Below are 111,894 nucleotides of genomic sequence, written 5' to 3'. Positions count from 1 at the left end.
ATAGGCATAGACGCCGACATGGTGAAACACCGGGCTAGGCTGATTATCGCCGAATTCGCCGGCAGCGAATGGGACGACTTCCTTTGAAAAATACAGCGCCTGCCGGTCATGGCCGAAGACAGCGGTGGTACCACCGACCCGACCAGCCATGCGATCTGCGATCAGATCGGCCCGCATCCGCCCGGAACAACGCAACACCGGCGTCGCGACCTCGGCCCGCGCATCGGCGCGCAGCCCTGCGATCAGGTCCTCGACGAACCAAGCCGGGGTCAGCGGCGCGTCACCCTGCAAGTTGACGACGATCTCGGGCGACAGGCCAAGATTGGCAACTGCTTCGGCACAACGCTCGGTACCGTTGCGGCACAAGGTGGATGTCATGACCACCTGTGCGCCAAAGCCTTCCGCGTGGTCCCGAATGCGGTCATCATCCGTCGCGACGACGACCTGATCCACGCCACTGACCGTCATCGCGGCGTCCCAGCTGCGCCGGATCAGGCTGCGTTTTCTGCCCGACGCCCCGGTCAGATCAACAAGCGGCTTGCCGGGATAGCGGGTCGAGGCGTGGCGGGCGGGTATGACGACAAGGACCGACATCCGGATCAGGCCTTCGCCAGCAGCACGCCCGGAGCATAGGCGATGAAGAACGGGTTCTCGAAACCGGGCTTTCCATAGGCAAGCGGCCTATGATCGTCGAAACGCACGACCTCGCCACCGGCGCCGCGCAACACCGCGTCACCGGCGGCCGTGTCCCATTCCATCGTGCGGCCAAGACGCGGATACAGATCCGCCTCGCCGGTCGCCACAAGGCAGAATTTCAGCGAAGATCCGGCACTGGTCATGTCGCGCACCCCGTACTGCGCGATATAGGCATCCGTCGCCTCGTCACGATGCGATTTCGAGGCGACAACCATCAGCCCGCGATTGTCAGGCATCGGGTTCACCCCGACCGACTGGGTCTCGCCCGGTTGCTCACCGAACGGGCCGCGCTCTTCTACCGAGCGGCCATCCGCGATGGTGTAGAAAAGCCGTCCCTTGGCGGGGGCATAGACAACGCCGCGAATCGGCACACCGTTTTCGACATAGGCAATATTTACGGTGAAATCGCCACGGCGCTGAACGAATTCCTTGGTCCCGTCCAGCGGATCGACGATCAGGAACGTGGAAACCGCCTGACCATGTGTCGCCGCCTGCTCTTCGGTGACCAGCGGAAGATCGGGAAATGCCTCTCGCAGCCCGGCGGCGATCAGCGCGTCTGCGGCCTCGTCAGCCTCGGTCACGGGAGAATCGTCCGATTTCGCGCGAACCTCGAAATCGTCGGCCTCGTAGATCTCCATGATCCGGGCCCCGGCCTGAAGGGCGAGACGGCGCATCTCGGTGGTCAGTCGATCAAATTGCATCCAGTTTTCCTTCCCATCTGTCGCCCCGACGCCTCCGCACGATTGTGCGACCGGCCGCGCCCCCTTATGATCGCCATGAAAGGCTTGGGCAAGCACCCGTCATGCGCGACCTTTTCCGGTCCTTCCGCAGCCTTTCCAACCCGACACGGGCAGCACCGCAAGGATACCACGAACGGACCCGAAGATTGTTTATCCAGCGCCGCAACCAGAACCTGATACAAGCCGCCGGCACGACGCTGGCGCTGATCTATCACCAGACGGTCTATAACCTGCGGACCGATCACCGGAACCCGATCATCGGGCTGCTGCTGACCATCCTGCAGACCGTTGTGTTCATGGCTGCATTCCTGCTGATCTTCCTGGTGATCGGCATCCGGCAATCGCCGATCCGTGGCGACTTCATGATGTACATCATGTCGGGCATTTTCCTGTTCATGACGCATGTGAAAACCGTCGGGGCCGTGGCCAGCAGCCATTCCGTATCCGGGGGGCTTACCCAGCACGAGCCCCTTAATCCCGCGGTGCTGATCGCCGCGGCGGCTCTGACGGTGTTGTATCGGCAGACGATCAGCATCCTTGCCATTCTTGGACTCTACAATGTGCTGCTCAATCCGGTGACACTGGCCCATCCGGTAGGCTGCGTGGCGATGTACCTGCAGGCATGGTTTTCGGGCGCATGTGTCGGGCTGGTGTTTCTGGGCATCCGGCCTTGGGCGCCCAAGGCGTCGCAACTGCTGACCACGGTCTATCAGCGCATCAACATGTTCGCGTCGGGCAAGATGTTCGTCGCAAATGTTCTGCCGAATTTCATGCTACCGTGGTTTATCTGGAACCCGCTGTTCCACATCATCGACCAGGCCCGCGGCGATATCTTCGTGAACTACACGCCACAGAAAACCGACCCCTATTATGCGATCTGGTTTTCGCTTGCGGCGATGATGCTGGGCCTGCTGATCAACTTTACCACCCGCAAATACGAATCGCTCAGCTGGAGCGCTGGACATTAGGCCTGTTCGGTTCGCATCCGGCAGGTTTCGGTCGAAATGCCATGCAATTTGGTCCGGCGGGACGCTTGCGGGCCTGAAAACCATCCCTATATACACCCCCGAAGCCTCCGGGCATGTCCGGAGCTGAACAATCACTGGGATCGGACTGCGGGGGCCGCAACGGACCCACAGCCCAAGATATCGCCGCAAGAGAGGTTAGAAACTCATGTCCAAAGTTATCGGCATCGACCTTGGCACCACCAACAGCTGCGTCGCCATCATGGATGGCAGCCAGCCGAAGGTCATCGAAAACAGCGAAGGCGCACGCACCACGCCCTCGATCGTCGGCTTCACCGACGGTGAGCGTCTGGTCGGCCAGTCCGCGAAACGCCAGGCCGTGACCAACCCCACCAACACCGTCTTTGCCGTCAAGCGCCTGATCGGCCGTCGCATCGGCGACGAAGCCGTCGAGAAGGACAAGAAACTTGTCCCGTATTCGATCGTCGACGGCGGCAACGGCGATGCATGGGTCGAAGTGAAGGGCGAGAAATATTCCCCCGCTCAGGTCAGCGCGATGATCCTTCAGAAGATGAAGGAAACCGCCGAATCCTATCTGGGCGAAGAGGTGACGCAGGCCGTCATCACCGTTCCGGCCTATTTCAACGACGCGCAGCGTCAGGCCACCAAGGACGCCGGCAAGATCGCGGGCCTTGAGGTCCTGCGCATCATCAACGAGCCGACTGCGGCCGCGCTGGCCTATGGTCTGGACAAGAAGGAAAGCAAGACGATCGCGGTCTATGACCTCGGCGGCGGCACCTTCGACATCACCATTCTGGAAATCGACGACGGCCTGTTCGAGGTCAAATCGACCAACGGGGACACGTTCCTGGGTGGCGAAGACTTCGACATGCGGATCGTCAACTATCTGGCGGACGAGTTCAAGAAAGAGCACGGCGTCGATCTGACCAAAGACAAGATGGCCCTGCAGCGCCTGAAAGAGGCCGCCGAGAAAGCCAAGATCGAACTGTCCAGCAGCAGCCAGACCGAGATCAACCAGCCGTTCATCTCGATGGACAAGGATTCGGGCACGCCGCTGCACATGGTCATGAAGCTGACCCGCGCCAAGCTGGAAAGCCTGGTCGGTGACCTGATCAAGCGCACGATGAAGCCGGTGCAGGACGCCCTTAAGGACGCCGGCGTCAGCAAGGGCGAAATCGACGAGGTGGTTCTGGTCGGCGGCATGACCCGCATGCCGAAGGTCTTCCAGGAAGTCTCCGATTTCTTCGGCAAGGAGCCCCACAAGGGCGTGAACCCCGACGAGGTCGTGGCCCTGGGCGCCGCGATCCAGGCCGGTGTGCTGCAGGGTGACGTCAAGGACGTCGTGCTGCTGGACGTGACGCCGCTGTCACTGGGGATCGAAACCCTGGGTGGTGTCTTTACCCGCCTGATCGACCGCAACACCACCATTCCGACCAAGAAGTCGCAGATCTTCTCGACCGCCGAGGACAACCAGAACGCCGTGACGATCCGGGTCTTCCAGGGCGAACGCGAGATGGCCGCCGACAACAAGATGCTGGGTCAGTTCAACCTCGAGGACATTCCGCCTGCACCGCGCGGCATGCCGCAGATCGAGGTGACCTTCGACATCGACGCCAACGGCATCGTCTCGGTCAGTGCCAAGGACAAGGGCACCGGCAAGGAACAGAACATCACCATCCAGGCTTCGGGCGGGCTGTCCGACGAGGATATCGACCGGATGGTGAAGGATGCCGAACAGAACGCCGAGGCCGACAAGGGCCGCCGCGAACTGGTCGAGGCCAAGAACCAGGCCGAAAGCCTGATCCACACCACCCGCAAATCGCTGGAAGAGCATGGCGACAAGGTGGACGAGGCGACTGTCGAGGCGATCGAGTTGTCGATCGGCGCGCTGGAAGAGGCCATGAAGTCGGAAGATGCCGGCAAGATCAAGTCCGGCCTTCAGAACGTCATGGACGCCTCGATGAAGCTGGGCGAAGCGATCTACAAGGCGCAGCAGGACAGTTCGGAAGGCGCCGAGTCCGAGGGCGATTCGCCGCGCGATGTGGATGACGACATCGTGGATGCCGATTTCGAGGATCTCGGCGACGACAAGAAACGCGGCTGATCCGGGCCGCACCCCGTCCGGGCCGGTCCGCCAACCAGCGGGCCGGCCCTCCTTCTTGGGGAAGTGAACAGGAAACCACATGGCCAAGCGTTGCTATTACGAGGTTCTGGGCGTCACCCGCGGGGCCTCGTCGGAAGAAATCAAGAAAGCCTATCGCGGCAAGGCGAAAGAGCTTCACCCAGACCGCAACAAGGACGACAGCCAGTCCGAGGCACGCTTCAAGGAAGTCAACGAAGCCTATGACTGCCTGAAGGACGACCAGAAGAAGGCGGCCTATGATCGCTTCGGCCACGCCGCGTTCGAGAATGGCGGCATGGGCGGCGGGTTCGGCGGCGCGCGTGGCGGCCATCCGGGCGATTTCGGAAGCGCCTTCGCGGATGTGTTCGAGGATCTTTTCGGCGACATGATGGGACGGCGCGGCCCGGGCGGCGGCCGTTCGCGGGCGCAGCGTGGCCAGGATCTGCGCTATAACCTGCATGTGTCGCTGGAAGACGCCTACAGGGGCCTGCAGAAGACCATTTCCGTCCGCGGCTCGGCCGCTTGCGAGGAATGCGAGGGGACGGGTGCCGAAGGCGCCACCCAGCCGGCGACATGCCCGACCTGTGCCGGGATGGGCAAGGTGCGCGCGCAGCAGGGTTTTTTCACCGTCGAACGCAGCTGCCCGACCTGCGGCGGCGCGGGCCAGATCGTCAAGAACCCCTGCAAGGCATGCCACGGTGCCGGCCGGATCGAAAAGGACCGCACGCTGTCGGTGAATATCCCCGCCGGCGTCGAAACCGGCACCCGCATCCGCCTGGCTGGCGAAGGCGAGGCCGGGCTGCGCGGCGGTCCTGCGGGCGATCTGTATATCTTCATCGAGGTGCAGGAGCACGAGATTTTCATCCGCGACGGCAGGATGCTGGCCTGCCAGGTGCCTGTGGGCATGGCCACGGCAGCCTTGGGCGGCGAGGTCGAGGTGCCGACGATCGATGGCGGCCGCGCCCGCGTCAAGGTTCCCGCAGGCAGCCAGTCCGGCCGCCAGATGCGTCTGCGTGGCAAGGGCATGCCGCCGTTGCGCCACGGCGCGGGTGCGGGCGGTGAACACGGGGACATGCTGATCGAACTTGCGGTAGAGACGCCGGTCAACCTGACGACCCGGCAAAAGGAACTGTTGCGAGAGTTCGAGGCAGTGCAAGCCGACAACAGCCCGCAATCCGACAGCTTCTTCAAGAAAGTCAAAGGCTTCTGGGACGACATGACACGATGATGGCACGGCGCGGCAGGCGTTAACGCTTTCTTCACCCCTGCCGCGCCAGACTGTCGTCATGGACCAGAATCGCGCCTTTGGCGAAATGCCGCTGCCCTTGTTCTCGCCCGCTTCCGATGACGTGGCGACGCCAGTCGTGGTCATGCCCGCGCGGAAGCATGGCGCGGGTGCGCCATCCTATCTTGCCGACCACCGGGCGCGGCTTCGCGACCGTTTCATGCAGGGCGGTGCGGCCGCGATGCCGGATTACGAAATGCTGGAACTGGTCTTGTTCCGCGCCATTCCGCGACAGGATGTCAAACCGCTGGCCCGGCGACTTATCGACAGTTTCGGTGACTTCAACCGGGTTCTATCGGCGCCTTCTGCCCGGCTGGCCGAAATCGACGGGGTCGGTCCCGCGGTCATTGTCGAATTGAAGATCATCGAGGCGGCAGCACAGCGTCTATCGCGCGCCCGGATCATGAACCGGCCTGTCCTGTCAGGCTGGGATGCACTGCTTGACTACTGTCACACGACGATGGCGCATCGCGAGATCGAACAGTTTCGCGTCCTGTATCTGGACCGCAAGAACGTGCTGATCGCGGACGAGGAACAGGGGCGTGGAACGGTCGATCATGTTCCTGTCTATCCGCGAGAGATTATCCGGCGCGCATTGGAACTGAACGCCTCGGCCGTGATCCTTGTCCACAACCACCCCTCGGGCGATCCGACCCCATCAGACTCGGACATCACCATGACCGCGCGCGTCGCACGGGCGGCAGACAGCATGGGCATCACCGTCCACGACCACCTGATCATCGGAAAGTCCCGCGAACTCAGCTTTCGGTCCGAAGGGCTGCTATAGGCGCCGGAGCGGCGGTCAGTCCGCGTCCAGCGCAGCTTCGGCGGCGGCAGCCACGCGCAGCAGATGGCCGTCGCGCGCCGCATGTCCCATCATCATGATCCCGCATCCCGGATGCCCCGTCGGCAGGGTCGCCGCGGGCAGGCCCAACAGGTTTGCAATCCTTGTATTGCGCAGGGTCAGCAGGTTGGCACGGACGAAATACGCCTCGTCCTCCATCAACCGCTTTGCATCCGGAGGCAGGATCGGCACCGTCGGCAGGATCACCGCATCGAATGACGACGCCACGTCCTTGACCCATTTTCGGCGGATGCGGACCAGTTGCTCCCAGGCCGCGACATAGTCTGGCGCGCTGACCTCGGCACCGCCGCGGAATCGTTCAAGGATCGGGTTCCACATCAGTTCGGGCGCATCTTCGATCTGTGCCCGCCAGATCCCATAGGCTTCCGGCGCGAACAGTTGCGGCGACAGCGCCATCGCCTTGTCCAGCCATTCGGTCGCCACATGGGTTATCTGGGCGCCGGCACGGGCAAGCCGCTGGACCGCATCCTGAAACGCGGTCACGGGACCTTCGCCGGCATCGTCGAAAGGCAGCCCGTCCAGCACCATCAGCCGCAGCCCGGACGCCTGCGCGCCATGCAGATCGACGGCCTTGCGGTTCGCCATCACCGCCAGCAATTCGGCACAATCCTCGACGGTTCTGGCGATCGGCCCGACCACATCAAACTTGCGGCACAGCGGCACGACGCCCTTCTCGGGCAGGCTGTCATGGGTCGGCTTGAACCCCACCAGCCCGTTCCACGCAGCAGGCACCCGGATCGAGCCGCCGGTATCCGACCCGATCGCTGCCGCCGCCAGACCCAGCGCCACCGACACCGCCGCGCCCGAGGACGATCCGCCCGGAGCAAGCGCCGGGTCCAGACCATTGGGCGGAGTCGCTGTATTCGGGTTCAGCCCCAGACCGGAAAATGCCAGCTCGGTCATGTGGGTCTTGCCCAGACAGACCAGCCCGCTCCGGGCGCATCGCGCCAGCACGGTTGCGTCCTTGCGCGGAACCCGCGCCTCCAGAAGCCTGGATCCGGCCTCGGTCACCGTGCCGCCGCTGTCGATATTGTCCTTCCAGCTGATCGCCACACCGTCAAGGATGCCGTGGCGCAGCTCGACCTTGGCACGATCATGCGCCGCGACCGCCTCGGATCGGGCACGCGCCGCGGTCAGACGTGCGTAGATCCGCTTGCCGTCAGGATGGGCCCTGGCCGCATCAAGATAGGCTTCGGTCTGGTCGATCGGGTCAAGAAGCCCGGCCATGATCGCCCGGCCCTGCTGGACCGCCGAGGCACGCAACCAATCCATGATCAGAAATCCACCGCGATGCCGTTCTTTTCATAGTCGCCAAAGCGCACCGGTTCCGGTCCGTCGCGCCCGCCGTATTCGATGGGAGGTGGCGCCATCTTCGCGGCCTGCCTGCGACGTTCTTCGGCCTCGGCAAGCGCACGCTGCGCGGCGGGCGGAAGATCGGGTCGATCATTCATGGAAACATCCCCCGATTGGGCTTAAGGGTCGGTGTCACTAATTCAACAACATCTAGGCGAAGGAAAGCGATTTGGCAAAGCCGGGGTCCGATCAGGCGCGAAAAGGCGCATTGCGACTGCTGCAGGGCGTGCGCGAGGGAGTGTCGCTGTCGGATCAGGCCGGGGCGCTGAAGGCGCTGACGCCCTCGGATCAGGCCCGCGCCGCGCGGCTTGCGGCGGAAACATTGCGCAACCACGATCGCGCCGACGCGGTTCTGGCGGGTTACGTCGCCCGCAAGCCTGCGCCGCAGGTCGCCGATGTGCTGCGACTGGCCACGGTCGAACTGCTGGAACTGGGCGGCGCAGCCCATGGGGTGGTGGATGCGGCCGTCAATCTGACACGCGGACTGGGCAAGCGTGGTCAAGCCGCCGCCGGAATGGTCAACGCCGTCCTGCGCAAGGTCGCGCGCCACGAGGGCTGGGCGGATCTGCCGCCACAGCAAATGCCGGACTGGCTGCGCAAGCGGGTGCAGGCGGCATGGGGCGAGGATGCGGCGCGCTGGATCGAGGCCGCACATCAGGCCGGCGCCGCGTTGGATCTGTCCCTGAAGCCCGGCGCGTCGCGAATGGACGGGGCCGAGGTTCTGCCGACCGGCTCGTTGCGGCTGCGCGGTTCTGTGCAGGTATCCGCACTGCCGGGGTACGCGTCGGGCGATTGGTGGGTTCAGGATGCCGCCGCCGCGCTGCCGGTTCGGCTGCTGGATCCTGCGCCGGGCGAACGGATCGCCGATCTGTGCGCCGCGCCGGGTGGAAAGACGCTCCAACTGTCGGCTGCCGGGGCACATGTCACAGCGGTCGATATCAGCGCCCCGCGCCTGAAGCGGGTCTCCGAAAACCTGCGCCGCTGCGGGTTGCAGGCAGAGCTGGTCACTGCGGACGCGCTGGAATGGCGGCCGGACGCGCCCTTCGACGCGGTGCTGCTGGACGCTCCCTGCTCGGCCACCGGCACCATCCGCCGACATCCCGATCTGCCGTTTCTGCGCGACGGGACCGGGATCGCGGAACTGGTCGATTTGCAGGCACGGCTGATCGATCATGCGCTGCAGTTGATCCCGGCCGGTGGACGCCTGGTCTACGCGGTGTGTTCGTTGCTGCCGGACGAAGGCGAGGCTCAGATCACCGCCGCCTTGTCACGCCATGCGGGTGTCACGGTCGAGGCACCTGACATCGCGGGTATCCAGCCGGACTGGATCACACCCGAGGGCGGGTTGCGCCTGCGCCCGGATTACTGGCCGGATCTGGGCGGCATGGACGGGTTCTACATGGCGCGACTGCGGCGGGGCTGAGCGGGTGGCATTAGCGGCCAGGACAATCCACGGCGAATCTGGTGACCCGCGACGGCTGGTTTTTCTGACCCACCTGCACCCCAAGGCATGCCGCCGACCGCGGACCAGCGGACTGTCTTGACGTCGGCGACGCTGGACCTTCGCCTGTATCGGGTTTAGGTGAGCGGCAAAATCCAGATGCGAGGCTTGCCCATGTCCCATCCCATCGCCCTGAAACGTGCGCTGATCTCGGTGTCCGACAAGACCGGCCTGATCGAGTTCGCCCGCAAGCTCGAGGCGCGAGGCGTGGAACTGCTGTCCACCGGCGGCAGCGCCAAGGCGATGCGCGAGGCGGGATTGACCGTGACCGACGTTGCCGACGTGACCGGCTTTCCGGAAATGATGGATGGCCGCGTGAAGACGCTGCATCCGGCGGTTCACGGCGGCCTCTTGGCGCTGCGCGACAACCAAGAGCATCTGGCCGCGATGGAGTCCCACGGGATCGGGCCGATCGATCTGCTGGTGGTGAACCTGTATCCGTTCGAGGCCACGGTCGCCAGCGGTGCGGGCTATGATGATTGCATCGAGAATATCGATATCGGCGGGCCCGCGATGATCCGGGCCGCGGCCAAGAATCACGGCTTCGTCACGGTGATCGTGGACGTACAGGACTATGACGCGCTGCTGGTCGAACTGGACGACAACGACGACCGCACCACCTACGAGTTCCGCCGTCGTCAGGCGCAAATCGCCTATGCCCGCACCGCCGCTTATGACGCAGCGGTTTCGAACTGGATGGCCGACGCGATCGACGAGGAAACGCCCCGCCGCCGCGCCTTTGCCGGCACCCTGGCCCAGGGGTTGCGCTATGGCGAGAATCCGCATCAGACGGCGGCCTTCTATGTGACCGGAGAAGTGCGTCCCGGCGTCGCTTCCGCGCGCCAGTGGCAAGGCAAGGAGTTGTCCTATAACAACATCAACGACACCGATGCAGCGTTCGAACTGGTGGCCGAGTTCGACCCCGCGGACGGCCCGGCCTGCGCGATCATCAAGCACGCCAACCCCTGCGGCGTCGCGCGCGGCGCGACCGCCATCGATGCCTACAAGCGTGCCTTCGACTGCGACCGCACGTCGGCCTTCGGCGGGATCGTCGCGCTGAACCAGCCGCTGGATGGCGCCACCGCCGAGGAGATCGTGAAGATCTTCACCGAGGTGGTGATCGCGCCGGATGCCGACGAGGACGCAAAGCGCATCTTCGCCGCCAAGAAGAACCTGCGATTGCTGACGACGGGCGGTCTGCCCGATCCGCGCGAAGCGGGCATCACCTTCCGACAGGTCGCGGGCGGATTTCTGGCCCAGGGACGCGACAACGGCCATGTCGGCGCAGACGCGCTGAAGATCGTGACCCGGCGCCAGCCCTCGGAGACGGAACTGGCCGACATGCTGTTTGCCTGGACCGTGGCCAAGCACGTCAAATCGAACGCCATCGTCTATGCCAAGGACCGCGCCACGGTCGGCGTCGGCGCCGGACAGATGAGCCGCGTCGATTCGACCCGGATCGGGCGCAGAAAATCCGAAGACATGGCCGAGGCGCTTGGCCTGCCGTTGCCGCTGACCATCGGCGCGGTGGTCGCATCGGACGCGTTCTTCCCCTTCGCCGACGGGATCGAGGCGCTGGCCGAGGCCGGCGCCAAGGCAGTGATCCAGCCCGGCGGCTCGATGCGGGACGACGAGGTGATCGCCGCCGCCGACCGGCTGGGTCTGGCAATGGTCTTCACCGGCCAGCGACATTTCCGACACTGATGCAACAGGAACTGCCTTTCGAGGACGCGAAAACGCCCGAGCCCGCGCCGAAACACAGGACGCCGCGGCGACCGCGCAAGCCAAAGCCGCCGCCGCGCGGCGACATGCGGCTGACCGCCTGGATCGCCGTGGCGATCATCGTGTTCGATCAGCTGCTGAAATACTGGGTCGTTCATGTGCTGCGGCTGGATCAGCTGCGCAATCTGGATGTGCTGCCCCCATGGCTGAACCTGCGGATGGCATGGAACCAGGGTGTGAATTTCGGGCTGCTGTCCTCGGAACAGGATCTGACGCGCTGGCTGCTGATCGCGATCGCCGTGGCGATCTGCCTGTGGGTCTGGGTTTGGTTGTGGCGCAGCGCCGCCAGCCGCTTTGCCCGCGTCGCCGGGGGCTTGCTGATCGGCGGCGCGATCGGCAACGTGATCGACCGGCTGGCCTATGGCGCGGTCGCGGATTTCCTGAACATGTCGCTGCCTGGCTGGCAGAACCCATACAGTTTCAATGTCGCCGACATCGCCATCTTCGCGGGGGCGATCGGCCTTGTGCTGATGCCACAGGACAAGACCGGTGACGACAAATCCGCCCGCAAGCCGCGTCGTCCGGCCCAGGACAAGGACAACCCCCGTGACGGGGGAAAAAAATCCGGCTAGAACGGGCGCGAATGATAAAGGGGCAGGTGATGCGAGCATTCGCGCTGGTAATCGGATTTGCGGCAGCGGCCGGGCTTTCGGCCTGCAGCGGCGACCCGCGTCTGATGAATATCGAGTCTGGCCAGAGCAGCCCCGACGAATTTGCGATCCTGCCGACCAAACCCCTGTCGATGCCACCCGATCTTGCGGTGTTGCCGTCGCCGACCCCTGGCGGTGCGAACATCACCGACCCGACGCCGCAGGCCGACGCGGTTGCGGCGCTCGGCGGCAATCCCGGTCGGCTGGCCGATCAAGGCATCGCGGCCTCGGATCAGGCGCTGGTCGCCTACGCGTCACGTCGCGGCAACAATCCCGGCATCCGCACAACGCTGGCCGAGGCAGACCTGCGCTGGCGTTCGCGCAACGCGCGCCGTCCGCTGGAGGCGCTGTTCGGCACGTCAGTCTATCAGCGCGCATATCGCCCGATGGCACTGGACCCCAGCGCCGAGCAGCTGCGCTGGCAGCGTGCCGGGGCGCGGACGTCGACCTCTCCGACCCCCACGGCAGAGTGATCATCGCGCAGGCTTGCAGCGCGATGTGCTGCGGGCCAGCCGGATAGGTTGCGAGGAACAGACCGAATCCGCATGTCGTCGGTGATTTGCGGGCGGCAGGCCCGCTTTGCCAAGTCGGTCCGACACACACAATACCGCGAGACCGTCTTGCGCCGCACCGCCCCCCGGTTCAGATTTCCGCCCGTGAAAGAGGAGGTCGAGCCCCGGATGCATCACCCTGTCCTGCCCACCGCACTGGCCCTGTGCCTCACCGCATTTCCGGCATTCGCTGAGATGCCCGAGGGAATCAGCCATTTCACCCTGCCAAACGGCTTGGAAACCGTGGTGATCGAGGATCACCGCGCCCCGGTCGTCGTACAGATGGTCTGGTACAAGATCGGCGCCGCCGACGAGACGCCTGGCAAGTCGGGCATCGCACATTATCTTGAACACCTGATGTTCAAGGGCACCGACAAGCTGGAGCCGGGCGAACTGTCGAAGACCGTCACCGCCAATGGCGGCATGGACAACGCCTTCACCTCTTATGACTACACGGCCTATTTTCAGCGCATCGCCAGTGATCGCCTGCCCCTTGTCATGGAGATGGAATCGGACCGCATGCAGAATCTGAAGATCGGCGAGGACGATTGGCAGGCCGAACGCCAGGTGGTGCTGGAGGAACGTGCGCAGCGTGTGGACAGCGATCCGCGCGCCCTGTTTTCCGAAGAACGCGACGCGGTTCAGTTCTACAATCACCCCTATGGCCGCCCGATCATCGGCTGGCGTCAAGAGATGGAAGGGCTGACTCGCGAGGATGCCATCAACTGGTATGACAGCCACTATTCGCCGAACGAGGCCGTGCTGATCCTTGCCGGTGATGTGACGCCCGAAAAGGCCCGCGAACTTGCCGAAAAATATTACGGCCCGATCCCTGCAAAGGGACAGGCGGAACCGCGCGTCCGACCGCAGGAGCCGGCACAGAAATCCCCCCGGCGCATGGAAATGCATGATGCGCGCGTCGCGCAGCCGACGCTGATCCGCAGCTATCTGGCGACGGAACGCAACCCGGGCGATCAGCAGCGCGCCGCCGCGCTGACGGTCCTGTCCGAACTTCTGGGCGGTTCGATGCAGACCTCGGTCCTGGGCCGCGAACTGGCACTGACGGGCAAGGCGATCTGGGTCGGCGCGGGCTATGACGGGCTGGCGGTGGATCCGACCACCTTCTCGATCTCGATGGTGCCTGCGCAGGACATGTCGACCGAGCAGGCAGAACAGCTACTGGATCAGAGCCTTGCGAAATTCCTTGAAACGGGCCCTGATGAAGATGATCTGGAACGGGTCAAGACCCGCATCCGCGCGGCCCGAATCTATGCCCGCGATTCGGCCCATGGCCGTGCCTATGACTATGGCCAGGGTCTGGCCACGGGGCTGACCATCGAGGATGTGAACGACTGGCCCAACATCCTGGCCTCGGTGACCGCACAGGATGTGCGTGCGGCGGCGCAGGATCTGTTGACCAGCGACGCGACGGTGACGGGCTGGCTGCTGCCCGAAGAAACGCAGCAGCAAGCCAAGTCCTCGCCGGCGCAGAACCGGGCCGCGAAATCCGCGCGACCCGTGCCTGCGTCGCGTACCCCTGCCTCCGATGGGGATCGCCCGCCGCTGCGCCCCGCCCGAAACGCCACTACCGCCGACGAGGTGCAAGAATGATCCGCGCCGCCATTGCCCTGTTCCTTGCCGTTCTGGCCGTTCCGGCCCACGCCATCGACATCCAGCGGGTCACATCGCCCGGCGGCATCGAAGCCTGGCTGGTCGAAGATCACTCGATCCCCTTCACGGCCCTCAGCCTGGACTTCCAGGGCGGCGCCAGCCTGGAAGCACCGGGCAAGCGCGGCGCGATCAACCTGATGACCGGCCTTCTGGAAGAGGGTGCGGGCAAGCTGGATGCGACCGGCTTCGCCCAGGCGGTCGAGGATCTGGGCGCGGACCTGTCCTTCGATGTCAGCGACGACGCGCTGTCGATCAGGATGCGCGCCCTGACCGAAAATCGCGACCAGGCCGCCGGATTGCTGGCGCAGGCCCTGACCCAGCCGCGCTTTGACGAGGACGCGGTCGAACGGGTGCGCGCTCAGGTCCAGGCGATCATCCGGTCCGAGGCGACCGATCCGCAATCCATCGCCGCCAAGGAAATGGCGTCTCAGGCCTGGGGCGATCATCCCTATGCAACCTCGATCAACGGCACCGCCGATTCGATCGCCGCATTGACCCGCAAGGATCTGGTCGCGGCCAAGAACCGCGTTCTGGCCCGCGACAGGGTGGTGATCGGCGCCGCCGGCGACATCACCCCGGACGAGCTTGGCGTCCTGCTGGATCAGGTTCTTGGCGGGTTGCCCGAAAAGGGAACCGCGCCGCTGCCCGAACAGGCAAAGCTGCAGTTGACCGGCGGGATCACGGTGATCGACTGGGACAGCCCGCAGACGATCGTCAGCTTCGCCGGGCCGGGCCTGCCAATCGACGATCCGGATTATTTCGCGGCCTATGTCGCGAATCACATCCTTGGCGGCGGCGGTTTCAGTTCACGTCTGATGGACGAGATCCGCGAGAAGCGCGGGCTGACCTATGGCATCGGGACCGGTCTGGCGACGGGGCTTTACGGTCAGACATGGCAAGGCGGTATGGCCGGGTCGAACGCCAATATCGAACAGGCCCTGCAACTGATCCGCCAGGAATGGGACCGAATGGCCGCGGACGGCGTGACCGAGCAGGAACTGAACGACGCCAAGACCTATCTGACCGGCGAATACCCGCTGCGCTTCGATGGCAACCGCAAGATCGCGTCAATTCTTTCTGGAATGCAGCTTGCAGGTTTTCCGATCGACTACGTGAACACCCGCAACGACCAGGTTGAGGCCGTGACGGCCAGCGACGTCCAGCGCGTCGCAGATCGGCTGCTGCGTTCGGACGATCTGCGCTTTGTTCTGGTCGGTCGCCCGGAAGGGCTGGATGACAGCGCGTCCAGGCAAGAGGCCGGCCAGCCCGAACCGGAAGCGGCGGTCAACTAGCCGACGATTGCCGCCGAATCGCTGGCGGGTCGGCCCGCTTCTTGCTAAATCTGGTGGCATGAACAGCCATGCCCCCAATATCCGCCCGATCATCCGGCAACTTGACGAGGCGACCGCGAACCGGATCGCGGCGGGCGAGGTGGTGGAACGCCCCGCCTCGGCAGTCAAGGAACTGGTCGAGAACGCGCTGGACGCAGGCGCATCGCGGATCGAAGTCGCCATAGAAGATGGCGGGAAACGCCTGATCCGCGTCGCGGATGACGGTTGCGGCATGACGCCCGATGATCTGCCGCTGGCCCTGTCTCGCCATGCCACCAGCAAGATCGACGGCAGTGACCTTCTGGCCATTCGCAGCTTCGGCTTTCGCGGCGAGGCGCTGCCGTCGCTGGGGGCGGTCGGGCGGCTGACCATCACATCACGCGCGCGCGGCGCGGACGGCGCCCAGATCATCGTGACTGCGGGCAAGGCCAGTTCCGTCAGACCCGCCGCCGGCAATCCGGGCACGGTGGTGGAACTGCGCGACCTGTTTTTCGCGACCCCCGCACGACTTAAATTCATGCGCAGCGAACGCGCCGAAACGCAGGCCGTCACAGACACGCTGCGCCGGCTGGCGATGGCAGAGCCCTGGGTCGGGTTCACGCTGACCGCGGATGGGCGAGAGATCTTTCGCGCCGACGCCGAACAGGGCGTGCTGTTCGGCGCACTGCAGGCGCGGCTGGCCCGCGTCATGGGGGCCGAATTCATCGACAACACCATCGCGCTGGACGCCGAACGCGATGGTCTGACCCTGACGGGCTTTGCCGCCCTGCCGACCTATTCCCGCGGTGCGGCAATTGCGCAGCATCTGTATGTCAATGGCCGCCCGGTGCGCGACAAGCTGCTGACAGGGGCGCTGAGGGCGGGATACATGGATGTGCTCGCGCAGGGGCGGCATCCAGCGGCGGTGCTGTACCTGACCTGCGATCCGCAGCTGGTCGACGTCAATGTCCACCCCGCCAAGGCCGAAGTGCGGTTCCGCGATCCTCAGGCTGCGCGTGGACTGATCGTCAGCGCATTACGGCATAGGCTGGCGAATGCGGGACATCGGGCCTCTTCGACCGTGGGCGATGCGACGCTGGCCGCGTTCCAGCCCGAAACCGACACCCCGACCCGGCCGGCCCGCGCCTATCAGATGGACTACCGCCCCTCGGGCGGTGCCGTCCGCGCCGCTCTGGACCTGCAGGCCCCCGACCCGCAGCCGGGTTTTGCCGAAGCGCCTTCTGCCCGGTTCGAGGACACGCCCCGACACCTCGCCGACGAAGCCCCCCTGGGGGCCGCGCGGGCGCAGATTCACGAAAACTATATCATCGCCCAGACGCAGGACGGGCTGGTGATCGTCGATCAGCATGCCGCGCATGAACGCCTGGTCTATGAACGGCTGAAGGCGCAGGCCGACGCGACCGGCATCGCAAGCCAAGCCCTGCTGATCCCCGAGATCGTCGAACTGCCCGACAGCGACGCCGTCCGGTTGCTGTCAATCGCCGATGAACTTGCCGATCTGGGCCTTGTGATCGAGGCTTTCGGCAGCGGCGCAATCGCCGTGCGCGAAGCGCCCGCCATGCTGACACGACTGAACGCCGCCGCGCTGATCCGCGACATTCTGGATGATCTGACGGATCAGGACAGCACAGACCGGCTGCGCGCGCGCATTGATGCGGTGCTGTCATCAATGGCCTGCCACGGCTCGGTCCGTTCGGGGCGCCGCATGGGCGCGGTTGAAATGAACGCCCTGCTGCGCGAAATGGAACGCACGCCGAAATCCGGCCAGTGCAACCACGGTCGCCCGACATGGGTCAAGCTGCGCCTGTCCGATATCGAACGTCTGTTCGGCCGGAAGGATTGACGGGACGCGCGGGCGGGATCACAACTGGACATCCGCCGGAGACCCGCCATGCTGCAGATCAGCCCCGACAAGATCGCCCATATCATCATCCGCGCCCGTGAATATGAAAGCGGTATCAACGCCTGGGCGCATGAAGGCGAACGACGTCAGCATGGAACCCGAACCGAGTTGCATGATTTCATCGAAAACCTGAACGAAGATGAACAGGCAAGTCTGGTCGCCGTGATGTGGATCGGACGCGAAAGCTTCGAGCCCGAGGAACTGGCCGAAGCGATCGCTACGGCACGGGTCGAGCGGACCACGCCGACCCAGAATTATCTGATGGGCGAGCCACGTCTTGCCGATCTTCTGGAATCCGGGATGGACGCATTGGGCATCTCGCCCGAGGATGCCGAGGACGCGTTGCAGAAGCCCGTTTGAAACGCGCCCCGGAACAACACCCCTCTGCCCGCCGTTGAGATGTCGAAACGTGCCGGACCTGATGTTGACGGCGCGATCTTCGGAAGGGTTCAACCATGAGCGACGAACGCAGCAAGCAGGACAAATCTTCGCCCGATCAAGGCCAGGACACCGGTGCCAGACCGATCAGCGAGGAAAATCACGATCATCACAAAACCCGGCGCCATGACGACTCGCAAGGCCGGGAAAGCAATGCCGATCCGATTTCCGAGGAAAACGACGAAGCTGGCCAGTGACGGCGACGACAATCCCCGCCGCCGAATCCGGCGGCGGGGATCGATTGGTCTGGATCAGCGTGCGGTCAGCCGGATCAGGGCACCGTTGGCATCGTCAGTCAGCACCATGATCGCCCCGTCCTGCGCCACCGCGACATCCCGCACCCGACCTATGCCCTCGACATGCCGGGCTTCTCCGGTCACGCGATTGCCTGACAGCTCCAACCGGACCAGAGATCCCGATTGCAACCCGCCGATCAGCAGGTCGCCGTTCCAGTCGGGGAACATTTCGCCGTCATAGAAGGTCATTCCACCCGGTGCGATCACGGGATCCCAGTAATAGACCGGCTGTTCAGTGCCTTCTTTCTGCGTCAGCCCGCCCGTGATGGTGCCGCCGCCATATTCGGCACCATAGCTGACATCGGGCCAGCCGTAGTTCTTTCCCGCCTCGGGCCGATTCAGCTCGTCCCCACCTTGCGGACCGTGTTCGACAGTCCACAGCGTTCCGTCGGGCGCCAGCGCCGCACCCTGCACGTTCCGGTGGCCATAGGACCAGATCTCGGGCAGCGCATCGCCGCCAAGGCCGGCACCCATCGGCGCCCCCGACAGCGGGTCGATCCGCACCACCGTTCCAAGCGTGTTCGCGGTGTTCTGCGCCTCGTGACGCGCCTCGTTGCCGCCACGTTCGCCGGTGGTGACAAACAGGCCACCCTTGCCGTCCAGCACCAGCCGGGATCCGTAATGCAGTGCCGACGGCCACGGCGTCTGCCGCCAGATCAGCTTCGCGTCCTCGACCTGCCGACCATCCGTGGACAACACCCCGGTCGCCACTGCGGTCGCCGTGTCGTTGTTCGGCTGGCGTTCGGAAAAGCTGACCCAGATACGGCGGGTCTGGTCGAAATCCTGATCAACGATCACGTCCAAGAGACCGCCCTGAGCCTCGGGGTCCACTTTCGGAAGACCCGGTATCGGATCTGAGACCGTGCCATCGGGCGATATCATGCGCAGCCGGCCCGGCTTTTCGGTGACCAGCCAGCTGCCGTCAGGCAGCTGCGCCATGCCCCAGGGATTTTCCAGACCGTCCGCGACGACCTCGCGCCGCAGGGACAAGGCTCGCAGCCCCGGTGCGCGGGTCTGATTCTCGAAGGCTGGCGTCTGACCCGGCGCGTTGGCCGGACGATCGTTGAAACCCTGTGCAATGGCGCATCCTGCGAACAGGGTAGTCGCCACGACGACCGTCAATCGCTTCATCGAAAATCTCCTCGTCAACCAACTTGCATTCAGCCTGACACGCGTCGTGGCGCGGCGGAAGCCGCACCCCATCACGTCCGCGTCAACGCAGATGATCGACCTTCGCCATGTGCTGGGCAATCTCGCCGATCTCGACCAGCCAATCGGCCACCAGCAACGGATCGTCCGGCGCGGCGTGAACGCCGGGCGCCACGCGGCCATCGGCAACCGCCTGCACGGCCATCGACACCGGGACCGAGACAAGCTGTGCCATCGCGCTGCCCTTCGCGTCGCCATGTGCGTCCAGAACCCATTCCTTGTCCCAAACGATCTTGCCATCCCGTTCGGCCCGCAGCGCGACGAACAGCACGACGCGATCGGGTTCGCCCGATGCATAGGCGTTGTCGCGCCAGAACTGATCGGCCATCTCGCGCAGCCGGTCATCGCCTTCGGGTCCTGACAAGGTCTCGACCTCGGCAAAGACCGGCGACCATGCCTGCTGCCACCCCTTCAGACGCAGGGTGCCACGCACGAAATCCTGCACGTCCCAATCGGGATCGAAGCCGTACTGCCGGATGAAGGGCAACGAATCGCGGTTCGGATAGACCTCGAACCGTTCCGGCACCGGCAGAGGCGCGTCGTAAGGCTCGATCGCGTCCCATGGCCGGGCGACATCGCGCACCGCCCCGCCGCGCAGCGATTTCGAGGGCGAGCGCAGCGCCCGCAGAACCCCCAGGGGCGACCAGCTGAACTTGTAGCGAAAGGGATTGGGGTGTTTGGGCACACCACCGCAATACGAGGTGAAGCGCACCACATCGCCTGGACGGGCGGCCTGCAGCTTGTAGTCCGCGACAAGATCATGGGCCATCAGGTGATCGATGCCGGGATCCAGCCCGACCTCGTTCATCAGCACTACGCCAGCCTCTTTGGCATCTTCTTCCAGCGCGGCCATCTCGGGCGCCACGTAGCTGGAACTGACGAAATGCGCGCCTTTCGCGATCGCCAGTTTGGCCAGTTCGACGTGCTGATCGGCCGGCAGCATCGACACGATAATATCGCCCTTTCCGACCGCATCGGCCAAGGCATCGAAACTGTAGGCGCGGATATCGTCGGTCAGATCGCCGACCTCGGCCCGGGCCTTCGCTTCGGTGCGGTTCCAGACGGTCACGTCGGCACCCGACTGCAGCAGGCGACGCAGGCCGGGAATGGCGCTGAGGCCGGTTCCGATCCAGTGGATAGTCATGTCAAACCTCGTTCAGATTGTCGCGAAAAATCGCCCGCGCGCGCGCCCACGCACCGGCGTCGATGTCGTCAAGTCGGGCCAGAACTGGCAATAGCTGCGCCGCATAGTCGGCCGAACTTTCGCGCGGCAGCATCGATGGCAGGTTGTCGACGGCCATGACGTCCAACGGAGGATCGTCGGCCACGCGCAACGCCGGCGCATCCCATGTCGTCGTGCGGTCATAGACCTTGATCGGGGAAAAATCGCTGGTCGGATCACAGGCAACGTCGCCGATCACGGTCAGCGCGCGCCCAGGATTGATCGCCTCGGCCGGAACGAAGACCGGGGCACCGGGACGGGCAAGGATCGCGTTGATGAAGATCTCGTGCGCCAGCACCTCGGGGAACGGGCCCCCATGGGCAGTTTCCTCGATGTCCCAGCGTGTGACCGGCACACCCATCGCGGTCATCAGATCCGCCGCACCGCTGCCGACCCGCCCCTTGGCACCGATCACGATGGCATGCGGACGCGGATGGCCGGTGGCATCCATACGGGCGCGCAGATCCTCGATCAGCAGGTTCTTGTCGGCATAGGCGTGAACGGGCCCACAGACGCCCCCCTGCTGCTGCGCCGCCCAGCATTTCAGCGACACCGCCGCCCCGGCATAACCTGCCCAGTAGCCGAATGCGGCCAGCCTGCGCCCGTCTTCGTCCAGCAGGTATTCCAGATCATAAAGCGTGCCGCCGCCGGCCCGAAACCGCCGCAGCAGCAGCTGTCCGGCGGGCTGGCCCTTGAAGGCGTGGCCGAACATGATGTGGCGGTGGGTCAGGGCCGATCCGTCATCGGGCAGTTCCTTCAGCCCGAAAATGATGGCGTCCGCCGGCGCGTCGGGCCAGCTGCCTTCGGGCGCGATGTCTGCGCCTGCCTTGCGATAACCCTCGGTCGGGATGATCCGGCGCGGGCTGTCTTCGACGGTGACGCGCATGCCGTTCCTGACCAGCGTGGCAACGCCGTCGGGGGTGATGCCCACCCGGTCTTCATTCGCGCGACTTTCCGCCCGCACCCACACATGTGTCATCCTTGGCCTCCGCTGCCGGTCATCCGCCGTTCTAGGCCAGCGCCCGCGCCTCAGCAACCAGAGGGAACCCGGACGGCCGGTCAGGGTTTGGTTCTCAGCGCGCACCTGTGAACAGGAGGATTCCCAATGCAGATCACCCGCCGCACCGGACTTTCCCTTGCCGTCGCCGCCTTGGGCGTCACCGCCCTGCCCCGCTTTGCCGCCGCACAACAGGGCGCGTCGGAATTCAGCTATCCTGTCGAAGGCGGCAATGTCGTTTTCCACCCGGTCGATCATGCCTCGATGGTCGTCGAGACGCCGGGCGGGGTGATCTATGTCGATCCGGTCGGTGGCGCCGAACAATACGCGGATCTGCCCCAACCCTCGCTTATCCTGATTACGCACGAACATGGTGACCACTACGATCTTCCCACGCTGGAGGCCCTGCCCGACGTGCGGCTGATCACCAACCCTGCGGTCCACGAGATGCTGCCGGATGCCCTGAAAGAGCGGGCCAGCACCATGGCGAATGGCGACATGGCCGAGGCACTGGGTATGCAGATCGAGGCTGTTCCGGCCCACAACACGACCGAAGACCGGATGCAGTATCATCCGGAAGGGCGCGACAACGGCTATGTCCTGACGATCGGTGGCAAGCGCTTCTACATTGCCGGCGACACCGAGCCCACGCCTGAGATGCAGGCGCTGACTGATATCGCGGTGGCATTCCTGCCAATGAACCTGCCCTACACGATGACCGTGCAGCAGGCCGCGGAAGCCGTGGCTGCGTTCAAGCCTGCGGTGGTCTTCCCCTATCACCATCGTGGCAGCGATATTCAGGAATTCGCGCAGCTTGTCCTTGATGGCGGCTCGGGTTCCGAGGTCGTGATCGCGAACTGGTATCCCGACGGCAAGGCCTAGAACGGCACCGGCGCGTTGAAACCTTGCTGCACGCCGCTTTCGGGATGTTTGACCCGCAGGCTTTCGGCGTGCAGCATCAGGCGCGGATGGGCCGCCGCATCGCCGGTGGCGTAAAGCGGATCGCCCAGTATGGCATGGCCGGTTTCGGCCATGTGGACGCGCAGTTGATGGCTGCGCCCGGTCAGCGGAAACAGCCTGACCCGCGTTTCGTCATCGCCAGCGCGCATCACCCGCCAATCGGTTCGCGCCGGCTTGCCCGTATCGTGATCGACCTTTTGTCGGGGCCGGTTCGGCCAGTCCACGATCAGCGGCAGGTCCACGCGCCCGGTGTCCGGCTGCAAGCGGCCTGCCACGCGCGCGACGTAGGCCTTCTTCGTGCGCCGATCTTCGAACTGCTTGGACAGATGCCGCTGCGCATGCGGGGTCAGGCCGAAAATGATCACGCCCGACGTGTCCAGATCCAGCCTGTGGACCAGAAGGATGGTCGGAAACGCACCGCGCAGACGCTCGATCAGGCAATCGGCCCGGTCAGGCCCGCGCCCCGGCACCGACAACAGCCCGGACGGCTTGTTCACCACAAGGATTTCGTGATCGACATGAATGATCTCGGGCGCATCCGGAGGCGGGGAATAGACGAAGCTCATTTCGTGACAAGGCGCAGGGCGAGGCCGGCGAACATCACCGCGGCGATCTTGTTGACCACTCCCAGATTGCGTCCGATGACATGGCCCGCCAGCCCGCCCACGATGCCATAGCCCATTGTCACGACCGTTCCGGTCAGTGCAAAAATCAGGCCCAGCCCAAGGACCTGCTGCCAGACCGGCCCCCATGCCGGATTGGTGAATTGCGGCAGAAAGGCCAGCAGGAACAGCACGGGCTTGGGGTTCAGTGCATTCGACATGAAGCCGCGTCGGATGATGTTCCAAGGTCTGACGCTGCCGCGCGCCGAGGGATCGACAGGCCCAGCACTCCAGCTTTTCCACGCCAGCCACAACAGATAGGCGGCGCCCGCATATTTGATGGCCAGCAAGGCCTGCGGGTGGGCCGCGACGACCGCGCCCAGGCCAACCGTCGCCATGGTCAGATGCATCAGTACGCCCAGACCGACACCAAGGCCCGCCAACGCGCCCGCGCGTGGCCCGCCTTGGATGCCACAGGCGCTTGCGAAGAACACGTCCTGACCGGGCGCGAAGTTCAGCACCAGCCCGCCTGCGATGAACGCCGTCAGCTGTGCGGCTGGGATGTTGGCCAGCGTCTCCCAGATCATCGTCTACTGGTCCTTCTGCGGCAGCCCGTCCGCGATCCGATAATAGTCGCCCTTGTCCGCGACATAGATATGTTCGTCCATCCGCAGCCCCGTCGGGTTGTCGATCGCGCCGGGCGACACGGACAGCGTCTCGCGACCGTTCGGCCGCCAGAACAGCGACGTGCCGCATACCGAACAGAAACCCCGCTCGGCCTCGGGAGAGGACTGGTACCAGCGCAGCGACTGACCATCGATCACCGGCGCATCCAGATGGAACGACGCCCAGACATGGCCCGACCAGCGACGGCACTGGCCGCAATGGCAGGCCGTCACCTCGGGGCCACCGGCGCGGCCCGAAAACCGGACCGCGCCGCACAGGCACTGTCCCCGGATCTCAAAGTTCTGCGAAGACGTCATCCAGGATCTCCCTCAGCCGCGCCGCATCCTCGGCGGTGAAAGCATTGGCCCGGTCGCTGTCGATGTCCAGCACGCCGATCAACCGTCCCCCGGCGCCAAAAACCGGCAACACGATCTCGGATCGCGTGGAACTGGCGCAGGCGATGTGACCGGGAAAGGCGTCCACGTCGGCCACAAGCTGCACCTGCCCGGTCCTCGCCGCCGCGCCGCACACCCCGCGAGAGAATGGGATGACCAAGCACCCATGCCCGCCCTGGTAGGGGCCGATTTTCAACAGTTCCGGCCCTACCGCGCGATAGAAACCGGTCCAGTCGAAGCGGTCGTCCGAATGATGGATTTCGCAGGCCAGCGTGGCCATCAGCGCGACCTCGTCGGTCTCGCCCTGGGTCAAGGCGCTGATCCGCGCCGCAAGGTCGTCATAATGGCTCATCCGTCGGGTTCTACGCGCCCAGGCGGGCGACGAAAACCCCGTCATCGGACTGCATCGGAGATCGCGGGGTGCGGCGCATCACACCGCAGCCATGCGCGATCATGGACGCGGGGCAAGGGATCGGCCAATCTGGCCGCCATGTTGAACCGGCTGAACCTGACCTCACGCATCTTTCTGGTGATTCTCGTCGTGCAGCTGATGCTGTTCGCGGCGCTGTCAGCGGCAAGCCTTGGCAATCTGCGCCGCGAAATCTCGGTCGAGACCGAACTGGCCGCCCAGACGGCCAGATCACTTGTGCTGGCAACGATCGGAACCATGCAGGGCGCGGTGCCGCCCGACCGCTTGATGGCCCTGCTGCCAGAACGTCTGATCCCGCCACGTCATACCCATATCGGTATTCTGGATGCGCGAGAGGGCATCGTGCGAGAGCCCTTCGTTCCGAATTCCCGCCAAGCCACCGCCCCCCGCTGGTTCGCGGCGCTGGTTGCCCCGGAACCACACGAGACCCGGCTGCCGGTCAGCATCGAGGGCCGGCTGCGCGGATATGTCTATATCGCCAGCGAACCCGGCCCCGAAATCGCGGCGGCGTGGGGACAGGTCCGCACCGTTCTGGGACTGGCTGCCCTGGCCGCGGGGGCGCAGGCGCTGCTGATCCTGATCGCCACACGACGCGCCCTGAGGCCCGTTCAGCGCATTACCGGGCGGCTGGCCGAATTGACCCGTGGCGACCTGTCGGCGCGGGTCGGCACCCTGCCCCAGCCCGATCTTGCACCCCTTGCCGCAGGTGTCGACCGTCTTGCGGATGCACTTGAGAAGGCACGGATCGACACCAGCCGGCTGCAACGCCAAGTGGTCGGGCGCGGCGACGCCGAACGCAAGGCCATTGCCCGCGATCTTCACGACGAGATGGGTCCATGCCTGTTCGGACTTCGGGTCGAAATCGATGCGCTGCACGAGGCCGCGTCAGACGACACGATCCGCGGTCATGCGGACGCAATCGCCGAGATCGCCGAACAGATCGCACGGGTCAACCGCGCCCTTCTGGGCGACCTGCGCCCCGCCGCGATCGGCCAGTTGCCGCTGGCCACGGTGCTGTCCGATTACGTCGCCGATCTGCGACGGCGCTTCCCCGAGATCCGCATCGACCTGGACATCGCCGATGGCCTGGCGGAACCCGACGAGGCGACCGCCGTCACCCTGTTCCGGATCCTGCAGGAGGGAACCACCAATGCGATGCGCCATTCCGGCGCCGACCGGCTTGCGATCCGGCTCTGGACCGATCCGGCACATTGGCGCATGATCCTGACCGATGACGGCGAAGGATTTGCCGGGGACAGCCGCGAGGGCACCGGGCTGACCGGGATGCGGGAACGAATCACCCTGCTTGGCGGCGCCCTGACCCTGTCATCGGACCGCAACGGAACCCGGATCGAGGCAAGCCTGCCCCATCTGCGGGCGCAATGAGGCCACAGGGAATGAAGACAGCGCTGGTCATCGACGATCATCCGATCACGCATCTGGGCGCCAGCCGCCTGTTGCGCGACCTGGGCTATGACCCGGTCGGACAGGCAATGTCGGGCGAGGATGCGTTGGCGCAGTTGGCCCACGAACCGGCGCCCGCGCTGATCGTGCTTGATATCAGCCTGCCCGGCACCGGCGGGCTTGATCTGGTGGCGCCGCTGAAGGCGCTGGCACCGGATGCACGCATCCTCATCTTCTCGATGAACGATCAGACGGGTTTCGCGGCCCGCGCGCTGCAGGCCGGCGCGCAGGGGTTTCTGTCCAAGAACGCCCCACCCGCCGATTTTCGCGAGGCCGTGAGGACGCTGGAGGCGGGCGAATTCTATCTGTCGGCACGGCAGGCTTTGGCGCTGGCCACGTTGCGCTCCGGGGCCAGCGCAGATCCGCTGGCTGCATTGTCTGACCGCGAAAGGCAGGTGCTGGGTCTGATCGGTCGCGGACTCAGCCTGCAGGCCATCGCCGACGAACTTCGCGTCAGCTACAAGACCGCCGCGAACACGTCTTCCTCATTGAAGAAGAAGCTTGGCGTGGATGGGATCAACGGATTGATGAAATTTGCACTGGACAGCGGGGTCTGAGGCGGGGCCATGGCGACACTGGGATGGTTTGGACTTCCTGACGGCGCGCCCCCTGGCGAGGCGGACCGGATGCTGGCGCGGCTGGCGCGCGACCTGAAGGATGCCGGCCTGCGCGTCGCGGGTGCCGTCCAGAAAAATCTTGATCTGGGCGAGGATTGCGCCTGCGACATGGACGTGATCGTGATCGGCGAAGAAGATCGCCCGATCCGCATTTCCCAGTCTCTGGGGCGTGGCTCCAGCGGCTGCCGGCTTGATGCCGGCGCGCTGGAAATGGCGGCGGCGCGGGTCGGCGCGCGACTGGCCGGCGCCGAATTGCTGATCCTGCCGAAATTCGGTCGGCAAGAGGCAGTGGGTCGCGGTTTTCGCGCGATCATCGCCCAGGCCGTCACGGATGAACTGCCGGTGCTTCTGCACGTGCCGGCCGAACAAAGGGCCGATTTCGCGCGGTTCTGCGGCGACTTGGCCGAACGCATCGCGCCCGACGAACTGGATCGCTGGTGCATGGCGCAGACGACGGGCGCGGTGTGACTCCCGATGGCACGATCGATGCGCGCGGGCTTCTGTGCCCCCTGCCTGTGTTGCGGCTGCGCAAGGCCCTGGCAGGTGTCGCGCCGGGAACCCGGCTGAGGCTGATTGCGACCGATCCGATGGCGGCGGTCGATGTGCCGCATTTCTGTCGCGAGGCAGGTCATGTCATGATCGAGGCGCGCGATCTGGACAACGGTACACGCGAATACACGGTCCAGGCGCATTCACCAGCCCGTGGGGCAAAGGACATGTGTGGATAGCAGAACATGACGATACGAATTCCTGGCAATCGAAAGCGGTTTTCCGACCTGACCGAACGCGAGATCCTGGCCCTGGCCATTTCGTCGGAAGAGGATGATGCCCGCATCTATCGCAACTGGGCCGAGTTCCTGCGGACCGATTATCCGGCCACCGCCGCCATCTTCGACGGGATGGGCGAGGAAGAGGACGATCACCGCGCCAGACTGATCGAAGGGTATCGCGCCCGTTTCGGCGAGGCGATCCCGGTGATCCGACGCGAGCATGTGGCCGGCTATTACAGCCGACGTCCTGCCTGGATGATGCAGAACCTGTCGCTCGACACGATCCGCCGCGAAGCGGCGCTGATGGAACACGACGCCGCCGATTTCTACGCGCGCGCCGCGCAATCCAGTTCCGATGCTGCCACGCGCAAGCTGTTGGGCGATCTGGCCGCTGCCGAACGGGGCCATGAAGTCCGCGCCGGCGAACTTGCCGGTGAGAACCTGACCGACGAGGCCCGCGAGGAAGAGGACGCCGTCGCCCACCGCGAATTCATCCTGACCTGGGTGCAGCCGGGTTTGGCGGGGCTGATGGATGGATCCGTCTCGACCCTGGCGCCGATCTTTGCCACCGCCTTCGCCACGCAGGACACCGGGACGACGTTCCTGGTCGGACTGGCCGCCAGCCTTGGTGCCGGGATCAGCATGGGCTTTACCGAGGCCGCATCGGATGACGGCGTGGTGTCGGGACGCGGCTCGCCAATCAAGCGTGGCATCGCCTCGGGGGTGATGACGGCAGTCGGCGGTCTGGGGCACGCCCTGCCCTATCTTATCCCGCATTTCTGGACCGCGACGATCATCGCCTGCATCGTGGTGTTCGTCGAATTGTGGGCCATCGCGTGGATCCAGAACCGCTGGATGAAGACACCGTTCTGGCGGGCGGCCTTGCAAGTCGTCGTGGGCGGTGGTTTGGTCTTTGCGACGGGGGTGCTGATCGGTTCGGGCTGACCCGGGACAAGGGGGCGGCTTGACCTTTCGGCAAGCAACAGGAATCGATCCGGGGCGCGCGAATGATGCCGCCAGACCGATGCGGACCAACGGGCGCGCACGCCGCGCCCTGCCTGCCGATCCACAGATTCCGACCGGCTTTCCGACGATCGCGCAGCGCCTCTGATGCTGGCGGTATTTCTGAAAACACTGCCGTTCTTCGGCTTGATCGGGCTGGGCTGGCTGGCTGCGCGGTCGCGTTTCTTTCCCGAAGAAGGCGCAGCCTGGCTGACGAAGTTCGTCTTTTTCTTCGCGCTCTCGGCGATGCTGTTCCGGTTTGCCGCAAGCCTGGATCTTGCCGCGCTGTTCGACCTGCGCTTCGTGCTGGCCTATCTGACCGGATCGACCGCCGTGTGGGCGATCGGCATGGCCGCCGCCCGCTGGCGCGGCCTGTCGGTGCCCGAGGCCGCGATGGAGGCGCAGTGCTGCATGATCGGCAATACCGGCTTTCTTGGCGTGCCGATGCTGGTCGTGTTGCTGGGCGAACGCGCGGTCGGCCCGGTTCTGATGGTGCTGACCATCGACATGCTGGTGTTTTCAACCCTGATCACGCTGATCATCCACGCCTCGCGCAGCGGTGGACTGCGGCTGCGCACGATCCTGCCGGTGATGCGCGGCATCGTCGCCAATCCGATGATCCTGTCGATGGTCGCCGGGCTGATCTGGGCGCAGATGCGGCTGCCGATGCCGGGGCCGTTCGCCGAATTCCTGACGCTGCTTGGCGCCGCGGCCACGCCCGGCGCACTGTTCGCCATCGGCGCCAGCCTGGCCGCGCGCCGGTTGCAGCGTGTGGCGGCGTCGGGATGGCTGAGCTTCGCAAAGCTGGTGCTGCATCCGGCGGCGGTCGGGCTGGCATCCTGGGCCTGCGGCGTGACCCCGTTCGCGGCAGGTGTGATGATGGCTGCAGCTGCGCTGCCGGTGGCGGGGAATGTCTATATCCTCGCGCAATATTTCGGCGTCGCGCAGCAACGCGTTTCGGCTGCGATCCTGATCTCGACAGCGGCCAGCATCCTGACCGTGCCGGTGGTGATGGCGCTGATCGGCCAGACCTGACGCCTCATCCCCCTCGACCATGCCCGCCACCCGCGCTATGCCACCGCCCAAACGAGGGAGGGTATCATGCGCGACATCGGCGATCTGAGGCTGCAAAACATCCTGCTAAAGGTTGATGACGACGACATCGCGACCGTCACGCTGAACCGCCCCGAGAAACGCAATGCGCTGGATCTGGCAACGATCGACGAACTGGTCGACATCTTCTCGACACTGCCGCGGGCGGGCGTGAAGGTCGCGATCCTGCGTGCGAACGGCGATCATTTCAGCGCCGGGCTGGATCTGGTGGAACATCACCGCGAGAACCGCTCGGCCAGCGATTTCATGCATGTCTGCCTGCGCTGGCACGAGGCGTTCAACAAGATGGAATATGGCGGTGTCCCGATCATCGCGGTGCTGAAGGGCGCGGTCGTCGGCGGCGGGCTGGAACTGGCGTCCGCCGCGCATATCCGGGTGGCGGGGACCGACAGCTATTTCGGCCTGCCCGAAGGCCAGCGCGGGTTGTTCACCGGCGGCGGCGCGACGATCCGGGTCGCGGATCTGATCGGCAAGGCGCGCATGATCGACATGATGCTGTCGGGCCGGCTGTATCGCGGACAGGAAGCCGTCGATGTCGGCCTGTGCCAGTATCTGGTCGAGGACGCAGAGGCCAAGGCATGGGAGATTGCAAGGAACGCGGCCCAGAATCCGCCGCTCTCCAATTTCGCGATCTGTTCGGCCATCAGCCACATGCAGAACATGAGCGCGCTGGACGCGGCCTATGCCGAGGCGGTCGTGGCGGGTGTGGTCAACACGCAGGACGCCGCCAGGGCACGGCTGGAGGCGTTCGCGAAGGGCACGGCCAACAAGATCAAGCCACAGGGCTGAGGCGGCCGCAGCCTCAGACAAGCAGCCAGACCAGCCCCCCGGCCAGAACCAGAACCGCCACGAACGCCACAAGCGTGAAAACCCCGTCCCGCGCCAGCATGCCGAACGCAAGCAGCGCGACCACCGCGCCGACGATCGACGAGGTGAACGGAACCAGTTCAAGGAATGGCATCAACATGCCACCGCACAGGCAGATCACACGCGCGATGAGGCTGAACGGCGGCTGGGACAGGATCTGCAGTCTGGGCCGCGTCACCCGGTCCAGCCAGCGCGCCGGCCGCTTCATGAAATCGCCGACCTGCCGCAGCCGGGCCGTTCCGATCTGTCGCGCCATCAGGGCCTGCGGCAGCCAGATATGATCGCGCCCCAGCAGCATCTGTGCCGAGACCAGCGTGATCAGACAGCCACAGAATGTTGAAACCAGCGGCACCCCCGACAGCGGCGACAGCACCGCCAAAGCCGGGATCAACAGGTTTGGCGTGAACGAGTTCTGCCCCAGCGCACGCAGGATCTGCGCGACGCTGGTCATCTTTTCGCCGGACGCGTTCTCGACGCGTTCGATCAGTCCGACGATGCTGACATGCTCTGCCATTCCCATCCCCTCAGGCGCCGCGGATCGCGGCAAGCTGCAAGGCAACGGGATCCGGCGCCGAAAGTTCGGATCCCTAGTCGCGCAACGCGCTCTGCAACAGTCGATCCAGAGATTGCAGGAAACGAGACCGGTCGGCCTTGGAAAACCCGGCGCCGCCACCCTGATGAAAGGGGTTCGCCGACCGGATATCGGCCATCAGGTCACGGGTCGCCAGACGCGGACCGATATTTGCCACGGACAGCACCTCGCCGTCATGCTGCAACACCTGCGCACCTGCCTTCAGGCAGCGATCGGCCAATGGCAGATCCGCCGTCACCACCACGTCACCGGGTCCGCACGCCTCGGCAATCCATTTGTCGGCCTCATCCGGCCCCTCGGCCACGATCTGCAGGGACACCAACGGATTCGGTGACGGTCGCAACCCGCCATTGCAGACCAGAACCATCGGCACCTGCAGCCGGGTCGCAACACGCTCGGCCTCGGCCTTCACCGGGCAGGCATCCGCGTCGATGTAGAGCGTCGTCAATCGCGCAGCAACTCGTTGACCGACGTCTTGGCGCGCGTTCTTGCATCCACCCGCTTGACGATCACGGCGCAATACAGGTTCACGCCGTTCTTGGATGGCATCGAGCCTGCGACGACGACCGACCCGGCGGGCACCTCGCCATACATGACCTGCCCGGTCTCTCGGTCCACGATCTTGGTGGACTGGCCGATGAACACGCCCATGCCCAGCACGGACCCTTCGCGGACGATGCAGCCCTCAACCACTTCGGACCGCGCGCCGATGAAGCATTCGTCCTCGATGATCGTCGGTCCGGCCTGCAACGGTTCCAGCACGCCACCGATGCCGACGCCGCCCGACAGATGCACGTTCTTCCCGATCTGCGCGCAGGATCCCACCGTGGCCCATGTGTCCACCATCGTGCCCTCGCCCACATGCGCGCCAAGGTTCACGAAGGACGGCATCAGCACCGCGCCCTTGCCGATGAAGGCGCTGCGCCGCACGATCGCGCCAGGCACCGCCCGGAACCCGGCGGCGCGCCACTGGTTGTCACCCCAGCCCGCGAATTTCGACGGCACCTTGTCCCACCAGTTGCCGCCCTGCGGACCGCCCGACATTTCGGTCATGTCGTTCAGGCGGAACGACAGCAGCACGGCCTTTTTCGCCCACTGGTTCACATGCCAGTCAGCACCGCCTTTTTCGGCGACGCGCAGCTCGCCCGTGTCCAGCCGGTTCAGTGCCTCATCGACGGCCTCGCGGACCTGACCCTGCGTGGCGCTGGTGATATCGGCGCGGTTGTCCCACGCGGTTTCGATGGCATGTTCCAGGGCTTGGGTCATCGCGGCCTCTCCTCGATATGTCGCGTCCGGGTGGAAACTGTCACGTCAGGGCTATAAGCCTGTGAAAAGCGCCGCGCAATCCGCGCGGACCGCGAAACACCTCCGAGGCTTTCGATGACCGACAAGGAAGACCGCGCCCACCCCTTTCCGCACAGCGACGAGGACGCGGCCCGCGCCGATCGCATTCCCGATACGCCGCAGACGCGGTCGCCCGCCTATCGGCTGGCCTTCACCGACCGCGATTTCATGCTGCGAGAGGAGCTGCGCCCGCTGCGGCTGCAACTGGAACTGCTGAAGCCGCAGATGGTGATGGACGAACGCGGGGTCGAATCCACCGTCGTCATGTTCGGCGGCGCGCGCATCCCGTCGCCCGAACATGCCGACCAAGCCCGCACGAAGACGCTGGCGGACCTGGCGAAATATTACGAGCAGGCAAGGCTTTTCGCGCGCGAGATGACGCGGCGCAGCCTGGAATCCTACGGCCGTGAATTCGTCATCTGTACCGGTGGCGGGCCGGGCGTGATGGAGGCCGGCAACATGGGCGCCGAAGAAGCCGGTGGCGCGTCGATCGGGCTGGGTATCGTGCTGCCGCACGAGCAGGCGCCGAACCGCTATGTCACACCGGATCTTTGCTTCAATTTCCATTACTTCGCGATCCGCAAGATGCATTTCCTGATGCGAGCGCGGGCGATTACCGTCTTTCCCGGCGGCTTCGGCACGCTGGACGAGTTGTTCGAGACGCTGACACTGGTGCAGACCAAGCGGATGAAGCCGATCCCTATCCTGCTGTTCGGGGCCGAGTTCTGGGACAGGATCCTGAATTGGGAGGCGCTGGCCGAAGCGGGCACAATCAGCGAGTCCGATCTGGACCTGTTCCACTATGTCGAAACAGCCGAGGACGCGGTGGCGATCATCGATGCTTGGCAAGAACCCTGTTAGCGCGGACACATCATGTAACCTGTGCGAGGGCTGCCGCCGTTTCGAGGCCATTGCCGCCGCTTGGCATCATTGCAATAGCTCAGGCTACGCAGAGCGGAGCGCACATGAAAAAGGGATAGTTCGAGTTCGGGTACCTTATCTTGGTTGTGGGGTATGCGGCGTTCGCGTTGCTTGAGCGATCAAGCGAACGGCTGGAAGCTGTGGCAACAGCCACGCAGCTTAGAGGCTATTTAACAGGCAGATTAGGAAGCGACGTCAGTGACAGTCAGGAACTTTCGTATGCTGGCGACATCGAGCATTTTCTTAAGTCGCAAGGCGGAACTTTCTTTGTCGTCCTTTTCACGATCATAGCGCTGCTCGCTCTGCGCTCGTTTGCGAAAACTGAGCTTTCGTTAGTCATGATGGCGACATTTTCGAGGTTTTGGACGTGGCGTCCCTGACTGCCACCGGTGCGAGAACTGTGATGTAGGGAGCGCATTGAAAGGCAGCTTTGTCTGGCAAAGTAGTCTTTGAATGACCACAATTTCGGACGTCTTGCCGCGATTATCCCGCCGCCTCGGCCGCGATCTGGGCACGGCTTTTGCGGCCGCGTTCGGTGGCGGATTTCAGCTGACCGCAGGCCGCCATGATATCCTCGCCGCGCGGGGTACGGATCGGGCTGGCATAGCCTGCCTTGTGGACGATGTCCGCAAAGGACTCGATGCGTTCCCAGCTTGATCGCTGATAAGGCGCACCCGGCCATTCGTTGAACGGGATCAGATTGATCTTGGCGGGAATGCCCCGGATCAGCCTGACCAGCCTGCGCGCGTCTTCATCGCTGTCGTTCACTCCGTCCAGCATCACATATTCGAAGGTGATCCGTTCGGAATTGGACAGCCGGGGATATTCGCGCAGCGCATCCAGCAGGGTCTGGATGTTCCAGCGCTTGTTGATCGGCACCAGCCTGTCACGCACCTCGTCGGTGGTCGCATGAAAGCTGACCGCCAGAAGGCAGCCAATTTCCTCGGCCGTGCGCGCGATTTCCGGCACGACGCCGCTGGTCGACAGCGTGATGCGGCGGCGTGACAGCGACAGCCCCTCGCCATCCATCACCACTTTCATCGCATCACGCACGCCCTCGAAGTTATAAAGCGGCTCGCCCATGCCCATCAGCACCATGTTGCTGATCAGACGTGTCTCGTTCTTGGGTGTTCCCTGCGTGGGCCATTCGTCCAGATCGTCGCGGGCGATCATCAGCTGACCGACGATCTCGCCCGGTGTCAGGTTGCGGACCAGCTTTTGCGTGCCGGTGTGGCAGAAGGAACAGGTCAGCGTGCAGCCCACCTGGCTGCTGACGCACAATGTTCCGCGCCCTTCCTCGGGGATATAGACCGCCTCGACCTCGTGCCCGCCGGCAATCCGCAGCAGATATTTGCGCGTGCCATCGGCGCTGACCTGACGCGTCACCACCTCGGGCAGCGAAATCTCGAACCGGTCGGCCAGCAGCGCGCGATAATCCTTGGCCAGATTGGTCATCGCCGCGAAATCACGCACGCCCCAGTGATAGACCCATTGCCAGATCTGCCCGACACGCATCTTCGCCTGCCGCTCGGGCGTGCCCGCGGCAATCAGCGCGTCGTGAAGCTGTTCGCGGGTCAACCCGACAATGTTCACCCGACCGCCTTCCGGCAGCTTGCGGGGAATGGTCAGGACATCCTGCGTGATCGGAGCGGACATGGATTTACCAGAGTTGCGCGTGAAAGATCCGCAGATAAGCGAAATGGGCCGGTAATTCAACCGGCCTCTGCCTCGCAGTCCGCCACCCTTGTCACGGCAGGGCTGGAAGGCCCGACCGCAAAGGGATCACTCGCAGCGTGATTTCGCGGTGTTGGTCGCGGCGGTAATGCCGATCAGGCTGAACGTGTCCTTGGTCGTCGTGCCGCGGGAAGAACGGCCGGTGACCACGACGGACGACCCTGCGCGCAAGGCTCCGATCAGCTTCTGATCCTCGGACGGGCTGCCGGTCCAGGCATTCTCGCCCTCGGTGAACAGGTTGAACTTCTGTCCGCCGATATCGACCTCGACCGTCGAGCCGGGGGCGAACGGATAGCCGCCGGTGAACGAGACCTCGCCGTTATTGCCTGGACGATAGGCGACATACAGGCGGATGTCGCCCCGCGTCACCTCGACCTCTTCGCCGTCCTTGGTGTTCAGCGTGGATTTCGGGGGTGAAACCGCCCAGCATTCCCGCGGATTGTCGGCCGCAAAGACGGTCCAGTCATCCTCGGTCGCGACCACATTCGTCGATTCCTGTGCGACCGCCGAACCCAGCCCCGCCATCAGGACCGCAATGGCTGCCATGCCGCGCAGCGTGGTATTCTTCATGCTCTGGCCTCCTGCCGTTTCGCTTCGCCGCTTTGCCCGGCGTTCTTGCCGATTGCTGTGGTCTTTTCAACCTTCTGCAATCAGGATAGCCAAAATCATTGCGCGAAAAAGAGCGCAAGGCATGAAATCGCGCAATTGTCAGGGGGAGATTGCGATGCGTTCAGCCAAATTGATCGAATTGTGGCGCGGAGGCCAGCGCGAAAGCCTGCATCGCGGGCACGCAGTGGTCTGCGACCGCAGGGGCGTGGTCGAGGCCTGGGGCGAACCATCGCGGATCATATTTCCGCGATCATCGTGCAAGATGATACAGGCGCTGCCTTTGGTCGAAAGCGGTGCGGCCGACGCCGCTGGTCTGACCGAACGACATCTGGCCTTGGCCTGCGCCAGCCACAGCGGAGCGCGGATGCATGTCAGCGCGGTCGGCGACTGGCTGAACACCGTTGGCCTGTCCGAGGCGGATCTGCGCTGCGGCAGCCACATGCCCCGCGACCGCGACGAGAACCGTCGCCTGACATGTTCGGATGAAAGTCCCTGCCAGTTACACAACAACTGCTCGGGCAAGCATGCGGGGTTCCTGACGCTGAACCAGCATTTGCGCGGCGGCCCCGACTATGTCGATGCCGATCATCCGATCCAGCAGGCGGTGAAAACCGCCTTCGAGGAGGTCACCGACGAGATCAGCCCCGGCTATGGGATCGACGGCTGTTCGGCGCCGAACTGGTCGTGCTCGCTCGAGGGGCTTGGACGCGCCATGGCGGCATTCGCAAATCCCGGATCGGATCGTCGCGGCCGGGCCATGAAGCGTCTGGTTGACGCCATGCGGGCGCATCCCGAACTGGTCGCGGGGGAAGGCAGGGCCTGCACATTGCTGATGCGGGCAATGGGCGGACATGTCGCGGCAAAGACCGGGGCAGAAGCCGTCTTCGTGGCAATCCTGCCGGAACAGGGGCTGGGCGTCGCGCTGAAGATTGCCGATGGCGGCACCCGTGCGGCAGAAGCCGCGATCACCGCAATTCTCGTCCATCTGGGCGTGCTGGATCGCGCCCAGCCCGCAGTTCAGACTTTTCTGACCGGCCCGATCCGCAACTGGCGCGGCATCGTGACCGGAGAAATGCGAACCGCGCCGGGATTTCCGGCCTAAATCGTCACGAATCCGACGCAGTTTTCTGCTTGGATGCCGATGAGGGCGGTTCCCCCACCGCCTCCCTCCGGGCGAAGATCGGTCGGCGTCCCTTGGCAGAGTGGACGCCGGCCCGCCCGCGGACGCCGGTCAGATCATCTCCCAGATCAGTCGCAGCGCCAGCACGGTCGAGGTCAGCACAAGCAGCGGCTTGATCAGGCGTGATCCGATCCGCGCCGCCAGCCGGGCGCCCAAAGCCGCCCCGGCGATCTGGGCCAGCCCCATCATCAACCCCAGCCCCCAAAGCGGCGATCCGACCAAGGCAAAGGTCAGCAATCCACCCAGATTGGAAAACAGGTTCAGAAGCTTGGTATGCGCTGTGGCCTTCAGCACGCCGTATCCAGCCAGCGACACGAACGCGATCATGTAGAAGGACCCGGCGCCGGGGCCGATCAGGCCGTCATAGAAACCGATCAGCGGCACGACCAGCGCGCCGAACAGCACGGGCGACATCCGGCGCAACCGGTCCAGATCGTCCAAGCCGGGCTTCACCGCAAAGAAGATCGCGATTCCGATCAGGACGACCGGCAAGGCCAGCCGCAAACCCTCGGTCGGCAGACGGGTCACAAGCGCTGCGCCCAGAATGCCTCCGGCCCCGGCCAGCAGCGCCATGCGCCATTGCTGACGTAGATTCACAAGGCCGCGCGCGGCATAGCTGATCGCCGCTGTCGCCGCCCCGAACACGCCCTGCACCTTGTTGGTGGCCAACGCCTGCGCCGGCGGCACCCCGGCCAGCATCAGCGCCGGAACGGTAATCAGGCCACCACCGCCCGCAATGGCATCCACGAACCCGGCCGCGAAACCCGCGGCGATCAGCACCAAGACAAGATTCAGGCTCAGATCCAACATGATCGGCCATTGCGCCGCGGACACCGGATTGTAAAGCCCTTGGCAACCGGGTTCCTTCACCGTTCCCGGCGTGAGATAGATTGGCAGTGGAACAAAAGGGATCACGTCATGCTGGAACAGCTGGATCTGCGGCATCCGATCGTTCAAGCCCCGATGGCCGGCGTATCCACCCCGGCGCTGGCAGCGGTCGCATGCAATGCCGGTGCGCTGGGTTCGGTCGCGCTTGGGGCGCTGGACGTGGCCGGGGCAAGAAGCGCCATCGCACAGACACGCGCGCTGACCGCGCGTCCCTTTGCGGTGAACCTTTTCTGCCACGCCCCGGCGGTCCGGGACGCGGCGCGTGAAGCAGCCTGGCTGGACCGACTGCGGCCCGAATTTGCGCGGTTCAACGCCCAGCCTCCGCAATCTCTGTCCGAAATCTATCAAAGTTTTCGGGTCAACGACCCGATGATGCGCCTGCTGCAAGAGGTCAGGCCCGCCGCGATCAGCTTTCATTTCGGCCTGCCCACGGCGAACCAGATTGCCGCCCTGCGTCAGACGGGTGCGGCTCTGATGGCCACCGCCACGAATCTGGTCGAGGCGCGCCTGATCGTGGCCGCCGGTCTGGACGTGATCGTGGCGCAGGGCTGGCAGGCCGGCGGCCATCGCGGAATGTTTGATCCTGATGCCGAGGATCCCAGCTTGCAGACACGACCGCTGCTGCGCCAGATTACCGGACTGGGACTGCCGGTCATCGCTGCCGGGGCGATCATGACGCGACAGGACGCACGTGCCGCAATCGCCGACGGGGCCGTGGCCGTGCAATGCGGGACGGCATTCCTGCTTGCCCCCGAAGCCGCGACTTCAGCGCCCCATCGAGAGGCGATGGGTACTGGCCGCACCCGCATGACCAGGGCGATATCGGGCCGGCCGGCGCGCGGACTGGAAAATCTTTTCACCGCGATAGATGGCGCTGAAGCCCCTGCCTATCCCGTGACCTACGATGCAGGAAAAGCGCTGAACGCCGCAGCCTTGGCAACCGGAGAAACCGGGTTTGGCGCGTTCTGGGCCGGCACCGGGGCGGCGGCTGCGGTCGCAAGGCCCGCAGCCGAGACAATCGCCGCGATCAGTCCGTGACGAACTCGGTCGCGCGGTATCCCTGAAGATACAGAAGGGCGGTCAGATCGCCGTGGTTGATGCGGATCTTCGCCTGCGCGGCGACGGCGGGCTTGGCGTGCAGGGCGACGCCTGTGCCGGCCAGTTGCAGCATGCCCAGATCGTTGGCGCCGTCGCCGACCGCAATTACATCGTCCGGGGTCAGGCCGCGTGCGTCAGCAACGTCGCGCAACGCCTCGATCTTTGCCTCGCGGCCCAGCACCGGCAGGGCGACATGGCCGGTCAGCACCCCGCTTTCGGCCAGCAGCGTATTGGCACGGTGTTCGTCGAAGCCGAGCCGGGCGGCGACCGGGCCCGTGAACGAGGTGAACCCGCCCGACACCAGCGCCGCATATCCGCCATTCGCGCGCATCGTGGCGACCAGTTCGCGACCGCCCGACGCCAGCGTGATGCGCGTCGCCAGGACTTCTTCGATTACCGATTCCTGCAATCCCGCCAACAGGTTGACGCGTTCGACCAGCGCCTCGTGAAAGTTCAGCTCGCCATTCATGGCGCGGGCGGTGATGGCGGCGACGCGGGGGCCGGCGCCGGCGAAGGCGGCGAGTTCGTCGATGCATTCCTGATCGATCATGGTGGAATCCATGTCGGCCAGCAGGATCGATTTATGCCGCGCGGCAGTGGGCTGAATGGCCAGGTCGATGCCGATCGTCTGCAGGTCCGACCAGACCTGTTCGGCGTCGTCGGGCAGCGCCTGAATGTCGAATTCCCCAGCGATTCCAGGGTTCAGCCAGCGCGGGCTGCCGCCATCCCAAGACTTTGCCAGCCCGTCCAGCAGCGCGCTTTCAAGATTGGCGACGGTGGGCGCGGCGATCAGCGAGACGGTGTGCATGGCGGTCTTCCTTGGGCATCCTCGGCACGCCGTCTAGGCCGAAGATCGCCGCCGCACAAGCCATGCACCCGCGCGGCACCGGGCGTGCACAGCGCGTACACCGACAACGCACGGCCCGTTAAGGCCGCGTTAACCGCCCCGCGCCACCGTCGTCACGGGCAGACACTGGCAAGCACGGGGCGGCACGGCGATGGGCATCGGCAAGGCGGAAGAGACGCGGCGGGTGAATTACCACTACATGGCCGACGCGATGCGGCAACTTGAATGGGACCTGCACAGCACCATCCTGGACCGGATGCGGATCCCCGAGGAATGGCACCAGATCGCGCGCGAGAAACCGGCCAAGGCCAAGACGCGGGTCACGCTGCGGCTGGACGAGGACATCGTGAAATTCTTTCGCAGCATGGGGCCGGACTGGCAGGTGCGCGTCAACCGGCTGATGTCGGTCTGGATGCATGCGCGCCTGGCCGGGCTGATCCATGGCGGCGAGACGATGGATTACCTGGCCCGGCGCGAGGATCAGATGCTGGATGGCCCGCGCCCCGAGTTCGGCGAGTATCAGCGCAAGCGCGACGACATGCTGGGCCCCGAAAACCCCGAGGGCTGGCGCGACAAGGGCGGCGTGCCGATGCCCCAGCGCGTCACCACGATGTCCCCCGTGGCGCGGCAGGCGCTGATGGAGGAGATGAAGAAGCGGAACGGGATCGGGGAGGTGTGAGGGGCCAGACGCGACAGCCACGGCACGCATCAATGTTTGACGCCTCCTCAGCCTGCGCTAAGCTGTCAGGGTCGTGACAGCACGCGGACGGATGGATGAATTTCCTCAGCCAGATCAGCCTGATTTCCCTGCCTGTCTGGGTCAAGACCGCGCTGGCAGCCCTGCTGATCTTTTGCCTGTTCAGCGGCATCTACATTTTCATCGACGCAATCACGGGCAAGACCAGCGATTCCGCGCTGTCGGCCAGCGCCTATCTTCTGGGCATCATCACGCCGGTGTCGATCCTTGGGGTGGTCTTTGCCACCTCCTATGCTGGCGAACGCAACCTGACCGAACGGACCGAGCACTTCCTGACCAAAACGATCCCGTTCGCGCTGGCCACCGTATCCGAGGGCGAGGCCCGCTATCGCGACCCCGAACAGTTTCCCGCCTCGCCGCACCCGAACCCGCAAAACCGCGCCAAGGTGCTGCTGAACCATCGGCGGGGCGCCTGCAAGGCCGACTATCTGGTGCATTTGCCGCGCGACCGGGGCGCGCTGAGCCTTTGCGTCGAACTGAATGTGCGCCGCGCAAACGTGCTGATCGGATTCCCCGGCGCCGCGCCGAACATCACCACGGCCGATGTCGCCCGCAAGCTGTCGCACAGCCTTGGCATCCGAGAGGACGAAGATCCGTTTCAGATCCTCGCGGCCGGATCGGTCGCCGGCGCGCGAGGCCTGTATCACTTCAACCCGACGCTGATGCGCCGCAGCCTGAATTCGCGGCCCCACAACGCCCTGTCCTGCAGCATGAGCCTGCCGCAGGATTTTCTGTGGAACGCCGCCGAACGGCTGTATTTCGCGCAGGATCTGGCGATCATGCTGCGCGCCTTTGTCTATGAATGGCCGGAGGGTGTTCTGATGATCACTTCAGAGGCGGCCAACGGCGAGTAGTCTGGGCGGCTTGCAGGCGACGCGTCACGCCTGCAACGACCTGACCCCGACTTCCCCCTCCTCGCGTGACTTGATCGCCGCCACGGCGGCGATGCTGCCGGCGGCCGTGGTGAAGTAGGGGATCTTGTCATACAGCGCGACGGCGCGGATCTCGCGGCTGTCGGCGATGGCCTGGGTGCCCTCGGTGGTGTTCAGGACCATGGCGATGTCGCCGTTCTTGAGGCGGTCCACGATGTTCGGGCGACCCTCATAGACCTTGTTCACGCGGGTCGTGGCGACGCCGTGCTGGCCCAGGAAATCGGCCGTGCCCGAGGTGGCGACCAGCGAAAAGCCCATCTGGACCAGATCGCGGGCGGCGTCGGCCAGCGCGTCGGATTTGTCGGCGTCCTTGATCGAGATGAAGATGCGGCCTTCGAAGGGCAGCAGCGTGCCCGCGCCAAGCTGCGCCTTGAGGAAGGCGCGCGGGAAGTTGCGGTCCCAGCCCATCACCTCGCCGGTCGAGCGCATTTCGGGGCCCAAGAGCGTATCGACGCCGGGGAAGCGGGCGAAGGGCAGCACGGCCTCTTTCACCGAAAACCACGGCGTGATCGGGTCGGCCAGCGTCAGCGGATCGGCAAAGGGCAGGTCATCCTCGGGGCCGACGCCTTCGGGATAGGGGTCGCGTTCGGGGAAGTTCGACATCGGCTCGCCCGCCATCAGGCGCGCGGCGATGGAGGCGATGGCACTGTCAGTGGCCTTGGCGACGAAGGGCACGGTGCGCGAGGCGCGGGGATTGACCTCGAGCACGTAGATCTGGCCGTCCTTCAGCGCGAACTGGACGTTCATCAGCCCGACCACGCGCAGGGCGCGGGCCATCGCGGTGGTCTGGCGTTTCAGTTCCTGGATCGTGGCGGCGTCCAGCGTGTGCGGGGGCAGCGAACAGGCGCTGTCGCCGGAATGGACGCCCGCCTCCTCGATATGTTCCATGATGCCGGCGACGTGGACATTGTCGCCATCCGACAGCGCGTCCACATCGACCTCGATCGCGCCGGACAGGTAGCTGTCCAGAAGCACCGGGTTCTTGCCCGAGACGGTCACCGCCTCGGTGATGTAGCGTTTCAGGTGGTCCATGTCGCGCACGATCTCCATCGCGCGGCCGCCCAGCACGTAGGAGGGGCGGATGACCAGCGGGAAGCCGATGCGTTCGGCGATGGCGATGGCCTGATCGTCGCTGCTGGCGATGCCGTTGATCGGCTGCTTGAGGTTCAGGCGGTTCAGCAGGTCCTGGAAGCGTTCGCGATCCTCGGCCAGGTCGATGGCGTCGGGGGTGGTGCCCAGGATCGGGATCCCCTCGGCCTCGAGATCGTTGGCCAGCTTCAGCGGGGTCTGGCCGCCGAACTGGACGATGACGCCGTGCAGCGTGCCGTTTTCCTGTTCCACGCGCAGGATTTCCAGCACATGTTCCAGGGTCAGCGGTTCGAAATATAGCCGGTCCGAGGTGTCGTAGTCGGTCGAGACGGTTTCCGGGTTGCAGTTGACCATGATGGTCTCAAAGCCCGCGTCGGTCAGCGCGAAACAGGCATGGCAGCAGCAATAGTCGAATTCGATGCCTTGGCCGATGCGGTTCGGGCCGCCGCCGAGGATGACGACCTTTTTCGCGTCGGTGGGGCGGGATTCGCATTCCACGTCGCCCATCGCGGGGGCTTCGTAGGTGGAATACATGTAGGGGGTCTGGGCCTCGAATTCGGCGGCGCAGGTGTCGATGCGCTTGAACACGGGACGGATGCCGGCGGCGGCGCGGGCGCGGCGGATATCGGATTCCTCGCCGCCGGTCAGATGCGCCAGCCGGGCATCGGTAAAGCCCATCATCTTCAGCGCGCGCAGGGCGTCGGCATCGACGGGCAGGCCGTTTTCGCGCACGCGGTGTTCGGCGTCGATGATCTCGCGGATGCGCGCCAGGAACCACGGATCGAAGCTGGTGACACGCTGGATCTCGTCATCGGAGAGGCCGAAGCGCATCGCCTCGGCAATGATGCGGATACGGTCCGGGGTCTGCCTGGAAAGCGCGGCGATGACGGCGGGCTTGCCCTGTTCCGCCGCGCCCTCGATGACGATTTCATCCAGCCCGGTCAGGCCGTTCTCCATCGAGGTCAGGGCCTTCTGCAGCGATTCATGGAAGCTGCGTCCGATCGCCATGACCTCGCCCACCGATTTCATGGCGGTGGTCAGCTCGGGCTTCGATCCGGGGAATTTCTCGAACGCGAAGCGCGGGATCTTGGTCACGACATAGTCGATCGAGGGCTCGAACGACGCGGGCGTGACCTTGGTGATGTCATTGTCCAGCTCGTCCAGGGTGTAGCCCACGGCCAGCTTTGCGGCGATCTTGGCGATCGGGAAGCCGGTCGCCTTGGACGCCAGCGCCGAGGACCGGCTGACGCGGGGGTTCATCTCGATCACGACCATCCGGCCATCCTCGGGATTGATGGCCCATTGCACGTTCGAACCACCGGTCTCGACGCCGATCTCGCGCAGGACCGCAATGCTGCCGTTCCGCATCCGCTGATATTCGCGGTCGGTCAGGGTCAGCGCGGGGGCGACGGTGATCGAATCGCCCGTGTGAACCCCCATCGGATCAACGTTCTCGATGGAACAGACGATGATGGCGTTGTCGGCGCGGTCGCGCACCACCTCCATCTCGTATTCCTTCCAGCCCAGCAGGCTTTCGTCGATCAGCACCTGCGCGACCGGGCTGGCATCCAGCCCCGACCGCACGATCCGTTCATAATCGTCGCGGTTATAGGCGACTCCGCCGCCGGTCCCGCCCAGGGTATAGGCGGGACGGATGATGGCGGGCAGGCCGATGTCCTCCAGCGCCTCGACCGCTTGCTGGACGCCGGCATTGATGTCGTATTTGCCGCTGGCCAGCTTGGGGGCGGCAATGATTGTGGCGCGCGGGTTTTCCAGACCGATCCGGTCCATCGCCTCGCGGAACAGCTTGCGATCCTCGGCCATCTCGATCGCCGAGCGCTGCGCCCCGATCAGTTCGACGCCGTAACGGTTCAGAACCCCGGCATCGGCCAGCGCCAGCGCAGTGTTCAGACCGGTCTGCCCGCCCATCGTGGGCAGCAGCGCATCGGGGCGCTCCTTGGCGATGATCTTTTCGACGATGCCCGGCGTGATCGGTTCGATATAGGTCGCGTCGGCCATTTCGGGATCGGTCATGATCGTCGCGGGATTCGAGTTCACGAGGATCACCCGATAGCCTTCCTCGCGCAGGGCCTTGCAGGCCTGTGCGCCGGAATAGTCGAACTCGCAGGCCTGCCCGATGACGATGGGCCCTGCCCCGATGATCAGGATGGACTTGATATCGGTTCTTTTCGGCATGGAGCCTCCGGGGCTGGCTTGGATCTGCGCAAATCGTCCGGGGTTATAGCCAAGCACGCCCGGGGTTCAAGGCAAGAAGCCGCATCCGGGATGAAATCGACCCCGCGATACGAAACGCCGCGTGCCGCGGACGCCGGTCGACAAGGCGTTTGGTGGATCCAGAAGATGCGGTCGGCCCCGAGACCAAGGCGAATGATCATGCCCGAAGGCGCGGCCGGTCACTGATCGCACCCTGTTGTTCCTGAGGCGCTCAGGCGTCAAGGTCACGGATGGCCAGGCGTCAGGGTCACGGATGACCGAGGGACGCGACTTGCCTGACGCGACAAATACTGCGCAGCGTCCGGGATTTTTCGCGAATCGCGAGGGCCGTCCTGTCTGCGAACATCAGGTCGCGACACGGATGGGGTCTGGCCACACGCCATGTGCGACGCCCGATCCGTTCGATGGCGTGTGGATGGCCCGAAAAATTCGTTGTCCTACGAGGACAGCAGGGTCAGTGCGGCGCTGTAGCGGTTCTGGACCTGAACCTGTTCGAGTTGCGAGCGCGCAAGGAAGTTGCGCACCAGTTTGTCTATGCCCTGATCGGTGGCGATATCCGCGAAGGACGCGCTGCCCAGATAGCGTTCAGAGGCCTTCGTGAATTCCTCCAGCTGGCGATCGATGGACAGCTTGCCATAGGCGTTGCCGAAACCGAAGGCGCCTTCGAACACCTCGCGCAGCGGCGGGTTTCCCATCACCTCGAACCACAGGGTCGAATCCTTGGAATCGCGTCCGGCGAACCCCTGCAACTCGCGGCGTGCATTCAGGGCAAGGCGCAGGTTTTCGTCGCCTTCGCCGACCCGCCGTTCGAACTCTCGCTGCAGATATGCGGCAGATACCTTCTCGCCCAGCTCGTCCGCGGCAGATGCGCCCGCGCCATAGCCAAGTGCCTCTGCCAGTCGCAGATACCGCTTGTCGCTGAGCCGGTTGACCAGTGACGTGCGGTCGCTGACATCCGAATCCAGGACCTGCCTGATAAAGGCCTTGTTCGAGATATCGGCTTCCAGACCAAAGGCGCCCAGCGCCACGTTCAGCAAGCGATAGTCCTTGACCAGATCTTCGGCGGTCAAGGCGGTCTCGATATTCTGCCTGAAATATGCGGTGTTGCGCTGCAGGCCCGGATCCTTCGACAGAATTTCCATCTGCCGATCCTCGCTTTGCTTCAGAACCCGCCATCCCAGCAGGCCGCCCGCGCCGAAGGTGATCGCAGCCGTCATGCCAACCTCATTGTTGCCGGGCAGCGAACAGCCGCGCCTCTCTGGGAAGAAGCTGCCGCAGGCTTCGCAGTGCCTGATAGGCATTGCCATCGACCGCGTGGACCGTCGCATCCGAAAGGACTCTGCGACTGTCGCGATCGTCGAAAACCTGGCTCAACTGTTCCATCGCAAGCAGAAGCTGCTTGCGCCCCTGTGACAGATCGGCATCCCCCGACAGGATCAGCTGCGCGATATAGCAGGCCCGCGCCACCGGCGTGCATGCCCGATCCGGATGGATCGCGTCCTTCAGGCGCAGCACGTTCGCGTTCGGCGTCTTGATCGCGATCTTCGACCTGCGGTCGCCATTCTCGATCACGGCACCGTTGATCAGCACGCGCTCGTTCGGGGCGAGCTTGAGGACCAGACCGCTCATATGTCGGCCTCGCCGCGCAATCCTTTCATGATGGACATGTTGATGTCGATCAGCGCATCGGTCGTGGCGGACCCCGACAGCACCGCGTGGCCGTGGCGTAGCGAGAAACCGGCCAGGGACAGCAGACCTGCCTTGATCTCATCCGCCAGCCCGTTCTGCGGATCGGCAAGATCCGACGCGAAGATGGTCCAGAGCTGGTTGTTCTTGTGCACCGCCATGACCGTATCGGCACTGCGACCGGTGCGGTCGGACTGCTTCAGCAGCCGCGTGACACGCGAGAGGATATCGTATTCGGCGTCGCGCGCCGTCCGGACGGCGTTGGCGCCATAGCCGGTCTCAGACAAGGGTGTTACCGCGTTCAATATCGTGATTCCCGATGTGGTGTGGTGTAGCTTGAACGGGGCGCCCGAAGGCGCCCCGCGATGTCATCAGCGGAACAGCGCCAGGATCGACGACGGCGCCTGGTTGGCGATCGACAGCGACTGGATGCCCAGCTGCTGCTGGGTCTGCAGCGCCTGCAGACGGGCCGACGCCTCTTCCATGTCGGCGTCCACAAGCGATCCGATGCCCGCTTTCAGCGAATCGGCCAGCTTGCCCACAAAATCCGACTGGTCGGCGATGCGCTTGCCGGCCGAGCCCAGGTCGGCGGCCCCATTCACGGCGGCCTCGATCAGGACCTCGAGATCGTGAACCGCGGTGTCCGCAGTCGCGCGATCGGTGATCGCGGTCAGCGTGCCACCGACGATGCTGGCCTCGAAATCGGCCGAGTCCACGACGATGGTGTTCGACGTGGTCGCGGCCGTGGCGACCGAACGATCCAGTGACGCCAGCACCGTGAAGGTCGCGCCGCCGTCGATGCCGTTCGTGCTGAGCAGGTTCACGCCGTTCATCTGCGTGCCCGAAACGATCGAGGTGATCTGCGCCATTTTGGCGGTGATGTCGGTCTGAACCTTGTCGTAGTCGAAGCCGTCGGTCCCGGCATTCAGCGCGAGATTCTTCATCTCGTTCAGAAGGTCGGTCACCTGTTCGGCGCCCGCACGGGCGGTTGCGACGGTCGCCTCGGCCACGTTCAGGCCGCTCTGGATCGTCTTGAACGCCGCCTGGTCGGTTTCCATGACCTTCGAGATCGCCCAGATCGCGGCATTGTCCTGCGCATTGGCGATGGATTTGCCGGTCGAAATCTCGGACTGGGCCTTGTCGAGACCCGCGTTGATCGATTTCAGGGTCTGCAGGGCGACGATGGCGCCGTTATTGGTCAGAATGCTGGACATGTTGTCCTCCGTGAAATGGGGCGCTTTGCACCCGCTATTGAGAGATCCGGCCTTCTGACCTGGCGGGCTGAAATGCCCCGTGCGTTTCTTCGCACGTCCACCGTTCTAATCGGCTGGCCATTTACAAATAGTGAATTCCGGCTCTCCTCTCAAATCCGCAACGTCGCGCATTTTAGTCAAAATCGGCGGGGCGCCGGTGCCGTGACCAGCGCCGTGCGGCGACATCCATCGCTGTCATATGTCTGCAGACTGCGCGCCGCCTGGATGATGGCCTGCACCTCATCGGAGGCCTGCCGCGCCCCGCGCAGCGACGCCTCGGCCAGGACCATCAGTTGGGACATCGCGTCCGTCAGAGCGGGCCGGTCCGCAGGCGGCAAGCCCTCGCGCTGCAAGGTCGCTGCAAGCTTTTCCAATGTCATCAGTGCCGTGACGGGATCGCCCGCGATGATCGCGGACTTCACAGATGCCAGATTTCGGGCGATCGAGGCCTTCATTGCGCGTCCCCCGCGATCATGTCGGCGAATCCCAGATCCAGCTTTTCCGACAGGATCGCGGCATATTCGCGCGTCAGGAAACTTTCGAATTGCTGTTCCGTCGCGCCGCCCGCGAACGCCCCCTCGGCCGCGCGTGGGCCACAATATTTCAACATCTCTTCCAGAAATACCTGTTCCAACCGGTCGGCTGGCGTCGGCGCCGATGTTGCGGGCGCCGCAAGGGAAACATGCTGAATTTGCATCCTGACTCTCCGAATTGTTCAGAATTTCGGAAATTAGGGCCTATCGGTAAATAATAGGTAAGGATTAGCCGCTACATATGCGTGAAATCGAAGGGCGCGGATATGGACAGTTCGGCATTCATGACATTCGGGGCGGTCGCGGCAGGCGAAGGCCGGTCGGCCTCGCCACAAGGCGCCTCGGCTGCCGCCGATCACGAGGGCGCGGACCCGTTCGACGCGGCATTGGGTGAGGTGTCGCCGTCCAACGCGCCCGCAGCCGACAAGGCGGCAGAAGCCGAGGACCGGGGCGACCCGCCCGATATCGCGACCGAGCCGGAAGCCGGAGGGGATCTGGCGGACGAAGAGGTTAAGACAAGCGCCCCCCCGGCATCGCCCGATGCCGTGGCGATGATTCTGGAAAGCTGGTCGGGCATCAGCGCGCAGCTTGAGGGTGGCCCTGCAGGCGATCCGCAGCCGACGCCCCAGCCGGAGATGCCGGGACAGACGATGGGCCTCATCGGCGGATCCTCGACGCCGGCGCTTGCTTCCGCCGGTGCCGGGCAACAGGCAAAGCCCGAGGCCGGGCCGCTGACCCAGGTCGAGGCCGGCCAGACAGCAGATCCGCAGGCCGAGGGTGACGCGAATCGCCCGCCATTGCCGACCGGCACCGGTGATGCGCCCATTCTGCGACCAGAACGCAGCGAGCAGCCGGGCACCGCCGCGATTCGGGCGGCGCCGCCCGCACCCCCGTTTTCAGACATGCCGCAGGTCGAGCCGCAAGCGGTACCTGCGACACCGGCCGGTCTGTCCGACATGCCTCGCGGCATCGCGGCGCAACCCGACTGGCGTCCCGCGCATCTGCATCCGCAGGCGGTGATCCGGCAGATCGCCGATGCCGTCGTGACCACGCGCGACGACCGGATCGAGATCGCCCTGTCCCCCGAAGAACTGGGGCGGGTGCGGTTGGTCGTGACCGGGTCAGAGCGTGCGCCGCATGTCACCGTCTGGGTCGAGAGGCCCGAGGTCATGGACCTGATTCGCCGCAACGCGGCGATGCTGCAGAACCATTTCGACGACGCCGGGCTGAACGGCGCGGCGCTGGAATTCCGCGAGGAAGGGCGCGGCCGGAAGGATCATCCGGACCGCAACGCCACGGATCTTCCCGACGCCGTCCCGGCGACCGAAATGAGCGGTCAGATCATCGCCCATGCCGTCCGGCTTGGGTCAGCCACGATGGCGGGCGACCGCCGTATCGATATCAGATTGTGAGAGGAACAGGGATGATTTCCGCACTTGGAAGTTCGACAGCGGCCGCTGCCGCGACCGCCACCACCACCACCGCCGCGACCGCCACCAGCAATGCGGATTTCGATACGTTCCTGAAGATGCTGACTGCGCAGTTGCAGAACCAGGATCCGCTGAACCCCATGGAGGGGACCGAATTCGCGGTGCAGCTTGCCACATTCTCGGGGGTCGAACAGCAGGCGCAGACCAACAAGCTGCTGAACCAGATGATCGCGCAGCTGGGTGGCGGCGGGCTGGGACAGATCGCGGACTGGATCGGCAAAGAGGCCCGGACCACGCAGCCGGTGTGGTTCGGCGACAAGGCGGTGACGCTGGATGTCCGGCCTGATGCGGCGGCCGACGCGGTGACGCTGGTCACGCTGACGGCCACGGGCCAGCAGGTGTCGCGCGAGGAAATCGGCCCTGGCGCGGGCCAGATCGACTGGTACGGTCGGGACGCCGCAGGCGAAAAGCTGCCCGACGGGCGCTATTCCTTCGTCATCGAAAGCAGCCGCAACGGCGAGGTGATCTCCGAGGATGCGGTCGGCGCCTATGCACGCATCGTCGAGGCCGAGACCGGGTCCGACGGCGTGCAGCTGATCTTCGAGGGCGGCAGTTCGGCACCCGCGTCCGACATCGCGGCGCTGCGCGATCCGGCCTGACGGCCCCTTTTTGGGCCCTATTGGCGGGGCGCTGTGACCGGCCTGTGATCGGGGCGGGTGGCGGGTCGCATCGCGTGGGTCGTCTTCAGATCGTGGGCAGGAAACTGCCGCGCAGCGCCTCGATCTCGGCATGGACGCGCGCGGTGGCCGGTGTCATCTCGCGATCCGCCTGCCGCAGCAGATACCAGCTGCGCTGGATCGGCAAGCCGATCGCCGACAGCGCCACAAGTCGGCCCGACCGCAATTCCTCGGTCACGGTATGCTGCGAGATCAGCGCGATCCCCAGCCCCGCCATCACCGCCTGCTTGATCGTCTCGTTCGTGCCCATTTCGACCGCGCGCCAGGGCGTGCCCTCGCCGATGCGGTCCAGAAAGCGGGTCATCAGGATGCGCGTGCCCGATCCCGATTCGCGGGACAGGAAGGTCTGGCCAAGAAGATCGCCCGAGGTGACCGGATCCTGCCCGGCCAGGGGGTGATCGGGGGCGGCGATGATGATGTGGGGATGAGGGCCGATCGGGTCGGCCAGCACCGCAGGCTCGCGCGGCGGGCGGCCCATGATCGCCAGATCCAGTTCGTTTCCCGCCAGCGCGGCAAGGATCGCGTCGCGGTTGCCGATCCGCAACGTGACCTCGATCATCGGCAGCAGCCGCAGCAGCCGCGCGACAAGCGCCGGTGCGAAATACTTGCCGGTCGAGACCACCCCCAGAACCACATTGCCGCTGAGACCCTGCCGCAGCGCGCCGATTTCGCGGCCCGCGCGCCCCAAGGCAACGCCGACCTGCGCCTCTGCCTGCAGCAGGGCGCGTCCCTCGGCCGTGGGACGGAACGCACCGTGTTCGGCACGCGCCAGAAGCGCGCACCCCGCCAGCCCCTCCAGCCCGCGCAGCTGGCTGTGGACGGCGGGCGGCGTCAGTCCAAGCGCCGCGGCCGCGGCGGTCAGGCTGCCGGTTTCAGCCACGGCGCGCAGGGCGCGCAGTTGCCGAAGTGTCAGGGCATCGAGACGCATCTTAGAATTTATCTAATTTGGCTTCCATCTTATTAAATTTTCCCGAAGCCGTGATCCTGTCAAGCTGCATCTCATGCCGAACTGACGCCTGAGGAGGGGCCGATGAGAGCGCCCAGCATCGACATCACGCATGTTCCCGCACCGCTGCGGCCCCTGATGCTGGCGATGGCGCGGGGCGCGGCGGAAATGGCCGGGGTCATCCGGCGCGGCGATCGTCGCATGGCGGCCGAGATGGGCGTCAACAGCAACGGCGACGGACAGAAGCGGCTGGATCTGGATGCCGACGCGCTGTTTCGCGACGCGCTGCGGCATGCGGGGCTGCGCTGGTATGCGAGCGAGGAGCTGTGCGACCCCGTTGCGATTCAGGACGATGGCGACTGGGCGCTGGCCATCGACCCCCTGGACGGGTCCAGCAATATCGACACCAACGTCTCGATCGGGACGATCTTTGCGGTCTATCCCGCCGGCACGGACGCAAATGCCAGCTTTCTGCGCCCGGCGCGCGAGCTGATCTGCGGCGGCTATGTCATTTACGGCCCCCGTTGCAGCATGGTCGTCAGCTTCGGCGACGGCACCCAGATCTATGCGCTGAACCCCGACACCGACTGTTTCGATCTGACCGAGGCGCGGCTGTCATTGCCCGATACCTCGTTCGAGTTCGCGATCAACGCCTCGAATTATCGTCATTGGCCGCGTCCCGTCCGGGCCTATATCGACGACTGCCTTGCCGGGACCGATGGCCCCCGCGACAAGAATTTCAACATGCGCTGGATCGGCAGCCTGGTGGCAGAGGCGCATCGCATCCTGATGCGCGGCGGGATCTTTCTTTATCCCGCCGATGACCGTCCGGGTTACGCCCGCGGACGGCTGCGGATGCTGTATGAATGCGCGCCCATCGCGTTCCTGATCGAACAGGCGGGCGGACGGGCGACGGACGGCGCGCTGCCGATCCTGGATGCCCGCGTCACCGCGCTGCACGGCCGCACGCCATTGGTGTTCGGCAGCGCCGACAAGGTCAACCGCGTCGCCGCCTATCACGACCTGCCCGAGGCCGAGGTGTCGGCGCTGTTCGGCAATCGCGGCCTGTTCCGCGCCTGAGGAAAGACATGAGCAAAACCCATCCGATCATATCTGTCACCGGCTCGTCCGGCGCGGGCACGACCACGGTGAAATCGACATTTGACCAGATTTTCCGCCGCGAGGGCATCAGCGCGGTCAGCATCGAGGGCGACGCCTTTCACCGCTTTGACCGGGCCGCGATGAAAGCCGAACTGGTGCAAAGGCTGGCCGACGGGGATGCGACCTTCAGCCATTTCAGCTTTGACGCGAACGAGCTGGAAAAGCTGGAGGACATCTTTCGCATCTATGGCCAGACCGGCCGGGGCGAGACGCGCCATTATGTCCATGACGATGACGAGGCCGCCAGATACGGCGCGCCGCCCGGCACGTTCACCGACTGGGCCCCGTTCGAGGATGGCAGCGACCTGCTGTTCTACGAGGGGCTGCACGGCGCGGTCGTCAACGACCGGGTGAACCTTGCCGCGCTGGCGGATCTGAAGATCGGCGTGGTGCCGGTGGTCAATCTGGAATGGATCCAGAAAATCCACCGCGACAAGGCCAGTCGCGGCTATACGACCGAGGCGGTGACCGATGTGATCCTGCGCAGGATGCACGCCTATGTGCACTGCATCTGCCCGCAATTCACCCAGACCGACATCAATTTCCAGCGCGTGCCGGTGGTCGATACCTCTAACCCGTTCATCGCGCGCTGGATCCCCACGGCGGACGAAAGCCTTGTGGTGATCCGTTTCAGGAACCCGCGGGGGATCGATTTCCCCTACCTGACCTCGATGATCCAGGGGTCGTGGATGAGCCGTGCGAATTCGATCGTCATACCAGGCCCAAAGCTGGACCTGGCGATGCAGCTGATCCTGACCCCGATGATCCTGCGGCTGGTCGGAGATTCGAAACGGGCCTGAGGACGCCGTCCCGGACTGGCCACAGGATCAGCGCCACCGGAAGGACCACCACCAGATCGCATGAGGCGGGGGCAACGTGACCCGGCCAGAATCGGCGCACGCGCCGCCTGAAGGGAGAGAGAGATGAACGAGATGTCGAACCAGACCGTCACAGACGCCAAGAAAAGATACTCGGCGGGCGTGATGAAATACGCCCAGATGGGCTATTGGGAACCCGATTACGAGCCCAAGGAAACAGACGTCATCGCGCTGTTCCGCATCACGCCGCAGGACGGGGTGGACGCGGTCGAGGCGGCGGCGGCGGTGGCCGGCGAAAGCAGCACCGCCACCTGGACCGTGGTCTGGACCGACCGGCTGACGGCCTGCGAGAAATATCGCGCCAAGGCCTATCGCGTGGATCCGGTCCCGGGCAGCGAGGGCGAGTTCTTTGCCTATATCGCCTATGACCTGGACCTGTTCGAAGGCGGCAGCATCGCCAACCTGACCGCGTCGATCATCGGCAATGTCTTCGGCTTCAAGCCGCTGAAGGCCCTGCGGCTGGAGGACATGCGCCTGCCCGTGGCGTATGTGAAGACCTTTCAAGGCCCGGCGACCGGCATCGTGGTCGAACGTGAACGCCTGAACTGCTATGGCCGTCCGCTGCTGGGGGCGACGGTCAAGCCCAAGCTGGGCCTGTCGGGGCGCAATTACGGCCGCGTCGTCTATGAGGCGCTGAAAGGCGGTCTGGATTTCACCAAGGATGACGAGAACATCAACAGCCAGCCCTTCATGCATTGGCGGGACCGGTTCCTGTATTGCATGGAGGCGGTGAACCGCGCGTCTGCTGCGACCGGAGAGGTCAAGGGCACCTACCTGAACGTCACCGCCGGCACCATGGAAGAGATGTATGCCCGCGCCGAGTTCGCGAAATCGCTGGGGTCGGTGATCGTGATGATCGACCTGGTGATCGGCTATACCGCGATCCAGTCGATGGCCAAATGGGCGCGCGACAACGACATGATCCTGCACCTGCACCGCGCGGGGCACAGCACCTATACCCGCCAGCGCAGCCACGGCGTCAGCTTTCGCGTGATCGCGAAATGGATGCGGCTGGCCGGCGTCGATCACCTGCATGCCGGCACCGTCGTGGGCAAGCTGGAAGGCGATCCGGCGACCACAAAGGGCTATTACGACATCTTCCGCGAGGAACGGAATCCCATGGCGCTGCAGAACGGGATCTTCTTTGACCAGGAATGGGCCAGCCTGAACAAGATGATGCCGGTCGCCTCGGGCGGCATTCATGCTGGCCAGATGCACCAGCTGCTGACCTATCTGGGCGAGGATGTGGTGTTGCAGTTCGGCGGCGGAACGATCGGCCATCCGCACGGCATCGAGGCGGGCGCGCAGGCGAACCGCGTCGCACTGGAGGCGATGGTTTTTGCCCGCAATGCCGGTCGCGACATCTGGAACGAGGGCGAGGATATCCTGCGCGATGCGGCCCGCAGCTGCACGCCGCTGAAGCAGGCGCTGGATGTCTGGAAGGACGTCAGCTTCGACTATGCCTCGACCGATGCGCCCGATTTCGCCCCCACCCCCGAAGTGTCCGCGTAAGGAGAAACGATATGAAACTGCGCCAGGGACAATTCAGCTTTCTGCCCGACCTGACCGACGACGACATCCGGGTTCAGGCCCAATACGCCATCGACAAGGGCTGGGCCGTGTCGGTCGAATACACGGACGACCCGCATCCCCGGAACACCTACTGGGAAATGTGGGGCCATCCGATGTTCGACAACCCGGATGCCGCCGCCGTGGTCTATGAGGTCAACGAATGCCGCAAGGAGCATGGCGGGAAATATATCCGGGTGATCGCCTTCGACGCCTCGCCCGGATGGGAATCGGTCAGGATGGGATTCATCGTCAACCGTCCCGCGACCGAGCCCGGCTTCCGCGTCGTGCGGCAGGAAGGCGAGGGCCGGATCATCCGCTACACCGTCGAAAGCTATGCGGTGCGCGAACCCGAAGGCGCCCGCTACGCCTGACGGCGTTCCGGGCGGTGCCCCCTTCGCCGCCCGGAACAGGTTCCGATTGCAAGAGGCCATGATGACCGACGACACCGATCCCGCCGCAACCGCCCCACCGACGCGCGTCGATCTGGCCGCCGCCTTCGAGGAAAGCGGCGTCCGCGACGTGCTGGAAGAACTGGACCGGACCCTGATCGGATTGAAGCCGGTCAAGGCGCGCATCCGTGAGACGGCCGCGCTGCTGCTGGTGGACAAGGCCCGCCGACAGATGGGATTGGCCACCGAAACGCCGACGCTGCACATGTCCTTCACCGGCAATCCGGGCACCGGCAAGACGACGGTGGCGCTGAAGATGGCCGACCTGCTGCACCGCCTGGGCTATGTCCGCAAGGGTCACCTGGTGACGGTGACGCGCGACGATCTGGTGGGCCAGTATATCGGCCATACCGCACCCAAGACCAAGGAGGTGCTGAAGAAGGCGATGGGCGGCGTGCTGTTCATCGACGAGGCCTATTACCTCTACCGACCCGAGAACGAACGCGACTACGGCCAGGAGGCCATCGAGATCCTGTTGCAGGTGATGGAGAACAACCGCGACGACCTGGTGGTGATCCTGGCGGGCTATGCGGACCGGATGGACAGGTTCTTTTCCTCGAATCCGGGGTTCCGGTCGCGCATCGCGCATCACATCGAGTTTCCGGATTACGACGACGCCGAACTGCTGCACATCGCCGAACGGATGCTGGATCAGCAGAACTATCGCCTTGATGACGACGCGCGGCGGACGATGGCCGAATACATCGCGGCGCGGCGCGGCCAGTCGCATTTCGCCAACGCCCGTTCGGTCCGCAACGCGCTGGACCGGGCGCGGCTGCGGCAGGCGAACCGGCTGTTCAACGAGGCGCGGGGGCCGCTTGATGCAGAGACCCTGTCCACGATCACCGAACCCGATCTGCGCGCCAGCCGGGTGTTTCGCGGCGGGCTTGACGGGACGCGCGCAAGCGGGCAGCAGGCAGCCAGGCAAGCCGAGGGAACACCGCCATGACATTCGACCGCAAGATCCGGATCGCGCCGTCGATCCTGTCCGCCGATTTCGCCGATTTCGGGCGCGAGATCCGCGCCATCGAAGCCGAGGGCGCCGACTGGGTGCATGTCGATGTGATGGACGGGCATTTCGTGCCGAACCTGACCTTCGGCCCGCCCGCCGTGAAGGCGTTCCGGCCGCATGTGACGACCTTCATGGACGTGCATCTGATGATCGCGCCGGTCGATGCCTATATCGAAGCCTATGCCGAGGCGGGCGCCGACATGATCACCGCCCATGTCGAGGCCGGACCCCATCCCCACCGCACGCTGCAGGCGATCCGCGCGACCGGCAAGAAGGCAGGCATCGCGCTGAACCCCGGCACGCCGCTGGAGGCGGTCGATTATCTGCTGGACCTGTGCGACATGGTACTGGTGATGACGGTCAATCCCGGTTTCGGCGGGCAGAAATTCATCCACAGCCAGATCGACAAGATCGCCCGCCTGCGCGGCATGATCGGCGACCGCCCGATCCATATCCAGGTCGATGGCGGCATCGACCCGAAGACCGCGCCGCTGGTCGCCAAGGCCGGCGCCGATGTGCTGGTGGCCGGATCGGCGGTCTTCCGGGGCGGCTCGGTCGATCGACAGCAGGTCTATGGCGAGAATATCCGGGCCATCCGTGCGGCGGCAACGCTGTAGGCGCTGGCTGTCCCGCCTTCGCGCCGGGCATGGTGTGAAAACCCGGGGCGCGCGAGGGGGGGGGCAGGCGGCCTGCGGGGCATCGAGCCCCTTGACCGCCGCGGGGCGATGCCCCGCATCCCCGGCGGCACCGGCGTCCTTGAAGATCGCCATTTGACATTCTGCCGCCTGCGCGCTTCCCTGCGCCCGGATCACAGGAGGACGCGATGGATCTGGGCATCAAGGGCAAGCGCGCACTGGTCTGCGCCGCCTCGAAGGGATTGGGACGGGGCTGCGCCGAGGCGCTGGCCGAAGCCGGGGTCGATCTGGTCATCAACAGCCGCACCGAGGACGAGATCATCCGCACCGCAGGCGAGATCGCGGACAGGCATGGCGTCAGTGTCACCCCCGTCGCCGCCGACATCACGACCGAGGATGGCCGCGCCCGCGTGCTGGACGCAGCCGGGCAGATCGACATTCTGGTAAACAACGCTGGTGGCCCGCCGCCGGGAACGTGGACCGACTGGAACCGCGACGATTTCATCAAGGCCATCGACGCCAACATGCTGACCGCCATCGCGTTGATGCAGGCGCTGGTGCCCGGCATGATGGATCGCGGCTGGGGCCGGGTCGTCAACATCACCTCGCAATCGGTCCGCTCGCCCATCGCGGTGCTGGGGCTGTCCAACACGGCGCGCGCCGGGCTGACCGGATTTGTCGCGGGCATGTCGCGGCAGGTCGCGGGGCACGGGGTCTGCGTGAACAACATCCTTCCGGGCATTCACGCGACCGACCGCGCCGACAGCCTGGACAAGGGCGTATCGCAGCAGCAGGGCATCAGCATGGACGAGGCCCGCGCGCAGCGTCAGGCCGGCATCCCCACCGGCACCTATGGCCAGCCCGAGGATTTCGGCGCGACCTGCGCGTTCCTGTGCAGCGAACATGCCAAATTCATCATCGGCCAGAACATCCTGCTGGACGGGGGCGCGCTGAACGTCACGATCTGATGGCGGTCCTGCGATATCTCAGCCATCCGCAGGTGCTGATCGATCCGGCCGTTCCCGTGCCGCGCTGGTCCCTGTCGGACCATGGCCGGTCGCGTATCATGGCGCTGACGGGCGCCGGATGGCTGGCGCACACCACGCGGATCGTCAGCAGCAGCGAGACCAAGGCCCGCGAGACCGCCGCGATTCTGGGCGCGGCAACCGGAATCCGGCCCGAGGCTGACCCGCAACTGGACGAGATCGACCGCAGCGCCACGGGCTATGTCCCACACGACCATCACGAGACGCTGGCCGACGCGTTCTTCGCCGCACCCGCGATCAGCGCAGACGGCTGGGAGAAGGCCATCGATGTCGCGTCACGCGGCATGGCGGCGCTGCATCGACATGTCGCGTCGCAGGGTCCGGGCGATCTGCTGCTGGTCGGGCACGGGGGAATCGGCACGCTGATCTGGTGTCATATCGCAGGTCTGGCGCCCTCCAGAGAACAGGACCAGCCATCGGGCGGAGGCGCCGTCTGGTCGGCGACCCTGCCCGGACTGAGCCCTCTGCATGGCTGGCGGCTGGCCGAGGCAGTTGCGGACCCGGACAGCCGCTGCTAGGCCAGCAAAAGCCCAACCGAAAGAATCAGCCAAGCCGTGACGATGCCGCCCCGATTGGAGGTCCAGAACCTGAACCGCGCCTTTGACGGTCAGCGCGTGGTCGCGGACGTGTCCTTCGGCGTCCCGGCCGGGCAGGTCGCGTGTCTGCTTGGCCCGTCGGGATGCGGCAAGTCCACCACGCTGCGGATGATCGCCGGCGTGGACATGCAGGACAGCGGGCGGATCTTTGTCGATGGCAAGCTGGTCTGCGACACCGTTTTCCGGCTTCCGCCCGAACGCCGCGCCATCGGGCTGATGTTTCAGGACTTCGCCTTGTTCCCGCATCTGCCGGTCAGCGAGAATGTCGCCTTCGGGCTGAAGGGCGGGCACGCGGCCAATCGCGCCCGGGTTGCCGAATTGCTGGACCGGGTGCGCATGACCAGCCATATCGACAGCTATCCGCACGAGTTGTCGGGCGGCGAACAGCAGCGGGTGGCGCTTGCGCGCGCGCTGGCACCACGGCCGCGCGTGCTGCTGATGGACGAGCCGTTCAGCGGGTTGGACGAACGGCTGCGCGACGGCATCCGCGACGAGACGCTGGCCCTGCTGAAGGAAGAGGGGACGGCCGTGCTGCTGGTCACGCACGAACCCCACGAGGCGATGCGGATGGCCGATCAGATCCTGCTGATGCGCGACGGGCGGATCGTTCAGCAGGGCGCCCCCTATAATCTGTACAACGCCCCGGCGGACCGGCAGGTGGCAGCCTTCTTCAGCGATATCAATGTTCTGACGGGCCGTGTCCGGGGTGCGCTGACGGCCACGCCGTTCGGGGATTTCCTGACCCCCGGCCTGCCCGACGGCACCCCGATCGACATCGTGATCCGTCCCCAGCACCTGAAGATCGACTTTGACCGCGGCGGAAAGGGCCCCGCGGCCACCCCCGAAGACGGCAGCGCCGCCCTGGCCCGCGTGGTGCGGGCGCGCTATCTGGGTCGCGAATCGCTGGTCGAGTTCAGGACCGAACAGGACGCGATCGCCCTGAACGCCACCCTGCCGGGGGTGTTCCTGCCGCCGGAAGGCACCAAGATGTGGCTGATGCTGCGGCGCGACCGGGTGTTTGTCTTTCCACGGGGCTAGCGCCCCCGTGACCCGCCCGTTCGCCTGTGCGGGACCCCGCGCGAACTGCGACAAAGGTCTTGCCTTGCCGCCGCGCGGCGGCTAGCTGTGAGGCAGGAATTCGGGAGAAGCTGGCCCCCGCGCCGGTGCCGACGGAGCAACCGCCCCGGTAAACTCTCAGGCAAAAAGACCGTTTTCCGGCAAGACTCTGGAGAGGGACCGTCAACAGGTCCGCCGAAGGGATAACGATCTCAGGCGCCCGGATCGGGCAAGGACAGAGGGGGCATCGTCACGCGGGCTGAAGATGCCTGCCCAACCGATGCCGGATCCCCGGCAAGACCACAGGGAGGCCAGATGGCCGAGGAATTGCGCCGGACCGGGCTTTACGATCTGCATGTCACCCATGGGGCGCGCATGGTCCCCTTTGCCGGTTGGGAAATGCCGGTCCAGTATGCGACCGGCGTGATGGCCGAACATCTGCACACCCGCGCCCATGCCGGGCTGTTCGATGTCGGCCATATGGGACAGGTTCTTGTCACGCCACGCGACGGCAGGCTGGAAACCGCGGCGCTGGCGCTGGAACGCCTGATCCCGGCCGATGTGCTGGGCCTGCCGCAGGGGCGGCAGCGCTATGGCCTGTTCACCAATCCCGACGGCGGGATTCTGGACGATCTGATGTTCGCAAATCGCGGCGACCATTACCTGCTGGTCGTCAATGCCGCCTGCGCCGATCAGGACATCGCGCATCTGAAGACACTGGACGAGGTCGTCGTGACACCGGTGACGGATCGCGGTCTGCTGGCACTTCAAGGACCGGACGCCGTGCAGGTTCTGGCGCGGATCGTCCCCGAGGCCGCCGCGATGCGTTTCATGGACAGCCGCATCCTGGACTGGCAGGGGACGGAGCTGTGGATCTCGCGGTCGGGCTATACCGGCGAGGACGGGTTCGAGATTTCGGTCCCCGACGTGCAGCTTGTGGCCTTCGCCAAGGCTCTGCTGGCCGAGGATACGGTCGCGCCGATCGGCCTGGGCGCGCGCGACAGCCTGCGCCTTGAGGCCGGCATGCCACTTTACGGCCATGACATGGATGCGGGCGTGACCCCGGCCGCCGCCGGGCTTGGCTGGGCGATCCAGAAGCTGCGCCGCCATGGCGGCGATCGCGCGGGCGGATTTCCCGGCGCAGAGATCGTGCTGGAGGAAATGGATCGTGGCGCGGCGCAAACCCGTCGTGGCCTGCGTCCCGAAGGCCGCGCCCCGATCCGCGAGGGGGTGCCGATCTTCGCCGATGCCGAGGGCGGAACACCGATCGGCGAGGTCAGTTCGGGCGGCTTCGGCCCCAGCGTCGGCGGCCCGGTGGCCATGGCTCGCATTCCCACCGACATTCCCGACGGCACGACCCTTTACGCCGAATTGCGCGGCAAGCGCCTGCCGGTCACCGTCACCCCCCTGCCCTTCATCACGCCGTCCTACAAACGCTGAGGAGCCTGACCCATGCTGAAATATACCGAAGACCACGAATGGCTGCGCGCCGAAGGCGACGAGATCGTCGTGGGCATCACCAGACATGCCAGCGAACAGCTGGGTGACGTGGTGTTCGTCGAACTGCCCGAAGAGGGACGCGAGGTCGAGGCCGGCGACGAGATCGTGGTGATCGAATCGGTCAAGGCGGCATCCGACATCTCGGCCCCGGTTGCGGGCGTGATCGTGGCGGTCAATGCCGATCTGGCCGACAATCCCGGCGCGGTGAACGAAGATCCGCTGACGGCGTGGTTCTTTCGGATCAAGCCCACAGAGGCGGGCGCGATCGACGGTTTCATGGACGAGGCCGCATATAACGACCTGATCGGGTGACAGGCGCACACGGGGTTTGGGTCCGGCGGATGAGCCATCGGGCGTCAGGCGCATTTATCTGCGCGACCCGGAAGGAAATCTTGTGAACGTGCTTTGCCATGCCGGGCAGGGCCAAGGATAACGAAAGAAGGCGCGTATGACCCGCTGGAACCCGACCGACTATCAGCCCGATGATTTTGCCAACCGCCGGCATATCGGCCCCTCGCCCGCCGAAATGGCCGAGATGCTGCGGGTGGTGGGCGCGGAAAGCCTTGATGCGTTGATCGACCAGACCGTGCCGCAGGCAATCCGTCAGGATCAGCCGCTAGGATGGCCCGCGCTGTCAGAGGCCGAGCTGCTGGCCCGCATGCAGGACGTGGCGAAGAAGAACACCGTGATGACCAGCCTGATCGGACAAGGCTATCATGGCACCTTCACCCCGCCGGCGATCCAGCGCAACATTCTGGAAAACCCGGCCTGGTACACCGCCTATACCCCCTATCAGCCCGAGATCGCCCAGGGACGACTTGAGGCGCTGCTGAACTTTCAGACCATGGTCGCCGATCTGACCGGGCTTCCCATCGCCAATGCCAGCCTGCTGGACGAGGCGACGGCGGCGGCCGAGGCGATGGCGATGGCGCGGCGGCAGGCCAAATCCAAGGCTGATGCGTTCTTCGTTGCCCATGACCTGCACCCCCAGACCATCGCCGTGATCGAGACGCGGGCCGCGCCGTTGGGCATCCGCATCATCAAGGGGTCCATCGACGATCTGAATGCCGCCGAGGTCTTTGGCGCGATCTTTCAGTATCCGGGCACCTATGGTCATATCCGCGACCTGACGCCCGAGATCGAGGCGCTGCATGACGCAAAGGCGCTGGCCATCGTCGCGACCGACCTGCTGGCCTTGTGCCTGCTGAAGGAACCCGGTGCGATGGGGGCGGACATCGCCGTCGGGTCGGCACAGCGTTTCGGGGTGCCGATGGGCTATGGCGGGCCGCACGCCGCCTTCATGTCCTGCCGCGACGAACTGAAGCGCGCAATGCCCGGCCGGATCGTCGGGGTCAGCGTCGATACCAAGGGCAATCAGGCCTATCGCCTGTCCTTGCAGACGCGCGAACAACATATCCGGCGCGAGAAAGCGACCTCGAATGTCTGCACCGCGCAGGCCCTGCTGGCCGTCATGGCCAGCTTCTATGCGGTGTTCCACGGCCCCGAGGGGCTGCGCGCCATCGCGCAGCGCGTCCATCTGGGCGCGGTCACGATCGCCGAGGCGTTGCGTCGCGCGGGGGCCGATGTTGCCCCGCAGGCATTCTTCGACACGATCACCGTGAAGGTCGGGGTCGGTCAGGCCGGCATCCTGGCCGCGGCCGAGCAGCGCGGCATCAACCTGCGCCGCGTGGGCCGCGACCGCGTCGGCATCAGCGTCGACGAGACGACCGATGCCGGTGTGATCCGGCGTCTGCTGGACGCGTTCGGGATCGAGGACGCGCCCGCCCCCGCGCAAGGCCCCGCGATCTCCGACGATCTGTTGCGCGGCAGCGACTACCTGACCCATCCGGTCTTTCACATGAACCGCGCCGAATCCGAGATGATGCGCTATATGCGACGTCTTTCGGATCGCGATCTGGCGCTGGACCGGGCGATGATCCCGCTGGGGTCCTGCACGATGAAGCTGAATGCGGCCGCCGAAATGATGCCGATCACCTGGCCCGAATTCGGTGCGCTGCATCCCTTTGCGCCGCGCCATCAGGCGGCAGGATATGCCGAGGCGATCGCGGATCTGGATGCGAAGCTGTGCGAGATCACCGGCTATGATGCGTTTTCGATGCAACCGAACAGCGGCGCGCAGGGTGAATATGCCGGGCTGCTGACGATCCAGGCCTATCACCGGGCGCGCGGCGATGATCAGCGCGACATCTGCCTGATCCCGATGTCGGCGCATGGCACCAACCCGGCCAGCGCACAGATGTGCGGCATGAAGGTCGTGGTGGTGAAATCGGCCCCGAACGGCGACATCGATCTGGAAGATTTCGCCGACAAGGCCGCGAAGGCGGGCAACCGTCTGGCCGCCGTGATGATCACCTATCCCAGCACCCATGGCGTCTTCGAGGATACGGTGCGCGATGTTTGCCGGATCACCCATGACCATGGCGGGCAGGTCTATATCGACGGGGCGAACCTGAACGCGCTGGTCGGGCTGGTGAAGCCGGGCGAGATCGGTGGCGACGTCAGCCACCTGAACCTGCACAAGACCTTTGCCATCCCGCATGGGGGCGGCGGGCCAGGCATGGGCCCGATCGGCGTCAAGGCGCATCTGGCCCCGCATCTGCCGGGCGATCCGCGGGATGACGACAGCGGCGCCGTGTCGGCGGCCCCCTATGGCAGCGCGTCGATCCTGCTGATTTCCTGGGCCTACTGCCTGATGATGGGCGGCGCAGGCCTGACACAGGCGACCCGCGTGGCGATCCTGAACGCCAATTACATTGCCTCGCGGCTGGCGGGTGCCTATCCGATCCTGTTCATGGGCAATCGCGGGCGCGTCGCGCATGAATGCATTCTGGACACGCGGCCCTTCGCAGATCACGGCGTGACCGTGGACGACATCGCCAAGCGGCTGATCGACAACGGTTTCCACGCCCCCACGATGTCCTGGCCGGTCGCCGGAACGCTGATGGTGGAGCCAACGGAATCCGAGACCAAGGCCGAGATCGACCGCTTTGTCGCCGCGATGCTGGCGATTCGCGACGAGATCACCGAGGTCGCAGAAGGGCGGATCGCCGCCGAGGAAAGCCCGCTGCGCCGGGCGCCCCACACAGTCGAGGATCTGGTCGCGGACTGGGATCGCCCCTATTCGCGCGAGCAGGGCTGTTTCCCGGCGGGCGCGTTCAGGGTGGACAAGTACTGGCCTCCGGTCGGACGGGTGGACAACGTCTTCGGCGACCGCAACCTGATCTGCACCTGTCCGCCGCTGGACAGCTATGCCGAGGCTGCGGAATAATTCCGCAGCCCCCGCACGATCATCTTGAAAACTGCGCGCGCGGCTTCATATTCGAACCATGGAATAGGAGGCCGCGATGTCGCCCCGGAAGCTTGTCTGCCTGTCCTGCGCACAGGCCAATCGCGTGCCGTCGGAGCGACTGGACGCAAACCCGAAATGCGGCACCTGCGGCGCGGCGCTGATGCCGGCAAAGCCGGTGTCCGTGGATGACGCGACGCTGCAAAAGGCAGCCAAGACCGATCAGGTGCCGCTACTGGTCGATTTCTGGGCGCCGTGGTGCGGTCCGTGCAGGATGATGGCACCCGAGTTCGATAAGGCGGCGGCCCTGTTGAAGGGCCGGGCGCGGCTGGTCAAGATCGACACGCAAACCCATCCTGCAGCGTCGGCGCGCTGGAACATTCGCGGCATCCCGGCCTTTATCCTGTTTCGCGACGGTCGCGAGGTCAGCCGTCAGGCGGGCGCCCGCCCCGCCGCGGATCTTGTGCGGATGGCCGACGCCGCGATGGCAGGTCGTTGACCGTCAGTCGAACAGATCCAGCGTCGCGAACAGGTCGTCGCGCGCCAGCGTGAAATCGGTATCGCTGCCCTCGGCTACCAGCAGGCCGAACCGCTGATCCAGCCGGTCGGTCATCTGCTTCAGCGTGGCGGCGACGCGCGTCGGCGGCTGGATCGGCACGATCGCCGCACCTTCGGGTGCAACGGTGATGCCGTGGACAAGATGGCTGCCCTCGACTCCGACGATGGCGCGGGCGGCACCGCAGGCACGGATCAGGTCCTCTACCGTCACCTGCAGCGGGTCCATGACCAGAAATCCCCGGCTTTCGGCAAGGCTGTCGGCAAGCTGGCGTTCGTTTGCAAGCACGCGACGGTCGCCCGCCTCGCCCCGCAACAGGAAAACACCCGGCACCGGGACCGGCGGCACGGCATCAAGAAGCCGACGGCGCAGCGCCTTGGCGCGGGCGGCCTTGCCACCATTGTTCGGCAGATCATCGAACAGAACCAGTTCGCGGAAATGAACATCGCCCGGCAGGCGCTGCGGCGCCATGCCGATCAGCCGTTCATACGCGGCCTGATGACCGCCCGGCGCGGGTTCGGGCGCGGTTGTCAGGGCCGGGCCTTCGGCTGCGGCAAGGCCATGCGCCAGCGTGGCATCCATCAGCCAGCTTCCGAACCAGCGGTTCGTCGTCCACGTCTCGTACAGCGCGCCGCTGGTTTCGCTGCGCGGGCGGCGCGCCAACCCGAACCGGTTGCGGCGGGTCCGAAGATGATATTCGCCGCCGCCGTGATACAGCACGCCATCGATCAGATCGACGCCGCGCAGCCGCCAGGCACGTGTCGCGCGTTCGGACGCCGCCCCATCGCGGGTCAGCGCCTCGACCGTGTCGGCCATCGACGCGAACATGGTGCCGGCGATACGTTCGACCTGGCCGGGCAGCGCGTAGGCGGGCCGGAACTCGATCGTCTCGGCGGGTGAAATCTGCCAGCTATCCTCCGCGTTCCGAAAGAAATCCCTTGGCGGAAAGCCGGCCAGCCGGCGCAGGCGCGAAGTCACGGGTCTGATCGAATGAAACATCTGAAATCAACCTTGTAGAGGTAACGAAGAACCGCCGAATGTGCCGAATGTCTGAATACATGGCTTCCCTGACACTGGCCGAGTTTCGGAAGATCGACTAGGAATGCCGGGCCGACAGCCGTCGAACGGCCTATCAGGGGAACGCCCATGCTTGTGCAACTGGTCAGCATCGAAGTCTTGCCCGGCCACCGGGACGAGTTCATCGAGGCCTTCCGCATCAATTGGGAAGGCACGCGGCAGGAACCCGGAAATCTGCGCTTTGACCTTCTGTGCGACCCCGAGGACCAGAACCGATTCACGGTCTATGAGATCTTTACCGGGGTCGAGGCGCTGAAGGCCCATGGTCAGACCCCGCATTACCGCGCCTGCATCGAAAAAATCACCCCCATCACGACCGGCCAGCGCAGCAAACGCTATTTTCAGGACGTTCTGGTCGAGCCGCATCCGCCAGAGGGGCGTTGATCACCCCGGCTGCGGACATGCGCGGCAGCCGCCAACTCGATGATGCGAAAATTTCGGCCATTGTCGGCTTGTCCTGCTGATCCGCAAATCGACCACACAGGCCGGGTCGGAGTTTATCGGCATTTTCTTGCCGATAGCGCGCAGGACCGTCATTGTCCAGAATGACGCACCGACCCCGCGCCGGACGCGGCTAGAACAGGAAATCGTCGGCGGTCAGATCGTGCAGCCCTTGCAGCCGGATCGTTGCCTCGGCCCCGCGATCGGCGTCGGTGTCGATATAGACCAGCGTGACATCGTTCGCGGTGCCCGGACGATCAATGCTGTCATAGCGCACCTCGCCCTTCGCGCTGCCTGTGAAGTCGCCTTCGCCGCGCCACACAAACCCGTTGTTACCGGCCAGCTGCGTGCTGGCGTCGATGCGCGACAGGTGCAGCACGTCCTGCCCCTCGTGGAAATCCACGACGATATCGCTTCCGCCAAAGCTGTTGCCGATGTCGCGCGTGGACTGGAAGATGAAGACATCCGCACCACCATCCCCCTTCAGGTGGTCGCGCCCCGCCCCGCCATTCATTAAGTCGTTCCCCTGACCGCCAAACAGCCGGTCCTGCCCCGCCTGCCCGGCCAGCGTGTCGTTGCCCGCGCCACCCTTCAGCGTATCGTCGCCCGCATATCCATAGGCCCGGTCGGCGTTGATGCTGAGGCGGAACAGGTCGTCGCCCGAGAACGCGTCGCGATACAGCCGCCGATCATCGGCGACCGAGGGGCTGGAAATGGCATCGGCCAGGTCACCGGCGTCGATCGACACGCCGCTCATGCGCCACAGTTCCCACCAGTCCGATCCCGTCCAGACGCGTTCGGAATAGGTATCGACGACGCCCGAGGCCAGTTCGCCCGCCCCGGAAACCCGCAGGTCGTCGCCCATATAGCGGCTGCTGTATTGATAGCCCGGCAATTCCCACGCGTATTCATAGACATCGCGGTGGGATTGGCCAGCATATCTCAGATTGACGTTGTCATCGAAATCGTGACCGGTCGCACCATAGTCCAGGCGATGCAGGTCGATACTGAGAATGTTGAAGGAATGTTGCGATCTGATGACAGCCACGTGCTGGACCTCTTGCCCGCATCCGGCGTCACGACCGCGCCGAATTTCAGCGTCAGAGGTGCGCCTGAAGCGCGCCGGGCGTCAAGCGAGCCGACGCGCCGTCGGAACAGTCCCGCCCATCCGGCGGCCCTCAACAGGCGAAAGCCAGCCCAAGCGTGAAACCGCGGGGGTCAAAGCCCCTCGCCTTCATCCATGTCCAGCATGATGTTCAGGTTCTGAACCGCAGCGCCGGACGCGCCCTTGCCAAGATTGTCCAGCACGGCGACCACCATGCAGCAGCCATTGTCGTCGTCGCCATGCACGCTGATCTGCATCACATTGCTGCCGTTCATCGCCGTCGGCACGATGCGCGCGCCCATTTCGGCAGCAGGCACGACGCGGACGAATTTCTGTCCGTCGTAATGATCCGACAGCGCCTCGAACAGCGCCTTGACGGTCCTGTCGTCATCCAGATGCAGCGGCAGTTGCACCGCCATGCCCTGCGCGAAATTGCCGACCGAGGGGGCGAACACCGGCTGCAGCATCAGGCCGGTATGGGCCATGATCTCGGGGATATGCTTGTGCCGCTGGTTCAACCCATAGACGAAATGCGCGGGCGCCGCGCCATCCTCGTATTCGGCGACCAAAGCCTTGCCGCCGCCGGTGAACCCGCTGACCGCGTTGATCGCCAAAGGCTCGTCCGCATCGATCAGCCCCGCCGCGATCAGCGGCGCGATGATCGCGATCGATCCGGTGGAATAGCAGCCGGGATTGCTGACAAGCTGCGCCAAGGCGATCTGGTCGCGAATCTCGTCCGAAAGTTCGGGAAAGCCATAAACCCAGCGGTCATCGACCCGATGCGCGGTCGAGGCATCGATCAGACGGACGTCCAGATCGCTGGCCAGTTCCACCGCCTCGCGCGCGGCATCGTCAGGAAGGCACAGGATCGCGACATCCGCTTCCTGAAACGCTTCCCGGCGGGCATCGGCATCCTTGCGCCGTGCGGGGTCGATCTGGATCAGGCGGATGTCTTCACGCGCCTCCAGCCGCTCGCGGATCTGCAGACCCGTCGTGCCGGCTTCGCCGTCGATGAAGATGCTGTATTCCATGATAGACCCTCCGGGTGAACGCGCCGTTTATAGGCGAAACCCTGGGGCATCACAATTGCGTCGGGGGCTTCAGATCGAACACATCTCGGACCGGGTGAGAAAGCGTTTCTCACGCCCGTTATCCAGGCTGAACATGCCGCCCCGGCCCGGCACCACGTCGATGACCAGATCGGTATGCTTCCATGTCTCATACTGGCTGGCCGAGATGTAGAACGGCGCCCCGCCGATCTCGCCCAGCTTCACATCGCGGTCGCTGACCTTGAAATCGCTTTGCGGATAACACATCGGGCTGGACCCGTCGCAGCATCCGCCAGACTGGTGGAACAGGACCGGCCCGTGATCGGCGGTGATTTCCTCAAGCAGTTGCAGCGCCTCTGGAGTCGCGGTGACGGTGCTCATGTATTCAACCTCCTCTTCAGAAATTTCAAAACCTGCGCTTCCTCGGGGCGCAGGTCTGCGCGGGACAGGGTTTCCGCGATCTCGTCTTGCAGCTCCAGTTTCAGCTCGCCAGACAGATAAGCGTCGATGATCCTTGGATGGACATAGCATTTTCGGCAGATCGCCGGCGTATTTCCCAGCTTGGCCGCAACCGTTTCGATGGCCTCGCGGACATTTGCCTTGGCCGCGGCCTGGCTGTCGGTCGCCTCGTATTCCGACAGTGCCAGAGCGGCCAGGACCGTGCCGGTCCAGGTGCGGAAATCCTTGGCCGTCACCTCGCGACCGGCCACCTCACGCAGATAGTCGTTTACCTCGGTCGACCCAACCTGATGGCGCTGACCGTCGTCGTCAAGATACTGAAACAGGTGCTGGCCCGGAATGTCCTGCGCAGCGCGCACAATCCGCGCCACACGGGCATTGCGGATATCCAGATCCCATTCCTTGCCGCCCTTGCCCTTGAAACGAAACCGAACCTCGGATCCTTCGAGGCTGACATGCCGGTCGCGCAGGGTCGTCAGGCCGTGCGACCTGTTGCTTCTTGCATAATCGCTGTTGCCGACCCGGATCATTGTATTCTCCAGCAGCCACACGATGGTCGCCAAGACCTTGACGGCGGGCATCCCGCGCTTGCCCATGTCTGTGTGGACCCGTCCGCGGATCTTCGGCAGGGCCTTTGCGAAATCCAGCATGTGCTCGTATTTCGCACTGTCGCGGACCTCGCGGAATTCAGGGTGATATCGATATTGCTTGCGCCCCTTTGCATCGCGGCCTGTCGCCTGGATATGGCCGCGCGGATCCGGGCAGATCCAGACATCCGTGTAGGCGGGCGGAATGGCCAGCGCCTGCAGCCGCTTGCGTTCGGCCTTGTCGCGGATCGTACGACCCTTGGCATCGCGATAGGAAAAGCCCTTTCCCGCCCGGACACGCACAATTCCCGGCATGTCGTCGTTGACATAGACCAGACCCGCGCTGTCGGCGGCATCTCGCGGGTCGATGATAGGGCTGTCCTTGGGCATCGGGACGATCCGGCAGAGAGAAGACACCCGCCCCAACGCCGCAATGCCCCCGCAGGTTGCGCGGGGTAGGTGCGGCCTGGAAAGGCCGCACCACGGGGCATCAGAAGAAGCCCAGTTTCTTCGGGCTATAGCTGACCAGCATGTTCTTGGTCTGCTGATAGTGGTCCAGCATCATGCGGTGGTTTTCGCGACCGATGCCCGACTGCTTGTAGCCGCCAAAGGCCGCATGGGCCGGATAGGCGTGATAGCAGTTGGTCCAGACGCGCCCCGCCTTGATCGCACGGCCAAAGCGATAGCAGGTATTCGCCTCGCGCGACCAGACGCCGGCGCCAAGACCGTAAAGCGTGTCATTGGCGATCGACAGCGCCTCGTCCTGATCCTTGAAGGTGGTCACCGAGACAACCGGGCCAAAGATTTCCTCCTGGAAGACCCGCATCTTGTTGTGGCCCTTCAGGACCGTCGGCTTGATATAGTAGCCGCTGGACAATTCACCGCCCAGATCGGCCGCCTCGCCGCCGGTCAGAACCTCGGCACCCTCTTTCCGACCGATGTCGAAATAGGACAGGATCTTTTCCTTCTGCTCGCTGGATGCCTGTGCGCCGATCATCGTGGCGCTGTCGCGCGGATCGCCCTGCACGATGTCCTTCACGCGCTGCAAGGCGCGATCCATGAACTTGTCATAGATCGATTCCGCGATCAGGGCGCGCGACGGGCAGGTGCAGACCTCGCCCTGGTTCAGCGCGAACATCACGAAGCCCTCGATCGCCTTGTCGAAGTAATCGTCATCCTCGCGGGCGACATCCTCGAAGAAGATGTTGGGGGATTTTCCGCCCAATTCCAGCGTCACCGGGATCAGATTTTCCGAGGCGTATTGCATGATGAGCCGGCCGGTCGTCGTCTCGCCGGTAAAGGCGATCTTGGCGATGCGCGGGTTGCTGGCCAAGGGCTTGCCGGCTTCCAGGCCGAAACCGTTGACGATGTTCAGAACGCCCGGCGGCAGCAGGTCGCCGATCAGGTCGGCGAACACCATGATTCCCGCGGGGGTCTGTTCGGCGGGCTTCAGAACCACGCAATTGCCGGCTGCCAGCGCAGGCGCCAGCTTCCACGTCGCCATCAGCAGCGGGAAGTTCCACGGAATGATCTGGCCCACAACGCCCAGAGGCTCGTGGAAGTGATAGGCGATGGTGTCGTGGTCGATTTCCGAGATCCCGCCTTCCTGCGCCCGCAGGACACCGGCGAAATAGCGGAAGTGATCGACGGCCAGCGGCAGGTCGGCGGCCATCGTCTCGCGGATCGGCTTGCCGTTGTCCCAGGTCTCGGCGGTGGCCAGCAGTTCCAGGTTGGCTTCCATCCGGTCGGCGATCCGGTTCAGGACATTGGCGCGTTCCGCGGCCGAGGTCTGGCCCCACTTGTCCTTGGCGGCGTGCGCGGCGTCCAGCGCGGCCTCGATATCCTCGGCGCCGGAGCGGGCGATCTCGCCGATCTCGCCGCCGGTGATCGGGGTGGTATTCATGAAATACCTGCCCGACTTCGGTGCCATCCATTGGCCGTTGATGAAGTTGTCATACCGCTTGGCAAATGGCATCACGCCCACGCCCTTGAACTCATGCGTCTGATCGTTCGGCATCGTATCCTCCTCTGATGATCCCGAAGTCTCCGTCTTCGGGTCTGGTCCCTAGCTTGGCGCTGTGAGGATTCGTTTCAACAACACCAAGGTCGCGGTCGCGTGCAATTGTCTCAGCCGTGAGACAGTCGCGACTGTTTTTCGGTCAGCCCCAGTCGCGCCATGCGGCGATACAGCGTCGCCCGCCCGACCCCCAGCGCGCGCGCGGCTGCCGAGACGTTGCCGCCCGCCCGCGCCAAGGCCCGCGCGACAGCCGCGCGCTCGGCCCGGTCAAAGCCGCGCATTTCGTCGTCGCGCCCCAGCAGGTCGGCGGCAGGGCGCGGGCGAAACGCACCTTCGCGTTCCAGACCCAGCGCGCGGCGCGCAGCGCGTGTCGCGCCGATGGCCAGATCGTCCTTGTCCACCGCCAGCAGCATCGTGGCGTCCAAGCTGTCATCGGCGGCCACCACGATGCGGGCCTGCGGGAACGACGCGTGGAAGAACACGGCCTCGATGGCGCGGGCGGTCTGGGCGACCTGCGCGCCGATCAGGCGGTTGTAGCGTTCGGTCTGATCGGCGCGGGCAGAGCTGACATCCAGCGCGGCCAGCAGACGCCCGTCAGGCCCCCAGATCGGTGCATCCATGCAGGACATGCCGATGTTGTTGGTCCGGAAATGTTCATCACGGTGGATCGTCACCTGGCGACCCTCGACCAGGCAGGTTCCGATCCCGTTCGTGCCCTGTGCGGCCTCGGACCAGTCCATGCCCTGCCACAGGCCCCAGTCGCGAAACTGGGCGGCATCGGCGTCGCTGACCCGCTGATCCAGCACCACGCCGGTCGCGTCGGTCAGCAGGACATTGCAGCCGGACAGGCCGACAATGGTGTAGAGTTGATCAAGCTGTGGACCCGCGACCTTCAGGAAATGTTCCATGGCCTGGCGGCGGGCGGACAATTCGGCAAGGCTCAGCCGTTCAGGCCGACGCCCGTCGCCCGGATCCAGCCCGTATTTCAGCATCGACCTGCGCCAGGATGCAGCAAGCGCCGACGTCGCGGATTTCGACTGCGACTGCTCGGCCACCCGATCCGCGTGGCTGCGTTGCGTCATGATTCCTCCCCCGGTGGGGAGAGTATATCAGAAACGCCGGGTCGCGATTTACGACTTTCGTCGCGACCCGGCGCGTTCCCGCCTTACCTGACGGGGCCTTCAGGCTTGATCAGCCCACCGTCGATGCGACCATCGTGCGCGTCGCCCGCTTCCGACGGCATCGCGCTGGCGCCGTGTTCGCCGCCCACGCTGCCCGAAGGCCGGTTCGTGCGGGGCTGATAGGGGGGCAGGTCCACCCCGTCGCGATAAAGAAGCGAGTTTCCGTTGTGGAACAGGTGCAGCGCCTCGGGGTCGGCCGTCAGCCGGATGGTGCGACCGTTCAGGCCGGGATGGATGCCCGGCAGCTTGGCCGTGACCGGCACCACATCTTCGTCCGTGCCGAAATACAGCAGCGTCACCTCGCCCAAAGCCTCGGTCAGATCGACCTTGCCTTCGAAGACCGGGGTTCCGTCGGTCTCGCGCATGTCCTCGGGGCGAACGCCCAGATTGACGGACATGCCCTCGTCGCCGGGGCGCGTCGGAATGGCGACCTGCGCCTCCAGCCCGCCATCCAGCGCGACCGTGGTCATCTGGCCCACTGTCTTGACCTTGCCCGGCAGCAGGTTCATCGCCGGGCTGCCGATGAACTGCGCCACGAATTCGTTGACCGGGCGTTCATACAGTTCCAGCGGCGCGCCGACCTGCGCGATGCCGCCGCCGGCCAGCACCACGATGCGGTCGGCCAGGGTCATCGCCTCGGTCTGGTCATGGGTCACGTAGATCATCGTGCGGTCGGGCATCGAGGCCTTCAGCTGCGCGATCTCGATCCGGGTGGCGACCCGCAGCGCAGCGTCAAGGTTCGACAGCGGCTCGTCGAACAGATAGACTTGCGGATCGCGCACGATGGCCCGCCCGATCGCCACCCGCTGACGCTGTCCGCCCGACAGCGCCTTGGGCAGGCGGTCCAGATATGGGGTCAGCTGCAGCATCTTGCCGGCGCGGTCGGTGGCCTGCTGGATCTGATCTTTCGACTGCCCGGCGATCTTCAGCGCGAAGGCCATGTTGTCGCGCACCGTCATGTGCGGGTAGAGGGCGTAAGACTGGAACACCATCGCGATGCCGCGCTGGCTGGGCGGGATGTCGTTCATCACCTGCCCGCCAATCTGCAACTCGCCCCCCGTGATCCGCTCAAGCCCCGCGATCATGCGCAGCAGCGTGGATTTGCCGCAACCCGATGGACCCACGAACACGATGAATTCGCCCGATTTGATGTCGAGGTCGATATTCTTCAGTACCTGCACGTCGCCATACGACTTGGCGATGTCGGTCAGTTTCAGATCGGCCATTCGCGATCCCTCCCCCCGTTAACCCTCGATGATCTGGACCTGCCACGGTCCCAGTCCGCCAACCTCTTCCTCGGAAAGATTGGCTTTTATCCGCAATGTCTGTTCACTGTCCGACCGTGTGAAGGACAGAACCGGACCGTCGGAACGGATATCCGTCATTGCGCCCAGGCGCAGCGCGCTGTGTTTCTTGCGCAGTCCGATCGCCCACCGATAATGGTGCAGCACCGATTGGGCATCAGCCTCTTCTGCGACGACGGTGCGCTGAAGATGCGCATGCGGCACCGGCAGCCATGGCTGGCTGGTCGAGAATCCGCCGTTCACGCCCATATCCCACACCATCGGTGTGCGGCATCCGTCACGGCCCTTGAATTCGGGCCAGAATTCGATGCCATAGGGGTCGCGCAGATCCTCGAAGTTCAGATCCGCTTCGGGCAAGCCAAGTTCCTCGCCCTGATACAGGCAGACGCTGCCGCGCAGGCACATCAGCACCGTGCAATAGGCCTTGGCCGCCTGATCGCTAAGATTCCAGCGGGTGATGTGGCGCATCACGTCATGGTTCGACATCGCCCAGCACGGCCAGCTGTTCGGTGCGACCGATTGCAACTGCTCGAAAACGGCCACGATCCGGTCCGCCGGCAGATTGTCGCCCGACAGGAAGTCGAAGACATAGGACATCTGCACCCGGCCCGGCACACCGGTATATTCCTCAAGCAGTTCAAGCCCGCGTTCGCTGTCGCCGATCTCGCCCACGACCACCGCGCCGTGCGGCTTCAACATGGTCGCAAAGCGTTCAAGGAACGCCACATTCTCGGGCTGCGACTTGTCGAACTTGTGGCTTTGGTGGTTGTAGGGGTTCACCGCGGGCGCCGTGTCCGCCTTGCGCAGTTCGGGTGCCAGAGGCGGGTTGTCGCGCAATTCCTTGTCGTGGAAATAGAAGTTGATCGTGTCCAGACGGAAGCCGTCCACGCCCTTGTCCAACCAGAAATTCACCATCTCCAGCAGCGCGTCCTGGACCTGGGGATTGTGGAAATTCAGGTCCGGCTGCGATGCCAGAAAATTGTGCAGGTAATATTGTTCGCGCCGTGCATCCCATTGCCACGCGCTGCCGCCGAAGATCGACAACCAGTTGGTGGGCGCGGTGCCGTCCGGCTTGGGGTCGGACCAAACGAACCAGTCGGCCTTGGCATTGTCGCGGCTGGACCGACTTTCCTTGAACCAGGGATGCTGGTCCGATGTGTGCGACATGACCAGATCGATCATCACCTTCAGGCCCAGCTCGTGCGCCCGTTCGATCAGCCAGTCGAAATCGTCCATCGTGCCGAAGATCGGGTCGATGCCGCGATAGTCGCTGACATCGTAACCGAAATCCTTCATCGGCGACGTAAAGAAGGGCGAGATCCAGACCGCGTCCACCCCCAGCGAGGCGACATAGGGCAGACGCTGCGCGATGCCGGCCAGATCGCCGATGCCGTCGCCCGTCGTGTCCTGAAAACTGCGGGGATACACCTGATAGATGATCCCGCCCTTCCACCAGTCTGCCGTCATTTCAGTCAAGTCAGCCACCTTTCACCGATCCGGCCAGCAGCCCGCGGACCAGATATTTCTGCATTGCGAAGAATACGATCAGCGGCACCGCGATCGAGATGAACGCAGATGTCGCAAGGATTTCCCATTCGCCGCCCTTCGATCCCATCAGTTCGCGCAACACCCCGGTCATGACCAGTTGTTCGCGGGTGTTGCCCAGGAAGACAGTCGCCACCAGCAGGTCGTTCCAGACCCACAGGAACTGGAAGATCGCGAAACTGGCCAGCGCGGGGAACGACAGCGGCAGGATGATGCGGCGGAAGATCTGGAATTCGGTCGCGCCATCGACTCGGGCGCTTTCGATCACCTCGCGCGGCAGGCCGACCATGTAGTTTCGCAGCAGATAGACCGCCAATGGTAAACCAAAGCCCGTATGCGCCAGCCAGATCCCCAGATAGCCCTTGCCGATGCCCAGATCATTGTGCAGCCGCAACAGCGGGATCAGCGACACCTGCAGCGGCACGACCAGCAGCCCGACGACCGCAGCGGTCAAGATCGCCCTGCCCGGAAATTCCATCCACGCCAGCGCATAGGCCGCGAAGGCTGCGATCAGGATCGGGATCACCGTCGCCGGGATCGTCACCGTCATGGTGTTCATGAAGGCCCGGCCAAGCCCTTCGGCCGTCAGAACGCGCCGATAATTCGCGGTGGTGAATTTCGGTGGCACCTCGGTGGTGGTGAAGATCCGTTCGCCTCGCCGCATCTCGAACGGTTCGGCCGAACTCAGGCGATAGCTGCCGTCCTCGTTCACCGTCAGATCCCAGCCGTCCTCGATCTGGGTCGTCTCGCCCGGCTGGAATTCTGCCGGCTGCCGGGCACCGGTGCCCCAGGCGATCAGGCTCTGCTCGCCCTCAAGCACATTGCCTTCGATGACATACATGCCATCGACCTGCGTCGCGTCGTCATCGGTGCCGGTCCGAACGAAGCCGGTCTGTTCGGACCCCGAAAATGACTGCCACCAGCCGGTTGACGCGATCTGGTCGCGATCGCGGAACGACGACACGAACAGGCCCAGTGTCGGGATCGTCCATGCCAGCACCAGCAGGAAGGCCGCGATGTTGACCGCCCATGTCAGCGACGATTTCTGTCCTGCCATGCCCTCCATCAGCGGACCTCCTTGCGTGCGTTGCGGATGTTCCAGACCATGATCGGCGTGACCAGGATCATCAGGACGATAGCGATGGCCGAACCGCGCCCGTAATCGGGGCTGCCGCGGAACATCCAGTCATACATCAGGTTCGCCAGCACCTGCGTGCCCCACTGGCCGTTGGTCATCACGAACACGATATCGAAGACCTTCAGCACGACGATGGTGATGGTGGTCCAGACCACGGCGATGGTGCCCATGATCTGCGGCACCTTGATCTTCATGAAAACCTGCATCGGCGAGGCGCCGTCCAGGATCGCGGCCTCGATGGTTTCCTCGGGGATGCCGCGCAAGGCGGCGGACAGGATCACCATGGCGAACCCGGTCTGGATCCAGACCAGCACGATCATCAGGAAGAAGTTGTTCCACGGAAGCAGCGTCAGCCAGATCTGCGGATCGCCGCCCAGCTTGGTCACGATCCAGTTCAGCAGGCCGATCTGCGTCTCGTCCGGGGCGCGGTATTCATAGATGAATTTCCAGATCACGCCGGCGCCGACGAAACTGATCGCCATCGGCATGAAGATCAGCGACTTGCCGATATTGCCCCATTTGATCCGGTCGGTCAGCTGCGCTGCGATCAGCCCGAAAAATGTGGACAGGGCCGGCACGACCAGCAGCCACAGCATGTTGTTGCGCATGGACTCGCGAAACTTGCCGTCGCCAAGAAGCCAGCTGTAGTTGGACCCGCCGACAAAGCGGCTGCCGTCGGCGTTGTGCAGCGATCGCCACAGGCTGTCGATCACCGGATAGACCAGATACAGGCCCAGAAACAGCAGCGCCGGCCCCAGAAACAGCCATGGCCGCACCTGGTTCGCCCTGCGGATATTGTCGCCTGCATTCTCGCCGCGCGGCGGGTAGATCGCGTCCAGGACCATGTTCGATCCCCAGAACCACGCAACGCAGCCGAATACGCCAATCACGATCGTGCTGATCGCCAGCCAGAACAGTTCCATCCCTCAATCCCCCCGGATTTTCTTGTGGTCCGGCGCGGTGGCCGCGCCAGAGCCTTGTCATGCGACCGAGGTCTTTACTTGATCGTGTCCCAGGTCTGCTGGATCTGATCGGCCACCGCTTCGGCGGGCTTACCGCCGACGAAATCGACCATCCCGGTCCAGAACGCCCCCGCACCGATGGCGCCGGGCATCAGGTCCGATCCGTCAAAGCGGAAGGTCGTCGCATCCAGCAGGATCTGACCCATCTTCTTCAGGGTCTCGTCACCGTAGGCGTCGGTGTTGACGCCGGTATGCGGGGTCAGGAACCCTTTCTGCGCCATCCAGATCTCGTGCGCGGCGGGCGTCTTCAGGAAATCGACGAATGCCAGCGCGGCAGGGTTGTCCGACAGCACCGAGAACAGCGTCCCGCCGCCCAGGACCGGCTGACCAAGGCTGCCATCCGCCGGCGCCGGGAAGTAGAAGAAATCGACATCCAGCCCGATTTCAGTTCCCTCGGGGAAGAACGACGGAATGAAGCTGGCCTGACGATGCATGTAGCAGGCAGGTGGGCTTTCGAACAAACCCTTCGGGCTGTCGCGGAAATCGGTCGAGGCGACCGCCGCGCTGCCACCGGACACATAGTCGTCGTTCTTCGCGAACCAGCCGAATTCATCAATCGCCGCGACCACCTTTGGATCGTTGAACGGCAGAGCGTTGGTCGTCCAGGCGTCGTAATCCTCGGGCGTGTTGATGCGCAGCATCAGATCCTCGACCCAGTCGGTCGCGGGCCACCCCGTCGCGCCACCCGATCCCAGTCCGATGCACCATGGCGTTTCGCCATCCGCGGCGATCTGTTCGGTCAGCGCCTTCAGATCCTCGTAGGTTTCGGGAACCTCGTATCCGGCATCCTCGAAATTCTCGGGGACATACCAGACCAGGGACTTCACGTCGGCCTTGTAGGGGAAGGCGTAGAAATGTTCCGCGCCATCCTGTCCGGCATAGGTGCCAAGCCTGGCCCAACTGTCACCGGCGGCATAGTTGTCACGCACCCATTGTGCCGTCTCGTCCCCCAGCGGGGTCAGATGCCCCTTCTTGGCAAGGTCGGCGGCAAGCCCGGGCTGCGGGAACACGGCGACATCGGGCGGCGAGCCCGCTTCGCTGTCGATCACGATCTGCTGTTCGAAGCTGTCAGACCCCGAATACTTGGCCACCGCCCCGGTTGCCTCTTGGAAATAGGGCAGGATCGACGTGAACAGTTCCTGGTCCGCACCCAGCCAGGGACCGAGAATGGTGAAGGATTGCCCGTCCAGATCGCCGTGCGCCGCCTTGAAGTCTTCAAGGCTCTGCCAGTCGATGCGATCGTCGCTGCCCGGCTCGATGACCATCTGCGCGCAGACCGCCCCCGACGACAGCGCGGCGGCCGCGGCTGTCATGAAAAATACTGACTTCAATTTTTCCTCCCTTGTCAGGCCAGAATCATGTTCAGTTTCCGACCCTTGCCTTGATCAATCAACAACTTCGGCGAAGCTGTCAAACGCTTATCATTCCCACTCCAGCTCTTTGTATGCAGCCGTTGCATCTCGGGCAACCGAGGCTGGGAAGGAATTCCAATTTTTATTCATATAATTCAAATTATTAACGATGATTCCGACGGCCTCAGAAAGCGGCGCCCCGGCATCTATCTGCGATCGTGTCACATCCGCAAGCGCTTTCAAAAAATCCGCTTGTGGTGAGGTCGCCTGCCGCCATTCACGGGCAACGTCTCCGTGGCCGGGCACGATTACGCGCGGCTCAGGCTGCGGCGGGGCTGCGATCCAGTCCATCCAGCCGGTCAACGATCCGTCGATGATCGGGGTCAATTCACGAAAGATCAGATCGCCCGAGAACAGCGTCCCGGTCGTGTCATCGAATGCTGTCAGATCGTTGTCGGTATGTGCCGTCTGTTCCGCGCGCAGCAGCAGCGACCGCCCCCCCAGATCGATCCGCAGACTATCCTGAACGGTCGCGTCGGGCAGCACGATTTCGGTTCCCAGAACCTCTTCGGGCGGCAGAAGCCGCGCGATGTTCTCCAGATACCCGCCCGCCCGCATCTGTAGGGCCAGCGGCAGGGCGTGATGGCCCAGCACCTGCGCCCCGGCTTCCTGAAAGACCGAAGTTCCCAGAACATGATCGGGATGCATGTGGGTCAGGATGACATGGCTGACCGGCTTCGGCGTCAGCCGACGGATCGCCGTATAAAACTGCTGGCCCTGCATCCGCGACACACCCGTGTCGATGACCGCCACCGAATCCTGCCCGATCACCACCCCCAGATTGGCGATCCTGCCATCGGTGCTGTCTTCAAGCTGCACGGGCCGGCCGAAGAACGCAAATACCCCTGGCGCGACCTGCTGCAGATCCAGCGCGGGCAGATTTTCGGTCGGCACGCATTCTGTCCCGGCGGCGACCAGCTCGGAATGACGGTCCAACCAGTCCTTGCTGATTCGCGCGGCGCCCTGCATGCAGGCAGGCCCGGAAGCGGCATCACCCTGAGGCAGGAGAATCGGCACGCAGGGCGCGGATGGTCCAGCAAGGCAGGCAGTCAGGATCAGATGGAACATTGCCGAACCTTCCCGATCTACGGTCGCACGCAGCCAAATTCCCGTGACTGCGACCTTAGTCGTGTTGATTCATCCTGCCCCTCATCTAACATTAAATCCAGCCGCGATTTCTGCGGCTCCAGCTATTGGAGGAGAAGCAAGAATGGCATGGACGAAACCGATCCTTAAGGAAATCGCCTGCGGCATGGAAATCAACATGTACGCTCCGGCCGAGGACGAGCCCGTCCTGTTCTGATCAGTTGATAGAACAGAGGCAAAACCGGCCCTGTCCGACCTATTCGGGCAGGGCCGTTTCGTCTGGACCGATATGCACATCATCATTCTAGGCGCAGCCGCAGGAGGAGGTTTGCCGCAGTGGAACTGCGGTTGCCGAAATTGCGATGCTGCGCGCGCGGGTCGCATCCCGTCAATGACGCAAAGTTCGATCGCGGTCAGCGCCGATGGGCGGCACTGGGCGATCCTGAACGCCTCGCCCGATATCAGGATGCAACTGGCGGCTACGCCTGCGCTGCATCCAACCGGGCCGCGCGACATGCCGTTGCGCGCGGTTCTGGTGACGAACGGCGATATCGACCATGTCGCGGGTCTGCTGACACTGCGCGAAAGCCAGCCCTTCGATCTTTTTGCGACCGCCGCCATTCACGACGCGCTGGCGCAGAACCCGATGCTGGCCGCGCTGCAGCCGAATCTGGTGCCGCGCAGGGCCGTCGCGCTGGATCAGGCCATCGACCTGGCGCCGGGCCTGACCGCGACCCTGTTCGCCGTGCCCGGAAAGGTGCCGCTGTATCAGGAAGGCGAGGTCGTCGAGACCGGGCTGATGGGCGAGACGACCGTGGGCGTCGAACTGGCAGCGAACGGTCGGCGCGCCCTTTACATTCCCGGCTGCGCCGAGATGCCCGATTGGCTGTCGGCAAGGATCAAGGACGCCGATGCACTGCTGTTCGACGGCACGCTGTGGCAGGATGACGAGATGATCCGGGCGGGGCTGGGCCGCAAGACCGGCCGCCGCATGGGTCATATGGCCGCCAGCGACACGATCGCCGCGCTGGACGGGGTGCCTGTCGGGCGGCGCGTCTTCGTCCACATGAACAATTCGAACCCGCTGACCGATCCGGCCAGCGCCGAGACGGCACGGGCCGAGGCGCGGGGATGGCAAATCGGCCGCGACGGTATGGAGATCACGCTGTGAAGGACATCAATGACGGCCCGCAATCGCGCGAGGATTTCGAGGCCCGGCTGCGTGCCATCGGGGCCGAGCGTTATCACGATCGCCACCCGTTCCACGCCCGCCTGCATGGCGGGCAATGCACCCCCGACGAGGTGCGCGCCTGGGTCATCAATCGCTGGATGTATCAGTCCCGCATCCCGATGAAGGACGCGGCCTTCATGTCGCGCGTCGAGGATCCCGCGCTGCGCCGGGCCTGGCGCAAGCGGATCGAGGATCACGACGGCGGAACGACCGAAGGCGGCGGCATCCGTCGCTGGCTGGCGTTGGCGCAGGCCGTCGGGCTGGACCCCGACTATGTCGCCGGCGGCACGGGCATCATGCCCGCCACGCGCTTTGCCGTGGACGCCTATGTGCGCTTCGTGCGCGACATGCCCCTGCTGGATGCCGTTGCAGCCAGCCTGACCGAGTTGTTCGCGCCACGGATCCACGCGCAGCGGATCGAGGGGCTGCTGGCCCATTACGATTTCGCCGACGACACCAGCCTGGCCTATTTCAAGAAGCGCCTGACCGAGGCGCCCGAGGACGTGAAATTCGGGCTCGACTACGTTCTGACCAACGCCGACACCAAGGAAAAGCAGGACGCCGCCGCCGCCGCGCTGATCTTCAAGACCGATGTGCTGTGGGCGCAGCTGGACGCGCTGTGGCACGGCTATGTCGAAGGCAACATCCCGCCCGGCGCCTGGCGGCCCGGCGAGGGCATGGCCTGATGGAACCGCTGATCGAACCAACCGACATTCCCTATCTGCCGCGCGGCGTGCGGCTGCAGGGCGACCGGGTGCGCGGCATTCGCGTGCTGCAGGCGCCCGAACGGGCCATGCAGCTGGACCCGATCGGCGATGCGATCCTGTCGGAACTGGACGGCGCGCGCAGCATGTCCCAGATCGCTGCTGATCTCGCCGCGCGCTACAACGCACCGCAGGATCAGATCGCGGGCGATATCCGCGATTTCCTGACCGGCCTGATTGAACGCCGCATGGTTTTTCTGAAGGAGGCGACATGAAGGATCTTCCCGGCCAGCCCCCCGTTCAGCCAAGGGACCTTGACGGCAACCCGGTCACGCCCGGCCTGCCCATGGCGATGCTGGCCGAGATCACCCACCGCTGCCCCCTGGCCTGTCCCTATTGTTCCAACCCGGTCGAACTGACCCGTGCCGCGCAGGAATTGCCGGCCGAGGATTGGGCGCGGGTATTCCGCGAGGCCGCCGATCTGGGCGTCCTGCAGGTCCATATATCGGGCGGCGAACCCGGCGCGCGCCGCGACCTGGCCCAGATCGTCGCCAGCGCCCGCGACGCGGGGCTTTACGTCAATCTGATCACCTCGGGGATCGGCATCACGCGTGACAGGCTGCTGGAACTGGACCGCGCGGGTGTCGATCATGTTCAGCTGTCCCTGCAGGGGATCCGCCCCGATATGGCCGACCGGATCAGCGGCCATCCGGGGTCGTGGGACAAGAAGATGGGCTTCGCCGACTGGGTCACCGAAATCGGCTTTCCGCTGACCATCAATGCCGTCGTTCACCGCCAGAACATGGAGCGCCTGCCCGACATGATCGATCTGGCCGAACACCTGGGCGCGCGGCGGATCGAGGTGGCGACGGTCCAGTTTCATGGATGGGCAGACCTGAACCGGGCCGCGCTGATGCCGACGCAGGAACAGGCCGCCTTCGCTCGCCGCATCGTCAACGAATCCCGGCTGCGGCTGCGCGGCCGCATGGTCATCGACTATGTGCCCGCCGATCATCATGCGATCTACCCCAAGGCCTGCATGGGCGGCTGGGGCAGCACCGGTCTGAACGTGGCGCCGGATGGATCGGTCCTGCCCTGTCATGCCGCCCAATCCATCGACTGGATGCGGTTCGACAATGTCCGCGACCGGTGCCTGTCCGACATCTGGAACCTGTCCGACGCCTTCAACGCCTTTCGCGGCACCGAATGGATGCCCGAACCATGCCGGTCTTGTGAGCGGAAAACCGTGGATTTCGGCGGCTGTCGGTGTCAAGCTATGGCCTTGGCGGGCGATGCGCGGGCGACCGATCCGGTCTGTTCGAAATCACCGCTGCATGCGCAGGTCGTCGCGCGGGCCGAGGAGGATGCGGCCGCCGATACGGCAGAATTCATCTACCGGCGCATGAAAAAGGGAGGATGAAGTGATGAAGGCATGGCTTACCGCCGCGGCGCTTCTGCTGGCCTCGCCCGCATTCGCGCAGGACAACCCCTTGCTGCCCTCGGAAACCTGGAACGACCTGCGTGAATCGGTCGTCGGGCTGAACGAGGAACCGCCGATCGACGCCACCGCGCTGGATCTGGACGCGCCCTTCCGTGCCAACGATGCGGCCATCGTGCCGATCCGGCTGACTCAGGCCCCGGACGCTGCGCCCCTGACCGAGCTGACCCTGGTCATCGACGAGAATCCGGCCCCCGTCGCCGCCGAATACAGCTTCGGCGACGCGCTGATGCCGCTGGATTTCGAGGTGCGGGTTCGCGTGGACGCCTATTCCGACGTGCGCGCGATCGGCACTCGGGCGGACGGCGGCAAGATCATGGCCGGTCGGTTCGTCAAGGCCTCGGGCGGCTGTTCGGCCCCCGCCGGCAAGGACATGGCTGCGGTCGAGGCCAGCAAGGGCCAGATGCGCTGGAAAACCGCCGAAGCGGACGGCCGGAACATCGGCACGCTGATGATCCGGCATCCGATGTTCTCGGGGCTGCAGCGCGATCAGGTGACACTGCTGAACATTCCCGCGAATTTCATCGACCGGCTCGAGGTGCGGCAGGGCGACGATCTGCTGTTCGCGATGAAGGCCGGCATTTCGGTCAGTGAAGACCCGGTGTTCCGCTTTGCATATCGCCCGAACGGCCAGCCGATCCGGGTCCATGCCGAGGATGTCGATGGCAATATCTGGGATCAGAGCTTCGACGTTTCCGGCTGACGGCGGCATCCAACGACGCCGGTCACGGCAGGAATTCGCGCATATGTTTCTTTGTGGAACCGCCCCGCGTGGCGGGCGTTAGACCACCGAAGCCCAGTGGTCGGCGGATGCGGCCACACCCTCTCTCTCTGATGCCCCGGCGTTTCCCGCGCCGGGGTTTCGCGTTTCAGGATCTTTCGGCTCAGAACCGCGCAACGGGTGCGCGCGTTGCGCGATGCATGCGATTTCGGCTGGATCGCGAAAATCCCTGCAAATGCTGCGTTTCGCGGATCACACAGCGTCCACGGGTCGCGCACAGGGCGTGCACAGCCTGTACACCGCTTGCGCGCGTTGCACGACCCGCCTGCCACGCAACAGAGGCGCAGGAAGCGGCCCGGCGAAGAAGCTGCTGTCGATCCAACTTCTTGGGGCACGCGAAAATCCCTTGGATGCGGTGCGCGGCGTTGAACGGTAGGCTTGGCTAGGATAACGATTTGCTGGTCCAATTTTACTGACCATTCGACTCTCATGACCCATCAGCGTGAAGCAATCCTGGCAACTGCCATTGTGGTTTTTACAGGCGCCTTGTGGGGACTGTATTGGCTGCCGGTGCGCTCGATTTCCGAAATGGGTCTGCCGGGAGCCTGGGGAACGGTTGCGATAACGATCGCCGCCGCGTGCTGCCTGTGTCCGTTTGCAATCGCGCGACGGAAGGAAATCGCGTGCTCTGACCGACTCGCGATTGTTTCGGTCGCAATGGGTGGCGCGGCTTTCGCCTTGTATTCGGTCGGCTTCATCTACGGCCGGGTCGCGATCATCATCCTACTTTATTTCCTGACCCCGGTCTGGAGCACGCTGATCGGTCGCTATGTGATGGGCTGGGAGACGTCGCGCCTTCGGGTGCTGGCAATTCTGACAGGTTTGGCCGGGCTGATCGTCATGCTCAGCGCTGACGGAGAACTGCCGATACCGCGCGGCCCGGGGGAATGGATGGCGCTCGTCGCCGGTATTCTCTGGTCGGTCGGGACGACGGGAATGCGTGCGCGGTCAACACTTGGACCCGGCCCATCGGCCTTCGTGTTCGCCACTGGGGCCGCCGCAACACTTGTGCTCGCACCGTTCCTCGAACCTGTCCCAAGCGGGCTGCATGTTCTGGACATGATCGAACCGCTTGGAACAGCGTTTGTCACCGGTGCACTGTGGTGGGGACTTTCAATAGGATGCCTGATGTGGGCAACCATACGGCTTGAACCTGCCCGTGTCGGGATCCTGTTGATGACCGAAGTCATCGTTGGCGCCGTCTCGGCTGCTGCCCTTGCTGCGGAACACCTTGCGCCCTTGGAAATCCTGGGCGGCGGTCTGGTTCTGTGCGCGGGCGTGCTTGAGGTTTGGCCATCCCGACATCGATCGCGGCCACAGGCCGGCTAGCATTCGATCGTTGCGATTAAATCATATGCTGACCGACCAATTTCGCCAAATTCCAGAAATTCGTTTCAAGATACAATCTCAGGTTGATACGCCAATGCATCTCGCTTGACAGGAGACCCAACCTGTCGCGAAAATGCCGGATGTGACAAAGAGTTAACAAATTTCGCGCAAAATCGCAGACCTTGGCCGCATCCGCGCCGTCGCAGGTCGTTGTTCTGCTAGTCTGCCGTGGTACCGGCCTGCTTAGAGGTTGGTCTAACGATGAAAGGGTGCAATGCCTACGACATACACGGAGCAGTTTTGGCTGATCGACCCGGCAAATCCGCCTTCGGTCGGAAGCACTTTAAGTGTTTCATTTTTTGACATAGTTGACCAGAACGATAACGATCTGGTCTCAAGATTTGGCGACGACTCGATTGATGGTGTGGACATTGAACAGTCCTGGCCCGGTGATACGGTAACTGCAATTTTACCGGGCGGAGGAAGTGCGACAATAGTTGGAACCACCTTCTTTCTTGCTGATGGACGCGTCTTGTTTACGCCCACCGACGGCAGTGTTCTGCAGACGTCGTCATTCTCTGGCTCGACCTTCGTAAATAGTCAGGGTCCAACTTCCACGTCTTCGCTAGGGCCGCCGTGCTTTGTTGCTGGTACCAGTATCTTGTCATCCAATGGCTTGGTTGATGTGGAAAATTTAAGCGCAGGCGACCTTATCAAAAATTGCTCTGGTCAATTTGCTGAGCTACGGACGATCATTAGAAAATCATATTCAGCGCGGGAATTGTCTGAAAACCCCAAGCTTAGGCCCGTCCGGATCGTGGCTGCAGCATTGGGACAGGGTCTGCCAAAGCGTGATTTGCTTGTGTCTCGCCAGCATAGAATGCTGGTGTCGTCGAGTACGACCGAACGAATTTTCGGAACAACCGACGTACTGGTATCAGCGATCAAGTTGACCGAATTTCCGGGCATCTACGTGGACGAGAGCGTAACAGAGGTTGAATATTTTCACCTTCTCTTTGACCAGCACCAAGTGATCTTTGCGGAGGGCGCGCCGACCGAAAGCTTGTACACAGGACCTGAAGCCCTGGCCTCCATTTCACAGGAGGCCCGTGATGAAATAAACCTGATCTTCCCCGATATCGCCAACTTGGATTACAAGCCGAAACCGGCACGAGAGCTTCCCTGTGGCAAGATGCAAAAAAAGCTTGTCGCGCGTCATTTGAAAAACAAGAAACCGCTTCTGGAAACACGGCATTATGCAAACGATTAGAGATGATTGGTGCCGATTTAGATCAATACTGCAATTGCAGAAAACCAGCGTTGTAACCGCATAGATAAATTCTAGTTTCCTTCACGTCGCGCCCGCCATTGCCACAGTCGGGCTATTGCCCAGGCCGCCTGCTGCGCGGCGCTGCGGTCGTGAAAGGGGCGCAAGCGGTGAACAGGCTGTACACGCGCGCGCTGCGTGCGACGTCAGATCCGCGAACGCATGGTTTGCAGGGTTGATCGCAGACACAAGCAGCCCTGCAGGGATTCGGTCGCAGTGGGGCCGGCCCACGGTGGTTCCCGCTGGCAGACGCAACGCCGGCCAGCCCTTAGCTGCCCGTGCAGGCCCGCTTAGCCCCTGCCGTGCGGGGCGGTCCAGTCCTCGTCGGGGCCGATGGGGATGATGCGGTGCGGGTTCACCGTGTCGTGGCTGTAGTAGTAGTGGCGCACGAAATGGTCGGGGCGGACGGTGGGCGCGACGCCGGGCCATTGATACAGTTCACGCGCCCAGCCCCACAGGTTCGGATAGTCGACGACGCGGCGGCGGTTGCATTTGAAATGCGTGTGATAGACCGGATCGAAGCGGGCGATGGTGGTGAACAGGCGCCAGTCGGCCTCGGTGATGCGCTGGCCGGTCAGATAGCGGGTCCGGGCCAGCAGCCCCTCGATCCAGTCGAGGCTGTCGAACAGCGGCGTGACCGCCCTGTCATAGGCGGCCTGCGAGGTCGCGAAGCCGGCCTTGTAGACGCCGTTGTTCACGGTGTCGTAGATGCGAGCGTTCACCTGTTCGATCTGGTCGCGCAGATGTTCCGGCCAGTAATCGTCGTCGTTGCCGGTGATCCCGTCGAAGGCGGAATTGAACATGCGGATGATGTCGGCGCTTTCGTTCGACACGATCGTGTCGCGTTCACGGTCCCACAGAACCGGCACGGTGACGCGACCGGACGCCTTGGGGTTCGCGCGCAGATAGATGTCGCGCATGTAGGCGCTGTCGAACAGAAGGTCGCCGGTCGCGCCGGGAAAGTCCTGGCGGAATTCCCAGCCCTCGGACAGCATGTCGGGATGGACCGCCGAGACCTGGATATGGTCGGTCAGATCCTTCAGCGCGCGGAAGATCAGCGCCCGATGCGCCCACGGGCAGGCGTAGGAGACATAGAGGTGATAACGCCCGGTTTCGGCCTTGAACCCGCCGTCGCCGGTCGGGCCGGGCGTGCCGTCGGCCGTCACCCAACTGCGGTATTTCGCGCTGTCGCGAACGAATTCGCCGTCATGCGCGTCGGTGTCGTACCATTCGTCCTTCCAGACGCCGTCAACCAGCTGGCCCATCGTCATGTCCTCCGTTTCGCAACACAACGGTCGGGGATGCGCTGCGGTTTCGTCTAACCGATGGCCTGATCGCGGGTTTCGGCCCTGACCAGCAGCAGCGCCGCCGCCGCCAGCAGCAGCAGGACCGCGAAGACCCCGATGGCCACCCCGAAGCCGCGCGCGAAGACGACGGCCAGCAGGCTGGGCGCCAGGATCCCGCCAAGCCGGGCCATCGCGCTGGCCGTGCCCATGCCGGTGCCACGCAGATGAGTCGGGTAAAGTTCGGGGGTAAAGGCATACAGCGCGCCCCAGGTGCCCAGCAACGCAAAGCTCATCAGGATCAGGGCGGTGGCGACCATCGCGGTGCCCGAGGCCATGGTGAACAGCGCGCAGCCCGCCGCGCTGAGGATCAGGAACCCCATCAACGTCGCGCGGCGGCCCACCGCCTCGACCCCCCAGGCCGCCAGCGCGTAGCCGGGGATCTGCGCCAGCGCCAGGATGACCAGGAATCCGTAGCCGCGCACGAAGCCGAATCCGTCGGTCGCCAGTTGTCCCGGCACCCAGACGAAGACCCCGTAATAGGACAGCGAGACGAGGAACCAGACCGCCAGCACGCCGATGGTGCGGCTGCGCAGAAGCGGCGCGAAGATCGAGCTTTCCGCCCCTGCGGGCACCGGGGCGGGGACCAGTTCGGCGTCACGCGGCAGGGCCTGCGTCCCGTTGGCGGCCAGCACCCGGTCGATGACCGCGCGCGCCTGGTCCGCACGACCCTTGCGGACCAGATACATGGGCGATTCCGGCACCCAGATGCGCAGGAAGATCCCGATCAGCGCCGGGAACGCCGCAACGGCAAAGATCCAGCGCCACGGGGCCACTGCCCCGTTGGCGGCGGCGATCCACGCGGTCAGCGCGATGACGATGGTGCCGACGGCCCAGAACCCTTCCAGCCACACCAGCCAGCGGCCGCGATTCTTGGGCGGCAGGAATTCGGCCATCATCGCGTAATCGACCGGCAGCGTACCGCCCACCGCGGCGCCGGTCAGGAAGCGCAGGACCAGAAGCAGGGTGAAATCCTGCGCGAAGACCGAGGCAAGGCCGAACACCGCGTCCATGCCGACGGTCAGGATCAGCAGGTTGCGCCGGCCGATCCGGTCGGCCAGCCGCCCGAACCCCCAGGCGCCGACGAACATGCCAAGGAAGAACACCGTGCCGATCTGGAACGCCGTGACCCGGTCGATGCCGAAGGTCGCGGCGACCGATGGCGCGGCGAAGCCGACCGCGATCACCTGCATCGCGTCGGCCGCCCAGACCAGCCCGAATATTCCCAGAAGCCGCCACTGGAACCGCCCGGTTCCGCCACGCGCCAGTGCTTCGTCCACGGTCAGCCGCATCGCCTTGCCCCTTGCCGGTCGCCTTGCCTGTAAGACTGCGTAGCGCCCCCCATGCCGGAATACCAAGGATTTGTTGCGGCGCCGCGGCATCGGCTCGACACCCCGTGGCGGCAGGGCTAGGGTCGCGCGGCGAAAGGAGATCCGCATGTTCACACTGGCCACATGGAACATCAATTCGGTCCGCCTGCGCGAGGATCTGGTCGCCCGGCTTCTGCGCGACGAGGCCCCCGACATCCTGTGCCTGCAGGAATGCAAGTCGCCGGTCGAGAAGATCCCGATGGATCAGTTCCGGGCGCTTGGCTATGGCCATATCGTGGCGCGCGGGCAAAAGGGGTACAACGGCGTGGCGATCCTGTCGCGGCTGCCGATCACCGATGCGGGCGATCGCGACTATGCCCGGCTTGGCCATGCCCGGCATGTCGCGGCACGGCTGGAAAACGGCGTCACCATCCACAACATGTACATTCCCGCCGGCGGCGACGTGCCCGACCGCGAGGTGAACGAGAAGTTCGGCCAGAAGCTGGATTTCGTGTCCGAGATGCGCGACGTGTTCCATGCCGACCGGCCCGAACGCGCGATCATGGTCGGCGATTTCAACATCGCCCCGCGCGAGGACGATGTCTGGTCGCACAAGCAGCTTCTGAAGGTCGTCAGCCACACCCCCATCGAGGTCGAACATCTGCTGGCCGCGCAGGACGCGGGCAAATGGGTGGACATCACCCGCCAGGACATCCCCGAAGGCCAGCTTTATTCATGGTGGAGTTATCGCAACCGCGACTGGGACGCCTCGGATCGCGGGCGGCGTCTGGACCATATCTGGGCCAGCCCCGATATCGCCAATGCGGGTCACGGCAGCCGCGTGCTGCGCGATCTGCGCGGATGGGAAAAACCCAGCGACCACGTTCCGGTCTTTGCCAGCTTCGATCTGTAGGCCAGAACTCGCGCGGTGCGGACCGGAAACCGCAACCGCATCACGAGCCGTGACATCTGTCGGTCTTGAGGCCAGACTGAACCTGTAGCTATTCCAGATTTCAGATCATCGGGAAGGACAGGCGCGGTATGGACCCCAGAACCAAGATCCTTCGGCTGGCCTTTCAGGTATTGGCGGATACAAGCGACCGTCCGCTGAGATGGGTCGAACAACTTCTTGAGAATTGGGATTCGATCAACGAGCTTCATGACCGCTTAGACGACGACCTGTCGCGATCGCTGTTCCATTGGTATCTGGCCGGGCAGATATCGCGCGAGATGGGCAAGGCGGACAGGTTCAAACGTTTTCGGGCGTTTCGGGGTGTTCACAACGAACAGCGCTGGCAGGACTACAGATCCAGGGCGGATGCGCTGATGAAAGAGCCCGGCGGCACCGTGAGCGAGAGTCTGGATGAGGTCATCGAAACCAATGTCCTGAAAGGTTATGTGATCGAAGACGTGGTCCAGCCGCAAGCCGGCGATGTCGTGTTTGATATCGGCTCTTTCAACGGGAACAACGCGATACAGTTCGCCAAGCTGGTCGGCGATACCGGCCGCGTATATACGTTCGAACCAAGTCCCCGGCTGTTCCCGGTCGTCAGCCAGAACTGCGCCGCGTATCCGTCGATCACGGCGGTCAATCTGGGCGTCGCCGAACGCGAGAAGACGGTCGAATTCGCGCTGCAAGGGTCTAGAACACGTCCATCGGTCGGCAATGTCGAGGACCCGCAGGACAAGGCGGAATTGAAGCTGACCACGATTGACAGCTTCGTCAGGAAGGAAAAGATCCGGCAGGTCAATTTCATGAAATTCGATATCGAAGGGTCCGAGGTTGATGCCCTTCGTGGTGCCGTCAATACGTTGCGGAACCATCGCCCGACCTGCATGGTCGCAATCTATCACAGGCCAAGCGACATATTCCGGATTCCGGGGCTGATCGACAGTTACGGGCTTTGGTACAGTTTCAAGTTGCGGCATTATCACTGGCTGCCGCGCGAAATGGTCCTGTTCGCCATCCCGCGCCATCAGCGGGCCGGCATGTGATCTATCGGTTCGTCTGATGTCCGCGAGCTGGTCCGCAGCCATCATCCACCCTTTCGCTTGGGCGGCTGCCGCCCCATATTGCTGACGAACCGCACTGACTCTGGCCGAACGGCCCGAACTGAATGGGAACGACATGACGATACTTTTCGATGGCGCTCAGGACGCCCCCCAATCCCCGGACTTCATCAAGGACGTGACCGAAGCCAATTTCATGGCCGAGGTCGTCGAGGCGTCCATGCAGGTGCCGGTGATCGTCGATTTCTGGGCGCCCTGGTGTGGCCCCTGCAAGACGCTGGGACCGCAGCTTGAGGCCGAGGTGACGCGCCACAAGGGCCGCGTGAAGATGGCCAAGGTCAACGTGGACGAAAACCAGATGATCGCGGGCCAGTTGCGGGTTCAGTCGATCCCTACCGTCTATGCCTTTTATCAGGGCCAGCCCGTCGACGCCTTTCAGGGCGCGGTGCCGCAAAGCCAGTTGAAGCAGTTCGTGGACAAGCTGGCGGCGATGTCGGGTGACGATGACGGGCTGGGCGATGCGCTGGCCGCCGCCGAGGCGATGCTGGAAGAGGGCGCGCATGGTGACGCCATCGAGACCTTTACCGCGATCATCGGCGAAGAACCCGAAAGCCCCGAAGCGTGGGGCGGGCTGATCCGGGCGCATCTGGCGGCGGGCGACGCGGCGGCTGCCGCATCGACCCTGCAGCAGGTGCCGCAGAAGGCCGCAGGTTCGGCCCCGGTAGAGGCCGCGCGGGCGCAGTTGCAGCTGGCGCAGCAGGCGGAAAGCGCGGGTCCGCTGTCCGAGTTGCAGGCTAAGGTCGAGGCCGATCCCGACGACCAGCAGGCGCGGCTGGATTATGCCCAGGCCCTGCATGCGGCGGGGCACGTCGAAGAGGCAATCGATGTGCTGCTGGACAGTTTCCGCAGGGACCGCGACTGGAACGAGGGCGCGGCCAAGGCGCAGTTGCTGACCATCTTCGACAGCCTGAAGCCCACCGACCCGGTCGGCCAGAAGGGCCGCCGCCGGCTGTCGTCGATGATCTTCGCCTGATGCGGCCGCATTTCGATCTGCCCGGGCGGATCGCGCTTTTCCCGCTGGAGGGCGCGGTGCTGCTGCCGCGCACCCGCCTGCCGCTGCATGTCTTCGAGCCACGCTATCTGCAGATGCTGGAAGATGTCCTGAAGACCGAGCACCGGCTGATCGGGATCATCCAGCCCGAGGGCGACGGGCTGGCGGCGATCGGCACTGCGGGGCGGGTGATCGCCTTTTCCGAAGGCGACGATGGCCGGATGATGATTTCGCTGAAGGCGGTGTCGCGGTTTCGCCTGATCGCCACCGAGGAGGGTTTTGCCCCCTATATCCAGGGCAGCATCGACTGGGCGCCGTTCGGGCGCGACCTGACGGGATCGGAACGCGATCCCGGGCTGGACCGGGACGCGCTGTTCGCCTGTCTGCACCGCTACATGGAGGCGCATGACCTGTCCACGGACTGGGAGGCTGCGGCGCGGGCGGGCGACGAGACGCTGGTCAATTCGCTGTCGATGATGCTGCCGTTTTCGCCGGGCGACAAGCAGGCGCTGCTGGAAAGCCCGACCCTGTCGGACCGGCGCGAATTGTTGCAGGGACTGATCGAGTTCGCCCTGCATGGCGGCGATGACGAGGACCGATTGCAATGACCGAAACACCGAACGAGACCGGCGGCGGCGCGGGCTTTGACCGCCACATGATCGAGGCACTGGTGTGCCCGGTGACGCATGCGACCCTGCGCTATGACGCCGCGCGGCAGGAGCTGATCTCGGAGGCGGCGGGGCTGGCGTTTCCGATCCGCGCCGGAATTCCGATCATGCTGATCGACGAGGCCCGGCAGATCAAGGCCGATGACTGACCGCATCCCGCTGATCCGACGGCCGTCGTCTGCATCCGCGGCAAGATCGCAATTGCCGCGCTGGGTCACGGTGCTGATCGTGGTGTGCTGCCTGGTCGAGGCCGCGCTGCAACTCGCGATCCTTGCGGGCTATCCCTCTGCGCGGCAGGCCGTCTTCATGCTGGCCGGGTTCTGGTCGCCGCTGATCCATGACGGATACGGTTTGTATCCCGGACAGCCGCTGCTGATGTTCCTGACCTATGGGCTGCTGCATTCGGGGCCGATGCATCTGGCGATGAACATGATCTCGCTGGCCTTCGTCGCCCGAGAGCTGCACCGGCTGATCGGGCCGGGGATGATGGCGCTGATCTATCTGGCCAGCCAGATCGCTGCGGCGGCATTGTTCGCAGTGATGCAGCCCGCGGCGGGGCCGATGATCGGCGCGTCAGGCGCCGTGTTCGGTGTTGCAGGGGCGCTGATCGGCTATGCCGCGATCGTCGGTCATCGCAGGCGGCGGCCGATGGGCCAGATGTGGCGCAGTGTCGGGCTGATCCTGGCGCTGAACGTCGCGATCACGGTGCTGATGCCCTCGATCGCGTGGCAGGCCCATCTGGGCGGCGCGGCCATGGGTGCCGCCATCGGGATCGGGCTGGCGCTGGCCGCCGCACGTCGGGTCTGATCTCAGCCCTTCTTGTTGTCTGCGGAAGCCTTCGGGTCGTCATCATCCGGGGCAGGCCTGCCGGCCGGCACGGGTGCATCGTCCTGCGCAGGGCGATCTTCGCCGCCGCTGTCCGATGGCGTCTCCGTCGGTGCCGTGTCGGCCGCAGGCGCGTCGGTATCGCCAAGCGCGGACGCGGATGTGGCGGCGCCGTCGCCCGCCTTTTCCCCGGTCTTGGCGTCCTGACCGGCCATCTCATCCTCGGCGATCTCATCCTCGGGCGACTGGCCATCGGTGCCGACCAGGCGGCGCATCGCCGGGCGGAACGCATCGGCGCGGGTGGTAGACAGCGTTACCGCGTCGTCGCCTTGCGCCTGCGCCAGATGTTCGGCGATCAGGCGATGGCCAAGCCCGTAGCCGGTCCATTTCCGCAGATCGCCCTTTCCCAGAAACCAGCGCGCATGGTCGTGATTCAGCCGTGCCCATTCGTTCATCGCCTGCCGTGCGACGCCCGCAGCAGGGGTGACCGCATCCCAGGGATCGGGTTTGCCACCCAGCACCTGCAGGACGAAATGCCCCGCCAGCCCTTCGCTGACCAGCGCCTCGCCCAGGGATCGTCCATAGCCCGGACCATCCCAGCGAATCAGGTGATGCATCTCGTGGACCAGCGTCCGCAGCAGCAGAGCGGCGTCGAAGCGGTCGGGGTTCAGCGTCACCTCGATCAGGCCCGGAGCGGGGGCGTAACCGCCGACCCCCCAATCGGGGATACCGCCACCCGGTTGCGCCTTCACCACAAGATCGAAACGCGGCAGATCGGCGTGCTGGGACACGCGCGCCACCGCCTCGCGCGCGGTGGCCCTGATCTGTGGCAGCAGAAGGGTCAGGGCGTTGCGCGCGTTCAGAAGATGAATGTTCCAGACTGTCATGCGGACTGATCGGACCTTTCGCGATTGCATCCCTGCCTGCCGAATGCATGGTCGGCAAGCCTTGCATCGGCGTTATAACCCATGCCGCGCGCACGCTGAATGCGCGATCCGCAGATTCCGGCCATGTTCCGCCGATCGGACGGGTCCGTCCGTCCCGCGCATCCCGTGCCGGACATCGGATCAGCCGGCATCCTCGGGCGCGACGGCGACGGACTTGACGATCGCATGGCAGTTTCGCCCGGCCACAAGCTGCATCGCATCGATGGAACGCTGCGTGACCCGCGCCAGCAGCCGTCCGGCCGCCGTATCCAGCACGACCATCGCCCCCGGTCCTTCGCCGCGATGGATGCGCTGAACGATGCCGGGCACGATGTTCAGCGCCGAGATGCCATCGGGTCGCGACACCGCCAGCATCACGTCATGGGCTGCGATGCGCACGCGGATGGGCCTGCCGATCTCGCGTGCCAGCGCGGGCAGGAACAGCGCGACACCGCCCGCATCCAGCTGCGTCAGCCCGTCGGGGTGATGGGCCGCGACGGTGGCGGACAGAACCGCGCCGGCCTGACGGATCCCGGCGGGCAGGATCGCCGGGTCGCCCAGCACCTGGGCCGCCGATCCTTGTGCAACCACGCGCCCCGCATCCAGCGCGACGACCGTGGTGGCCAGACGCGCAACCTCGGACGCGGCGTGGCTGACATAGAGGATCGGGATGTTCACTTCGTCCCGCAGCCGTTCGAAATAGGGCAGGATCTCGGCCTTGCGGGCCGCGTCCAACGCCGCCAGAGGTTCATCCGCAAGGATCAGCCGCGGCGCCGACAGCAGCGCCCGCCCGATCGCCACCCGCTGTTTCTCGCCCCCCGACAGGCCGCCGGGGCGGCGATCCAGCAGATGTCCGATGCCCAGAAGATCGACGATCCGCCCGGTATCCTCGCGCGCGGCGCCCCGCGGCGCGAACCACGCACCATAGGCCAGGTTCTGGCGCACTGTCAGATGCGGGAACAGCCGACCCTCTTGAAAGATATAGCCGAGGCGGCGGCGATGAGGCCGCAGCCGGATGCCCTGCGCGGTATCCAGCATCACCCAGTCGCCCGCCGCGATCCGGCCGGAATCGGGCATCAGCAATCCGGCAACCGCGTTGATCAGCGTGGTCTTGCCCGACCCGGACCGACCGAACAGCACCGTGATGCCCGGCGGCGCGGTGAATTCCGCATCCAGCGCGAAGTCGCCCAGGCGATGGCGGACGGCGACCGACAGCATCACCTGCCCCCCACCCGCGCCGCGACCCGGCGGGCCAGGATTTCAGAGGCCAGCAATGCGCCCATCGCCACCACGACCGAGACCACGACCAGCTTCATTGCCGAATCCTCGCCCCCGGGCACCTGCAGGAAGGCATAGATCGCCGATGGGATGGTGCGGGTCTGGCCGGGAATGTTCGACACGAAGGTGATGGTTGCGCCGAATTCGCCCATCGCCTTGGCAAAGGCCAAGATTGCGCCCGCGATGATCCCCGGCAACGCGATCGGCAAGGTCACAGTGATGAAGACCCACAGCGGCGAGGCACCCAGCGTCGAGGCCGCCTGTTCCAGCCCCGGATCGGTCGCCTCGATCGACAGCCGGATCGCCCGGACCATCAGCGGAAAGGCCATGATTCCGGCCGCCAGCGCCGCACCGGTCCAGCGAAACGCCACGACGATGCCCATCTCGGCCAGAAGGCCGCCGACCGGCCCCTGCGTCCCCATCGTCAGCAGCAGCAGATAGCCGGTGACTACCGGTGGCAGGATCAGCGGCAGATGCACCGCCCCGTTAAGGATCTGCTTGCCCGGAAAGCGCCAGCGCGCCAGCGCATGCGCGACAAGGATACCCAAGGGCAGGCTGACCGCCGTCGCCAGCAGCGACACGCGCAGCGACAGCGCGACGGCCTGCCATTCCTCGGGTGCCAGAAAGCCCATGCTTGTTACCGCGCCATGACCACGAAACCCTGCTGTTCGAAAGCCTCGCGTGCCTCGGGTCCACGCAGATAGTCCAGGAATTCGGTCTCGGCCGGCAGGTCGCGCCCGGCGATGTCGGCCGCCGGATAGACGATGGGCGGGTGGCTGTCGGCGGGAAAGCTGCCGATCACGGACACGTCCTTTTCGGCCACCGCATCGGTGGCATAGACGATACCAAGCCCCGCCTCTCCGCTTGCCACAAGGCGCAGCGCGGCCCGCACGTTGTCGGCCTGAACCACGGCGGGCGCGACGCCGTCCCACAGGCCCAGACTTTCAAGCGACGCCTTGCCATAGATCCCCGCAGGCACCGCATCGACCAGCGCCATGGCCATCCTGCCATCGCCCACAAGACCGGCAAGATCCATGTCGGGGCCGATCGCGACCGGCTTGGCGTCCTTGCCATGCGCGACCAGCACCAGCGCGTTTGCCAACAGATCGAACCGCGTGCCGGGTTCAATCAGTCCGTCCTGTTCCAGCGCATCCATCCAGTCCGCATTGGCCGAGATGAAGATATCCGCGGGCGCGCCCTGCTGGATCTGGCGGGCCAGCACCGACGTCCCGGCCAGCGACACGACCAGATCATGCCCGGTCCTGGCTTCGAAATCCTGTTCGATCCGCGCCATGGCGTTGGTCATGCTGGCTGCGGCGAAGACGGTGATCTGCTCCGCCGCCGCGCTGGTCGGCAGCAAACCGGCGCAGATCGCGCCGGTGACGGTCAGGGTCGCCGACAGACCTGCGTGCGCGATATGTGGCAAGGGAAGCTCCTTCTCAGATATGTTTCCAAGAACATATCGCAGCCGGTTCACGCGCGGGCAAGCCTTATTTCCCGTCAGACATATCGGCCAGCATCGCCTTCAAGGCGGCGATGCGGTTCGACCCTGCGTCGGTCATGATCCGGTGCAGTGCACGGTAATGATCCAGAACCGCCTCGCCCGTGGCGGTCAACCTCGCGCCGCCGCCCTTGCTGCCGCCGCGCGTGGACTCGACCAGCGGGTCGCGAAACATCCGGTTCATTTCCTCGACCAGCAGCCAGGCGCGCTTGTAGCTCATCGACATGGACCGTCCGGCAGCAGAGATCGAGCCGGTCTCGCGGATGCGTTCCAGCAGATCGGCCTTGCCCGGCCCCAGATAACAGTCGGGGCCGAACAGGATTCGGAACCTGAGGCGGGGATCTTCCGTCGGGTCGGGCTGCGGCTGGGTCATGTCCGATCTATGCCAAAGCCGCGATCCGCGATGCAACCGATATCACGCCCGGTGACATGGCGGGCTTGCGGGCGCGGGACCGGCGTGGAATGTCTTTGCACGAAGCTGCAACAGGAGGCGCGATTGCCTTTCAGGACATTCTTCGCCGCGATCGGATATGTTGCGACGGCGGCCGCGCTGGTCGCCGCGGTGCTGGTCTTCACGATGTTTCGCGGTTTCTCTGATCGCGCGGGCGCGGTCTATTGGGACATGGCGCGCATTCTGGCCAGGACCGGCGACCCGGCCGAGGCGACGGTCTGGAAACGCCAGGTCGCATCCGGGCTGAGCTTTGCCGAGGTGGACCAGTCGATCCGGTCGCTGGCGGCGGACCGGAACCTGCGCGATGTCGGCCAGCTGCCGTTGGGGGAACAGGTCGCCGCGATGCAGGGCAAGGACTGGCGCAGCCTGCAGGTCTATCTGTTCTGCAACCCGCTGACGGCGGCGCGGATGGTCGAATATTCGCCCGCCTTCGCGGCCTATCTGCCCTGCCGGATCAGCCTGGTCGAGGACGGCGACGGGCAATTATGGCTGATCACGATGAACATGGACCTGATGCTGTATGGCGGCAGGCCCCTGCCCGACGAGTTGCGCGAAGAGGCCGAGGGGGTGCGGGCGGCGATGCTGGCGGTCATGGACGGCGCCGCCGAGGGCGCCTTCTAGCCAGGGGATCAGTTGCGTCCCGGTGCGCCCGGCAGAAGATGCCCCTGCCCAAGTTGGGTCAGCGCATCGGTCAGGCTGTTGCGTTCGGCCCGTTCATACAGATCGTCCGGGTCCGTGACCGTCGCGCCAAGCGCCTGTTCGAACGCATCGCGGTTGGCGGTCGCGTCATAGTTCGACTGGCCGTCCGTCCCCAGATTCGACTGAAAGATCCCGGCGGCGGATACCGGCAGGAAATCCTCGTAGGTCAGCGGATCGGCGGCCAGATGCCCTGACGCGATCAACTGATCGACGCTGTCCGAGGGCGGGACTGCACCGCATGTGGCGCGATAGCGGAACCGTGCCAGCCCGGCACGGCGCAGCCCGTCCGGATCGTCGGGGAAATCCGCGAAACGGGCATTCAGCGCCGCGACATAATCATCGGCGTCGCGACCATCCGCGCCGACCGACACATCCGCCCGCGTCCGCGCAAGACAGCGATCATAAAGATCGCGTCCGGCGGGGGTCAGAGCAGCACCGCGCTGCTCGATCTCGCCGAAGCGTGCGGTGTGCGAGCCGGGGACACCATCGAAGATCACCCGTTCCTCAAGCGCCTTGAAGGCGGTCTGGCGCAGCAGGATCGGGCAGTCGCGGCGCGGCGGCCCCTCGATCACGGCCTTCGCCGCGATGCCGTGCGCGGGCATCGCCGCCTGCACCGCGTCGATATCCAGCGTGCGCGGGGTCAGGTGATTGATATGCGGGCCACGAAAACACACCACATCCGCGATCAGGCGATGCGCGTCATGCAGGCGGGCATAGGTCTGCGCATCGACTGTCGCGCGCGCGTGCCAGCGAAATGTCTGCAGCGCCTCGGCCACGAAGATCGCGGCCTCGTCACGGGTCAGGCCGCCGTCGGTTTCGGCCTTGCGGATCATCCGCATCGCGCCGTCCGTGACGATCTGGCGACGCGACAGGATCTGCGCCGCCGTGTCGGCCAGATCACGGTCCGGCAGCAATTCCAGCCGGACCAGCGAGGTGAAGACGCGAAACGGGTTGCGCGACAGGGCAGCGGGGTCGATCGGCCGGAACGCGGTCGAATGCACCGGCAGTCCAGCGACCGACAGATCGTAATAGCCGACGGGGAACATGCCCATCACCGCGAACATGCGCCGGACGGCGGACAGTTCCCCGGCCGTGCCCAGACGGATCGCGCCGTGACGCTCGACCATCAGGCGGTCCAGTTCATCGGCGTCCTGCATCCGCGCCCGCAGCGCCGGATCGGCGCCCAGCACATCGTCATTCACCTTGGCCACCAGATCGATCAGCGTGCCGTATTGCGGAACCTCGGTGCGATACATGTCGGACATCGCCGACGAGAACAGCGTGCGGATTTCGTCACCGTGCAAATGGTCGGTCATCAGGATCTGCCTTGGAAACGTGACGGGGGAAGCGCATGGATCAGGGTCGCGCCGGCCTCGAACACGGCGCTGCGCAATGTGGTAAAACGCTCCGTGTGGTCCGATACGACCGGCAGCGGCAACGCCTCGGGGCGGTCGTCCAGCAGGGCTGCCGCGGCGGCAGTGCCGAACGCGGTGCCCGGTGCAATGCCGCGCCCGGAATAGCCGAAGATCGCCAGTCCGCGCGGCCCGAAGCACAGCACCTTGGGCACATGATCCGAGGTCATCGCGATGCGGCCCGACCATTGGTATTCGAACGCGATGCCGTCCAGTTCCGGGAACAGAACGCGCAGCTTGCGCCTTGCCCATGCGGCATGCGCGCGACCGCCCGGCCCCGCCACATCGCCCATGCCGCCCAGGATCAGGCGACCGGCACTGTCCGTGCGGATCGAGGTCATCACCAGCCCGGTGTCCCAGCATCCCTCGCCGCCCGGCAGGATCCGGGCGCGCAGATCATCGGGCAGCGGGGCGGTGGCAAACTGGCTGTAGTTCACGGTCGAAAAGGATGTTCTGGGCCGCGCAAGACCGGAGTGGTAGGCATTTGTGGCCACCAGCACGGCGCCCGCGCGCACGGTGCGCCCGTTGACGGTCAGGTGCCAGCCGTCACCCTGCCGGGCGATATCGCTGACCGCGCTGCCTTCGTGAAGCCGCGCCCCGGCCCGTTGCGCCGCATGGGCAAGTCCCGCGCAATAGGCCAACGGCTGCACCGTCCCCGCGCGCGGGTCCAGCAGCGCGCCGTGGAACGTCCCGGAGCCGACACGGCGGGCCGTGTCCTCCGCGTCCAGCAGCCGCAGCGGCGCCCCGATCCGGTTGCCCTGCGCAAAGCGGTCGCGCAGATCGGCAAGCCCGGATGCCGAATGCGCCAGATGCAGCGTGCCGCTGCGCGTGGCCTCGCAGGCGATGGATTCGCGTTCAATCAGGTCGAAGACCAGCTGTGGCGCCTGACCCAGCCGGTCGATCAGGCGCGTCCCGTCGGCCTCGCCCATCTGCAAAATGATCTGGTCCGGCGGCAGCCACAGCCCGGCATTGACCAGCCCGACATTGCGGCCCGACCCGCCGAACGCCACCCGAGACGCTTCGAACACGGCCACGGATGCCCCCCGGCGCGCCGCCTCCAGCGCGGCCGAGCAGCCGGTGAAACCCGCGCCGACGATGGCCAGATCCACGGCGACATCCCGATCCAGCGGCGCGGCAGGGATGCGTTTGCCCGCGCTGATGGACCACAGCGAGGTCGGCTCGGCCCTCAAGCCGGCCCCCTGCGCGGTGTGAAGTGGCGTGCTGTCATCATGCCCGATCTCGTTCCCGGAACATCCGGTGCCGCGCCAGACTAGGGCCTTTGTGCGGCAGACAAAAGCCGGTTGGCCGCGTCGTCGCTAGAAGGCGTTCCGTTCGTGATAGGTGCGCAGAAAGTCCGAGATGCGCGGATCGGACGGGTTGTGCAGGATCGCGTCAGGGCTGTCCACGGCGACCAGTTCGCCCGCCTCCATGAAGGCGACCTGATCGGCGACATGGGCGGCAAAGCCCATCTCGTGGGTGACGACGGCCATGGTCATGCCCTCGCCCGCCAGCGTCTTCATGACCTGCAGCACCTCACCCACCAGTTCCGGGTCCAGCGCGCTGGTCGGTTCGTCGAACAGCATCAGGCGCGGCTCCATCGCGATGGCGCGGGCGATGGCGACACGTTGCTGCTGTCCGCCCGACAGGCGTGCCGGGTGGTTCTGCATCTTGTCTTCCAGCCCCACCTTGCGCAGCGCCTCGGCGGCGCGGGTGGCGGCGTCTGCCTTGCCCAAACCGCGCACCCGGATCAGCCCTTCGGCGACGTTTTCCAGCGCGGTCATGTGCGGCCACAGGTTGAACTGCTGAAACACCATGCCGATCGAGCGCCGCATCTGACGCAGCTTGCGGGCGGACATCTTCCTGCCCGGCCCGTCATAGCCGATCAGTTGGTCGTCGATCCGGACCTCGCCCGCGTCGTATTCCTCGAGGAAATTGATGCAGCGCAGCAAGGTGGACTTGCCCGACCCGGACGGACCGATCAGGCAGGTCACCTTGCCGGGCGGGATCGTCAGGTCGATCTGCTTCAGCGCCTGAAACGGACCATAGAACTTGTCGAGATTGCGGATCTCGACCGCGGATGCCTGAACCATCTCAGACCCTTTCGATCAGATGTCGGGTGATGCGGGTTTCCAGCCTGCGCCCCGCGCGCGATATCGTTTCGACCAGCCCCCAGAAGAACAGCGCCAGCACCAGATTCGCTTCCAGATAGCGGAAGGTTTCCGTGGACATGCGCTGGACCTGATACATCAGTTCGGGGACCGTGATGATCGACAGGATCACCGTTTCCTTGGTCAGGATGATCGAGAAATTGACCAGCGCGGGCAACGCCGAGACCAGCCCCAGCGGCAGCAGGATACGCCGCACGATCGACGGTTCCGCCATGCCGATGGCGCGCGCAGCCTCGATCTGTCCGATGGGTACCGCGTTGAAGCCCGAGCGGAAGATTTCCGCGAAATAGGGGCTGCCATAGACGGTCAGGCCCAGAAGCCCGGCGGGCAGCGCGTCCAGCCGCAGCCCGATCAGCGGGCCGCCATAGTATAGGACGAACAGCTGCACCAGGAACGGCGTGCCGCGGATCACCTCGATATAGACCTGCAACAGCCAGCGCAGCGGGCGCGGGCCGTAACGCTGTGCCAGCGCGACCAGAAGACCCAGAAGCATGCCCAGCACGGTGCCCGCCAGCCAGCAGAAGATGGTGACGCCGAAACCGCGCAGCAGCATCGGGCCGTAGTCCTGAAAAACGCTCAGTTCCATCAGACGGCCATCCTGTGTTCGAGGTAGCGGCCCAGTCCGGCAAGGCAGAGATTGATCAGCAGATAGATGCAGGCTGCGGCCAGATAGACCTCGAGCGGGCGGAACGTCGTCGCCGCCTGCGCCTGGCTGGCGCGGGTGACTTCGAGGATGCCGACGACCGAGACCAGCGACGAGGCCTTGACCAGCAGGATCAGTTCGTTGACCAGCGCGGGCAGCGACATCACCACCGCCTGCGGCAGCACGATCCGCGTCCAGATGTCGCGCGGTGCCATGCCGATCGCGGCGGCGGCCTCGGACTGGCCGGGGGGAAGCGCGCCGATCGCGCCGCGCCAGATCTCGCTGATATAGGCGCTGGCGCAGATGCCGACGGTGATGACCGCTGCGGCGATGGCGGGCACATTGATGCCGATGACCGGCAGCAGATAATACATCAGCAGAAGCTGAACCAGCAGCGGAACCCCGCGCAGGAAGCTGACCCAAAGCGCGGCGAACCGGCGCAGCGCCCGCACCCGCGACAGCGCCGCGGCGCAGACCAGCGCGCCGATCACCAGCCCCAGCGCAATGCCAAGGCCCGATACCAGCAGCGTATAGCGCGCGGCCCAGAACAGCGGACCGAAGCTGTCAAAAAAGGTCTGGGTGGAAAACATCGCCGGCCTTTCGAAGGGGCGTGGGCGGGGTCAGACCCCGCCCGACGCCGGATCAGTTGGCGGGCACTTCGCGCGGCAGATCGGGCGCAGCGCCAAGCCATTTTTCCTGGATCTGGGTCATGCGGCCATCATCGTGCATCTTCAGGATGGCCTCGTTCACCGCCGCGACGAAGCTGGCCGAATTGTCGTCCTTGCGCATCGCCCAGGCGAAGTATTTCGGTTCACCAAAGGTGGCGGGTTCGGTCAGGGCGAAGGTCTCGCCGCGGTTCTTGACCAGATAGGCAAGGTTCGGAAACGAGCCCGCGACCGCATCCAGCCGGCCAGCCGCCAGATCGGCATAAGCCTCGTCGGTGGTGCCGTATTCCTTGATGGTGACGCCGCCCAGGCTTTCGCCATAGGCTTCAAGCTGCTTGAACTGCGCGGTGCCCTGCTGCACGCCGACGGTCTTGCCGGCAATGTCTTCGGGCTTGCTGACCGCGTCGCTGGCTGCCGCGCGCACCAGACCGACGGTCGCATCGGCAATCGGCAACCCGAACGCATAGCGTTCCTGGCGTTCCGGGGTGATCGTGACCGGTGCGATGATGATATCGAACTTGCCGACTTCCAGCCCCGGCAATTCCGCAGGCCACGGAATGTCCTGATAGACCGGCTCGACGCCCAGTTCCTTGCTGACCTCGTCGAACAGGTCCTTGGTCATGCCTTCGTAGGTGCCGTTGTTCAGCATGTCGAAGGGCGCATAGTGCATGTCGGTCGCGGTGACGACCTTGCCGGCGGCCTTCACGTCCTCGAGCAGGTCGGCCGAGGCGGGCGCCGCCACGGCCAGCGCCGCCATGCCGATCATTGCGGCCTTCAGCGATGTTGCAAGTTTCATGAGATTCTCCTTGTTGGGTGGCTTGTTATGATTTTCCGGCGTCAGAGGATACCGGGCAGGTTCAATTGATGCTCGCGCGCGCAGTCCAGCGCAATCTGGTATCCTGCGTCGGCGTGGCGCATCACGCCGGTGGCCGGATCGTTCCACAAAACGCGCGCGATGCGGGCATCGGCATCCTTGCTGCCATCGCAGCAAATGACCATGCCTGAATGCTGGGAAAAGCCCATGCCGACGCCCCCGCCGTGATGCAGGCTGACCCAGGTGGCACCCGATGCACAATTCAGCAGCGCATTCAGAAGAGGCCAGTCGCTGACCGCATCGCTGCCGTCGCGCATCGCCTCGGTCTCGCGGTTGGGGCTGGCGACGCTGCCACTGTCCAGATGGTCGCGGCCGATCACGATGGGCGCCTTCAATTCGCCGCTGCGGACCATCTCGTTGAACGCGAGGCCCAGCTTGTGGCGCAGGCCAAGCCCGACCCAGCAGATCCGCGCGGGCAGGCCCTGAAAGCTGATCCGTTCGCGGGCCATGTCCAGCCAATTGTGCAGATGCGGATCGTCGATCAGTTCCTTCACCTTGGCGTCGGTGCGATAAATATCCTCGGGGTCGCCCGACAGCGCGGCCCAGCGGAACGGGCCGATGCCGCGGCAAAACAGCGGCCGGATATAGGCGGGCACGAAGCCGGGGAAGGCGAAGGCGTTTTCCAGCCCCTCTTCCTTGGCGACCTGCCGGATGTTGTTGCCGTAATCCAGCGTCGGCACGCCGGCGTTCCAGAAATCGACCATCGCGGCGACATGGGTCTTCATGCTGGCGCGCGCGGCGGCTTCGACGGCCTTGGGATCGCTTTCCTGTCCGGCACGCCATTCCGCCACGCTCCAGCCCTGCGGCAGATAGCCGTGGATCGGGTCATGCGCGCTGGTCTGGTCGGTGACGATGTCCGGGTGCACGCCGCGCCGCACCAGTTCGGGATAGATCTCGGCCGCGTTGCCGATCAGCGCCACGGATTTCGCCTCGCCCGCCTTGGTCCAGCGATCGATCATCGCCAGTGCTTCGTCCAGATCATGTGTCTTTTCATCGACATAGCGCGTGCGCAGCCGGAAATCCGCCCGCGTCTCGTCGCATTCCACGGCAAGACAGCACGCCCCGGCCATGACCGCCGCCAGCGGCTGCGCGCCGCCCATGCCGCCCAGCCCGGCCGTCAGGATCCAGCGCCCCGTCAGATCGCCGTCATAGTGCTGCCGCCCGGCCTCGACGAAGGTTTCATAGGTGCCCTGCACGATGCCCTGGCTGCCGATATAGATCCACGATCCGGCGGTCATCTGGCCATACATGGCCAGACCCTTGCGATCCAGTTCGTTGAAATGGTCCCAGTTGGCCCAGTGGGGCACCAGGTTCGAATTGGCGATCAGCACGCGCGGCGCATCCTTGTGGGTCTGGAACACGCCCACCGGCTTGCCCGACTGCACCAGCAGGGTCTGATCTTCTTCCAGCGCGCGCAGGCTGTCCACGATCAGGTCGAAATCGCGCCAGGTCCGGGCAGCGCGACCGATCCCGCCATAGACGACCAGTTCATGCGGGTTTTCGGCCACGTCGGGATGCAGGTTGTTCATCAGCATCCGCAAGGGCGCCTCGGTCAGCCAGCTTTTGGCGGTGATCTGCGTTCCCGTGGCGGGATAGATGTCGCGGGTATTGTGGCGGGGATTGTTCATCGGGTCATGCCTTCAGATCGGCGGCCAAAGCCGCAAGTTGGTGCAGGATATCGGCCAGGGTGGCGCGCAGCGGCGCGGCCTTTTCGGGATCGTAGTCGAAGGGCGGCGATTCCTGCGTCAGATGCGTGGCCTGCGCCAGCTCCATCTGGATGGCGTGAACGCCGTTGCGCGGGTCGCCGTAGTGCCGTGTCGTCCAGCCGCCCTTGAAGCGACCGTTCAGAACCCAGGTCCGTCCGGTCGCCTTTACGATGTCCGAGACCACGTTCTGGATGCGCGGATCGCATGTCGCGCCCAGATTGGTGCCGATGTTGAAATCCGGCAGCGTGCCGTCGAACAGGAACGGGATATGGCTGCGGATCGAATGGCAGTCATACAGGATCGCGACGCCATGCCGCGTGCGGATCCGGTCGATCTGCGCCGACAAGGCGGCGTGATAGGGCGCGTGATACCGCACCCTGCGGTCGGCGATGTCGTCTTCGGTCGGCGGTTCGGTCCAGATCGGTCGACCGTCGAAATCGGTCAGCGGCACCAGCCCGGTGGTGTTCTGGCCGGGATAGAGGCTTGCGTCGTCGGGGCCGCGATTGGCGTCGATGACATAGCGGTGAAAGGTTGCCCGCACCGTTGTCGCGCCGGGCAGCAGCCCGTCATAAAGGCGATGGATATGCCAGTCGGTATCGGCCAGCAGCTGCCCGCGCGCATTCAGGCGCGCGACGATTTCGGCAGGAAGGAACGTGCCGGTATGCGGCAGGCCCAGGATCACCGGGCTGTCGCCTTCGCAGATCTCGACCGGGGTCATGGATGCACCTCGGCCAGCAGATCGCCCGGCACGGCGCCGGTCAGGGCATCCTCGCGCACCAGACGCGCCGCCTCGGCCAGATCGGGGGCAAGATAGCGGTCCTGATCCAGCGCGGGGACATGCGCGCGCAGCCGGGCGATGACCGCGCGCAACGGTGCCGATGTCGTCAGCGGTGCGCGGAATTCGACCCCGGCGGCGGCGCAGATCGCCTCGATCCCCAGGATTTGCGACAGGTTCGCGTTCATCCTCAGCAGCCGGCGCGCACCGTGGGCGGCCATGCTGACATGGTCTTCCTGATTGGCGCTGGTCGGCGTGGAATCGGTGCTGCAGGGATTGGCCAGATGCTTGTTCTCGCTCATCAGCGCGGCGCTGGTTACCTCGGCGATCATCAGCCCGCTGTTCAGACCGGGGTCGGGCGTCAGGAAGGGCGGCAGGTCATGGCTGAGGGTGGGATCGACCATCAGCGCGATACGGCGCTGCGCGATCGCGCCCATTTCGGCGATGGCCAGCGCGATCTGGTCGGCCGCGAAGGCCACCGGCTCGGCGTGGAAATTGCCGCCCGACACGATATGATCGGTCTGCACCAGCACCAGCGGATTGTCGGTGGCGGCGTTCGCCTCAATCTGCAGCGTGCGGGCGGCCTGCCACAGCAGGTCGATGCAGGCGCCAGTGACCTGCGGCTGACAGCGGATGCAATAGGGATCCTGCACGCGGGCATCACCTTCGCGGTGGCTTTCCCGGATCTCGCTGCCCGCCATCAGGTCGCGGATCGCGCGCGCCGCGACGATCTGGCCGCGATGGCCACGCAGCTGGTGGATCTCGTCGAGGAACGGCGCGGTCGAGCCCATGATCGCGTCGGTGGACAGTGCGGATGTGACCAGCGCCGCACGGGCGGCGGCAAATGCCCGGAACAGGCCGACCAGCGCGAAGGCGGTCGAGACCTGGGTACCGTTGATCAGCGCCAGCCCCTCTTTGGCGGCAAGGGTCACCGGTGACAACCCGGCCTTGGCCAGCGCCTCGGCACCCGACATCTCGGACCCGTCAAGAACCGCCCTGCCCTCGCCGATCATCACCGCCGCCATATGGGCCAGCGGCGCCAGATCGCCCGAGGCGCCGACCGAACCCTGCGACGGGATCACCGGCAGCACACCGCGCGCCAGCATGTCCTGCAGCAGCGCGATGATGTCAGGGCGAACGCCGGACGCGCCGCGTCCCAGCGACAGAAGTTTCAGCACCATGATCAGCCGCACGGTCTGCGCCTCGACCGGCTCGCCCACGCCGCAGCAATGCGACAGGATCAGGTTGCGCTGCAGCGTCGCGGTATCCTCGGCCGCGATCCGGACCGAGGCCAGCTTCCCGAAGCCGGTATTGACGCCATAGACCGGAGCCGCGCCGTTCGCGGCCGCATGGATGCGCGCCGCGGATTCGGCGATGCCCCGATGCGCGCCGTCGGCCAGCCGCACGGAACCGGGCTGCCGCCAGACCTGTTCCAGCTGCGACAGCGTGGCCTGGTTCGGAACAAGGATGAGATCAGACAAATTCGCCTCCGACGATACGGGCATGAAGCGGGTTGAAGCCGATGCGATAGGACAGCTCGGCCAGGTGATCGATGTTCCAAACCGCCAGATCTGCGCGCTGTCCGGGCGTGATCAAGCCGCGATCCGCCAGACCCAGGGCCCGGGCCGCGTGGACGGTGACCCCCGCAAGGCATTCAGACGGCGTCATGCGGAACAGTGTCGCCCCCATGTTCATCGTCAGAAGCAGTGAGGTCAGCGGCGACGTGCCGGGATTGCAATCGGTGGCCAGTGCCATCGGAACCCCCGCATCGCGCAGCGCCTGCACCGGCGGAAGCTGCGATTCCCGCAAGGTGTAGAAGGCGCCCGGCAACATCACCGCGACGGTGCCCGCCCGCGCCATCGCGGCAATTCCGTCCGCATCCAGATATTCCAGATGATCGGCGGACAGCGCCCCGTGGCGCGCAGCCATCGCCGCGCCGCCCAGATCGGACAGCTGTTCGGCATGCAGCTTGACTGGCAGGCCCAGGCCGGCCGCGTGATCGAAGACCTGCGCCATCTCGGCGGGGGTGAAGGCAATGCCTTCGCAGAACCCGTCCACCGCGTCGATCAGATCTTCGGCATGGCCGCGATCCATGCCCGCGATCACGACGTCGCGCAGATACCCCGCCCGGTCGTCGGCATATTCCGGCGGCAAGGCGTGGGCTGCCAGCCAGGTCGTCCGCACGCTGACGGCACGGCGCGATTCGATCAGCCGGGCCACGCGCAGCATCTTCAGTTCGGTGTCGATATCCAGCCCATAGCCGGACTTGACCTCGATCGTGGTCACGCCCTCGGCCAGCAGCGCATCCACCCGCCGCAGCGCGGATGCCAGCAGATCAGCCTCGTCGGTGTCGCGCGTAGCGCGCACGGTGGACAGAATGCCGCCGCCCGCTTTCGCGATTTGCTGATAGCTGGCGCCTTCCAACCGCATCTCGAATTCGCGTGCGCGATCCCCGCCGAAGACGACATGGGTGTGGCAGTCGATCAGCCCCGGCGTGACCGCACGCCCGCCCAGATCGTGCCGCGCGGCCCGCAGATACGCGGCGGGGATCGCCGATTCCTCGCCAACCCACGCGATCCGCCCCCCGTCGATCGCGATGACTTGGGGCGAAGACAGGCCATACTGGCCTGATTTTCCATCGATCCCGGCGATTCTTGCGTTGCTGAGAAGCTGCATCGGTCACCCGCTTTAGATTGCGCACGCTGCGTTTCTATGTTTAAACTTATTTTACTTCTATGTCTAAAGATATTTTTCGTCAAACGCGAATCGCGGGGATGGATGCAGATGACTGTGCTGTGGGCGGAACGGGCGCTGCTGCCCGAGGGCTGGGCAGAAAATGTACTGGTGACGCTGGCGGCGGATGGGCGCATCGAATCGGTTCAGGCAGGCATGCCGCCGGACGGGCAGCGGGTGGAACTGCTGCTGCCGGCGATGGCCAATCTGCACTCGCATGCCTTCCAGCGCGCCATGGCCGGCCTGTCCGAGGCGCGCGGCCCGCATCCGCGCGACACGTTCTGGACCTGGCGGCAGATCATGTTCCGCTTTCTGGACCAGCTGACGCCCGACGACGTTCAGGCCGTCGCGGCGCTGGTCCAGATGGAGATGCTGGAAGCAGGTTACGCCACCAATGTCGAATTTCACTATCTGCACCATCAGCCTGGCGGCTCGGCCTATGCCAATCCCGCCGAGATGTCGCACCGCATCGCGGCCGCGGCCGCGCAGACCGGTATCGGGCTGACGCTGCTGCCGGTTCACTATCAGTTCGGCGGCTGCGACCGCCGTCCGCTTGGCCCCGGCCAGGCGCGCTTTGGAACCGACCCCGACGGCTTCGTCCGGCTTCTGGACGCCGCCGAAGCCGCGCTGCACGCCCTGCCCGAGGATGCCGGGATCGGGGTCGCGCCGCATTCGCTGCGCGCAGTCTCTCCCGAGGCGCTGTCGATCTGCGCCGGGCTTCGCCCCGACCGCCCGCTGCACATGCATCTGGCCGAACAGATCCCCGAGATCGAAGAGGTCAGCGCGGCCTATGGCCTGCGCCCGGTCGAATGGTTGCTGGAACATCACGCCCCCGACGCGCGCTGGACGCTGATCCATCTGACGCACATGACGACGGACGAAACCCGCCGCCTTGCCGCGACCGGCGCGGTGGCCGGGCTGTGCCCGATCACCGAAAGCAGCCTGGGCGACGGCATCTTCAACGGCACGACCTGGCGCGATGCGGGCGGCGGGCTGGGCTTTGGGTCCGACAGCAATATCCGCATCTCGATGGTCGAGGAGTTGCGGACGCTGGAATACAGTCAGCGCCTGCGCGACAACGCACGCGCCATCTTGGCGGACCCGACGCGATCGACGGGGCGCGTTCTCTATGACAGTGGACTTCAGGGCGGTGCCCGTGCCGCCGGGCGCGACACCGGTGCGATCCGGGCCGGGCTGTGGGCCGATCTGTGCGCGGTGTCGCTGCGCAATCCGGTGATGGCGGGCCGTGCGGGCGATCAGATGCTGGACAGCCTTGTCTTTGCGGGCGGCGAAGGGCTGATCGGCGATGTCTGGGCTGCCGGACGGCATGTCGTGCGCGCGGGCCGGCATCTGGACCGCGACCGCATCGTCACCGATTATCTGGACTGTATCGACAGCCTGAAGGAACGAATGTGACCGAACGCGCCCCCGGCTCGACCGCGCCCAAGGCGCAGCTGATCGCCTCCGAGGTGCGGCGCCGCATCATCGAGCGCGAATGGC

The 111,894-nt window shown here is 64.9% G+C and carries 115 protein-coding genes and 1 riboswitch (2 of these 116 running past the window's edge); of the genes, 59 read left to right on the top strand and 56 right to left on the bottom strand.

Features of this window, described 5'->3' with window-relative positions; genetic code table 11:
- Together MU516_RS14730 and cysQ are read right to left on the bottom strand one after the other, a co-directional pair.
- Nucleotides 1-594: the 5' portion of a 3-deoxy-manno-octulosonate cytidylyltransferase gene (locus MU516_RS14730; protein WP_260278041.1), read on the bottom strand. The gene continues 207 nt to the left of window position 1, outside the view; 594 of the gene's 801 nt are visible here — the first part of the coding sequence; its start codon is at nt 592-594; its stop codon lies beyond the left edge, outside the window.
- A gap of 5 nt (nt 595-599) precedes the next feature.
- Nucleotides 600-1,397, bottom strand: coding sequence for a 3'(2'),5'-bisphosphate nucleotidase CysQ (gene cysQ, locus MU516_RS14725; RefSeq protein WP_260278040.1), 798 nt, complete (start codon nt 1,395-1,397; stop codon nt 600-602).
- 101 nt (nt 1,398-1,498) lie between these two features.
- On the opposite strand from cysQ, the gene MU516_RS14720 reads away from it, so the two are divergent.
- From MU516_RS14720 to radC, 4 genes are all read left to right on the top strand, one after another.
- Entirely contained in the window at nt 1,499-2,404 is a 906-nt protein-coding gene (locus MU516_RS14720; RefSeq protein ID WP_260278039.1) for an ABC transporter permease, read from the top strand.
- 205 nt (nt 2,405-2,609) lie between these two features.
- Nucleotides 2,610-4,526: a molecular chaperone DnaK gene (gene dnaK / locus MU516_RS14715; RefSeq protein ID WP_260278038.1), complete on the top strand. Its 1,917-nt coding sequence runs from the start codon at nt 2,610-2,612 to the stop codon at nt 4,524-4,526.
- 79 nt (nt 4,527-4,605) lie between these two features.
- Nucleotides 4,606-5,772: a molecular chaperone DnaJ gene (gene dnaJ, locus MU516_RS14710; RefSeq protein ID WP_260278037.1), complete on the top strand. Its 1,167-nt coding sequence runs from the start codon at nt 4,606-4,608 to the stop codon at nt 5,770-5,772.
- A 58-nt stretch (nt 5,773-5,830) separates the two neighbouring features.
- Nucleotides 5,831-6,616 (top strand): RadC family protein, encoded by a 786-nt coding sequence (gene radC / locus MU516_RS14705; protein WP_260278036.1) that lies wholly within the window; start codon nt 5,831-5,833, stop codon nt 6,614-6,616.
- A 15-nt stretch (nt 6,617-6,631) separates the two neighbouring features.
- Here radC and MU516_RS14700 read toward each other — a convergent pair whose 3' ends face one another.
- Nucleotides 6,632-7,966 (bottom strand): amidase, encoded by a 1,335-nt coding sequence (locus MU516_RS14700; protein WP_260278035.1) that lies wholly within the window; start codon nt 7,964-7,966, stop codon nt 6,632-6,634.
- A 2-nt stretch (nt 7,967-7,968) separates the two neighbouring features.
- Nucleotides 7,969-8,145 (bottom strand): DUF1674 domain-containing protein, encoded by a 177-nt coding sequence (locus MU516_RS14695; RefSeq protein ID WP_260278034.1) that lies wholly within the window; start codon nt 8,143-8,145, stop codon nt 7,969-7,971.
- A gap of 71 nt (nt 8,146-8,216) precedes the next feature.
- On the opposite strand from MU516_RS14695, the gene MU516_RS14690 reads away from it, so the two are divergent.
- The 9 genes from MU516_RS14690 to MU516_RS14650 all read left to right on the top strand — a co-directional run bounded on the left by MU516_RS14690 (nt 8,217) and on the right by MU516_RS14650 (nt 18,071).
- Nucleotides 8,217-9,470: an RsmB/NOP family class I SAM-dependent RNA methyltransferase gene (locus MU516_RS14690; protein ID WP_260278033.1), complete on the top strand. Its 1,254-nt coding sequence runs from the start codon at nt 8,217-8,219 to the stop codon at nt 9,468-9,470.
- A 192-nt stretch (nt 9,471-9,662) separates the two neighbouring features.
- Nucleotides 9,663-11,252, top strand: coding sequence for a bifunctional phosphoribosylaminoimidazolecarboxamide formyltransferase/IMP cyclohydrolase (purH, locus tag MU516_RS14685; RefSeq protein WP_260278032.1), 1,590 nt, complete (start codon nt 9,663-9,665; stop codon nt 11,250-11,252).
- The gene (gene lspA / locus MU516_RS14680) at nt 11,252-11,902 is read left to right on the top strand and encodes a signal peptidase II (protein WP_311319113.1); all 651 of its coding nucleotides are present in this window, start codon (nt 11,252-11,254) and stop codon (nt 11,900-11,902) included. The genes purH and lspA overlap by 1 nt, the downstream gene beginning before the upstream one ends.
- Before the next feature lie 29 nt (nt 11,903-11,931).
- Complete coding sequence (locus tag MU516_RS14675) at nt 11,932-12,453, top strand: DUF3035 domain-containing protein (RefSeq protein ID WP_260278031.1); 522 nt, start codon at nt 11,932-11,934, stop codon at nt 12,451-12,453.
- Nucleotides 12,454-12,660: 207 nt separating this feature from the next.
- A complete protein-coding gene (locus MU516_RS14670; protein ID WP_260278030.1) occupies nt 12,661-14,142 on the top strand; it encodes a M16 family metallopeptidase in 1,482 nt (493 codons plus the stop codon).
- Nucleotides 14,139-15,494 carry a M16 family metallopeptidase gene (locus MU516_RS14665; RefSeq protein ID WP_260278029.1) on the top strand — a complete coding sequence of 452 codons (1,356 nt, stop codon included), beginning with the start codon at nt 14,139-14,141 and terminating at the stop codon, nt 15,492-15,494. Before MU516_RS14670 ends, MU516_RS14665 begins: the two co-directional genes overlap by 4 nt.
- A gap of 58 nt (nt 15,495-15,552) precedes the next feature.
- Nucleotides 15,553-17,376, top strand: coding sequence for a DNA mismatch repair endonuclease MutL (mutL, locus tag MU516_RS14660; RefSeq protein WP_260278028.1), 1,824 nt, complete (start codon nt 15,553-15,555; stop codon nt 17,374-17,376).
- 48 nt (nt 17,377-17,424) lie between these two features.
- Nucleotides 17,425-17,796: a DUF3775 domain-containing protein gene (locus tag MU516_RS14655; protein ID WP_260278027.1), complete on the top strand. Its 372-nt coding sequence runs from the start codon at nt 17,425-17,427 to the stop codon at nt 17,794-17,796.
- Between the two features lie 95 nt (nt 17,797-17,891).
- Nucleotides 17,892-18,071, top strand: coding sequence for a hypothetical protein (locus MU516_RS14650; protein ID WP_260278026.1), 180 nt, complete (start codon nt 17,892-17,894; stop codon nt 18,069-18,071).
- A gap of 54 nt (nt 18,072-18,125) precedes the next feature.
- Here MU516_RS14650 and MU516_RS14645 read toward each other — a convergent pair whose 3' ends face one another.
- From MU516_RS14645 to MU516_RS14635, 3 genes are all read right to left on the bottom strand, one after another.
- Nucleotides 18,126-19,301 (bottom strand): PQQ-dependent sugar dehydrogenase, encoded by a 1,176-nt coding sequence (locus MU516_RS14645; protein ID WP_260278025.1) that lies wholly within the window; start codon nt 19,299-19,301, stop codon nt 18,126-18,128.
- 82 nt (nt 19,302-19,383) lie between these two features.
- Nucleotides 19,384-20,523, bottom strand: a complete 1,140-nt coding sequence (locus tag MU516_RS14640) for a saccharopine dehydrogenase family protein (protein ID WP_260278024.1) — start codon at nt 20,521-20,523, stop codon at nt 19,384-19,386.
- A gap of 1 nt (nt 20,524) precedes the next feature.
- On the bottom strand, nt 20,525-21,580 hold the full coding sequence (locus MU516_RS14635) for a saccharopine dehydrogenase (RefSeq protein ID WP_260278023.1): 1,056 nt from the start codon (nt 21,578-21,580) through the stop codon (nt 20,525-20,527).
- Nucleotides 21,581-21,706: 126 nt separating this feature from the next.
- Between MU516_RS14635 and MU516_RS14630 the strand changes: the two genes are divergently transcribed.
- Nucleotides 21,707-22,480, top strand: coding sequence for an MBL fold metallo-hydrolase (locus tag MU516_RS14630; protein WP_260278022.1), 774 nt, complete (start codon nt 21,707-21,709; stop codon nt 22,478-22,480).
- Here MU516_RS14630 and MU516_RS14625 read toward each other — a convergent pair.
- The 4 genes from MU516_RS14625 to MU516_RS14610 are packed head-to-tail and all read right to left on the bottom strand — an operon-like array spanning nt 22,477 to nt 24,573.
- Nucleotides 22,477-23,124: a pseudouridine synthase gene (locus tag MU516_RS14625; protein WP_260278021.1), complete on the bottom strand. Its 648-nt coding sequence runs from the start codon at nt 23,122-23,124 to the stop codon at nt 22,477-22,479. The genes MU516_RS14630 and MU516_RS14625 overlap by 4 nt on opposite strands.
- Nucleotides 23,121-23,747, bottom strand: coding sequence for a LysE family translocator (locus MU516_RS14620; protein ID WP_260278020.1), 627 nt, complete (start codon nt 23,745-23,747; stop codon nt 23,121-23,123). The genes MU516_RS14625 and MU516_RS14620 overlap by 4 nt, the downstream gene beginning before the upstream one ends.
- A 3-nt stretch (nt 23,748-23,750) precedes the next feature.
- Nucleotides 23,751-24,143: a GFA family protein gene (locus MU516_RS14615; protein WP_260278019.1), complete on the bottom strand. Its 393-nt coding sequence runs from the start codon at nt 24,141-24,143 to the stop codon at nt 23,751-23,753.
- The gene (locus tag MU516_RS14610; RefSeq protein WP_260278018.1) at nt 24,121-24,573 is read right to left on the bottom strand and encodes a GAF domain-containing protein; all 453 of its coding nucleotides are present in this window, start codon (nt 24,571-24,573) and stop codon (nt 24,121-24,123) included. Before MU516_RS14610 ends, MU516_RS14615 begins: the two co-directional genes overlap by 23 nt.
- Before the next feature lie 138 nt (nt 24,574-24,711).
- On the opposite strand from MU516_RS14610, the gene MU516_RS14605 reads away from it, so the two are divergent.
- The 7 genes from MU516_RS14605 (at nt 24,712) to MU516_RS14575 (ending at nt 30,406) form a co-directional block, all read left to right on the top strand.
- The gene (locus tag MU516_RS14605; RefSeq protein ID WP_260278017.1) at nt 24,712-26,037 is read left to right on the top strand and encodes a histidine kinase; all 1,326 of its coding nucleotides are present in this window, start codon (nt 24,712-24,714) and stop codon (nt 26,035-26,037) included.
- 11 nt (nt 26,038-26,048) lie between these two features.
- Nucleotides 26,049-26,672 (top strand): response regulator, encoded by a 624-nt coding sequence (locus tag MU516_RS14600; RefSeq protein ID WP_260278016.1) that lies wholly within the window; start codon nt 26,049-26,051, stop codon nt 26,670-26,672.
- Between the two features lie 9 nt (nt 26,673-26,681).
- A complete protein-coding gene (locus MU516_RS14595) occupies nt 26,682-27,200 on the top strand; it encodes a DUF2478 domain-containing protein (RefSeq protein WP_260278015.1) in 519 nt (172 codons plus the stop codon).
- Nucleotides 27,170-27,460, top strand: a complete 291-nt coding sequence (locus tag MU516_RS14590) for a sulfurtransferase TusA family protein (protein WP_260278014.1) — start codon at nt 27,170-27,172, stop codon at nt 27,458-27,460. Before MU516_RS14595 ends, MU516_RS14590 begins: the two co-directional genes overlap by 31 nt.
- 6 nt (nt 27,461-27,466) lie before the next feature.
- Nucleotides 27,467-28,447 carry an iron exporter MbfA gene (gene mbfA / locus MU516_RS14585; protein ID WP_260278013.1) on the top strand — a complete coding sequence of 327 codons (981 nt, stop codon included), beginning with the start codon at nt 27,467-27,469 and terminating at the stop codon, nt 28,445-28,447.
- A 165-nt stretch (nt 28,448-28,612) separates the two neighbouring features.
- Nucleotides 28,613-29,539, top strand: a complete 927-nt coding sequence (locus tag MU516_RS14580; RefSeq protein WP_260278012.1) for an AEC family transporter — start codon at nt 28,613-28,615, stop codon at nt 29,537-29,539.
- A gap of 66 nt (nt 29,540-29,605) precedes the next feature.
- The gene (locus tag MU516_RS14575) at nt 29,606-30,406 is read left to right on the top strand and encodes a crotonase/enoyl-CoA hydratase family protein (protein WP_260278011.1); all 801 of its coding nucleotides are present in this window, start codon (nt 29,606-29,608) and stop codon (nt 30,404-30,406) included.
- A gap of 13 nt (nt 30,407-30,419) precedes the next feature.
- Here MU516_RS14575 and MU516_RS14570 read toward each other — a convergent pair whose 3' ends face one another.
- From MU516_RS14570 to dapD, 3 genes are all read right to left on the bottom strand, one after another.
- Nucleotides 30,420-30,998, bottom strand: a complete 579-nt coding sequence (locus MU516_RS14570; RefSeq protein ID WP_260278010.1) for an exopolysaccharide biosynthesis protein — start codon at nt 30,996-30,998, stop codon at nt 30,420-30,422.
- Between the two features lie 73 nt (nt 30,999-31,071).
- The gene (locus MU516_RS14565) at nt 31,072-31,524 is read right to left on the bottom strand and encodes a YaiI/YqxD family protein (protein ID WP_260278009.1); all 453 of its coding nucleotides are present in this window, start codon (nt 31,522-31,524) and stop codon (nt 31,072-31,074) included.
- Complete coding sequence (gene dapD / locus MU516_RS14560; RefSeq protein WP_260278008.1) at nt 31,521-32,342, bottom strand: 2,3,4,5-tetrahydropyridine-2,6-dicarboxylate N-succinyltransferase; 822 nt, start codon at nt 32,340-32,342, stop codon at nt 31,521-31,523. The genes MU516_RS14565 and dapD overlap by 4 nt, the downstream gene beginning before the upstream one ends.
- A 114-nt stretch (nt 32,343-32,456) precedes the next feature.
- On the opposite strand from dapD, the gene MU516_RS14555 reads away from it, so the two are divergent.
- Nucleotides 32,457-33,281: an LOG family protein gene (locus MU516_RS14555; protein ID WP_260278007.1), complete on the top strand. Its 825-nt coding sequence runs from the start codon at nt 32,457-32,459 to the stop codon at nt 33,279-33,281.
- 543 nt (nt 33,282-33,824) lie between these two features.
- On the opposite strand, the gene rlmN is transcribed toward MU516_RS14555, so the two are convergent.
- Nucleotides 33,825-34,997, bottom strand: coding sequence for a dual-specificity RNA methyltransferase RlmN (gene rlmN, locus MU516_RS14550; protein WP_260278005.1), 1,173 nt, complete (start codon nt 34,995-34,997; stop codon nt 33,825-33,827).
- Between the two features lie 126 nt (nt 34,998-35,123).
- Nucleotides 35,124-35,645, bottom strand: coding sequence for an invasion associated locus B family protein (locus tag MU516_RS14545; RefSeq protein ID WP_260278003.1), 522 nt, complete (start codon nt 35,643-35,645; stop codon nt 35,124-35,126).
- A gap of 154 nt (nt 35,646-35,799) precedes the next feature.
- Here MU516_RS14545 and MU516_RS14540 point away from each other — a divergent pair, with 154 nt between their 5' ends.
- Nucleotides 35,800-36,786, top strand: a complete 987-nt coding sequence (locus MU516_RS14540) for an asparaginase (RefSeq protein ID WP_260278001.1) — start codon at nt 35,800-35,802, stop codon at nt 36,784-36,786.
- Nucleotides 36,787-36,915: 129 nt separating this feature from the next.
- On the opposite strand, the gene MU516_RS14535 is transcribed toward MU516_RS14540, so the two are convergent.
- Nucleotides 36,916-37,674 (bottom strand): TSUP family transporter, encoded by a 759-nt coding sequence (locus tag MU516_RS14535; RefSeq protein ID WP_260278064.1) that lies wholly within the window; start codon nt 37,672-37,674, stop codon nt 36,916-36,918.
- 108 nt (nt 37,675-37,782) lie between these two features.
- On the opposite strand from MU516_RS14535, the gene MU516_RS14530 reads away from it, so the two are divergent.
- Nucleotides 37,783-38,790 (top strand): NAD(P)H-dependent flavin oxidoreductase, encoded by a 1,008-nt coding sequence (locus tag MU516_RS14530; protein ID WP_260277999.1) that lies wholly within the window; start codon nt 37,783-37,785, stop codon nt 38,788-38,790.
- Here the strand turns inward: MU516_RS14530 and serB are convergent.
- Complete coding sequence (gene serB / locus MU516_RS14525; RefSeq protein ID WP_260277997.1) at nt 38,780-39,658, bottom strand: phosphoserine phosphatase SerB; 879 nt, start codon at nt 39,656-39,658, stop codon at nt 38,780-38,782. The two genes, MU516_RS14530 and serB, sit on opposite strands and share 11 nt — an antisense overlap.
- Nucleotides 39,659-39,848: 190 nt before the next feature.
- Between serB and MU516_RS14520 the strand changes: the two genes are divergently transcribed.
- Both MU516_RS14520 and MU516_RS14515 read left to right on the top strand, forming a co-directional pair.
- Nucleotides 39,849-40,376: a BrnA antitoxin family protein gene (locus MU516_RS14520; RefSeq protein ID WP_260277995.1), complete on the top strand. Its 528-nt coding sequence runs from the start codon at nt 39,849-39,851 to the stop codon at nt 40,374-40,376.
- A gap of 95 nt (nt 40,377-40,471) precedes the next feature.
- Entirely contained in the window at nt 40,472-41,308 is an 837-nt protein-coding gene (locus MU516_RS14515) for a hypothetical protein (RefSeq protein ID WP_260277993.1), read from the top strand.
- A gap of 24 nt (nt 41,309-41,332) precedes the next feature.
- Here MU516_RS14515 and carB read toward each other — a convergent pair whose 3' ends face one another.
- From carB to MU516_RS14480, 7 genes are all read right to left on the bottom strand, one after another.
- Entirely contained in the window at nt 41,333-44,671 is a 3,339-nt protein-coding gene (gene carB / locus MU516_RS14510; RefSeq protein ID WP_260277991.1) for a carbamoyl-phosphate synthase large subunit, read from the bottom strand.
- Nucleotides 44,672-45,147: 476 nt separating this feature from the next.
- On the bottom strand, nt 45,148-45,927 hold the full coding sequence (locus MU516_RS14505) for a DUF1217 domain-containing protein (protein WP_260277989.1): 780 nt from the start codon (nt 45,925-45,927) through the stop codon (nt 45,148-45,150).
- Between the two features lie 7 nt (nt 45,928-45,934).
- Nucleotides 45,935-46,339 (bottom strand): flagellar biosynthesis repressor FlbT, encoded by a 405-nt coding sequence (flbT, locus tag MU516_RS14500; protein ID WP_260277987.1) that lies wholly within the window; start codon nt 46,337-46,339, stop codon nt 45,935-45,937.
- The gene (gene flaF / locus MU516_RS14495) at nt 46,336-46,683 is read right to left on the bottom strand and encodes a flagellar biosynthesis regulator FlaF (RefSeq protein ID WP_209057151.1); all 348 of its coding nucleotides are present in this window, start codon (nt 46,681-46,683) and stop codon (nt 46,336-46,338) included. Before flaF ends, flbT begins: the two co-directional genes overlap by 4 nt.
- 84 nt (nt 46,684-46,767) lie before the next feature.
- Nucleotides 46,768-47,610, bottom strand: a complete 843-nt coding sequence (locus MU516_RS14490) for a flagellin N-terminal helical domain-containing protein (protein ID WP_209057150.1) — start codon at nt 47,608-47,610, stop codon at nt 46,768-46,770.
- Nucleotides 47,611-47,786: 176 nt separating this feature from the next.
- A complete protein-coding gene (locus MU516_RS14485) occupies nt 47,787-48,104 on the bottom strand; it encodes a hypothetical protein (RefSeq protein ID WP_260277986.1) in 318 nt (105 codons plus the stop codon).
- The gene (locus MU516_RS14480) at nt 48,101-48,346 is read right to left on the bottom strand and encodes a rod-binding protein (RefSeq protein WP_260277985.1); all 246 of its coding nucleotides are present in this window, start codon (nt 48,344-48,346) and stop codon (nt 48,101-48,103) included. The genes MU516_RS14485 and MU516_RS14480 overlap by 4 nt, the downstream gene beginning before the upstream one ends.
- 102 nt (nt 48,347-48,448) lie before the next feature.
- Here MU516_RS14480 and fliK point away from each other — a divergent pair, with 102 nt between their 5' ends.
- On the top strand, nt 48,449-49,594 hold the full coding sequence (gene fliK, locus MU516_RS14475; RefSeq protein WP_260277983.1) for a flagellar hook-length control protein FliK: 1,146 nt from the start codon (nt 48,449-48,451) through the stop codon (nt 49,592-49,594).
- Nucleotides 49,595-49,605: 11 nt separating this feature from the next.
- Nucleotides 49,606-50,271, top strand: a complete 666-nt coding sequence (locus tag MU516_RS14470) for a flagellar hook capping FlgD N-terminal domain-containing protein (protein WP_260277982.1) — start codon at nt 49,606-49,608, stop codon at nt 50,269-50,271.
- An 85-nt stretch (nt 50,272-50,356) separates the two neighbouring features.
- Here the strand turns inward: MU516_RS14470 and cbbR are convergent, their stop codons facing one another.
- A complete protein-coding gene (gene cbbR / locus MU516_RS14465; RefSeq protein ID WP_260277981.1) occupies nt 50,357-51,277 on the bottom strand; it encodes a LysR family regulator CbbR in 921 nt (306 codons plus the stop codon).
- 102 nt (nt 51,278-51,379) lie between these two features.
- Between cbbR and MU516_RS14460 the strand changes: the two genes are divergently transcribed.
- The 13 genes from MU516_RS14460 to trxC all read left to right on the top strand — a co-directional run bounded on the left by MU516_RS14460 (nt 51,380) and on the right by trxC (nt 65,006).
- Nucleotides 51,380-52,375, top strand: coding sequence for a class 1 fructose-bisphosphatase (locus MU516_RS14460; RefSeq protein WP_260277980.1), 996 nt, complete (start codon nt 51,380-51,382; stop codon nt 52,373-52,375).
- An 8-nt stretch (nt 52,376-52,383) separates the two neighbouring features.
- Entirely contained in the window at nt 52,384-53,256 is an 873-nt protein-coding gene (locus MU516_RS14455; RefSeq protein WP_209057139.1) for a phosphoribulokinase, read from the top strand.
- A gap of 123 nt (nt 53,257-53,379) precedes the next feature.
- The gene (locus MU516_RS14450; RefSeq protein ID WP_260277979.1) at nt 53,380-54,846 is read left to right on the top strand and encodes a form I ribulose bisphosphate carboxylase large subunit; all 1,467 of its coding nucleotides are present in this window, start codon (nt 53,380-53,382) and stop codon (nt 54,844-54,846) included.
- 11 nt (nt 54,847-54,857) lie between these two features.
- Nucleotides 54,858-55,277: a ribulose bisphosphate carboxylase small subunit gene (locus MU516_RS14445; RefSeq protein WP_260277978.1), complete on the top strand. Its 420-nt coding sequence runs from the start codon at nt 54,858-54,860 to the stop codon at nt 55,275-55,277.
- Between the two features lie 61 nt (nt 55,278-55,338).
- The gene (gene cbbX, locus MU516_RS14440) at nt 55,339-56,304 is read left to right on the top strand and encodes a CbbX protein (RefSeq protein ID WP_260277977.1); all 966 of its coding nucleotides are present in this window, start codon (nt 55,339-55,341) and stop codon (nt 56,302-56,304) included.
- Complete coding sequence (gene rpe, locus MU516_RS14435; protein ID WP_260277975.1) at nt 56,301-56,984, top strand: ribulose-phosphate 3-epimerase; 684 nt, start codon at nt 56,301-56,303, stop codon at nt 56,982-56,984. The genes cbbX and rpe overlap by 4 nt, the downstream gene beginning before the upstream one ends.
- A 206-nt stretch (nt 56,985-57,190) precedes the next feature.
- The gene (locus tag MU516_RS14430) at nt 57,191-57,970 is read left to right on the top strand and encodes an SDR family oxidoreductase (RefSeq protein WP_260277974.1); all 780 of its coding nucleotides are present in this window, start codon (nt 57,191-57,193) and stop codon (nt 57,968-57,970) included.
- The gene (locus MU516_RS14425; RefSeq protein ID WP_260277973.1) at nt 57,970-58,566 is read left to right on the top strand and encodes a histidine phosphatase family protein; all 597 of its coding nucleotides are present in this window, start codon (nt 57,970-57,972) and stop codon (nt 58,564-58,566) included. Before MU516_RS14430 ends, MU516_RS14425 begins: the two co-directional genes overlap by 1 nt.
- A 42-nt stretch (nt 58,567-58,608) precedes the next feature.
- Entirely contained in the window at nt 58,609-59,682 is a 1,074-nt protein-coding gene (locus tag MU516_RS14420; protein ID WP_260277972.1) for an ABC transporter ATP-binding protein, read from the top strand.
- A gap of 91 nt (nt 59,683-59,773) precedes the next feature.
- Nucleotides 59,774-59,864, top strand: a riboswitch (glycine riboswitch).
- 151 nt (nt 59,865-60,015) lie between these two features.
- Nucleotides 60,016-61,140, top strand: coding sequence for a glycine cleavage system aminomethyltransferase GcvT (gene gcvT / locus MU516_RS14415; protein ID WP_260277971.1), 1,125 nt, complete (start codon nt 60,016-60,018; stop codon nt 61,138-61,140).
- A 15-nt stretch (nt 61,141-61,155) separates the two neighbouring features.
- Complete coding sequence (gcvH, locus tag MU516_RS14410) at nt 61,156-61,512, top strand: glycine cleavage system protein GcvH (RefSeq protein WP_260278063.1); 357 nt, start codon at nt 61,156-61,158, stop codon at nt 61,510-61,512.
- A gap of 136 nt (nt 61,513-61,648) precedes the next feature.
- Complete coding sequence (gcvP, locus tag MU516_RS14405; RefSeq protein WP_260277970.1) at nt 61,649-64,489, top strand: aminomethyl-transferring glycine dehydrogenase; 2,841 nt, start codon at nt 61,649-61,651, stop codon at nt 64,487-64,489.
- A 76-nt stretch (nt 64,490-64,565) separates the two neighbouring features.
- On the top strand, nt 64,566-65,006 hold the full coding sequence (trxC, locus tag MU516_RS14400; protein ID WP_260277969.1) for a thioredoxin TrxC: 441 nt from the start codon (nt 64,566-64,568) through the stop codon (nt 65,004-65,006).
- A 3-nt stretch (nt 65,007-65,009) separates the two neighbouring features.
- Here trxC and MU516_RS14395 read toward each other — a convergent pair whose 3' ends face one another.
- Complete coding sequence (locus MU516_RS14395; RefSeq protein WP_260277967.1) at nt 65,010-66,062, bottom strand: glycosyltransferase family 61 protein; 1,053 nt, start codon at nt 66,060-66,062, stop codon at nt 65,010-65,012.
- 147 nt (nt 66,063-66,209) lie between these two features.
- Between MU516_RS14395 and MU516_RS14390 the strand changes: the two genes are divergently transcribed.
- Nucleotides 66,210-66,524 carry an antibiotic biosynthesis monooxygenase gene (locus MU516_RS14390; protein ID WP_260277966.1) on the top strand — a complete coding sequence of 105 codons (315 nt, stop codon included), beginning with the start codon at nt 66,210-66,212 and terminating at the stop codon, nt 66,522-66,524.
- 190 nt (nt 66,525-66,714) lie between these two features.
- On the opposite strand, the gene MU516_RS14385 is transcribed toward MU516_RS14390, so the two are convergent.
- The 12 genes from MU516_RS14385 to MU516_RS14330 all read right to left on the bottom strand — a co-directional run bounded on the left by MU516_RS14385 (nt 66,715) and on the right by MU516_RS14330 (nt 80,468).
- Nucleotides 66,715-67,629, bottom strand: a complete 915-nt coding sequence (locus tag MU516_RS14385) for a M10 family metallopeptidase C-terminal domain-containing protein (RefSeq protein ID WP_260277965.1) — start codon at nt 67,627-67,629, stop codon at nt 66,715-66,717.
- Nucleotides 67,630-67,799: 170 nt separating this feature from the next.
- Nucleotides 67,800-68,717, bottom strand: coding sequence for an N-acetyl-gamma-glutamyl-phosphate reductase (argC, locus tag MU516_RS14380; protein WP_260277964.1), 918 nt, complete (start codon nt 68,715-68,717; stop codon nt 67,800-67,802).
- A gap of 69 nt (nt 68,718-68,786) precedes the next feature.
- Nucleotides 68,787-69,116 (bottom strand): DUF779 domain-containing protein, encoded by a 330-nt coding sequence (locus MU516_RS14375; protein ID WP_209057121.1) that lies wholly within the window; start codon nt 69,114-69,116, stop codon nt 68,787-68,789.
- Nucleotides 69,113-70,171, bottom strand: coding sequence for a DNA topoisomerase IB (locus MU516_RS14370; RefSeq protein ID WP_260277963.1), 1,059 nt, complete (start codon nt 70,169-70,171; stop codon nt 69,113-69,115). The genes MU516_RS14375 and MU516_RS14370 overlap by 4 nt, the downstream gene beginning before the upstream one ends.
- A 100-nt stretch (nt 70,172-70,271) precedes the next feature.
- Complete coding sequence (gene adh, locus MU516_RS14365) at nt 70,272-71,798, bottom strand: aldehyde dehydrogenase (RefSeq protein WP_260277962.1); 1,527 nt, start codon at nt 71,796-71,798, stop codon at nt 70,272-70,274.
- Nucleotides 71,799-71,908: 110 nt separating this feature from the next.
- On the bottom strand, nt 71,909-72,880 hold the full coding sequence (locus MU516_RS14360; RefSeq protein WP_260277961.1) for a GAF domain-containing protein: 972 nt from the start codon (nt 72,878-72,880) through the stop codon (nt 71,909-71,911).
- An 83-nt stretch (nt 72,881-72,963) separates the two neighbouring features.
- Nucleotides 72,964-74,205: an ABC transporter ATP-binding protein gene (locus MU516_RS14355; RefSeq protein ID WP_311319112.1), complete on the bottom strand. Its 1,242-nt coding sequence runs from the start codon at nt 74,203-74,205 to the stop codon at nt 72,964-72,966.
- Between the two features lie 18 nt (nt 74,206-74,223).
- Nucleotides 74,224-75,750 carry an alpha-amylase family glycosyl hydrolase gene (locus MU516_RS14350; RefSeq protein ID WP_260278062.1) on the bottom strand — a complete coding sequence of 509 codons (1,527 nt, stop codon included), beginning with the start codon at nt 75,748-75,750 and terminating at the stop codon, nt 74,224-74,226.
- A gap of 10 nt (nt 75,751-75,760) precedes the next feature.
- Nucleotides 75,761-76,894, bottom strand: coding sequence for a carbohydrate ABC transporter permease (locus MU516_RS14345; RefSeq protein WP_260277960.1), 1,134 nt, complete (start codon nt 76,892-76,894; stop codon nt 75,761-75,763).
- Entirely contained in the window at nt 76,894-77,889 is a 996-nt protein-coding gene (locus MU516_RS14340) for a carbohydrate ABC transporter permease (protein ID WP_260277959.1), read from the bottom strand. The genes MU516_RS14345 and MU516_RS14340 overlap by 1 nt, the downstream gene beginning before the upstream one ends.
- Before the next feature lie 74 nt (nt 77,890-77,963).
- A complete protein-coding gene (locus MU516_RS14335) occupies nt 77,964-79,319 on the bottom strand; it encodes an ABC transporter substrate-binding protein (RefSeq protein ID WP_425606862.1) in 1,356 nt (451 codons plus the stop codon).
- 90 nt (nt 79,320-79,409) lie between these two features.
- Nucleotides 79,410-80,468 carry a quinoprotein relay system zinc metallohydrolase 2 gene (locus MU516_RS14330; protein WP_260277958.1) on the bottom strand — a complete coding sequence of 353 codons (1,059 nt, stop codon included), beginning with the start codon at nt 80,466-80,468 and terminating at the stop codon, nt 79,410-79,412.
- 142 nt (nt 80,469-80,610) lie between these two features.
- Between MU516_RS14330 and pqqA the strand changes: the two genes are divergently transcribed.
- From pqqA to MU516_RS14290, 8 genes are all read left to right on the top strand, one after another.
- Nucleotides 80,611-80,703: a pyrroloquinoline quinone precursor peptide PqqA gene (gene pqqA / locus MU516_RS14325; RefSeq protein ID WP_043131127.1), complete on the top strand. Its 93-nt coding sequence runs from the start codon at nt 80,611-80,613 to the stop codon at nt 80,701-80,703.
- 72 nt (nt 80,704-80,775) lie between these two features.
- Nucleotides 80,776-81,657, top strand: a complete 882-nt coding sequence (gene pqqB, locus MU516_RS14320) for a pyrroloquinoline quinone biosynthesis protein PqqB (protein ID WP_260277956.1) — start codon at nt 80,776-80,778, stop codon at nt 81,655-81,657.
- Nucleotides 81,654-82,403 (top strand): pyrroloquinoline-quinone synthase PqqC, encoded by a 750-nt coding sequence (gene pqqC, locus MU516_RS14315; RefSeq protein WP_260277955.1) that lies wholly within the window; start codon nt 81,654-81,656, stop codon nt 82,401-82,403. Before pqqB ends, pqqC begins: the two co-directional genes overlap by 4 nt.
- Nucleotides 82,403-82,696 carry a pyrroloquinoline quinone biosynthesis peptide chaperone PqqD gene (gene pqqD, locus MU516_RS14310; RefSeq protein ID WP_260277954.1) on the top strand — a complete coding sequence of 98 codons (294 nt, stop codon included), beginning with the start codon at nt 82,403-82,405 and terminating at the stop codon, nt 82,694-82,696. The genes pqqC and pqqD overlap by 1 nt, the downstream gene beginning before the upstream one ends.
- Nucleotides 82,697-82,767: 71 nt before the next feature.
- On the top strand, nt 82,768-83,841 hold the full coding sequence (pqqE, locus tag MU516_RS14305; protein WP_425606865.1) for a pyrroloquinoline quinone biosynthesis protein PqqE: 1,074 nt from the start codon (nt 82,768-82,770) through the stop codon (nt 83,839-83,841).
- A gap of 4 nt (nt 83,842-83,845) precedes the next feature.
- Nucleotides 83,846-84,622, top strand: coding sequence for a quinoprotein dehydrogenase-associated SoxYZ-like carrier (locus tag MU516_RS14300; protein WP_260277951.1), 777 nt, complete (start codon nt 83,846-83,848; stop codon nt 84,620-84,622).
- A gap of 756 nt (nt 84,623-85,378) precedes the next feature.
- A complete protein-coding gene (locus MU516_RS14295) occupies nt 85,379-86,029 on the top strand; it encodes a DMT family transporter (protein ID WP_260277950.1) in 651 nt (216 codons plus the stop codon).
- 274 nt (nt 86,030-86,303) lie between these two features.
- On the top strand, nt 86,304-87,299 hold the full coding sequence (locus MU516_RS14290) for a Hint domain-containing protein (protein ID WP_260277949.1): 996 nt from the start codon (nt 86,304-86,306) through the stop codon (nt 87,297-87,299).
- 347 nt (nt 87,300-87,646) lie between these two features.
- On the opposite strand, the gene MU516_RS14285 is transcribed toward MU516_RS14290, so the two are convergent.
- The gene (locus MU516_RS14285; RefSeq protein ID WP_260277948.1) at nt 87,647-88,621 is read right to left on the bottom strand and encodes a glutathione S-transferase family protein; all 975 of its coding nucleotides are present in this window, start codon (nt 88,619-88,621) and stop codon (nt 87,647-87,649) included.
- Between the two features lie 53 nt (nt 88,622-88,674).
- The gene (locus tag MU516_RS14280) at nt 88,675-89,991 is read right to left on the bottom strand and encodes an MFS transporter (RefSeq protein WP_260277947.1); all 1,317 of its coding nucleotides are present in this window, start codon (nt 89,989-89,991) and stop codon (nt 88,675-88,677) included.
- A gap of 145 nt (nt 89,992-90,136) precedes the next feature.
- On the opposite strand from MU516_RS14280, the gene MU516_RS14275 reads away from it, so the two are divergent.
- The 6 genes from MU516_RS14275 (at nt 90,137) to MU516_RS14250 (ending at nt 94,545) form a co-directional block, all read left to right on the top strand.
- Nucleotides 90,137-90,922: an exodeoxyribonuclease III gene (locus tag MU516_RS14275; protein ID WP_260277946.1), complete on the top strand. Its 786-nt coding sequence runs from the start codon at nt 90,137-90,139 to the stop codon at nt 90,920-90,922.
- A 128-nt stretch (nt 90,923-91,050) separates the two neighbouring features.
- Nucleotides 91,051-92,004, top strand: a complete 954-nt coding sequence (locus MU516_RS14270) for an FkbM family methyltransferase (RefSeq protein ID WP_260277945.1) — start codon at nt 91,051-91,053, stop codon at nt 92,002-92,004.
- A 133-nt stretch (nt 92,005-92,137) separates the two neighbouring features.
- Complete coding sequence (gene trxA, locus MU516_RS14265; protein WP_260277943.1) at nt 92,138-93,052, top strand: thioredoxin; 915 nt, start codon at nt 92,138-92,140, stop codon at nt 93,050-93,052.
- Nucleotides 93,052-93,678, top strand: coding sequence for an LON peptidase substrate-binding domain-containing protein (locus tag MU516_RS14260; protein ID WP_260277942.1), 627 nt, complete (start codon nt 93,052-93,054; stop codon nt 93,676-93,678). Before trxA ends, MU516_RS14260 begins: the two co-directional genes overlap by 1 nt.
- Nucleotides 93,675-93,887, top strand: coding sequence for a Trm112 family protein (locus tag MU516_RS14255; protein ID WP_260277940.1), 213 nt, complete (start codon nt 93,675-93,677; stop codon nt 93,885-93,887). The genes MU516_RS14260 and MU516_RS14255 overlap by 4 nt, the downstream gene beginning before the upstream one ends.
- On the top strand, nt 93,880-94,545 hold the full coding sequence (locus tag MU516_RS14250; RefSeq protein ID WP_260277939.1) for a rhomboid family intramembrane serine protease: 666 nt from the start codon (nt 93,880-93,882) through the stop codon (nt 94,543-94,545). The genes MU516_RS14255 and MU516_RS14250 overlap by 8 nt, the downstream gene beginning before the upstream one ends.
- Before the next feature lie 2 nt (nt 94,546-94,547).
- Here the strand turns inward: MU516_RS14250 and MU516_RS14245 are convergent, their stop codons facing one another.
- From MU516_RS14245 to MU516_RS14225, 5 genes are all read right to left on the bottom strand, one after another.
- Nucleotides 94,548-95,450: a DUF2268 domain-containing putative Zn-dependent protease gene (locus MU516_RS14245; RefSeq protein WP_260277938.1), complete on the bottom strand. Its 903-nt coding sequence runs from the start codon at nt 95,448-95,450 to the stop codon at nt 94,548-94,550.
- Nucleotides 95,451-95,630: 180 nt separating this feature from the next.
- Nucleotides 95,631-96,707, bottom strand: a complete 1,077-nt coding sequence (gene modC / locus MU516_RS14240; RefSeq protein ID WP_260277937.1) for a molybdenum ABC transporter ATP-binding protein — start codon at nt 96,705-96,707, stop codon at nt 95,631-95,633.
- On the bottom strand, nt 96,707-97,399 hold the full coding sequence (gene modB, locus MU516_RS14235; RefSeq protein ID WP_260277935.1) for a molybdate ABC transporter permease subunit: 693 nt from the start codon (nt 97,397-97,399) through the stop codon (nt 96,707-96,709). The genes modC and modB overlap by 1 nt, the downstream gene beginning before the upstream one ends.
- 5 nt (nt 97,400-97,404) lie before the next feature.
- Nucleotides 97,405-98,184 carry a molybdate ABC transporter substrate-binding protein gene (gene modA, locus MU516_RS14230; RefSeq protein WP_425606864.1) on the bottom strand — a complete coding sequence of 260 codons (780 nt, stop codon included), beginning with the start codon at nt 98,182-98,184 and terminating at the stop codon, nt 97,405-97,407.
- Nucleotides 98,185-98,257: 73 nt separating this feature from the next.
- Nucleotides 98,258-98,641 carry a winged helix-turn-helix domain-containing protein gene (locus tag MU516_RS14225; protein WP_260277934.1) on the bottom strand — a complete coding sequence of 128 codons (384 nt, stop codon included), beginning with the start codon at nt 98,639-98,641 and terminating at the stop codon, nt 98,258-98,260.
- Nucleotides 98,642-98,764: 123 nt separating this feature from the next.
- On the opposite strand from MU516_RS14225, the gene MU516_RS14220 reads away from it, so the two are divergent.
- Nucleotides 98,765-99,340, top strand: coding sequence for a DUF302 domain-containing protein (locus tag MU516_RS14220; RefSeq protein WP_260277933.1), 576 nt, complete (start codon nt 98,765-98,767; stop codon nt 99,338-99,340).
- An 8-nt stretch (nt 99,341-99,348) separates the two neighbouring features.
- Here MU516_RS14220 and hglS read toward each other — a convergent pair whose 3' ends face one another.
- The 10 genes from hglS to hutI all read right to left on the bottom strand — a co-directional run bounded on the left by hglS (nt 99,349) and on the right by hutI (nt 110,337).
- On the bottom strand, nt 99,349-100,734 hold the full coding sequence (hglS, locus tag MU516_RS14215; protein ID WP_260277932.1) for a 2-oxoadipate dioxygenase/decarboxylase HglS: 1,386 nt from the start codon (nt 100,732-100,734) through the stop codon (nt 99,349-99,351).
- On the bottom strand, nt 100,734-102,020 hold the full coding sequence (locus MU516_RS14210) for an NAD(P)/FAD-dependent oxidoreductase (protein ID WP_260277931.1): 1,287 nt from the start codon (nt 102,018-102,020) through the stop codon (nt 100,734-100,736). Before MU516_RS14210 ends, hglS begins: the two co-directional genes overlap by 1 nt.
- Nucleotides 102,021-102,146: 126 nt before the next feature.
- Nucleotides 102,147-102,920, bottom strand: coding sequence for an amino acid ABC transporter ATP-binding protein (locus MU516_RS14205; RefSeq protein WP_260277930.1), 774 nt, complete (start codon nt 102,918-102,920; stop codon nt 102,147-102,149).
- A gap of 1 nt (nt 102,921) precedes the next feature.
- Entirely contained in the window at nt 102,922-103,584 is a 663-nt protein-coding gene (locus MU516_RS14200) for an amino acid ABC transporter permease (RefSeq protein WP_209057069.1), read from the bottom strand.
- Nucleotides 103,584-104,231: an amino acid ABC transporter permease gene (locus tag MU516_RS14195; RefSeq protein ID WP_260277929.1), complete on the bottom strand. Its 648-nt coding sequence runs from the start codon at nt 104,229-104,231 to the stop codon at nt 103,584-103,586. The genes MU516_RS14200 and MU516_RS14195 overlap by 1 nt, the downstream gene beginning before the upstream one ends.
- A gap of 52 nt (nt 104,232-104,283) precedes the next feature.
- Nucleotides 104,284-105,102, bottom strand: a complete 819-nt coding sequence (locus MU516_RS14190; protein ID WP_260277928.1) for a transporter substrate-binding domain-containing protein — start codon at nt 105,100-105,102, stop codon at nt 104,284-104,286.
- Nucleotides 105,103-105,143: 41 nt separating this feature from the next.
- Nucleotides 105,144-106,808 carry a urocanate hydratase gene (hutU, locus tag MU516_RS14185; protein WP_260277927.1) on the bottom strand — a complete coding sequence of 555 codons (1,665 nt, stop codon included), beginning with the start codon at nt 106,806-106,808 and terminating at the stop codon, nt 105,144-105,146.
- A 4-nt stretch (nt 106,809-106,812) separates the two neighbouring features.
- On the bottom strand, nt 106,813-107,604 hold the full coding sequence (gene hutG, locus MU516_RS14180; RefSeq protein WP_260277926.1) for an N-formylglutamate deformylase: 792 nt from the start codon (nt 107,602-107,604) through the stop codon (nt 106,813-106,815).
- Nucleotides 107,601-109,166 (bottom strand): histidine ammonia-lyase, encoded by a 1,566-nt coding sequence (hutH, locus tag MU516_RS14175; protein WP_260277925.1) that lies wholly within the window; start codon nt 109,164-109,166, stop codon nt 107,601-107,603. The genes hutG and hutH overlap by 4 nt, the downstream gene beginning before the upstream one ends.
- Nucleotides 109,135-110,337: an imidazolonepropionase gene (gene hutI, locus MU516_RS14170; protein ID WP_260277924.1), complete on the bottom strand. Its 1,203-nt coding sequence runs from the start codon at nt 110,335-110,337 to the stop codon at nt 109,135-109,137. The genes hutH and hutI overlap by 32 nt, the downstream gene beginning before the upstream one ends.
- Before the next feature lie 108 nt (nt 110,338-110,445).
- Here hutI and MU516_RS14165 point away from each other — a divergent pair, with 108 nt between their 5' ends.
- Together MU516_RS14165 and hutC are read left to right on the top strand one after the other, a co-directional pair.
- On the top strand, nt 110,446-111,810 hold the full coding sequence (locus tag MU516_RS14165; protein WP_260277923.1) for a formimidoylglutamate deiminase: 1,365 nt from the start codon (nt 110,446-110,448) through the stop codon (nt 111,808-111,810).
- On the top strand, nt 111,807-111,894 hold the start of the coding sequence (hutC, locus tag MU516_RS14160) for a histidine utilization transcriptional repressor HutC (protein WP_260277922.1). Its footprint extends 626 nt past the window's final position; the window shows 88 of its 714 coding nt (coding positions 1-88); it begins with the start codon at nt 111,807-111,809; its stop codon lies off the right edge, out of view. Before MU516_RS14165 ends, hutC begins: the two co-directional genes overlap by 4 nt.

Source organism: Paracoccus maritimus (assembly GCF_025195095.1).
GTDB lineage: Bacteria > Pseudomonadota > Alphaproteobacteria > Rhodobacterales > Rhodobacteraceae > Paracoccus > Paracoccus maritimus.
This window is presented reverse-complemented; position numbering and strand designations above follow the sequence as displayed.

What these genes read in the sequence shown, in the direction of transcription:
- cysQ (WP_260278040.1), bottom strand. Translation starts at nt 1,397, where the DNA reads ATGCAATTTGATCGACTGACCACCGAGATGCGCCGTCTCGCCCTTCAG.
- MU516_RS14720 (WP_260278039.1), top strand. Translation starts at nt 1,499, where the DNA reads ATGCGCGACCTTTTCCGGTCCTTCCGCAGCCTTTCCAACCCGACACGG.
- dnaK (WP_260278038.1), top strand. Translation starts at nt 2,610, where the DNA reads ATGTCCAAAGTTATCGGCATCGACCTTGGCACCACCAACAGCTGCGTC.
- dnaJ (WP_260278037.1), top strand. Translation starts at nt 4,606, where the DNA reads ATGGCCAAGCGTTGCTATTACGAGGTTCTGGGCGTCACCCGCGGGGCC.
- radC (WP_260278036.1), top strand. Translation starts at nt 5,831, where the DNA reads ATGGACCAGAATCGCGCCTTTGGCGAAATGCCGCTGCCCTTGTTCTCG.
- MU516_RS14700 (WP_260278035.1), bottom strand. Translation starts at nt 7,966, where the DNA reads ATGGATTGGTTGCGTGCCTCGGCGGTCCAGCAGGGCCGGGCGATCATG.
- MU516_RS14695 (WP_260278034.1), bottom strand. Translation starts at nt 8,145, where the DNA reads ATGAATGATCGACCCGATCTTCCGCCCGCCGCGCAGCGTGCGCTTGCC.
- purH (WP_260278032.1), top strand. Translation starts at nt 9,663, where the DNA reads ATGTCCCATCCCATCGCCCTGAAACGTGCGCTGATCTCGGTGTCCGAC.
- lspA (WP_311319113.1), top strand. Translation starts at nt 11,252, where the DNA reads ATGCAACAGGAACTGCCTTTCGAGGACGCGAAAACGCCCGAGCCCGCG.
- MU516_RS14675 (WP_260278031.1), top strand. Translation starts at nt 11,932, where the DNA reads ATGCGAGCATTCGCGCTGGTAATCGGATTTGCGGCAGCGGCCGGGCTT.
- MU516_RS14670 (WP_260278030.1), top strand. Translation starts at nt 12,661, where the DNA reads ATGCATCACCCTGTCCTGCCCACCGCACTGGCCCTGTGCCTCACCGCA.
- MU516_RS14665 (WP_260278029.1), top strand. Translation starts at nt 14,139, where the DNA reads ATGATCCGCGCCGCCATTGCCCTGTTCCTTGCCGTTCTGGCCGTTCCG.
- mutL (WP_260278028.1), top strand. Translation starts at nt 15,553, where the DNA reads ATGAACAGCCATGCCCCCAATATCCGCCCGATCATCCGGCAACTTGAC.
- MU516_RS14655 (WP_260278027.1), top strand. Translation starts at nt 17,425, where the DNA reads ATGCTGCAGATCAGCCCCGACAAGATCGCCCATATCATCATCCGCGCC.
- MU516_RS14650 (WP_260278026.1), top strand. Translation starts at nt 17,892, where the DNA reads ATGAGCGACGAACGCAGCAAGCAGGACAAATCTTCGCCCGATCAAGGC.
- MU516_RS14645 (WP_260278025.1), bottom strand. Translation starts at nt 19,301, where the DNA reads ATGAAGCGATTGACGGTCGTCGTGGCGACTACCCTGTTCGCAGGATGC.
- MU516_RS14640 (WP_260278024.1), bottom strand. Translation starts at nt 20,523, where the DNA reads ATGACTATCCACTGGATCGGAACCGGCCTCAGCGCCATTCCCGGCCTG.
- MU516_RS14635 (WP_260278023.1), bottom strand. Translation starts at nt 21,580, where the DNA reads ATGACACATGTGTGGGTGCGGGCGGAAAGTCGCGCGAATGAAGACCGG.
- MU516_RS14630 (WP_260278022.1), top strand. Translation starts at nt 21,707, where the DNA reads ATGCAGATCACCCGCCGCACCGGACTTTCCCTTGCCGTCGCCGCCTTG.
- MU516_RS14625 (WP_260278021.1), bottom strand. Translation starts at nt 23,124, where the DNA reads ATGAGCTTCGTCTATTCCCCGCCTCCGGATGCGCCCGAGATCATTCAT.
- MU516_RS14620 (WP_260278020.1), bottom strand. Translation starts at nt 23,747, where the DNA reads ATGATCTGGGAGACGCTGGCCAACATCCCAGCCGCACAGCTGACGGCG.
- MU516_RS14615 (WP_260278019.1), bottom strand. Translation starts at nt 24,143, where the DNA reads ATGACGTCTTCGCAGAACTTTGAGATCCGGGGACAGTGCCTGTGCGGC.
- MU516_RS14610 (WP_260278018.1), bottom strand. Translation starts at nt 24,573, where the DNA reads ATGAGCCATTATGACGACCTTGCGGCGCGGATCAGCGCCTTGACCCAG.
- MU516_RS14605 (WP_260278017.1), top strand. Translation starts at nt 24,712, where the DNA reads ATGTTGAACCGGCTGAACCTGACCTCACGCATCTTTCTGGTGATTCTC.
- MU516_RS14600 (WP_260278016.1), top strand. Translation starts at nt 26,049, where the DNA reads ATGAAGACAGCGCTGGTCATCGACGATCATCCGATCACGCATCTGGGC.
- MU516_RS14595 (WP_260278015.1), top strand. Translation starts at nt 26,682, where the DNA reads ATGGCGACACTGGGATGGTTTGGACTTCCTGACGGCGCGCCCCCTGGC.
- mbfA (WP_260278013.1), top strand. Translation starts at nt 27,467, where the DNA reads ATGACGATACGAATTCCTGGCAATCGAAAGCGGTTTTCCGACCTGACC.
- MU516_RS14580 (WP_260278012.1), top strand. Translation starts at nt 28,613, where the DNA reads ATGCTGGCGGTATTTCTGAAAACACTGCCGTTCTTCGGCTTGATCGGG.
- MU516_RS14575 (WP_260278011.1), top strand. Translation starts at nt 29,606, where the DNA reads ATGCGCGACATCGGCGATCTGAGGCTGCAAAACATCCTGCTAAAGGTT.
- MU516_RS14570 (WP_260278010.1), bottom strand. Translation starts at nt 30,998, where the DNA reads ATGGCAGAGCATGTCAGCATCGTCGGACTGATCGAACGCGTCGAGAAC.
- dapD (WP_260278008.1), bottom strand. Translation starts at nt 32,342, where the DNA reads ATGACCCAAGCCCTGGAACATGCCATCGAAACCGCGTGGGACAACCGC.
- MU516_RS14555 (WP_260278007.1), top strand. Translation starts at nt 32,457, where the DNA reads ATGACCGACAAGGAAGACCGCGCCCACCCCTTTCCGCACAGCGACGAG.
- rlmN (WP_260278005.1), bottom strand. Translation starts at nt 34,997, where the DNA reads ATGTCCGCTCCGATCACGCAGGATGTCCTGACCATTCCCCGCAAGCTG.
- MU516_RS14545 (WP_260278003.1), bottom strand. Translation starts at nt 35,645, where the DNA reads ATGAAGAATACCACGCTGCGCGGCATGGCAGCCATTGCGGTCCTGATG.
- MU516_RS14540 (WP_260278001.1), top strand. Translation starts at nt 35,800, where the DNA reads ATGCGTTCAGCCAAATTGATCGAATTGTGGCGCGGAGGCCAGCGCGAA.
- MU516_RS14535 (WP_260278064.1), bottom strand. Translation starts at nt 37,674, where the DNA reads ATGTTGGATCTGAGCCTGAATCTTGTCTTGGTGCTGATCGCCGCGGGT.
- MU516_RS14530 (WP_260277999.1), top strand. Translation starts at nt 37,783, where the DNA reads ATGCTGGAACAGCTGGATCTGCGGCATCCGATCGTTCAAGCCCCGATG.
- serB (WP_260277997.1), bottom strand. Translation starts at nt 39,658, where the DNA reads ATGCACACCGTCTCGCTGATCGCCGCGCCCACCGTCGCCAATCTTGAA.
- MU516_RS14520 (WP_260277995.1), top strand. Translation starts at nt 39,849, where the DNA reads ATGGGCATCGGCAAGGCGGAAGAGACGCGGCGGGTGAATTACCACTAC.
- MU516_RS14515 (WP_260277993.1), top strand. Translation starts at nt 40,472, where the DNA reads ATGAATTTCCTCAGCCAGATCAGCCTGATTTCCCTGCCTGTCTGGGTC.
- carB (WP_260277991.1), bottom strand. Translation starts at nt 44,671, where the DNA reads ATGCCGAAAAGAACCGATATCAAGTCCATCCTGATCATCGGGGCAGGG.
- MU516_RS14505 (WP_260277989.1), bottom strand. Translation starts at nt 45,927, where the DNA reads ATGACGGCTGCGATCACCTTCGGCGCGGGCGGCCTGCTGGGATGGCGG.
- flbT (WP_260277987.1), bottom strand. Translation starts at nt 46,339, where the DNA reads ATGAGCGGTCTGGTCCTCAAGCTCGCCCCGAACGAGCGCGTGCTGATC.
- MU516_RS14490 (WP_209057150.1), bottom strand. Translation starts at nt 47,610, where the DNA reads ATGTCCAGCATTCTGACCAATAACGGCGCCATCGTCGCCCTGCAGACC.
- MU516_RS14485 (WP_260277986.1), bottom strand. Translation starts at nt 48,104, where the DNA reads ATGAAGGCCTCGATCGCCCGAAATCTGGCATCTGTGAAGTCCGCGATC.
- MU516_RS14480 (WP_260277985.1), bottom strand. Translation starts at nt 48,346, where the DNA reads ATGCAAATTCAGCATGTTTCCCTTGCGGCGCCCGCAACATCGGCGCCG.
- fliK (WP_260277983.1), top strand. Translation starts at nt 48,449, where the DNA reads ATGGACAGTTCGGCATTCATGACATTCGGGGCGGTCGCGGCAGGCGAA.
- MU516_RS14470 (WP_260277982.1), top strand. Translation starts at nt 49,606, where the DNA reads ATGATTTCCGCACTTGGAAGTTCGACAGCGGCCGCTGCCGCGACCGCC.
- cbbR (WP_260277981.1), bottom strand. Translation starts at nt 51,277, where the DNA reads ATGCGTCTCGATGCCCTGACACTTCGGCAACTGCGCGCCCTGCGCGCC.
- MU516_RS14460 (WP_260277980.1), top strand. Translation starts at nt 51,380, where the DNA reads ATGAGAGCGCCCAGCATCGACATCACGCATGTTCCCGCACCGCTGCGG.
- MU516_RS14455 (WP_209057139.1), top strand. Translation starts at nt 52,384, where the DNA reads ATGAGCAAAACCCATCCGATCATATCTGTCACCGGCTCGTCCGGCGCG.
- MU516_RS14450 (WP_260277979.1), top strand. Translation starts at nt 53,380, where the DNA reads ATGAACGAGATGTCGAACCAGACCGTCACAGACGCCAAGAAAAGATAC.
- MU516_RS14445 (WP_260277978.1), top strand. Translation starts at nt 54,858, where the DNA reads ATGAAACTGCGCCAGGGACAATTCAGCTTTCTGCCCGACCTGACCGAC.
- cbbX (WP_260277977.1), top strand. Translation starts at nt 55,339, where the DNA reads ATGACCGACGACACCGATCCCGCCGCAACCGCCCCACCGACGCGCGTC.
- rpe (WP_260277975.1), top strand. Translation starts at nt 56,301, where the DNA reads ATGACATTCGACCGCAAGATCCGGATCGCGCCGTCGATCCTGTCCGCC.
- MU516_RS14430 (WP_260277974.1), top strand. Translation starts at nt 57,191, where the DNA reads ATGGATCTGGGCATCAAGGGCAAGCGCGCACTGGTCTGCGCCGCCTCG.
- MU516_RS14425 (WP_260277973.1), top strand. Translation starts at nt 57,970, where the DNA reads ATGGCGGTCCTGCGATATCTCAGCCATCCGCAGGTGCTGATCGATCCG.
- MU516_RS14420 (WP_260277972.1), top strand. Translation starts at nt 58,609, where the DNA reads ATGCCGCCCCGATTGGAGGTCCAGAACCTGAACCGCGCCTTTGACGGT.
- gcvT (WP_260277971.1), top strand. Translation starts at nt 60,016, where the DNA reads ATGGCCGAGGAATTGCGCCGGACCGGGCTTTACGATCTGCATGTCACC.
- gcvP (WP_260277970.1), top strand. Translation starts at nt 61,649, where the DNA reads ATGACCCGCTGGAACCCGACCGACTATCAGCCCGATGATTTTGCCAAC.
- trxC (WP_260277969.1), top strand. Translation starts at nt 64,566, where the DNA reads ATGTCGCCCCGGAAGCTTGTCTGCCTGTCCTGCGCACAGGCCAATCGC.
- MU516_RS14395 (WP_260277967.1), bottom strand. Translation starts at nt 66,062, where the DNA reads ATGTTTCATTCGATCAGACCCGTGACTTCGCGCCTGCGCCGGCTGGCC.
- MU516_RS14390 (WP_260277966.1), top strand. Translation starts at nt 66,210, where the DNA reads ATGCTTGTGCAACTGGTCAGCATCGAAGTCTTGCCCGGCCACCGGGAC.
- argC (WP_260277964.1), bottom strand. Translation starts at nt 68,717, where the DNA reads ATGGAATACAGCATCTTCATCGACGGCGAAGCCGGCACGACGGGTCTG.
- MU516_RS14375 (WP_209057121.1), bottom strand. Translation starts at nt 69,116, where the DNA reads ATGAGCACCGTCACCGCGACTCCAGAGGCGCTGCAACTGCTTGAGGAA.
- MU516_RS14370 (WP_260277963.1), bottom strand. Translation starts at nt 70,171, where the DNA reads ATGCCCAAGGACAGCCCTATCATCGACCCGCGAGATGCCGCCGACAGC.
- adh (WP_260277962.1), bottom strand. Translation starts at nt 71,798, where the DNA reads ATGCCGAACGATCAGACGCATGAGTTCAAGGGCGTGGGCGTGATGCCA.
- MU516_RS14360 (WP_260277961.1), bottom strand. Translation starts at nt 72,880, where the DNA reads ATGACGCAACGCAGCCACGCGGATCGGGTGGCCGAGCAGTCGCAGTCG.
- MU516_RS14355 (WP_311319112.1), bottom strand. Translation starts at nt 74,205, where the DNA reads ATGGCCGATCTGAAACTGACCGACATCGCCAAGTCGTATGGCGACGTG.
- MU516_RS14350 (WP_260278062.1), bottom strand. Translation starts at nt 75,750, where the DNA reads ATGACGGCAGACTGGTGGAAGGGCGGGATCATCTATCAGGTGTATCCC.
- MU516_RS14345 (WP_260277960.1), bottom strand. Translation starts at nt 76,894, where the DNA reads ATGGAGGGCATGGCAGGACAGAAATCGTCGCTGACATGGGCGGTCAAC.
- MU516_RS14340 (WP_260277959.1), bottom strand. Translation starts at nt 77,889, where the DNA reads ATGGAACTGTTCTGGCTGGCGATCAGCACGATCGTGATTGGCGTATTC.
- MU516_RS14330 (WP_260277958.1), bottom strand. Translation starts at nt 80,468, where the DNA reads ATGTTCCATCTGATCCTGACTGCCTGCCTTGCTGGACCATCCGCGCCC.
- pqqA (WP_043131127.1), top strand. Translation starts at nt 80,611, where the DNA reads ATGGCATGGACGAAACCGATCCTTAAGGAAATCGCCTGCGGCATGGAA.
- pqqB (WP_260277956.1), top strand. Translation starts at nt 80,776, where the DNA reads ATGCACATCATCATTCTAGGCGCAGCCGCAGGAGGAGGTTTGCCGCAG.
- pqqD (WP_260277954.1), top strand. Translation starts at nt 82,403, where the DNA reads ATGGAACCGCTGATCGAACCAACCGACATTCCCTATCTGCCGCGCGGC.
- pqqE (WP_425606865.1), top strand. Translation starts at nt 82,768, where the DNA reads ATGGCGATGCTGGCCGAGATCACCCACCGCTGCCCCCTGGCCTGTCCC.
- MU516_RS14300 (WP_260277951.1), top strand. Translation starts at nt 83,846, where the DNA reads ATGAAGGCATGGCTTACCGCCGCGGCGCTTCTGCTGGCCTCGCCCGCA.
- MU516_RS14290 (WP_260277949.1), top strand. Translation starts at nt 86,304, where the DNA reads ATGCCTACGACATACACGGAGCAGTTTTGGCTGATCGACCCGGCAAAT.
- MU516_RS14285 (WP_260277948.1), bottom strand. Translation starts at nt 88,621, where the DNA reads ATGGGCCAGCTGGTTGACGGCGTCTGGAAGGACGAATGGTACGACACC.
- MU516_RS14280 (WP_260277947.1), bottom strand. Translation starts at nt 89,991, where the DNA reads ATGCGGCTGACCGTGGACGAAGCACTGGCGCGTGGCGGAACCGGGCGG.
- MU516_RS14275 (WP_260277946.1), top strand. Translation starts at nt 90,137, where the DNA reads ATGTTCACACTGGCCACATGGAACATCAATTCGGTCCGCCTGCGCGAG.
- MU516_RS14270 (WP_260277945.1), top strand. Translation starts at nt 91,051, where the DNA reads ATGGACCCCAGAACCAAGATCCTTCGGCTGGCCTTTCAGGTATTGGCG.
- trxA (WP_260277943.1), top strand. Translation starts at nt 92,138, where the DNA reads ATGACGATACTTTTCGATGGCGCTCAGGACGCCCCCCAATCCCCGGAC.
- MU516_RS14260 (WP_260277942.1), top strand. Translation starts at nt 93,052, where the DNA reads ATGCGGCCGCATTTCGATCTGCCCGGGCGGATCGCGCTTTTCCCGCTG.
- MU516_RS14255 (WP_260277940.1), top strand. Translation starts at nt 93,675, where the DNA reads ATGACCGAAACACCGAACGAGACCGGCGGCGGCGCGGGCTTTGACCGC.
- MU516_RS14250 (WP_260277939.1), top strand. Translation starts at nt 93,880, where the DNA reads ATGACTGACCGCATCCCGCTGATCCGACGGCCGTCGTCTGCATCCGCG.
- MU516_RS14245 (WP_260277938.1), bottom strand. Translation starts at nt 95,450, where the DNA reads ATGACAGTCTGGAACATTCATCTTCTGAACGCGCGCAACGCCCTGACC.
- modC (WP_260277937.1), bottom strand. Translation starts at nt 96,707, where the DNA reads ATGCTGTCGGTCGCCGTCCGCCATCGCCTGGGCGACTTCGCGCTGGAT.
- modB (WP_260277935.1), bottom strand. Translation starts at nt 97,399, where the DNA reads ATGGGCTTTCTGGCACCCGAGGAATGGCAGGCCGTCGCGCTGTCGCTG.
- MU516_RS14225 (WP_260277934.1), bottom strand. Translation starts at nt 98,641, where the DNA reads ATGACCCAGCCGCAGCCCGACCCGACGGAAGATCCCCGCCTCAGGTTC.
- hglS (WP_260277932.1), bottom strand. Translation starts at nt 100,734, where the DNA reads ATGACCGACCATTTGCACGGTGACGAAATCCGCACGCTGTTCTCGTCG.
- MU516_RS14205 (WP_260277930.1), bottom strand. Translation starts at nt 102,920, where the DNA reads ATGGTTCAGGCATCCGCGGTCGAGATCCGCAATCTCGACAAGTTCTAT.
- MU516_RS14200 (WP_209057069.1), bottom strand. Translation starts at nt 103,584, where the DNA reads ATGGAACTGAGCGTTTTTCAGGACTACGGCCCGATGCTGCTGCGCGGT.
- MU516_RS14195 (WP_260277929.1), bottom strand. Translation starts at nt 104,231, where the DNA reads ATGTTTTCCACCCAGACCTTTTTTGACAGCTTCGGTCCGCTGTTCTGG.
- MU516_RS14190 (WP_260277928.1), bottom strand. Translation starts at nt 105,102, where the DNA reads ATGAAACTTGCAACATCGCTGAAGGCCGCAATGATCGGCATGGCGGCG.
- hutU (WP_260277927.1), bottom strand. Translation starts at nt 106,808, where the DNA reads ATGAACAATCCCCGCCACAATACCCGCGACATCTATCCCGCCACGGGA.
- hutG (WP_260277926.1), bottom strand. Translation starts at nt 107,604, where the DNA reads ATGACCCCGGTCGAGATCTGCGAAGGCGACAGCCCGGTGATCCTGGGC.
- hutH (WP_260277925.1), bottom strand. Translation starts at nt 109,166, where the DNA reads ATGCCCGTATCGTCGGAGGCGAATTTGTCTGATCTCATCCTTGTTCCG.
- hutI (WP_260277924.1), bottom strand. Translation starts at nt 110,337, where the DNA reads ATGCAGCTTCTCAGCAACGCAAGAATCGCCGGGATCGATGGAAAATCA.
- MU516_RS14165 (WP_260277923.1), top strand. Translation starts at nt 110,446, where the DNA reads ATGACTGTGCTGTGGGCGGAACGGGCGCTGCTGCCCGAGGGCTGGGCA.